The organism is Mycolicibacterium sediminis, from assembly GCF_010731735.1.
GTDB lineage: Bacteria > Actinomycetota > Actinomycetes > Mycobacteriales > Mycobacteriaceae > Mycobacterium > Mycobacterium sediminis.
In genome coordinates this window covers 2505866-2620268 of record NZ_AP022588.1, presented here as the reverse complement: position 1 = coordinate 2620268, position 114403 = coordinate 2505866, and the positions used below count along the sequence as shown (strand labels likewise).

The following is a 114403-nucleotide window of genomic DNA, read 5'->3' as shown; positions in this document are numbered from 1 at the left end:
TCGGTCCCACTGCCGCGCCGCGGCAGAGCGAGGGCAACCTCGCCACGAGCATGATGAAGATCCTGCGGCCGGGACGCGCACCCGACGCGCCCGCGGGGTCGGTCAAGATCGGTCGCGCGACCGACAACGACATCGTCATCCCCGACGTGCTGGCCGGTCGCCACCACGCCAGCCTGGTGCTCACACCCGCGGGCACCGAGATCGTCGACAACCGCAGCATCAACGGCACGTTCGTCAACGGCACCCGCGTCGAGGCGGCGCTGCTGCGCGACGGCGACGTGGTCACGATCGGCAACGTCGACCTCGTCTTCTCCGGCGGCAGCCTGGCCCGCCGCACCCAGACCGAGGCCGCGGCGACGAAGACCGGCGGCCTCGAGGTCAACGGCGTCACGTGGACCATCGAGGGCAACAAGACGCTGCTGAACAACATCTCGCTGGCCGCGCGCACGGGCACGCTGACCGCGGTGATCGGTCCGTCCGGTGCGGGCAAGTCGACGTTCGCGAAGCTCGTCGCCGGCTACACCCACCCCACCAGCGGCACCGTGACCTTCGAGGGTCACGACATCCACTCCGAGTACGCCTCGCTCCGCTCCCGAATCGGCATGGTGCCGCAGGACGACGTGGTGCACGGCCAGCTCACGGTCAAGCAGGCCCTGATGTACGCCGCGGAACTCCGGCTCCCCCCGGACACCACCAAGGAGGACCGCGAGCACGTCGTCATGCAGGTCCTCGAGGAACTCGAGATGACCAAGCACCTCGAGACCCGCGTCGACAAGCTCTCCGGCGGCCAGCGCAAGCGCGCGTCGGTCGCACTCGAACTCCTCACCGGCCCATCGCTGCTGATCCTCGACGAGCCGACCTCGGGTCTGGATCCCGCGCTCGACCGCCAGGTCATGACGATGCTGCGCCAGCTCGCCGACGCGGGCCGCGTGGTCCTCGTCGTCACGCACTCGCTGACCTACCTCGACGTGTGCGACCAGGTGCTGCTCCTCGCGCCGGGCGGCAAGACGGCGTTCTGTGGCCCGCCCGACCAGATCGGCGCGCAGCTGGGCACCACCAACTGGGCCGACATCTTCAGCACGGTCGCCGGCGATCCCGACGCGGCCAGCAGGCGCTACCTGGAGATCAACGGTCCGCCGCCGCCCGCGCCACCGGCGGAGCAACCCGCCGACCTCGGCAGTCCCGCCGCCACCAGCGTGATGCGCCAGTTCTGGACGATCGCGCGACGGCAGATGCGGCTCATCGTCTCCGACCGGGGTTACTTCATCTTCCTGGCGGTGCTCCCGTTCATCATGGGCGTGCTGTCGCTGTCGGTCCCCGGCAGCACCGGCTTCGGGCAACCCTCACCGGTGGGCGACGCGCCCAACCAGCCGGGCCAGGTCCTGGTGCTGCTCAACGTCGGCGCCATCTTCATGGGCACCGCGCTGACCGTCCGCGACCTCATCGGCGAGCGGGCGATCTTCCTGCGCGAACAGGCGGTGGGTCTGTCCACCTCCGCCTACCTGCTGGCGAAGGTCTCCATCTACTCGGTGTTCGCGCTCGTGCAATCCGGCATCGTCACGGCGATCACGCTGATCGGCGTCGGGTTGCCCAAGAACGGCGCCGTGGTGCTGGGCAGTAGTGAGACGGCTGCGGCGTTCGAGCTGTACCTCGGCATGGCCGCGACCACCATCTGCGCGGCCACGGTCGGTCTGGCCCTGTCGGCGCTGGCGAGGACCAGCGACCAGATCATGCCGCTGCTCGTCGTGGCGGTCATGTCTCAGCTGGTGTTCTCCGGCGGCCTGATCCCGGTCACGGGCCGGGCCCCGCTCGACCAGATGTCGTGGGTGACGCCCGCTCGCTGGGGGTTCGCCGCGACCGCGTCGACGGTGGGGGTCACCGACATGGTGAAGCCGCCGATCATGCCCGACGACTCCCACTGGAAGCACGACTCGGGCGCCTGGATCCTCGACATGGCGATGCTGGGCGGCCTGTCGATCTTCTATCTGTGCTTCGTGCGGTTCAAGATCCGGCTCAAGTCCGGCTAGTCAGTCGCCGATGACCAGCGCGTGCGCCACGGCGTAGGCGATCGCCTGGTCGACGTCGACCTTGGCGCCGCGGATCTTCGCCGTCGTCCAGAACGTGGCGTCGACGCGCGCGCCGCGCAGGTCGGCCTCCTCGAACTTCGCGTCCTGCGTGCGGGCACCGGTGAGGTCGGCGCGGCGCAGCACCGCCTTGCGGAGGTCGGCGCCCACGAGGCTCGCCTCGCGCAGCCGGCAGTCGCTGAGGTCCACCTTCTGGAGGTCGCAGCCACCGAGCACGGTCAGGCTCAGATCGACCTCGGCCAGCGTGATGGGGCGGAACCGGGTGTCCGTGAAGACCGACCCCAGCAGGGAGCACTGCCGAAACACGCCGTGCAGCAGCGAGGCCCGACGGAAGTCGCAGTTGCGGAACGCCGAGCCCAGGTGCTCCGACTCGGTGAGGTCGACACCGCCGAAGTCGCAGTCGGTGAAGACGACCCGCTCGGTGCGGATCCGGCTCAGGTCCTCGCCGCGGAAGTCGTGCCCGACGAACTCGCGGTCGACCCACACGTCGTCGGCATGGGAATCCGCCACGTCAGTGCGATGACGCCGTCAGGCTCGTCAGTGCGTACTCGGCGACGGTGATCAGAGCGGCCCGCGCCGACTGCCGGTCCCGAGCGTCCACTCCCACGACGGGAACGTGGTCGGGTAGCGCGAGCGCCTTTCGCACGGCGAACCCGGGGTGACGCGGGGCGTCGTCGAACTCGTTGACCGCCACGATGAACGGCAGTCCGCGGGCCTCGAAGAAGTCGACGGCGGCGAAGCTGTCCTGCAGACGGCGGACGTCGACGAGGATGATCGCTCCGATGGCGCCGCGGACCAGGTCGTCCCACATGAACCAGAAGCGCCGCTGCCCGGGCGTCCCGAACAGGTAGAGCACCAGGTCGTCGGCGAGGGTGATGCGGCCGAAGTCCATCGCGACGGTGGTGGTGTTCTTGTCCGGCGTCGCGTCGAGGCCGTCGAGCCCGGACGAGGCCGTGGTGACGATGGCCTCCGTGCGCAGCGGCATGATCTCCGAGACGGCGCCCACGAAGGTCGTCTTGCCGGCGCCGAAGCCGCCGGAGATGACGATCTTCGTAGCCGAGGAGCGCTGGGGCTCAGAGTGCCCGTAGGCCACGCAGCGTCCTCCCTATGAGTTCTCGTCGTTCGTCCGTGGTCGCCGTGTCGGACAGCGTCGCGTGCACCCGAAGATACCCCTGCACCACGAGATCTCCGATGAGCACGCGCGCGACACCGAGGGGAATCGAGAGACGCGCCGCGATCTCCGCGACGGACGGGCCGTCGGTCGCGAGACGGAGAATTCTGGCGCTGACGTCGTTGACCTGACGGTGCGTGTCCGTCCCGGCGTCGACGGTCTCGACGGGCGCCTCGAGCGGTAGGTCGACGCGCGGGCTGGTGCGCCCGGCGGTCAGGACGTAGGGCCGGACCAGGCTCGCCTCAGGCTGCGGTTCCCTGGGCTCCCATGAATCCACGCCGGCTCACGATCGCTGCGCGGTGCGCCGCGCCGACTGGATGACGGTGCCGACCCGCTCGACCAGGATCGCCATCTCGTAACCGATCTGACCGATGTCGCACGACCTGGTCGCGAGCGTCGCGAGGTGTGACCCGTCGCCGACCCGCATCAGCAGGAGGTAGCCGTTCTCCATCTCGACGACCGACTGCAGGACGTACCCGCCGTCGAACAGCTGCGCCGCGCCCGCCGACAGGCTCGCCAGCCCGGACGACACCGCCGCCAGTTGGTCGGCCCGCTCCCCCGGCATGTGCGCGCTGGACGCCATCAGCAGTCCGTCGGCCGACACCAGGATGGCGTGCGATACACCGGACACCTCGTCGGCGAATCTGGCCACCAGCCAGTCGAGCGATTCACGCGGGACGGGACGGGTCATTCGCGGTCTGTCTCCCTGCTCTCGCGGACGCGGCTACGCCCGGCGTGCACGCCGCCGAAGTGGCTGCTCATGCTCGCGCGGACGGCCTCGGGATCGCGTGCGGGCTGCGGGTGGTCGATCGGATGGGCGGCGCCGTTGCCGAAGCCGTTCGTCGGCCCGTCGGGGCGATCGTCCTGATCGTCGGCGGCTCCGGGCACCAGTCGAGCACCAGGCTGTCGCACCGGCAGCCCCTCCTCGGTGTGCTCGGCGACGGGTGCCTGCTCGGCGGCCGCCGCGGCGGACCAGCCCTTGTCCCACACGGTCTGCCAGTCGAGGTCGGTGCTTTGGGCCAGGTCGTTGGGATCGTCGATCAGCCACTCGGACAGCATCGTCGAGAAGATGCTGCCGTCGCCCTCGTCGGGTGCCCGGGCCGCGGGCTCGGCCGGCGGCACGTCGACCTCGTCGTGCCTCTCGGCGGCCTGACCCCGTGAGGCGAAGAACGCCGAGGTGTCGGTTGGAGCCTGCCGCGGCGGCTCGACGTAGGGCGCCGACCGGGCAGGGACGTACTCCTCGGGCCACGTGTCCTCGGGCCAGTCGTCCTGCTCGGGCCGCCGCTGCTCGCGCCTGGCGACGGGCGCGAGTTCGGTGAAGCCGGGCGGGCCGGACGGGATGTCGGAGATCCCGCTCGCACCGGGGCTGCGCTGCGGCAGGAAGGACACCGGGACCGCCTCGGCGGTGGGCCGCTCGACGGGGTCGGGGTCGGGTGGCGCCGAGGGGAGCGGCGGCGCCATGCGGGGCGGGGCCTGCACGGGGATGTTCTCGGTCACCGCGCCGTGGTCGGATGGCTCGGCCGCGACGGGCACCCCACCGCGCAGCAGCAGTTCGGCGGGCACGTACACCCCGGCCGTCGTGCCCGAACTCTGGTCGCCGGCGATGGTGCTGCGCAGCCGGACCACGAGACCGTGCTGGGCGGCGAGCCTGCCGACCACGAAGAGCCCCATGTGACGTGCGGTGTACGGGTTGACCTCGCCGCCGGACTGCAGGCGGGTGTTCGCGACGCGCAGGTCCGCCTCGGTCATCCCGAGCCCCGCGTCGCCGACCTCGAGCACGAGCCCGCCGTTGCCGGTGTGCACGGCCGACACCCGCACCTGGGAGTTCGGCGGTGAGTAGCGCAGCGCGTTGTCGAGCAGCTCGGCCAGCAGGTGCACGAGGTCACCGGCCACCTCGCCGACCACCTCGCTCTCGGGCACCTCGGAGGTGACGATGCGCGTGTAGTCCTCGACCTCCGAGGCGGCGGCGTCGATCAGTGCGGCGACGGGCACCGGCTCGACCTGGTCGCGGGGCACCTGGGCGCCGGAGAGCACCAGGAGGTTGGCGCCGTTGCGACGCATCCGGGCGGCGAGGTGGTCGAGGCGGAACAGGCTCTGCAGGCGTTCCGGATCGTCCTCGTTGCGCTCCAACCGGTCGATGAGCGAGAGCTGCTGATCGACCAGCGACCGGCTCCGGCGGGACAGCGTCTCGAACATGTCGCCGACCTGGACCTGTAGTCGCGACTGCTCGCCGGCCAGCATCAGCGCCTGCTCGTGCAGCTCGTCGACGGCGTGCGCGACCTGTCCGATCTCCTCGGTGGTGTACACCGGCAGCGGCTGCAGGGCGCCGGGATCCTCACCCGCGCGCAGCCGTTCGAGTTCGCGCGCCAGGTCCTCGTGCGCGACCCTCAGGGCACCGTCGCGCAGTCGCCGCAGCGGGCGGACCAGGGTGCGCGCCACCAGGGCCACCAGGAGCAGGGCGATCAGCAGGGCGGCGCCGACGATCACGGAGTCGCGGATGGCCGCGCTGCGCTGCGTCGCGGCCTCGTCGCCCACAGCGGTCGTGACGGCCGAGGTGGACCGGTCGATCACCTGCAGTGCGATGTCGTTGGTCGCCCGGATCGACTCGGTCATCTCGGGGTTGGCGACCAGCGGCACGGCGGGGTCCGACATCAGCGCCATCCGCTTGACCATCTCGGCCTGGAGGCGTTCCGCGTCGGGTGAGCCGACGCCGAGCACCTGGGCCATGCCGAACAGCGTCGACGGCTCGGTGCCCGCCAGCGTGATCATCGACGTGCGCAGTTCGGGTTCGGGGATGTCGCCGCCCAGGTTGACCAGCAGCTGCTGCATCATCATCTGGCCGCGCGCGCCCATCGCCCGGGACAGCCCGAGCGTCTCGGCGCGGATGCGTTCGTCGTCGACGCGGACAGACCCGTTCACGGCGTCCTCGGCGGTGAGCAGGATGGGCGCGTAGGTGGTGACGCGGTCGCGGAGACCGATGCCGTTGGCCGCGACCTGATCGAGCAGCGCCTGCCCGTCGTCGAGCAGTGAGGTCACCCCGTCGGCGACGTCCGGCACGACGTCGGTGGCCTCGAGCTGACTGCGGAGGTCCCCCTTGGCGCCGTCGAACGCGGTGATCGCCGACTGCGCGTCTCCCCCGGTCGAATTGGCGAGCAGGGCGGCTTCGAGCGCGCCCGTGTAGTCGGAGATCGCGGGCACCATGTCGGCGCGGTCGGCGGCCAACCGGAGACCGTTCGCCTCGCTCCAGCCGGACTGGATCCGCAACCCGCCGAAGGCGCCGGCCAGGAGCAGCGGCACCAGGACGATCGCGAAGACCTTCCACCCGACCGGCCAGTTGCTGATCGACCATCGCGGGGGGCGTTTCGCCGGTCCGCCCGATGCGGGATCACGCACAGCCGACGTCATCACGAACCGGCCGTGGTGCGGGCCGGTCGGCCGTGTGATCGCGTGTCGCTCATGTGACTTCCCGAAGCTCTTCGCCCTCTCGAGGGGCAGGCGCCATCCGCCCGGCAATGTCTGTGAGTATGACAGCGATCACCAGCCGTTTCCACAATTGTCAGGCGGGCGGCAGAGTTCGTGACCGGCCCGTTGCCAGTTCGTGTGCAGAGCGGACACACGGGTCCGTGCATCATCGTCCGATGTTCAACGTGCTGTTCGTGTCGCCGCGCATCGCGCCGAATACCGGCAACGCCATCCGCATGGTGGCCGCAACCGGATGCGAGCTGCATCTGGTCGAGCCGCTCGGCTTCGACCTCTCGGAGCCGAAGCTGCGCCGGGCCGGACTCGATTACCACGACCTCGCGTCGGTGACCGTGCACGCCGACCTCGACGCCGCGTGGGCGCGACTGATGCCCGCGCGGGTGTTCGCGTTCACGGCGCATGCCACGACGTCGTTCGCCTCGGTCCGGTACGAACCCGGCGACGTCCTGATGTTCGGGCCCGAGCCCACGGGACTCCTCCCGGAGACGCTGGCCGACCCGCACGTCACCGAGCGGGTCCGCATCCCCATGCTCGACGGCAGGCGGTCGCTGAACCTGTCGAACGCCGCGGCCGTCGCGGCCTACGAGGCGTGGCGACAGCAGGGCTTCACCGGCGCGGTGTGACTACCAGGTGTTCCAGTGGCTGAGCTGCTCGGCGGGCAGGCGCTTGGCCTTCTTGAAGTCGGTGCCCTTGGTGTAGGCGATCGGGAACAGCCCACCCTGGGCGTACTTGTCGAAGGGGATCCCGAGGATCTCGGCGGCCTGCTTCTCGCCGTCGCCGACCAGGTGCAGCGTGGTCCACGCCGAGCCGAGGCCGCGTGAGCGCAGCGCCAGCATGAAGCTCCACGCCGCGGGCAGGAGCGAACCCCAGTATCCGGCGCTCTGGCTGGCGGACGCGCCGTCCGGGCGACCCTCGAGGCAGGGGATCATCATGGCCGGCACCTCGTGCAGGTGGTCGTTGAGGTACTTGGCGGAGTCGATGACCAGCGGCGTGCGCTCGTCGCGGCTGTCGCCGTACGTGGGCTTCTCGGCGTCGAGGTACGGCGTGGCGTTGGTGCGGTAGATGTCGGCGATCGCCTTCTTCTTCTCCGGGTCGTCGACGAACACGAACTGCCAGCCCTGGGTGTTGGAGCCCGTCGGCGCCTGAAGTGCCAGTTCGAGGCACTCGGTGATGATCTCGCGCGGGACCGGACGCTCCAGGTCGAGACGCTTGCGCACCGACCGGGTGGTGGTCAGGAGTTCGTCGACGGTGAGGTCCAGCGGCTGCGAGGAAGTCATTCTCGGAGACTACATTCGCGCGCTGGGACGCTGATCAGCCGCCGAGTGTGGGTGCTGTGTACGCAATTGGATGAAACCGCGTGCACGAGGCCCACAGTCGGCGAATCGGACCTACTGGAAGTCGCGGGACCTCGACATCACCCGCAGGTCGACGGGACGCAACTGGTCGGCCACCACGGTGACCGCGCCCGTCGCGTTCTGCACGATGCCGCGGATGATCAGTGCCGAGGCCGTCTGCGCGAGTCGGCGTTGCCGCGCCCACACCCCCCGCGAGCACACCACGTTGACCATGCCGGTCTCGTCCTCGAGGTTCAGGAACGTCACGCCCTGCGCGGTGGCCGGGCGCTGCCGATGCGTCACGGCGCCCGCGACCAGCACCCGGGTGCCGTCGGGCACCGACAGCAGCCGGTCGGCGGGGACGACGCCCATCTCCTCCAGCCGTTCGCGCAGGAACTGGACGGGGTGGCTGTCGGGCGAGACGCCGGTGGCCCACACGTCGGCCGCCGTCAGCTCCAGATGTGTCATGCCGGGCAGCGACGGCACGTGCGACGACGATCCGACGCCGGGCAACCGGTCCGCGCGCTGACTGGCCGCCGCCCCCGCCGCCCACAGCGCCTCGCGGCGATCGATGCCGAAGCATCCCAGCGCGCCCCCGGTGGCCAGCGCCTCGGTCTGGGGCACGGACAGCTGGACCCGTCCGGTCAGGTCGACCAGAGACGTGAACGGCCCATTGGCATTTCGGTCGTCGACGATCTGCTGGGCCAGCTCGGTGCCGATGTGACGGACGCTGCCCAGCCCCATCCGCACGTCCAGCCCGGCGTTCTCCAGCGTCGGGTGCGCGAGGCTGGCGTTGACGTCGGGCCCGCGCACCACGACGCCGTGCCGCCGGGCGTCGGCCACCAGCGACTGCGGCGAGTAGAAACCCATCGGTTGCGCCCGCAGCAGGGCGGCGCAGAACACGGCCGGATGGTGCAGCTTGAACCACGACGAGTAGAACACCAGCGACGCGAAGCTCAGCGAATGGCTCTCGGGGAAACCGAAGTTCGCGAACGCCTCCAGCTTCTCGTAGATCCGGTCGGCCACCGGACCGGTGATGCCGTGCTTGGTGCGCATGCCGTCGTAGAACCGGTCGCGCAGCCTGCGCATCTTCTCGGTCGACCGCTTGGAGCCCATCGCCCTGCGCAGCTGATCGGCCTCGGCGCCGGAGAACCCTGCGCAATCGACGGCCAGCTGCATCAGCTGCTCCTGGAACAGCGGCACCCCCAGCGTCTTGTGCAGCGCGGGTTCCATCGACGGGTGGTCGTAGGTGACCTCCTCCTCGCCGTTGCGCCGCTTGATGTACGGATGCACCGACCCGCCCTGGATGGGTCCCGGCCGGATCAGCGCGACCTCGACCACCAGGTCGTAGAACAGCCGTGGCTTCAGCCTGGGCAGGGTCGCCATCTGCGCGCGCGACTCGACCTGGAACACCCCGACCGAGTCGGCGCGCTGCAGCATCTCGTAGACGGCCGGTTCGGACAGGTCCAGCTGCGACAGGTCGACCTCGATGCCCTTGTGCTCGGCGACCAGGTCGATGCAGTAGTGCAGCGCCGAGAGCATGCCGAGTCCGAGCATGTCGAACTTCACCAAACCGATTGCGGCACAGTCATCCTTGTCCCACTGCAGGACGCTGCGGTTCGCCATCCGCGCCCATTCGACCGGGCACACGTCGGCGATGGGGCGATCGCAGATCACCATGCCGCCGGAGTGGATGCCCATGTGCCGGGGCAGGTTCTTCACCTGCAGCGCCAGATCGATCACCGACTCGGGGATGTCCTCGACGTCGGGCGAATCGGGCAGCCCGTTCCACCGGCTGATGTGCTTGCTCCACGCGTCCTGCTGCCCCTGGGAGTAGCCGAGCGCGCGGGCCATGTCGCGGACCGCGCTGCGGCCGCGATAGGTGATGACGTTGGCCACCTGCGCGGCGTAGTCACGGCCGTAGCGGTCGTAGACGTACTGGATGGCCTGCTCCCGCAGATCCGACTCGATGTCGATGTCGATGTCCGGTGGCCCGTCGCGCGCCGGCGACAGGAACCGTTCGAAGAGCAGGCCGTTGGCCACCGGGTCGACGTTCGTGACGCCGAGGGCGTAGCAGACCGCCGAGTTGGCCGCCGACCCCCGACCCTGACAGAGGATGCCGCTCTCCCGACAGAACCGCGTGATGTCGTCGACCACCAGGAAGTAACCCGGGAAGTTCAACCGGGCGATGACCTTCAGCTCGTGCTCGATCTGCGCGTACGCCTGGGGCGCCCGCTCCCGAGGCCCGTACCGCCGCTCGGCGCCCGTCATGGTGCGCTGCCGCAGCCAGCTGTCCTCGGTGTGTCCCTCGGGCACGGCGAAGGGCGGCAGCTGGGGTGCGATCAACGTCAACGCGAAGGAACATTGCTCACCGAGATCGGCTGCAGCGGAGACGATGTCGGGGCAGTGCGAGAACAGTCGGGCCATCTCCTCACCCGACCGCAGGTGCGCGCCACCCAGCGGTGCCAGCCAGCCGGCCGCCTCGTCCATCGAGTTGCGCGCCCGGATGGCTCCCATCGCCATGGCCAGCCTGCCGCGCGACGGCTCGGCGAAGTGCGCGGCGGTGGTGGCGACGACGTTCACCCCGAAGCGCGGCGCGAGCCCCGCCAGGACGGCGTTCTGTTCGTCGTCGAGCGGGTGGCCGTGCCGGTTGAGTTCGACGCTGACGCGATCCGCGCCGAACCTGTCCACCAGATCGGCGAGCGCCGCATCGGCGGCGTCCGGCCCACCCGTCGCGAGGGCCTGCCGCACGTGTCCCTTGCGGCATCCGGTGAGGACGTGCCAGTGGCCACCCGCGGCCTCGGACAGGGTGTCGTAGTCGTAGCGCGGCTTGCCCTTCTCGCCGCCGGCCAGGTGGGCTTTCGCGATCTCCCGGGACAGCCTGCGGTACCCCTCGGGCCCGCGGGCCAGGACCAGCAGGTGTGGCCCGGGCGGGTCGGGATCCTCGGTGCGGGGCACGTTGCCCAGCGACAACTCGGCGCCGAACACCGTCGACACGTCGAGCTCCTTGGCCGCCTCGGCGAACCGGACGACGCCGTACAGCCCGTCGTGATCGGTCAGTGCGATCGCTCGCAGGTCCAGCCGGGCAGCCTCCTCCACCAGCTCCTCGGGCGTGCTCGCGCCGTCGAGGAAGCTGTACGCGGAGTGGGTGTGCAATTCGGCGTACCGCACCGACGAGTTCTGCCGCTTCTCCCCCACCGGCTCGTAGGCGCCGCGCTTGCGTGACCAGGCCGGACTGTCGCCACCGTCACCCGTCGGCTCGGCCATCGGCAGGCCGGCGCGCCTGGGCTTGCTGGTGAGGACGCGGTTCATCTCCGTCCACGTCGACGGCCCGTCGTTCCAGCCCACCCCTCGAATCTAGTCGAACATCCGTTCGACGGCTAGGTCGAGTACGTCGCGATCACGACACCGGTGCTCGTCGACGTGCAGTCGAGCAGGGTCAGCGAGGCGCGTGCGCCCTCGTCGAACAGGCGCCGACCCCGGCCCACCACGATCGGCGCGATCATCAGCACGTACTCGTCGATCAGGTTCGCCGCCGCCAGCGAGGCGATCAGCACGCCACTGCCCATGATCACCAGGTTGGCCTCCGAGCGCCGCTTCAGGGCGGCGACCTCGGCGGGCACGTCGCCGTGCAGCAACTCCGAGTTCGGCCAGCGCAGATCGGTGCCGGCGTCGGCCGAGGCGACGTACTTGCGGGTGCCGTTGAGCGCGTCCTGGAACGGCCCACCCTGGTCGTTCCAGGACGCGAGCAGGTCCTCGTAGGTGCGCCGTCCGAACAGCCACGCGAAGTCGGCCGACATGCGCTCGCCCATCGTCGCGCCGACCACCGGGTCGGCGAAGGGCGTGGCCCAGCCGCCTGCGCCGAAGCCGTCGCGGGTGTCCTCGTCGGGCCGCCCCGGCGCCTGCATCACCCCGTCCAGCGTGACCCAGTTCGTCACGACGACCTTGCCCATGGAGTGAACATATGCGTTCCCGATGAGTACGTCGACACCCCGACCCGCGGCGGATAGGCTCGAGTCACGAGATGCACCGCAGGCGAAAGTGGTTGCGATGCATCTGAAGTCGCGAACGATTCGCCCGAGGCCCTCCCCGAAACGGGGAGGGCTTCACATGTCCCCACCCATGCACCAGACTGGTTCGGGTGTCGTCCCCCAACCGCGTGGTCGCCGCGTTGGCTGCCCTGGTCCTGACTGCGGGCGTGACGAGCGCGCCGGCGTGGGCCGACCGCGACGTCACCATCACCTTCGTGCGGCATGCGGAGTCCGCGGGCAACGCCAGCGGCCTCATCGACACGTCGGTGCCCGGTCCGTCGCTTACGCCGAAGGGCGAGGTGCAGGCCGAGGACGTCGCCGCCGAGCTGGCCACGACGCCGCACGACGGCGTCTACGCCTCCACAATGATCCGCACGCAGCAGACGGCCCAGCCGTTCGCCGACGACATCCATCGCGACGTCGTCGTCCTGCCGGGGCTGCGCGAGATCGAGGCGGGCGATCTCGAGGGCCGGCCCGAGAAGGATGCCGGCGAGGGCTACCTGGGGCCGCTCCGCGCGTGGCTGACCGGCGACCGATCCGCACGCATCCCGGGTTCGATCGACGGCAACGAGTTCGACGCCCGCTTCGACGAGGCCGTGGACACCGTCTACCGCAGCGGCGAGCAGAATCCCGTCGCCTTCTCCCACGGCGCGGCCATCGCGATCTGGACCCTGATGAACACGGTCGACCCGCCACTGGAACTCGCCGAGACGCAATCGCTGCCGAACACCGGGCGAGTGATCGTCCGCGGCAACCCGCACGACGGGTGGACGCTGCTCGACTGGAACGGCGTCCCCGTCGACCCGCCGCGATGAGTTTCCGGCCGGCGCGTGGTCAACACGTCGAGCAGCACCCGTGACTCTCGAGGAGGCATCCGTGACCGAGGAAACCATGACCGCCAAGCCGCCGGTGGTCGACCAGGCGACGTGGCAGTCCGCGCTCGACGACCTGCGCCGCCGTGAGAAGGCGGCCACCCGTGAACTCGACGCCATCGCCGCCGAACGCAGACGGCTGCCGATGGTTCGGATGCCCGAGTACACGCTGATCGGCGAGGACGGGCCGGTCACGCTGGCCGAGGTGTTCGAGGGGCGCAGCCAGCTGATCGTCTACAACCACATGTGGTCCGACGGTGCGGAATGGCAGTGCGGCGGGTGCACCGGATTCACCTCGCAGTTCACCAGATTGGAGTTCCTGGACTCCTACGATGCCCGGTTCGTGATCCTGACGAACGGACCCATCGAGGAGGCGCTGGCATACCGCGACAGGGTCGGCAACCGCATGCAGTGGTACTCGTCGTCGGAGAGTTCGTTCGGCGCCGACGTCGGCGCCGGTCCGGGCGAGGGCTTCGCCGTCAACGTGTTCCTGCGCGACGGCGATGACGTGTACCGGACGTGGCACACCAACGGCCGCGGCACCGAACAGCTCAGCCACACCTTCGCCCTGATCGACCTGCTGCCGTGGGGGCGCCAGGAGGAGTGGCAGGACTCGCCGCAGGGGTGGCCGCAGTCGCCGACCTACTCGAAGTGGCTCGACTCCCCCGACGTCGCACGGGCATACGGGGCCGCGGGCCGGAACGGATCGAGCGCGTGAGCACCGACGAACGCTGGGCCGTCACCAGGACCATCGCCGCCCCACCGGCGACGATCTTCGCCCTGCTGGCCGATCCGAAGCGCCACCGGGACACCGAGCCCAACGACTGGGTGCTCGACGCGGTCGACACCGCACCGCTCACCGAGACCGGTCAGATGTTCGCCGTCAACATGTTCATGGACAAGGCCGGCGGCCACTACGTGATGCACAACGTGGTCACCGAATTCGTACCGGACCGCACCATCGCCTGGCTGCCGGGCCAGCTCACCGATGCCGGCGACCACGACCCGGGAGGGTGGGTCTGGCGTTACGACCTGGTGCCCAGCGCCGCGGGCACCGACGTCACGATCACCTACGACTGGAGCGGGACTCCACAGTCTCTGCGCGACGAGATCGGCAGGCTGCCACCGTTTCCCGAGTCGTTCCTGGGGCAGTCGTTGGACGCCCTGGAGCGCGCCGTGCGCTGACGGGGCATCATGGTGTCGTGACCGGACGACTACGCGACACGGTGTCGCTCGTGACCGGCGCCAGCAGCGGGATCGGCGAGGCGACCGCGCTCGCCCTGGCCGACGAGGGTGCGACGGTCGCCCTGGTCGCTCGGCGGCGGGACCGACTGTCCGACCTCGAGGCGAGGATCACGACCGCGGGCGGGCGTGCCGTCACCATCGAGGCCGACGTGTCCGACCGCGAACAGGCCCTCGCCGCAGTGGAATTCACGGTCCAGCGGCTGGGCCGGTTAGACGTCGTGGTGAACAACGCCGGGGTGATGCGCATCGGCCCGGCCGCCGAGGCCGACCCCTCCGACTGGGAGCACATGCTGTCGATCAACGTCAACGGACTGCTGTACGTCACGCGCGCCGCCCTACCGCACCTGATCTCCGCCGCAGGGGAGTCACCTCGCCGGGTCGCCGACGTCGTCAACATCAGCTCGACGGGAGGCCGCGTCGCCAGACCGGGCACCGCGGTCTACTCGTTGACGAAGTTCGGGATCGGCGCGTTCTCCGAGTCGTTGCGCCAGGAAGTCCTCGGCGCGCGGGTCCGCGTCGGCCTGGTGGAACCCGGCACCGTGCAGACCGAGATCACCGACCACCTGCCCGACGCCGACCGCGAAGCCACGGCTCGGCGCACGGAGGGCATGGTCCCGCTGCTGCCGTCCGACGTCGCCGAGGCCGTGGTCTTCATGGTCACCCGGGACCGCCGCGTCGCCGTCAACGAGATCCTGGTGCGGTCGGCCGAGCAGACCTGGTAGCGGATCGGGCTTGTCGGACCCCGGTGCGATAATGGTGTCATGTCCACCGCCGCAGCCACTTTGGCCGATGAGCGACGCCCCGTGGACCGACTCGACGCATTCTTCGAGGAGATCGCCGAACTGACCGGACAGCGCAACGCCATCGACGGCCGACTCGTCGACATCATCGCCGAAATCGACCGCGACGGACTCTGGGGATCCACCGGCTGCCGCTCCATCGCCGCCCTGGTCGCCTGGAAGACCGGCATCTCCGCCCGCAACGCCGAGACCGTCGTCGCCGTCGCCCAACGCGCCGACGACTTCCCCCGCTGCACCGACGGCCTCCGGGAAGGCCGACTGTCCCTCGACCAGGTCGGCGTCATCGCCGAACGCGCCGCCAACGGCTCCGACGACCACTACGCCGACCTCGCCGAAGTGGCCACCGTCAACCAGTTGCGCAAAGCGGTCAAACTCGAACCGCGACCCGACCCCACCCCGTCGCCGCAACCCACCAGCTTCATCACCAAGACCGTCGGACCCGGCGAGGACTACGCCACCTGGAAGATCCGACTCCCCCGCCTCGACGCCGCGAAATTCGAAGCCGCCCACCAATCCCACCTCGACGCGCTCATCGCGGACTGGAAGGCCGACCAGCACGGCGACGACGAGACCTTCCCCGACGGCGTCGACGCGTTCACCAGCCTGGTCGACGCGGGCTGGGACACCGAGGTGGCCCGCCGACCCCACGGACAACGCACCACCGTCGTCGTCCACGTCGACGCCGACAAACCCGTCGCCGCACTGCACCTGGGCCCACTGCTGGCCGACGACGAACGCCGCTACCTCACCTGCGACGCCACCTGCGAAGTCTGGTTCCAACGCCACGGCCGCGTCATCGGATCCGGCCGCACCACCCGCACCGTCGACCGCCGGCTACGCCGCGTCCTCGAACACCGCGACCGAGGTTGCGTGGTCCCCGGCTGCGGCGCCACCCGCGGCCTGCACGCCCACCACATCGTCCACTGGGAAGACGGCGGGCCCACCGAACCATCGAACCTGGTCCTGCTGTGCCCGTTCCACCACCGCCACCACCACCGCGGCGCCATCACCATCACCGGACCCGCCGACCACCTCGTCGTCACCGACGCCGACGGCCGCGAACTCACCGGCGCATCACTGGCCCGACCACCCACCACTGCACCGCCGGACGTGCCGCCCTGCCGCGGACCACTCGGCGAACGCGCCCAATGGTGGTGGTACACACCCTTCCAACCACCACCGACGAACAACTAGCCGTTCCCGGGGTCGCGGCCGCCGGCGCATCGGTTACCTTGGCAGCCCGGTGCAGAACAGTGCGTGCCCGGATTGGTTGCGAGACAGGGACGTAGTCGACGTCTGACCGGTGGAGGACCGTTCGGCTGCGGCGCGCGCCGACGAACGACTAGGCGTTCCCGGCCGACGACTGGTAGCGGCGCGGCTTGCCCGGCCCGAGGTCGGCGAGCGATGCCACGCGAATGACCTCGACGGGACGGCCGAGCAGGAGTTCGAGGCATTCGGCCACCCGCGCGCGGTCACCCGACGCGATCACCGCCGACGTCTGCCCGTCCTCGCGCTGCGTGACGGTCCACCCGCGGGCACCCGCCGCCTGCAACTGCTGGGTGAGGTCCACGCATGGCACCGTCGCACCGGACGCGGCCACGAATGTGGTCGGCGCACGGCCTTCGAGGTCGGCGAGCGCCGGACGTCCCCGGTGCGTGACCAGGCGAGCACGGTCGCCGGTGCGGTAGCGAACCAGTGGCAGATAGGCGTTCTCGCCACTGGTCACCACGACCTCGCCGCTCTCGCCGGCGGGCGTGGGTGAGCCGTCGTCGTCCAGCACCTCGACGTGCACCCGACGTTGCGCGACCTCGAACGGTCCGCCGTCGGCGCTGACGGCGATCGGCCGGGTCTCGTGCAGCCCGTAGACGTCGAGAACCGCGCACCCGTAAGCGGTTTCGAGGGCGTGTCGCAGCGACGCCGTCAGCGAGGTCGCACCGGAGATCAGCCCGAGGGGACGCAGCGCGCCCACCAGCGCAGGCTCCAGCAGCACCTCCAACGAGGTCGGCGACCCGCTGATGACCTGCGGGTCGGCGTAGCGCAAAAACTCGTCGCGCTGTTCGGCTCGTCCCGGCCATGAGTCGGGATGAAGGTTGAGCCGCGCCATCAGCGCCTCCCCGAAGGCGGGAACGACGGACGCGTACGTGAACGCCTGGCGCTGAAACACCACCTGGGCCAACGCCAGCCGCGCGGGACTGGGAGACCAGTGCTCACCGACGAGGCCCCGCAACCAGTGGAAGCCGCGCGCCAACTCATCGGGGTCGTCCGGCATCACCAGCGCCGCACCGGTACTGCCCGAACTCGTCCCGTGCAGCATCCTGTCCAGGTCGACCCCGGACGGGACGAAGGCCGCGATGTCGTCGACCAGGTCCTCCCGGCTGATCAGCGGGAAGTCGGCCAGCGTGCGCAGCGGACGAGGCCAGCGCCGATACGCGCATAGCGACGCGGCCAGCTCGAGGTGCCGCGGTAACCAATCGTCGAGCGGCAGTTGACGGGTGGCCGCTTCCTGCTGAGCCCGATCGAGACGGTGGCCGGTCCGGTGTCGCCAGGGGGGAGCCGACCGATGGCGCTCGAAGTCGAAGAGACGCGACCGCCCGGACTCGGACAGACCCGGCCATCGTTGCTCGTCGGTGAGCGCCATCCGCGCGCCGGGCACGTAGTCGGGCAGCTCCAACGGGTCGTCACTCATGGTTGTACCGGGCCGCCGCCTCCTCGGCCTTGGCGTCGGCGAGACGACGTTGGACCTCCATGCGGTGTGCGTGGTCGGCCACCGCCTGGGCGAGGGCGCTTTCTCGCCGCACCGAGTCGCGCATCTCGTGGATCGATCGTGCCTGCGCGGAGTCCTCGCCGCGTGGCAGCAGTCCGTTCCACAGCAGGAACGTGCGGACCGCCTCGTCGCGGCGCTCGGCGTCGGTGAGCCACCGGCGCGGCTCGACCAGCGACGCCACGCGGAACGCGAGCGCCAGCACGGCGTCCGCGGCGTGGTCGTCCCGAAGCGGCACGCTGAACGGCCCGACGAGTTCCTGGCTCGCGAACAACCACAGGCCCACGGCAGCACCGAGAACGGACTGCGGCGTACCCCGTCGTCTGATCCGTTCCGCCGCCTCGACGACCCGCGCTCCATCGAACACGTCGCCTGCGAGGGCGACGACGTTCACCGTGTCGACCAGGAAGGACTGCGGTGTCGTACTCAGCCGTGCCGCGACCTCGTCCACCGACGGCCCCTCCCGAAGGCCCGTCCAGACGGCCTCCTCGTCGAGGTTCTCGGCCAGCCAATTGGCCAGCACCGCAGCGGGATCGGGCCGATCGCCGAGGCCGTCAGCCATGATGACCCGCGATCCGTGCCGCGAGGTCGGCGCAGACCCTGGGAGCGCTCGCCATGTCGTCGAGGTAACCCACGTCGTAACCGGCCTCGGCCGCCGGTAGCGCCATGGAACGGGACCGATCCTCGACCAGCAGGGTCGCCGTGTCCACGACCCGCCGGACTCGCGCCGCCACGCCCGCGTAGGCCTCCTGGCCCGTGCCGAAGAACGACGAGAGGCCGTCGTCGGAGAGCACCACGAGGTGCCGGCGTTCGCCGCTGCGGCCACGGTCCTCGGGCGGGTATCTCGCGGCGAGCAGATCCAGCGGGAACGTCGTCCCACCGCCGAAGAACGTCGTCAGCTGCCGCATGACCTCGAGGCGGTCGCGGGTGAACACGCTGCCGCCCGCCACCTGCCCGGGACCCGACCACGACGTCACCCGTACCCGGCCGCCCCCCTTGAGGACCGACAACGTCAGGATCGTCCCGGCGAGCACGGCCGGCGATCCCCTGCTCGGGCGGACCATCGAGCCCGAGGAATCGACGTAGAGGTCCAGCGCCACCCAGTCGCGCGTCTCGGCCGGCTCGTCGGGCAACTCGGTCCGGCGGCGCGTCGTCACCCCCGGGACGACGGTGGGACTCGCTGCGAGAGAGGCGGACCAGTCCAGATCGGTCAGGTCGTCGCCGAGTTCCCAGACCGCCAGCGGCCCGGGGATGGCGTTCGCGGCGGGCGGCCGGCCCCGCTGGGTCAGCGGTCGGATCCACCGCCGCGCCTCGGATTCGTACCAGGCGAGCAGGACCGCGAGCGGATCTGCGCCGGAGAACAGGGCGAGCGTCTCCGCCACGCCGTACGACTGTGCGCCCGAGTCATCTTCGGCATCGACCGACTCCATCGCCGGGTGGACCGGCGGCTCCGACAGCCGCGGATCCCCGAGCACCTCGGCCAGTTCAGCCGCGGTGGGCACCTCGCCCGGTTCCTCGATGCACCCCCCGCCCGCGAGCCCGCCGGGCGGCGTCCCCGACGTCGCGCCCGACACGATGGCCTCGATGACGAGGTACGGCGCCAGGATCATCCCGAAGCTCAACGCTCCGCTCACCGGATCCGCACCGAAGGTGCGCACCGCGTCGGCCAGGAGACCGGCGTCGACGTCGGGCCGAACGGCCTGACCCAGGATCAACTCGTCCTCGACCGCGCGTACGCGTAGCGCCGCGGCGTGGTGAGCGCGTGCCTTGTCCCGATCCCGCTCCCTGACCGAGGACACGTCGATGGCGTCGGGATCGACGTCCTGGCGCCGCCTTGCGGCCTCGACCGCGGCGGCCGGTCCCTCGGGGACTTCTCTGGCGCACAACGACCCCGAGGGCAGCGACCACAACATCTCGTAGGCCCGCAGGATCACCCACCACGCCGAACCGGACGCGCGCGCACCCTCGCGATCCCTGGTCAGCGTCCGCCACATCGCGATCATGTCCGGTTCGCCGACGGGATCGACGCGGCGTTGCATCCGCGCCACGCGTTCGTTGATCAGCATGTCCGACCACAGGTTGGACAGCAGCGCGGCCGTCGACGCCACCGGTAATGATCGACGCGGATCGCTCGCCGTGATCGCCCGGGCCATCTGGTGCAGCAGCGTGAACGACCCGACGCGGGTGCTCGGCGACAACACGTGGTGGCCGATCTCGTGCGCGAAGACGCTGAACAGGTGGCCCTGGGCGCCCTGACGGGCGAGTTCGTCGAGGTCGACGTGCACCGACGGCGGAAAGGAGAACCAGGCGAAGGCCCCCATGCGCGCGTCCCGCACCATCTCGGGGACGTGCACCTGAACACCCCAGAGGTCAAGGGCGCGAACCCATTCCAGCCGTTCGGCATCGTCGGGCGGACGGCCCGTCACGTCGGCCGCCATGGCACGACGTCGGCGAGGAACGACGTCGGACGGACGACCACCTGCGCGGTGTACCGCTCGCTCGCAGACGGCGGGTCGGGCACCACCGGACCGACGGGGTCGAGCGCGTGACCGAACAGATCGGCCTCGATCCGCCAACGCACCGGCCCGACCGCCACCGTCCAGCGGCCGGGACCCTCCGCCACCGGCGCGGTCGGCGGGAACGTCCACACGCCGCCCAGACCGGTGAACCCGCCGAGCCGGGCAAACGGCTGCCAGGAGTCGACCGCCCGCAGCGGCCAGTAGAACCGGTCGAAGGCCTGGCCGGAACCGAACGCCCACAACGCGTCCGGCGGCAGGCCGAGCATGGCGCCGCCCGCGTCCGGCGAGAGCTGCGGAAGGCGAGCCAACGCGTCGGCGCGGATCCCCAGTACCCCCGCGCGCCACGCTGCCACCGACGTCACCGCGAACATCGCGTCCCTCGACCGGGCCAGGTCGGGCGCCGCGCGCAGCGCAGCCGCCACGGCCAGGGCGTACCGGCGCGGATCGCCGCCGAAGTGCGCCACGTTGTCGACCGACGACGCCAGATCCAGGTCCGGCACGCTGGGCAGTTCCGGCTCGGAGCGCACGTCGCCCTCGTTCACCGAGTGGTGTGCGCGTGCGATCACCGTCGACCGCCCTCGAGCCAGTGCAGGTAGTTCGAGTAACGCTGGTACAGGTACTTCAACGCCACGAGGTCGTCGAAGTCGCGGCCGTAGATCTTGCCGACCGCCGAGATCGTCGCGATCCGAGCCTCGATGGTCGTGATCCGACGGGACACGTCGAGCACCCCCAAACCGTCCAGCCCGCCGTTGAATTCGGCGAGCAGCCGGCCCACGGGGTCGTCCTGGTCGATCCCCAGCGCGACGAACTGCCGACCCGCGGCATCGAACAGGTCGATGAGCCAGCTGGCCTGATCGGACGTCAGCTCCGCGTCTGCACCGGTGTCGAAACGAGGATGCGTGAGGTTGGGCAGCAGCTTGCCGCGCAGCGCGAACGGCACCATGGCCCGCACGTCCTCGAGCGTCACGACGTCGTTGCCGCGGAACCACGCCAGCGCCTTGGCGTAGAGGACCAGTGTCTGCAGTGTCCGGACCGAGACCCCGTTCAGGGTCTGCGCGCCCAGATCCACCTGGAGGTCGGCACCGGAGTTGGCGTCGATGACCTGGCCGACGTCGAGGCCGGAGGTGGCCACGACGTCCTTGGTGCGGTACTCGAACCGCCGCCCGCCGTGCTGCACGAACTCGAACTGGCCGACGAAGAACTCCAGCCGCCGACGCACCGCGGCGGGGACCGGCACTGCGCGTATCGCGTCGACCATCGACACCTGCTCGGCCGTCGAGAACACGAGTTCGGCCGGAACGTTGTCCTCCGGTCGGTCGCCCGCCTCGACGCGCGCCACCAGCTCGTCCAGGAAACGGCTGTTGAAGCCGAATGCCTGGACGGTGACGTCCATCCGGTCCTTGAGCGCCTGGATCACCGGGAAGGTGCCGCCGCCGCCGTCGTCGTTGGCCGTGAAGTACCAGCTCTGCACGCCGTGCTCCGGCGCCGTCGTGTGCATCTGGTCGTGGCTCTCGACGTAACCCTCGGCCACCATCGTCAGCAGGGCCGACTGCGTCTTGGTCGGGATGCGGTTGTACTCGTCGACGATCTTGACGCGACCACCCAGCCAGCTCTTCCACGCGATCGTGATCTCGGCCAGGCTGCCCGCCGCCACGAGGTCGCGCGGCAGGGGGATGCCCACCAGGTCGCTCACCGTCAGCTGCGGTTGGCCCTGCTGCACGTGACGTCTGACGTCGGCGGGCTCGGCACCGGCCAGCACCCCCATCAGCACCGCGAGCGTGGTCTTGCCCCGGCCCGGGCCGCCGATCAGGAGACACCGTCCGCCGACGGCGAACGCGAGCAGCGGGACGAGGACGTTGGACGAGTACGCCGGCTCCCTGGGCAGCGTCAGCTGCGCACCGGCGTCGCCCAGCGGGTACGAAACCGCTGTGTCCGAACCGAATTCGACGTCGTAGAACGGCGAGATGACCGCCTTGTTCACCAGCCAGAAGTAGGCGCGGCGCAACTTCTCGTCCAGCGTCGTCGACGGCGCCACCTGCGGTCGGAACAGGTCCGCCGCGGTCAGCCCGGACGCCGGCGCGCCGCCCGACGGCAGCGTCGGCGCCTTCGAGACGTCACTCCACCTGTTGCTCATGCTCCCCCCTTCCCTCGGAGGGTAGCCGGATCAGTCGACGTACTCGGCGGTGCCGTCGTCGAGCACGACGCGGGCATTGGAGCCGTCGGCCTCGGCCGCCTCGGTGCGGTACACGGCGTGGCCGGGCTCGGTGCGCCACACCGACGTCGTCAACGTCTCGCCCGGGAACACCGGGGAGGTGAATCGCGCGCCGACCGCACGGATCCTGGTGGCGTCGCCGCCTCCGAGTTCGGCGACGAGGACGCGGCCCGCGACGCCATAGGTGCAGAGCCCGTGCAGGATCGGTCGCGGAAAGCCCGCGAGGTTCTGCGCGAACCAGGGATCGCTGTGCAGCGGATTGCGATCGCCGGACAGCCGGTAGATCAGCGGCTGATCCTCGGTGGTGGGCAGAGCCACCGTCGCGTCGGGCTCGCGATCCGGGAACTCGGGTGCCGGCGCACGCTCACCGGGCCGACCGCCGAAGCCGCCCTCGCCGCGGATCACGGCCGTGGACACCGTCTCTGCGACGACGTCGCCGGTCTCCGGGTCGGTGCCGACGCCCTTGAACACGAGGATGGCGTTCTTGCCCTCGCCCTTGTCCTGGATGTCGACGACCTCGGAGTGCACGTTCAATGTCCCGGCCGGCGGCAGGGGCGCGTGCAGCCGGATCTGCTGGCTGCCGTGCAGGAGCATGCCGAAGTTGAACGAGCCGACCTCGCCGACCGCGCCCCACGCGGGGCAGGCGATGACGGCGTACGTGGGCAGCACCTGCTGGGGGATGTCGTGGCTGTTCTCGGTGGTGAAGGCGAGGTCCCCGACGCCCGCGCCGACGCCCAGCGCGTAGAGCAGCGTGTCGCGGTCGGTCCACTCGTAGGGCTGCGGCTCGGTCGTGGCTCCGATGGCGTCGGGATTGATCGGCATGGCGGTCTCCTGGGTGAGCGACGGGTCGGGACGGAAGTCGTGTCGGACGATAGCCGGTTGACGTATGCCCGGGGGAGGGTGACCATGACTCGCATGCGCTATGTCGTTACCGGCGGTACCGGGTTCATTGGTCGCCGTGTCGTCACCGAGATCCTGTCGCGTCCCACGCCCGAGGACGGCCCCGCCGACGTGGTCGTGCTGGTGCGCCGCGAGTCGCTGTCCCGGTTCGAGCGGCTCGCCGAGCGGTGGGGTCCGGGCGTGACCCCGCTGGTGGGCGACCTCGCCGCACCCGACCTGGGCCTGAGCGAGCAGACGATCACCGACCTCGGCGACGTCGACCACGTGGTGCACTGCGCGGCGATCTACGACATCACCGCCGACGACGCCGCCCAGCGCGTCGCCAACGTCGACGGCACCCGTGCGGTGGTCGACCTCGCCCGCCGCCTCGACGCCACCCTGCATCACGTGTCGTCGATCGCCGTCGCGGGCGACTTCCGCGGCGTCTATACCGAGGAAGACTTCGACGTCGCCCAGAACCTCCCGACGCCGTACCACCAGACGAAGTTCGAGGCCGAGATGCTGGTGCGCTCGGCACCCGGCCTCCGCTTCCGGGTGTACCGGCCCGCCGTCGTCGTCGGCGACTCCCGCACCGGCGAGATGGACAAGATCGACGGCCCGTACTACTTCTTCCCGATCCTCAACCGGCTCTCCAGACTGCCGTCGCTGACGCCGATCGCGCTGCCCGACGCCGGCCGCACCAACGTCGTCCCGGTGGACTACGTGGTCGACGCGATGGTGCACCTGATGCACGTCGCCGGCCGCGATGGCCAGACGTTCCACCTCACCGCGCCGACGTCGACCGGGTTGCGCGGCATCTACCGCGGTGTCGCCAGGGCGGCGGGTCTGCCGCCGCTGCGCGCCACACTGCCGCGCGGCGCCGCGACGCCGCTCATCAAGGCCACCGGTCGGGTGAAGGTGCTGCGCAACATGGCCGCCACCCAGCTGGGCATCCCGGCCGAGATCCTCGACGTCGTCGACCTCGCGCCGGAGTTCAGCGCCGACAACACCGCGGACGCGTTGCGCGGCACGGGGATCGAGGTCCCGGCCTTCTCGACGTACGCGCCGAAGCTCTGGCGCTACTGGGCCGAGCACCTCGACCCCGACCGCGCCCGGCGCGACGACCCGGCCGGCGCCCTGGTGGGCAGGCACGTCGTGATCACCGGCGCCTCGAGCGGCATCGGCCGGGCCTCGGCGGTCGCGGTCGCCGAACGCGGCGGGACGGTGTTCGCGCTCGCCCGCAGCGCCGACGCCCTCGACGACCTGGTCACCGAGATCCGCGAGAACGGCGGCAGCGCATACGCATTCACGTGCGACGTCACCGACTCGGCGTCGGTCGAGCACACCGTGAAGGACATCCTCGGCCGGTTCGGCCACGTCGACTACCTCGTCAACAACGCGGGCCGCTCGATCCGGCGTTCGGTCAGCGCGTCCACCGACCGTCTGCACGACTACGAACGCGTCATGGCGGTCAACTACTTCGGGTCGGTGCGCATGGTGCTTGCGCTGCTCCCGCACTGGCGGGAGCGCCGGTTCGGGCACGTCGTCAACGTGTCGAGCGCGGGCGTCCAGGCCAACAGCCCGAAGTACAGCGCCTACGTCCCCACCAAGGCCGCGCTCGACGCCTTCGCCGACGTGGTGGGCACCGAGACCCTGTCGGATCACGTGACGTTCACCAGCATCCACATGCCGCTGGTGAAGACGCCGATGATCGCGCCGTCGCGACAGCTGAACCCGATTCCGGCCATCACCCCCGAGCACGCCGCCGCGATGGTGGTGCGCGGTCTCGTCGAGAAGCCGTCACGCATCGACACGCCGATGGGGACGCTCGCCGACCTGGGCACCTACTTCGCACCGCGGCTGTCCCGGCGCATCCTGCACCAGCTGTACCTCGGCTACCCCGATTCACCCGCGGCGCGCGGGATCGCGACCGCCGAGGAGGCCCGCAAGCCACGCCGGCCCGCCCGATCCGGCGTCCCGAGCGTGCGGGTGCCCGGGCCGGTCATGCGCGCCGTCCGGCTCGTCCCTGGCGTGCACTGGTAGGTGGTCGAGCCCTATCGTGGGCGGCGTGACAGCGGCTGATGCGGTGATCCCCGTCTTCGCCGACGTCGACACCGGCGTGGACGACGCGATGGCCCTGGCCTACCTGTTCGCGAGCGCCGATGCGCGCGTCGTCGGCATCGCCTCGACCGCGGGCAACGTCCCCGTCGATCAGGTGTGCGCCAACAACCTCGGACTCCTCGAGCTGTGCGGGACGAGCGAGATCCCGGTGTCCAAGGGGTCGCAGCGGCCGCTGGCGATCCCGCTGCGCACCGCCGAGGACACCCACGGCCCGGAGGGCATCGGCTACGCGCAGCTGCCCGTCGGCGGCGGGACGCTCACCGACTACGACGCCGCACAGGCCTGGGTGCGCGCGGCCCGCGAGTACCCGGGCGAACTCGTCGGGCTGGCGGTCGGTCCGCTGACCAACCTGGCCTTGGCGCTGCGGCTGGAACCCGCCCTGCCCCGGCTGCTGCGGCGGCTGGTGATCATGGGCGGGGCGTTCGGTTACCGGGGCAACACCACCCCGGTGGCGGAGTGGAACGTCAACGTCGATCCCGAGGCCGCCGCCGAGGTCTTCTCGGTGTGGGGCGCGGCGTGGGGACTGGAGCCGCCGGCCCACCTGCCGATCGTGCTCGGCCTGAACCTGACCGAGAACGCCGTGATGACGCCGTCGACGCTCAGCAGGCTTGCCGCAGCTGCCAATTCGTCGACGACGCCGATGAGCGTGCTGGACGACCGAGGCACGCGGTCGGCGGCGGCGAATCCACTGATCCGGGTGCTCGAGGACGCGATGCGGTTCTACTTCGAGTTCCACTTCGACCAGGGCGAGGGCTACATCGCGCACCTGCACGACCCGCTGGCCGCGGCCGTCGCCCTCGATCCCGACCTGGTCCGCTACCGGCAGGCGACCGTCGACGTCGAACTCACCGGCACGCTGACCCGCGGCATGACGGTGCCCGACTGGACCGGGCACTGGGGCCGCCACCTCAACGCACGCGTCGGGATCGACGTCGACCCAGGCGTGTTCTTCGAGCGCTTCATCGCCCGGGTCGGGCCGTTCGCCGCGACGCTGGCCTGATGGGCCTCAGTCGTCGGAGACGGTGAGCGTGACCTCGATGTTGCCTCGCGTGGCATTCGAGTAGGGGCACACCTGGTGCGCCTTCTCGGCCAGCTGCTGCGCCGTGTCGTGATCGAGGTTCGGCAGCGTGACCTCGAGTTCGACCGCGAGACCGAAGCCGCCGCCGTCGATCTGGCCGAGCGACACCCGCGCGCCGACCGATGAATCCGTGACGTCGGCCTTGTCCTGCCGGGCGACGAGCCGCAGCGCGGAGTGGAAGCAGGCCGCGTAGCCGACCGCGAAGAGCTGCTCGGGATTGGTGCCGTCGCCACTGCCGCCGAGTTCGGTGGGCGAGGCCAGGTCGAAGTCGAGCCGGCCGTCGGAGGAGCGGCCGTGGCCGTCGCGACCGTCGCCGGTGGCCAGCGCCTCTGCGGTGTAGAGCGTCTTCATTCTGGTGTCCCTTCTTCTGGTGTGCGCCGTGCGGACGCACTGAGCGCATCGTTGAGGCGGCGGACCGCATCGCGGAGATCCGCGGCGTCGCGTTCGGTCATGCCGGTGGCGGCGAACAACTGCTCCGGAATGCACTGCGCCCGGCCCTCCAGCCGACAGCCGGCCGGAGTGAGGGCGACGTCGACGAGCCGCTCGTCGCTGGTCGACCGCCGACGGCTCACGTACCCGTTGGCCTCCAGTCGCTTCAGCAGCGGCGACAGCGTGCCGGAGTCCAGCTGGAGCCGCTCGCCGAGGCGGCCCACGCCGACCGTGCCCTCCTCCCACAGCACCAGCAGGACCAGGTACTGCGGGTAGGTGAGGTTCATCTCGGTCAGGACCGGCCGGTAGGCGGCCGTCATGGCTCGCGATGCGGTGTACAGCGCGAAGCAGAGGTGATCGTCGATCCCCAGTGCGGCCATGAATCCGACGGTAGCCCACAATTGAATTGTGCACAACCGATGACTACTCGTAGATGCCCTCCAGGTACCACCGCCGCTGCCGGTAGCACAGCAGCATCGCGCACCCGGCGCTCGACCGGGCCGAACCGTCGAGCAGCACCTGCATGCGGGCCGTGCGCCCCGTGGCGGAATGCTCCGGATCCCACCATCTCTCGTCGACCGGCCACGGCCCTGCCCACCAACTGAGCGTGCCCGCCGCGGCCCGGTCGGCGGGCAGCGCCGCGGAGACCCGCAGCCGCGCCGGATCCGCGGAGAGCAGCCCGCGGCCGGTCACCCGCACCGGGTTGTCGTCGACGTCGAGCAGTTCCACCGGATCGTCGAGCAGCACCGTGGGCGACGGCTCCGGTAGCCTGCCCGGCCACGGCTGCGCCGGGTCGGCGCGCGGCACCGGCTCGTCCCCCAGCGGGGTGAACGTGATGCGTTCGGCGGGCCCCCGCCCACCGCTGAGCACCGGGACGCGCACCGCGTCGGGACCCAGCAGACCCTGCACCCGCACCAGCGCGCGGCGGGCCCGTAGCCGGTCCTCGTCACCCGACGAACCCCACAGCGGCAGCTGCAGCGCCGAGGCCGACACCACCTCCACCGGATGCAGCCGCAGCAGGGTGATCGGCGCGGTCGGACGGTCCTGCATGCGCCGGTTGAGCCAGCCGTCCAACTGCCAGCGCACGCGGTCTGCGGTGGCGTCCTCGGTCAGCGGCTCGGCGCACCGCCAGACGCGTTGCAGCTCCTCGCCGTTGGCGGTGACCGCGTGGATGGCCAGCCGGGTGCACCCGATGCCCGTGGCCTCCAGCGTGCGGTGCAGTTCGGCGGCCAGCGACCGTCCGGCGAACGCCGCCGCGTCGACCCGGTCGATCGGCGGATCGCAGTCGAGGACGGCGTCGAGGTCGGCCGGGGGTTCCCGACCGGACGGCCCCCGCGACGACTCCCCACGGGCGAACCGGTGAGCGACCGTCGCGTCCACCCCGAACCGGGACGTCACGTCGGTCCTCGACAGGGCGGCGAACCGGCCGACCGTGCGGATGCCCATGCGCCACAGCAGGTCCACCAGTTCGTCGCGGCCCGGCTCGGCCAGGCTGGGCTCGGCGGCCAACTGGCGGATGGACAGCGGGGAGAGGAACCGGGCGTCCTCCCCCGGCTCGACGATGCGACCGGCGCGGGCGGCGAACACCGCGGTGGGCAGGTGGTCTGCGATGCCGACCTGGCACTCCGCACCGGCGGCGGCCACGGCGTCGACCAGGCGCTCCGCCGCCGCCTGCTCCGATCCGAAGTACCGGGCCGCGCCGCGCACGGACAGCACCAGCAACCCGGGCCGCAGCACCTCCGCACGCGGCACCACCTCGTCCACGGCGGCGGTCACCCGCTCGAAGTGGCGCGCGTCGCGGGCCGGGTCGGCGGCCACGACGTGCAGGGAGGGACAGCGCGCCTGAGCCTCCCGGCGTCGCAGGCCACGGCGCACCCCCGTGGCGCGCGCCGCCGCCGAGCAGGCCACCACGCGGTTGGCCAGCGTCACCGCCACCGGCGCGGTGGCCGGCAGACCCGCCGCCGCGGCCGCCGCGACGGCCGGCCAGTCCATACACCAGATGGCCAGCACCCGGCGGGTCACGTCAGCCACCCACGGCCCGCACCGGATCACTGGACCTGGCGCGACCCCGCAGGGCCAACCGGACGTGGGCGATCCGGCCACACCCCGGTACCGGCGGCCCGGACCCCGCACCCGTCACCTCGTAGCCGGAGACCTTCGCCTCCAGCCTGGCCGACGCACCCGGCCAGTCCCCACCCGCCACCAGGAGGGTGCACTGCTTCTGCCGGGCCCTGGCCGTCACCGCCCGTGCACGGGTGGGCGCCACCGATCGTCCGCCCAGGTTCAGCACCACCAGATCCAGACCGTCCATCAGGACCGCCGCCACCTCGACGGGATCGGCACCCGGGTCCGGTACGACGGCGAGCCGACTGAGGTCCGCACCCATCTCGACGGCGGCCAACAGGCCGACGTCGGGCATGCCGACGATGGCCACGTGGCCACCCTCCGACGTCACCGAGGCCACCACGCCGAGCATCAGCGAACGAGCCCCGGACACCACCGCCACAGCTCCCCTGGGCAACGCGCCAGGTAGCAGATCGGCCAGCGATTCCGGCATCGGCAGCAAATTCTCCGAGGTCGGCAGGAGCCCGTCCTGGACCCCAGGGGTAGGCTGCACCGAACCACCCCGGGACGCCACCCTCCCCGACATCGCCGCCATCTTGCGACGAAGCTGTTCTACCTGCTCAGCACGGTCGGACGGGTGGTCGCGCAGGCTTGCGAGGCGAGTCACTGCAGTACCTCCCGCACCATCCGAATCATGCGTTCAATCGAACACTTGTTCGATACGACGAGTAAACACTCACCCACTGACACCGTCAAGCGGTCGGGGGCGGATGAGACGTCCACGGGTTCGCCCCGTTCAAGATCACGAGTTCCTGCGGCGATCGGGCCTGGTGAGCTAGAGTTCGATCATCGGAACCCACTTCGGAATGGGGCCGGTGTACGACTCGGGCTGGTGACGGGACGTGCGGAATCGTCCGCGGTTCGCCGAAGATCACATGTTCATTACTCGGGGATGGTAAGGACAGCATCATGAAGTCGAATCGTCGTATGGCTCGTCGCATCGCGGCAGCCGTTGGCGGTACCGCAATCGTCGCAATGGTCGGACTGACCGCGGCCTGTGGCACCGACGAGGAAAAGGCGCCCGAAACGTCGACCACCACGAGCACCACGGCGCCGTCCGTGTCGCCCACCGAGAAGTCGATCAACCCCACGGGCGGGAACCTGTTCACGCCTCCGGTCAAGGCGCCTCCCGCGCCGACGGCCCTTCCTGGCGACAACTGACGCCACGCGGTCCCCGGGAGCGCTCGTGGTCACGAGCGTCTCCGGGGTCCTGCAGGCCTGGCACCCGCATGACTCCCCGACGTGACCGTCCAGGTCGCTGGCTGCTGATCGTCGTCGCCGCGGCCGTGCTCCTGGTCGCATCCGACATCCGGACGTCCCCGACTGCAACGGGACCCGGTGACATCGACGGCCCGTTCGCACTCCTGCTCGCGGCGTCGACCGATCTCGGCCCCGCGCGCGGCGACCACGTGCAACTCACCGCTGCCCTGACGGCGCCCCGACGTCCCGCGACGCTCACCGAGTGGGCTCGCACGCATGGACTCTCGGTGCGCTGGCGAGAGGGCGACTCGTGGGCCATCGTCGACGGCGCACCCTCGGAAGTGGCCGAGGCCCTCGACGTCGAGGTGCACGACTACCGCGGTCAACGCGGCCAGGAGTTCTACGCCTCACCTCAGCAGCCGCTGGTCCCGGACGTCCTGCACGGCGAGGTCACCGAGTGGGGACGGATCCTCAGCTACACCCCGCATGGGATGTCGCGACCCGACATCGTGCCCCTGGACGTGCCGGACCGCGGACTCGACCCGACGGCCCTGCTCAACACCTACAACGTCACCCCGCTGACCCGGGCCGGCTTCACCGGCAAGGGCCAGACGATCGTCATCTACGCCTTCGACGGCTTCAAGCAGGAGGATCTGGACACCTTCGCGACGACGTTCGGGTTGCCGAGGTTCACCCCCGTCGTCGTGGGCGGATCGCCCGGCGAGGCCCGCGGTGAACTCACCATGGATCTCGAAGTGGCACATGCCATTGCGCCCGACGCGACCAAGGTCGTCGTCAACGCCCGGCCCACCGTGGAGGGCGAGGGCGGGTACGTGAAGATCGGCCAGATGCTCGAGGACACCAACCGCCGCTTCCCGGGCGCGGTGTGGAGCTTCTCGATCGGGTGGGGCTGCGACAAGCTCCTCACCGCCGCCGATCTGCAGCCGGTCCGCTCGGCACTCGTCGACGCCCACCTCAACGGCACCAGCTCGTTCAACGCCAGCGGCGACCTCGCCGGCCTGGAGTGCAAGGGCGGCGACGACTGGGATTCGCCGCCGGGACCCGACGACGTCGGACTGGACTCCGTCGCATCGCTGCCCGAGATGACGAGCGTCGGTGGCACCACCCTGTCGACCGATGCCACCGGCCGTTGGCTCTCCGAACAGGCGTGGTTCGACGTACCGCTGTCCCAGGGCACCGGCGGCGGGGTGTCAACCCTGTTCGACGCGCCACCGTGGCAGCAGGGCATCCTCGGCGACGTCGACCCGGACCGGCACGGCGACAAGCGGATGACGCCGGACATCGCCGCGGTGGCCGACCCGTTCACCGGCGTGAAGATCGTCCTGAACGGCGACCTCGTGGTGGGTGGCGGGACGTCGCAGTCGGCGCCCATCTGGTCGGCGATGACCGCGGTGATGAACCAATACCTGCTGGCCAACGGCGGCCGCCTGATCGGCGAGGTCAACCCGGTGCTGTACCGCATCGCCGCGGGCGCACCGCTGCCCGCCTTCCGCGACGTGACACTGGGCGGCAACGCCGTCGACACCGCGGGACCGGGATACGACCTCGTCACCGGCCTGGGCACACCGGACGTCGACAACCTGGTCCGCAACATCCTCGTCCTGCAGAGAGCATCCCGATGAGCACCGACGACACCACCACCGGACCCGACCGCCCGCTGATGGAGTGCGGCGTCTGCCAACTCGACGTGCCCGCGGGCGAGTACTGCGGGCTGTGCGGCGGTCATCTCGGCGACGCGGCGCACACGGGCCCGGGATGGTTGCGGCGCAAGTCCTTCAGCGCCGCACCGGGTGAACACCTGTTGATGCCGAACATCGTCAGCACGCTGTTCCCCCACCTGTCGCCACGCTCCCGGGTGCCCTTCCTGGTCGGGCTGGGCCTCATCCTGGCCGCGCTGCTGGCCACGACCGTCTTCCGGCTTCCCGCCGCCCTGGTCACCGTGGCTGCCCTGGGGCTGCCGCTGATCTTCCTGATCTACCTGCAGGAGGCCGACGTCCACCGCGACATCCCGTCGGTGACGCTGGTCGCGACGGCGACGGTCGGGATCGGGATCGGCGTGGGGTGGGTGCTGATCACCGGCGAGATGGTCTCGAACGCCTACGACGTACCGCTGGGCGCCGGGGTCGCCGCCTCCCGGGTCCTTCGGGAGGGCCTCGGCGTACCCATCGGCGGCATGCTGCTGATGCTGGTGCCCGCCGTGGTCATCCGCTTCACGAGGCGCGGTGACCAGGAATCGTTGGACGGCTTCGCAATCGGAGCCCTGGGCGCCCTGATGTTCACCGCGGCGGCGACGCTCACCAGGCTGGCTCCGCAGTTCAGCGCGGGCATGATCGCCCGCGGCCGGCCGATGGACGGACTGATGGTCGAGGCGGGCATCCGCGGCATCGCGGTACCGCTCACCGCGGCCTGCGTCGGCGGCCTCCTCGGCGCCGCACTGTGGTTCGAGAGGCCGCCCAACAAGAAGAACCAGCACCGCAACTACGTTCGCCTGGCGCTGTTCGTGATGGGCTTCGTCGTCATCGCCCTCTACGCCGGCCTCGGCCTCGTCGACATCGCGCGCGTCCCCCAGTGGGTGCAGTTGGGCGTACACCTCGCCATTGCCGGCCTGGCGCTGCTGGTCCTGCGGGTCGGCCTGCACCTCGCGCTCCTGCACGAGGCGCACGACGACGTCGATCAGGACTCGCCGATCCTGTGTCCGCAGTGCCGACACGTCGTGCCCGACATGCCGTTCTGCGTGGCGTGCGGGGCGGCGACGCGGGCCGCCTCCCGCTCGTCGCGTCAGGCGCGCCGGGAGCACCGGCCAGTCCTCCACGTCGACGGAGCGGAGTCATCGTGACGACCATCGCACCGGGCCACACCTACTTTTCCGGCACGTACGACGTTCCCGAGCAACGGGATACGAGCCACCGGCACCTGGTGGTGGTCTGGGTGCTGGCGATCGCCCTGATCGCCGCCGGCCTCGTCGCGGTGTCCGGGGCGCTCGACACGCCGACCGCGCGCTACGTCTGTCCGCCGGACTGCGGCACCCCGCCCTTCGGCGAGCCCGTCACGATCAACCCGCGGTTCACCGCCGCCGACGGCTCGTTCACGGTCGCCTATCCCGCCGAGGGCGCCGCCTACAACGTCACGAAGGACTCCGACGGCATCAACGCAGACCTGCTGGCAGGGGACGGGGGAACGCTGCAGCTGTTCAGCAGACCGGCGCTGGGACGTCCGCCGCGGGACATCGCCTACGACCTGATCCGCGAGAGCATCCCCGACACCAAGACCGCCTACGAGATCCCGAACGCGATGGTGGGGTACCAGCCGGGATTCGGTGTCGCTGCGGACCATTGGCCGCAGGGCGCCACCGCGAGCTACTCGCGGATGCGCGTGCTGGTCATGGTCGCGGTGAAGAACGACCTGGCGCTCATCGCCGCTGCGCACGGGCCGTACCACGCCTTCGGCCCCGAGTTCGGCTCCGGCAAGCCCTCGGCGGCCAACCTCCAGATCGCCCTCGACATGGGCAAGTTCGTCAACAGCTTCACCTGGCGGGGCGACCCCGCGCGGTAGGTCGCGCTGGCCGTGACGCGGCCCTCCTCGTGCCAAATGGTGACATTGACTAATGTCACCATTGCTGGTGTACTCATCGGACGCTTCGACCAACGGAGGTCCGAATGCCCGCCAACCCGGCCGTCGAGCACACCCATGTGCCCGCCCGCGGTTCCCTGAGATCACGTGGCGCCGCCACGGTCAGCGGTCTGACACTGCGTCAGATCAGCGCCGTCCTGCCCCCCGAACGCGCATGGGGCCTGTGGGCGTCGCGCCAGATCATCGCCCGGATCATGGATGCCTTCGGCCCGTCGCTGGCCGGCACCCGCGTCGACCCCGTCGACGTGACGCTGCCGGACGGCAGGCGGGTGAAGGGCGAGTGGGTGTACGGCAACGGCGTCGAGGGCTCGACCGACCGGGCCGTCTACTTCCTGCACGGCAGTGGCTTCGCGCTGTGCTCGCCGCGCACGCATCGCCGACTGACCGCGTGGCTGTCACGCCTGACCGGCCTGCCGGTGTTCGTCGTCGACTACCGACTGGCGCCGCGGCACCGCTTCCCCGCCGCCTCGATCGACGTCCGGGCGGGCTGGGACTACCTGCAGGGCGAATGTGGCCTGGCGCCCGAGAACATGGTCATCGCAGGCGATTCCGCGGGTGGGCACCTCGCGGTGGACCTGCTGCTGCAGCACGACGTCGCGCACCCCGCGGGCCTCGCCCTGTTCTCGCCGCTGATCGACCTCACCTTCGGGCTCTCGCGCAGCCGGGAGGAGCTGCGCCGTGACCCCGCGATCCGCGCCGCCGACGCCGCCAAGCTGATCGGGTTGTACTGCGGCGACCACGATCTCGCGGACCCGCGCCTGACGCTGGACGTGGCGGGCGGCCGGGTCATGCCGCCGACGCTGATCCAGGCGGGTGGCGGGGAGATGCTCGTCACCGACGCCCGCCGGCTCGCCGCCGACGTCACCGCCGCCGGTGGTGACTGCGACCTCGAGGTCTGGCCCGACCAGGTGCACGTATTCCAGGCACTGCCGCGCCTCGCCCCCGACGCCGTCCCCGCGATGCGCAGGGTCGCGGGCTTCATCGCCGACGCGTGGCGCGTCACCGGCGAGAGGGCAGCGGGATGAACCCCTTCGGAATCCTCGGCTCCGTCAAGCGCAGCCGCGACGCCGACGCCGTCATCACCGGGGCCGGCAGCGGCATCGGTGCCGCCTTCGCCGCCGAACTCGCCCGTCGCGGCGGGCGGGTGGTGTGCAGCGACCTCGACGAAGCCTCGGCCACGGCCACCGCCGACGCCATCGTGGCCAAGGGCGGCGAGGCCACGTCGGTCCGCTGCGACGTCACCTCCATCGACGACGTCGCGCAGCTGGCCAAGGAGGCGCAGTCGTTCTTCGGCGGCGCACCCACCCTCGTCGTCAACAACGCCGGCGTCGGCGCGGGAGGCACCGCGATCGGCGAGTCGGATCTCGACGACTGGAACTGGGTGCTCGGCATCAACCTGTGGGGCCCGATCCACGGCTGCCACGTCTTCACGCCGATCCTGCGCGACGCCGCCCGCACCGACGACCGGCCGCGAGGCATCATCAACGTCGCCTCGGCGGCCGCGTTCGGAGCCGCACCCGGCATGGCCGCCTACAACGTCAGCAAGGCCGGCGTGCTGTCGCTGTCGGAGACGCTGGCGGCGGAGCTGTCGGGCACCGGCATCGGCGTCACCGCCCTGTGCCCGACCTTCGTGAAGACCAACATCGTGGGCGCGGGCCGGATCACCGAGGGGTCGACCCAGCTCGCCGACACGCTGATGCGTTGGACCGGTTTCTCCCCCGAACGGGTGGCCCGGACGTGCCTGGACACCCACGACCGCGGCGGCCTCTACTGCATGCCGCAGCCCGACGCCCGAATCGGCTGGGGCATCAAGCGATTCACTCCGACGGCGTACACCCGCGCCGTCGGCTTCACCACCCGCATGACGACTTCTTAGGAGAGCACAGTGGCCATGGACATGGACGTGATGCTGGCGAAGATCAAGGACAAGCAGTGGGCCCTCGCCGACATCGACTGGGACGCGCCGGGTGCCGAGAAGATCACCGACGAGATGCGCCCCAAGCTCAAGGCCTTCATGGCCGATCTGTGCTGGATCGAGAACGTGGGCGCCCGTGGGTTCGCCGCGATGGCCAAGAAGGCGCCGACGCCGGCACTGGCCGAGATCTACCGGTACTTCCACGCCGAGGAGCAGCGCCACGCGAACGCCGAACTGGCACTGATGAAGCGGTGGGGCATGCTCGACGACGGCGAGATGCCGGAACCCAACGTGAACATCCGGCTGGCGATCGACTGGCTCGACACCTACGCCGACGGCATGTCGCTGTCGATCCTTGGCACGGTCATCCCGATGCTCGAGGTCGCCCTCGACGGCGCGCTGCTGAAGTTCCTCCTCGAGGAGGTGCACGACCCGGTGTGCCACCAGGTCTTCGAGAAGATCAACAACGATGAGTCACGGCACATCGCCGTCGACTTCGAGGTGCTGAACCTCATCGGTCAGGCCGACGCCCGCCGGTTGCTCGTTCAATTCGTCGGCAACATCGCCTCCCCCGCGCTCATCCTGGGCATCATCATGTACGTCCCGCTGCTCAACCGGATGCGCAACAACATCGTCGACATGGGCCTGCAGCCCGAGAAGCTGTACAACGCGATGAAGCGGTTCAAGACGCTCGGCGAGCGTGGCGAGACCACCTGGCGGGTGCCCACCTACCAGCTGCTGAAGCTGCACTCCCGCATGGTCGTCAAGCCGAACAACCCCTACCACTGGGTGGCCAACCCGATGGTGTGGGCGTCGGACTACTACCCGAAGAAGCTGCTCAAGCCCATCCCCACGTGGTTCAAGGAACTCACCCACGAGCCGGCGGCATGACGGTGGGCACCCGCGTCTACGACACCCTGATCGTCGGCACCGGCTTCACCGGCATCGGCACCGCCATCAAGCTGACCCAGGCCGGCGTCGACGACTTCGTCATCCTCGAGCGCGACGATCAGGTCGGCGGTACGTGGCGCGACAACACCTATCCCGGTGCGGCGTGCGACATCCCGTCGCTGCTGTACTCCTTCTCGTTCGTCGCGAACCCGACCTGGTCGCGCGCCTACTCCCCGGCCGGCGAGATCCGCACCCACATCGAGGACATGGTCGACAGGTTCGACCTGCGGCGCCGCATCCAGTTCGGCGTCGAGGTCGACGGCCTGGAGTTCGACGAGGCCGAGGGCACGTGGACGGTGAAGACAACCGGCCGCAAGCGATTCCGCGCCCGCTCGGTCGTGCTCGCCTCGGGTCCGCTGTCCGATCACCGGTGGCCGGAGATCCGCGGCCTCGAGTCCTACGAGGGCCACAAGATCCACAGCGCCAACTGGGATCACGACTACGACTTCACCGGCAAGCGGGTCGCCGTGATCGGCACCGGCGCCAGCGCGGTGCAGATCGTCCCCGAACTGGTCAAGAAGGCCGGCTTCGTCAAGGTGTTCCAACGCACGCCCGGGTGGGTGATGCCGCGCCTCGACGTCGCCACGCCGGAGGTCGCACAGACCGCCTTCGCGAAGGTGCCCGCGGTGCAACGCGTCGCACGGCAGGCGCTGTACTGGGGCCACGAGGCCACCGCCACCGCGCTGGTGTGGAACTCACCGCTGACCGGGCTGGTGAAGCGTCTGAGCAAGGCGCACCTGCACCGTCAGGTGAAGGATCCGTGGTTGCGTCGACAGCTCACGCCGGACTTCACCCCGGGGTGCAAGCGGATGCTCGTCTCCAGTGACTACTACCCGGCGCTGCAACGCGACAACTGCAAGCTGATCGACTGGCCGATCGCGCGGATCAGCCCGGTCGGCATCCGCACCAGCGACGGCATCGAGCACCACCTCGACGCGATCGTCTTCGCGACGGGATACGACGTGCACCTCACCGGTCCGCCGTTCCCGGTCACCGGCGTCGGCGGACGATCGATGGCGCAGGAGTGGTCCGGTGGGGCGCAGGCATACAAGAGCATCAACGCCCACGGCTACCCGAACCTCTTCATCATGACGGGACCGAACTCCGGGCCGGGTCACAACTCACTGCTCGTCTTCGTCGAGGGCCAGATCGACTACGCCGTCGCGGGAATCACCACGATTCTGCGCAACGACCTGCGCTTCCTCGACGTGCGGGCGGACGTACAGCAGCGGCACAACGAGGTGCTGCAGAAGCGGCTGACCAAGACGACGTGGATGAGCGGCTGCAACAGCTGGTACCTGACCGCCGACGGTTTCAACGCGTCGATGTATCCGGGATTCGCGACACAGTATCTTCGACAGATGCGCGACTTCCGATTCACCGATTACGAGGCGGTGGCCCGCGACGCGGGTTCCCATCGCCTGCGTGCGGTCACGTCGTCGGCCTGACGTGTCGGCACGGCAGCCCAAGCAGCAGGCAGGGACGTTCTCGACGATCCTGACCAACCTGCGTCGGGCGCCACGGCAGATCCGGCGCGGATCGCGCGACGTGATCGAGACGGCGGTCTCGCAACTGTTCGATGCCGCCGTCTCACCGCACGGCGTGGAGGCGGCGGGCGAGTACCGCATCGAGGAGCTGGCGCGACTCGCGGGAACGACCACCCGCAACATCCGGGTGTATCGGGACCGCGGGCTGCTCCATCCCCCGCTGCGTGTCGGCCGCATCGCGCTGTTCAACGACACCCACCTGACCCGGCTGCGGTTGATCACCTCGATGCTCGACCGGGGCTACAACATCGCGCACGTGCACGAGATGCTGTCCGCCTGGGAGCAGGGCAAGGACATCGGCGACATGCTGGGCCTCGAGTCGGCGATCGCCGGCAGCTGGGCCACCGAGCGCCCCGAGCGGATGCCCGAGGCCGACGCGCGCCGGCTGGTCGACGACGATGCTTCCTTCGAACGGATGCTCGGCAACGGCGTGATCCGGCGCGACGACGAGGACCCCGATCGCGTCACGGTGGTGCGGCCCAAGCTGATCGAGATCTTCAACGAGATACGCGAGTACGGCGTCGCGACCGACAAGCTGGTCGACCTGCACGAGCAGATCGCGCCGCTGGTCGATCAGATCAGCGGCCTGCTGGTGCAGGCCGGCGTCGAGCACGTCGTCGATCGCATCAAGCCGGGTGAGTCACTTCCGCCCGACACCGAGATGGCGGAGCTGATCACGATGCTGATCCGGTTCCGCACGCAGGCGGTCAGCGCGGTGACCGCCACGCTCGCGTTCTCGATCGAGACGACGATCGAGTCGGCCGTCAGTCAGATCCTCGGCGCGTACATCGCCAAGGAAGCGGAGGCCGACGTCGAGAGCTGACGTCACTCCCACTCGATGGTGCCCGGCGGCTTGCTCGTCACGTCCAGGACCACGCGGTTGACCTCGCGCACCTCGTTGGTGATGCGCGTCGAGATCCGTTCCAGGACTTCGTAGGGCACCCGCGTCCAGTCGGCCGTCATGGCGTCCTCGCTGGACACCGGCCGCAGGACGATGGGGTGGCCGTAGGTCCGGCCGTCGCCCTGCACGCCCACCGACCGCACGTCGGCCAGCAGCACCACCGGGCACTGCCAGATCTGGTTGTCCAGCCCGGCCGCCGTCAGCTCCTCGCGGGCAATGGAGTCCGCCCGGCGCAGGGTGTCCAGCCGCTCCGCGGTGACCTCGCCGACGATCCGGATGCCCAGCCCGGGTCCCGGGAAGGGTTGCCGCCCAACGATCTCCTCGGGCAGTCCGAGTTCGCGGCCCACCGCGCGCACCTCGTCCTTGAACAGCAGCCGCAGCGGTTCGACGAGCCCGAACGTCAGGTCGTCGGGCAGTCCGCCCACGTTGTGGTGGCTCTTGATGTTCGCCGTGCCGGATCCGCCGCCGGACTCGACGACGTCCGGATAGAGGGTCCCCTGCACCAGGAAGTCGACCTCGCCGCCGCCGTCGGTGACGATGTCGCGCACCGCCCCCTCGAACGCCCGGATGAACTCTCGGCCGATGATCTTGCGCTTGCCCTCGGGATTGGTGACCCCGGACAGTGCCTCGAGGAAGCGGTCGGCCACGTCCACGGTGACGAGGTTGGCGCCGGTCGACGCCACGAAGTCGCGCTGCACCTGTCCGCGCTCGCCGGCCCGCAGCAGGCCGTGGTCGACGAACACGCACGTCAGCCGATCCCCGATCGCGCGCTGCACCAGCGCCGCCGCCACGGCCGAGTCCACGCCGCCGGAGAGGCCGCAGATGGCCCGGCCGTCGCCGACCTGGGCGCGCACCTGCTCGATGAGCGCCTCGGCGATGTTGGCGGCGGTCCACGTGGCGCCGATGCCCGCGAAGTCGTGCAGGAAGCGGCTGAGGATCTGCTGCCCGTGCGGGGAGTGCATCACCTCGGGGTGGTACTGCACGCCCGCCAGTCGGCGCTCGCGGTTCTCGAACCCGGCGACGGGCGCCCCCGCGCTGGTGGCGACGACCTCGAAGCCGTCCGGCGCCGCGGTGACCGCGTCACCGTGGCTCATCCAGACCGGTTGCGTCTCGGGCAGATCCGAGTGCAGTGACCCGCCGGTGACCGACAGTTCGGTGCGGCCGTACTCGCTGGTGCCGGTGTGGGCGACGGTGCCGCCGAGGACCTGCGCCATCGCCTGGAACCCGTAGCAGATGCCGAACACCGGGACGCCGAGGTCGAAGACCGCCGGGTCCAGTTGCGGTGCGCCCTCGGCATACACGCTCGCCGGGCCGCCGGACAGGACGATCGCCTGCGGGTCCTTCGCCCGGATCTCCTCGATGCTGGTGTCGTGCGGGATCACCTCGGAGAAGACCCGCGCCTCGCGGACGCGGCGTGCGATGAGCTGCGCGTACTGGGCACCGAAGTCGACCACCAGCACGGGACGCGGAGCGGGGGAATTCACCCGCCCAGTCTAGTGGCGTCAGCCGGTGGACCTGACCGGCTCGATCGGCAACCAGCGCAGCGCCGCGGGGGCGTTGGCGGGGACCACCGGACGCTCCGGCTCGATGGGAGCGAGCCGGCGGTAGGGCTCGCCCTGAGCGGGCCGGAGGTCCTCCTGGCCCTTGTTGGGCCACAGCGCCGCTGCGCGCTCGGCCTGCGCGGTGATGGTGAGCGACGGGTTCACCCCGAGGTTCGCCGACACCGAGGCACCGTCGACGACGTACATGGTCGGGTAGTTGTACACCCGCTGGTACGGGTCGATCACGCCGTGCTCGGCGTCGCTGCCGATGGCCGCACCGCCGAGGAAGTGTGCGGTCAGCGGGATGTTGAACAGCTCGCCCCACGTACCGCCCGCCACGCCGTCGATCTTCTCGGCGATGCGCCGGGTGACCTCGTTGCCCGCGGGGATCCACGTGGGGTTGGGCTCGCCGTGGCCCTGCTTGCTCAGGTAGCGCCGGACACCGAACCTGTTGCGCTTGGTGTAGGTCGTGATCGAGTTGTCGAGGTTCTGCATGACGAGCGCGATCATCGTGCGCTCACTCCACCGCCGCGGGTTGAGCAGACGCAGGGTGCCCCGCGGATCGGCCTTGGCCGCCTGAATCAGCTGCTTCCACCGTGGCACGCCCGTGCCGTCGGGCAGCACGCCGTCGGTCATCAGCGTCTGCAGCAGTCCCATCGCGTTGGAGCCCTTGCCGTACCGGCACGGCTCGATGTGGGTGTCCTCGGTCGGGTGGATCGAGGAGGTGATGGCGACGCCGTGGGTCAGGTCGAGGTCGTCCTTGACCCGCAGGCGGCCCGCACCGACGATCGACTCCGAGTTGGTGCGGGTGAGCACGCCCAGCTTGTCGGACAGTTCGGGCAGTCGCCCGGTGTCGCGCAGCTTGAACAGCAGCTTCTGCGTGCCGTAGGTGCCGCCGGCGACGATCACCTGGGACGCCGTGTAGGTGGTCTTCTTCCGACGCACCCAGCGGCCGGTGCGCATGGTGTGCACCTTCCACGACCCGTCGGCCTGCGGCTCGAGGTCGGTGACCGTGGTCATCGGGATGACGTCCGCGCCACCGGATTCGGCGAGGCCGAGGTAGTTCTTGAGCAGCGTGTTCTTGGCGCCGTAGCGGCATCCCGTCATGCACGAGCCGCACTCGATGCAGCCGGTGCGCTCGGGACCGGCGCCGCCGAAGTACGGATCGGGGACGCGCTTGCCCGGCGTCTTCTCGCCGTCGGGGCCGAAGAACACGCCGACGGGGGTCGGCACGAAGGTGTGCCCGACGCCCATGTCGTCGGCGACCTCCTTCATGATCCGGTCGGCGTCGGTGAAGGTGGGGTTGGTGACGACGCCGAGCATGCGCTTGGCCTGCTCGTAGTGCGGCATCAACTCCTCGCGCCAGTCGGTGATGTCACGCCACTGCGCGTCCTTGAAGAACGGGTCCGACGGCACGTAGAGGGTGTTCGCGTAGTTCAGCGATCCGCCGCCCACGCCCGCGCCCGCCAGGATCATGACGTTGCGCAGCAGGTGGATGCGCTGGATGCCGTACATGCCGAACTGCGGCGCCCACAGGAACTTGCGCAGGTTCCAGGATGTCTTCGCCATGTCGGTGTCGGCAAACCGCCTGCCGGCCTCGAGCACGCCGACGCGGTAGCCCTTCTCGGTGAGGCGCAGCGCGCTGACGCTGCCACCGAAACCGGAGCCGACGATCAGGACGTCGTAGTCAGGATCCATGAGCCCATTATGAACTTACCGACGGGTAGCTTGCTAGACAGGCGACCCTAACTTGTAAAGCGTCGGCGTCCCTAGCTGCCGACGGTCAGGCCGACCTTCTGGAACTCCTTGAGATCGCAGTAGCCGGCCTTGGCCATCGCTCGGCGCAGACCCCCGACGAGGTTCAGCGAGCCGAACGGGTCGTCCGACGGGCCGGACAGCACCTGCTCGAGTGACGGCCGCTCGCCGACGGCAACCTGCAGGAGGGCACCACGCGGCAAAGATGGGTGCGCTGCCGCCGACGGCCAGAACCAGCCGTCGCCGAGTGCCTCCTTCGCCGCGGTGAGCGGGGTGCCCAGGACGACGGCGTCGGCGCCGCACGCGATCGCCTTCGCGAGGTCACCCGAGGTGTGGATGTCGCCGTCGGCCAGCACGTGGACGTACCGGCCGCCGGTCTCGTCGAGGTACTCGCGACGCGCGGCCGCGGCGTCGGCGATCGCGGTCGCCATCGGCACGCTGATGCCGAGGACCTCGCTGCTGGTGGTGGCGCCCCACGTCGACCCGTAGCCCACGATCACGCCGGCGGCACCGGTCCGCATCAGGTGCAGCGCGGTGCGGTGATCCAGTACGCCGCCCGCGACGACGGGGACGTCGAGTTCGGAGATGAACGTCTTGAGGTTCAGCGGTTCGCCGTCGGTGGCGACGCGTTCGGCGGAGATGATCGTGCCCTGGATGACAAGGAGGTCGATGCCTGCCGCGACGAGCACCGGCGTCAGCGCCTGGGCGTTCTGCGGGCTGACGCGCACGGCGGTGGTGACCCCCGCGTCCCGGATCCGGGACACCGCGGCGCCCAGCAGGTCCGGGTCGATCGGGGCGGCGTGCAGTTCCTGCAGCAGCCGGACGGCGGCCGACGGCTCCGGGTCCTTGTTCGCCGCCTCGACCACCTGCGCGACCTTGGCCTCGACGTCGGCGTGCCTGCCGATCAATCCCTCGCCGTTGAGGACGCCGAGCCCGCCGAGGCGGCCCAGCTCGATCGCGAACTCCGGCGACACCAGCGAGTCGGTGGGATGCGCGACCACCGGGATCTCGAAGCGGTAGGCGTCGAGTTGCCAGGACGTCGACACGTCCTGGGACGACCGCGTCCTGCGGGACGGGACGATGTTGATCTCGCCGAGTTCGTAGGTGCGGCGGGCGGTTCTGCCCATGCCGATTTCGACCATGTCACGCATGACTCGTGTGTCCCCCAGCCCTAACGGGCGTAGTAGTTCGGCGCTTCGACCGTCATCGTGATGTCGTGCGGGTGACTCTCCTTGAGGCCCGCCGCGGTGATCTGGACGAACTGCGCCTGCTGCAGGTGCTCGATGGTGGCGGATCCGGTGTACCCCATCGCCGCGCGCAGTCCACCCGTCAGCTGGTGGACCACCGTGGACAGCGGACCGCGGAACGGCACCCGTCCCTCGATGCCCTCGGGCACCAGCTTGTCCTCGCTGAGGACGTCGTCCTGGAAGTAGCGGTCCTTGGAGAAGCTCTTCTGCGTACCGCGGCCCTGCATGGCGCCCAGCGAGCCCATGCCGCGGTAGCTCTTGAACTGCTTGCCGTTGACGAAGACCAGATCGCCGGGCGCCTCGGCGGTGCCCGCCAGCAGTGAGCCGAGCATCGCGGTCGACGCGCCCGCGGCCAGCGCCTTGGCGATGTCGCCGGAGTACTGCAGCCCGCCGTCGGCGATCACCGGGACGCCGTGGGGCGAGCACGCCGCCACGGCCTCGAGGATGGCGGTGATCTGCGGAGCACCGACGCCCGCGACCACGCGGGTCGTGCAGATGGAGCCTGGGCCGACGCCCACCTTGACCGCGTCGGCACCGGCCTCGACCAGCGCCAGCGCCGCGGCACGGGTGGCGACGTTGCCGCCGACGACGTCGACCCGGTCACCGACCATCGTCTTGACCCAGTTGACCATGTCGAGCACGCCGCGGTTGTGGGCGTGCGCGGTGTCGACGATCACGACGTCCACGCCGGCGTCGACCAGCGTCATCGCGCGTTCCCGGGCGTCGCCGCCGACGCCGACCGCCGCGCCCACCAGCAGGCGGCCGTCACTGTCCTTGGTGGCCAGCGGGAACTGCTCGGTCTTGACGAAGTCCTTGACGGTGATCAGCCCGGTGAGCTTGCCGTGCCCGTCGACGATGGGCAGCTTCTCGATCTTGTGGCGGCGCAGCAGACCCAGCGCGGCCTCCGCGGACACGCCCTCCTGCGCGGTGATCAGCGGGGCCTTGGTCATCACCTCCGCGACGGGCTTGTCGGTGTCGACCTCGAAGCGCATGTCGCGGTTGGTGATGATGCCGACCAGCGAGCCCTGGGCGTCGACGACGGGCAGGCCCGAGATGCGGAACCGGGCACACATCGCGTCGACCTGGGCGAGCGTGTGCTCCGGGGAGCAGGTGACGGGGTTGGTGACCATACCGGCCTCGGACCGCTTGACGGTCTCCACCTGGCCGGCCTGCTCGGCGACCGGGAGGTTGCGGTGCAACACGCCCATCCCGCCGGCACGTGCCATGGCGATGGCCATCCGGGACTCGGTGACGGTGTCCATCGCGGAGCTGACCAGCGGCACCCGCAGCCGGATGCGCTTGGTCAGCTGGCTGGAGGTGTCGGCGTTGGCCGGGACGACGTCGGACGCGGCGGGCAGCAGCAGCACGTCGTCGAAGGTGAGTCCGAGCATCGCGACCTTGGTGGGGTCGTCGCCGCCGGTGGACACCGGAACGGACAGGGGAAGGCTGCTTTCAGCGATAGACATGGGGGGTGGCCTCCCAGGGGGCGCGACGCGTTGAGACGATGATCGACCATCTTATCGGGACCGGCCGACGTCATCGGGTTCACGCTCCGCGGTGAGCTGGGAATCACCTCCGCAAACGACGCCCGACACACCGCACCGCAGTCCCGGAACGGCTGGCGCGAAACCCGAGGGCTTGCGTACTGTGGAGCCGTGCGTGACCACCTGCCGCCTGGTTTGCCGCCCGATCCGTTCGCCGACGACCCATGCGACCCGTCGGCGGCTCTCGACGCGATCGAGCCCGGGCAGCCGCTGGACTCCCAGGAGCGCATCGCGGTCGAGGCCGATCTCGCCGATCTAGCCGTGTACGAAGCGCTGTTGGCGCACAAGGGAATCCGCGGCCTCGTCGTCTGTTGCGACGAATGCCAGCAGGACCACTATCACGACTGGGACATGCTGCGTGCCAACCTGTTGCAGCTGCTCGTCGACGGCACCGTGCGTCCGCACGAACCCGCCTACGATCCCGAACCCGACGCCTACGTCACCTGGGACTACTGCCGCGGCTACGCGGATGCCTCACTCAACGAGGCGACGTCGTCGGACTCCGACGGCTATCGCTGACGGCGTAACGCACTCACCCCGCGGCACCCGGCACGATCAGTGTCGTGGTGATCGGCGTCTGCTCGACCGCCGTCGTCCGTGGCTGTGACGGCGTGACCGGCGATTGACTGACCGGGGCCTCGACGGGCGCCTGCTGACGGGTGGTCGTCGTCGCCTGCACGGTCGTCGTCGTGGTGGTCGGCGGCACGGTCGTGGTGGGTGACACCGTCGTGGTGGTCGACGGCACGGTCGTCGTGGTGGTCGTGGGTACCGCAGTCGTCGTGGGCACCGCCGTCGTCGTCGTCACCGGTGGCGACGTGGTGGTCGGCGATGCGCTGGTCGGCGACGTCGGGCTGGCCGCCGGGTCCGACGGCGTGGTGGTCGCCAGTTCCGGGCCGGGGATGTCGGTCACCGACGTCGTGGTGCCGGTGGTCGTCGTCCCGGAGGTCGTCTCGGACGGCACGGTCGACGTCGAGGTCGTCTCCGTCGTCGTCGCGGTGGTCTCGGTCGTCTGGGTGACGACCGGCACCGGGAGCAACGTCAGCGGCGAATCCGGGAGCAGCACCGGCGCCGGATCGCCCACCGGCGGCAGTGTCGCAGCCGGATCCTGTTCGACGACCTTGTAGGTCAGGGCGTTGTACTGCTCGATGAGGTCGGACTTCTGCTCGACCGTCTCGACGCTCTGCACGGTGGTCGACAGCGCTGCCAGTCTGTCCTGTGCCTGTTCCCACTGCCCCTCGTCGACCAACTGCTGGACCTGGGCCAACTCCTGCTGGGCCGCGAGGACCACCTGGTCGTCCCGTGTGGTCTGCTGCTCGCCGAAGATCATGGTCCGCATGCCGTACAGCCCGTCGCCGGGCGAGGCGCCGTAGACCGCCACGCCGAAACCGCCGGCGCACAGCACCGCCGCGGCCGCGGAACCGATGACCGCGAGGGACAGCCGGTTCGGTCGGCGCGGGGCGCGCGCCGCGTCGAGTGCCCTCGCCGCGTCGCGTTCGGTGACGACGGCCGACACCGGGGTGTCCCGCACGCCGTCGCGCCAGTCCGCCATCAGGAACGCGAGTTCCGCCTCCGCGGGATCGGTGGAGTAGACCGGCTGGTTGGCGCTCAGCGCCTCGATGAACCGGTCGACCCGGTTGATGTCGTTGAGGCTGGGATCTCCACCGTTGGAGGTCCAGCGACCCTGATCAGGCATGGTCGTGTCCCGTCGCCATGACTTCGTTCTTGAGCCGCGCCAGCGCACGGTGCTGGGCCACGCGCACCGCACCGGCGGTGCTGCCGACGGCCTCGGCGGTCTCCTCGGCGCTCATGCCGACGACGACGCGCAGGATGATGATCTCGCGCTGCTTCTCCGGCAGGATCTCGAGCAGCTTCTTCATCCGCGCCGCGGAATCCGCGTCGATGGCCAGCTGTTCGGGACCGAGTGCGCTCGACGCCCGCTCGGGCAGGGTGTCGGTGGCGTCGGACTTGTTGCGCCCAGCGGCGCGGTGGGCGTCAGCAACCTTGTGTGCGGCGATGCCATAGACGAAGGCCAGGAACGGTCGTCCCTGATCCCTGTAGCGCGGCAGCGCCGTGATGGCGGCCAAGCACACCTCCTGAGCCACGTCGTCTGCTGATAGACCACTTCGGTCCGCGGTTCCGACCCTCGCCCGGACATACCGGACGATGATCGGGCGGATGGTCTCCAGCACTTCCCGGAGCGCATCTCGATCGCCGGCCACCGCTTGAGCAACGACGGCATCGAGACCTTCTCCCGAAATTGTCATCGTGCGCGATATCTCCAGCGTTACGGATGGGGCGGAACCCAGGCAGGTGTGTCAGACAAAGACTAATGATCCGTCGGAGACGGGCAGAATCAGCGGACCGACCACACGCCGCCGCCGACTCTCACGGTAGCGGCGCTCCGGTCCCGCAGCGCGGTGACGGCCGACGGGGTCAGTGCCGCGCTGCCGACGTCGGCCAGCAGGCACGCCAAAGCCCAGGTCAGAGGTATCAATGCCAACGCCTGGGCAGCGTCCAGCGCGGCGTCGGCCACCTGCCTGCAGGCCTCGACGTCACCGCGGGAACACAGTGCGGCGGCCAGCACGACCTCGGACTTCACGGCGTGTCGCGCCGAACCGATCGCCCCCGCCAGGTCGACAGCGCGTCGTGCGTGGCGCACGGCGGCCGTTCCGTCGCCGGTGAACATCGCCAACTCCGCCGACACCCACGCCAGCCGGACCGGGATGCGCGGCGCGGCGTCCGCGGTGATCTGGGCGGCCCGATGCAGCAGGTCCGCGGAGAGTTCGAAGCGGCCCGTCCCGAGGGCGTCCGCCGCGAGACCGACGAGCGCGTCGGCTGCGGCCTCGGGGTGGCCGTCCGCGAGCGCCCACGCGCGGCCGTCCCACGGCCGCGCGGCGTCGTGGTCTCCGAGTTGGCGGAGGAACGACGCGTGTGTGCTGTGGGCGAGCGAGGCAAACGGGCCGCCCGCGGCGACGCGGACCAGGGTCTCGAGGTCGGCGAACGCGCTGGCGTACCTGCCCTGCCCGCCTGCCGCGACGGCGCGGTGCCACAGCTCGGCGGGTGTCGCCGCGGGCGGCAGCGGCCATCGGTCGGGCCGCGCGCCGAACGCCGATTGCGCCAGATCGTCGGCCTCGATGTCCATCGAGAAGGCACGCTATCAACGACCGAGACGGGCCAAAGTGTCGCCAATTCAACATCGGTTAACAGTTGATGGTGTCGACGTTACGTTCACGTCAACTGGACCGGGGCGGATCGGCCAAGCGTGCCAACGGTCTTCGCCGCGAGCAGCGGAAACAGGGGTCGGCGTCGGGACGTGCGCCTTTGCCCACCACAGCTCGCGTTGCGTGTGGGTCCCGATGATTAACACGATGTAAATTCCCGAGCAGCCGCTATGCCCCTGAGCAAGGGTGCGGGCTATTGACGCCATTTCCAGCGCCCTCTTACGTTGTGACCACGAGAAGTCAGCGGCGACTTGCACTCGGAACGGTTCACGACTCAACGCGACATCGCGTGACGCGGAAGCTCGCGTGGAGAGGGGATTTTCCAATGCCTCAGCCGCAACAACTACCCGGACCCAACGCGGACATCTGGGACTGGCAAATGGACGGTCTTTGCCGGGGTGTCGACTCCTCGATGTTCTTCCATCCCGACGGTGAGCGCGGAAGGGCTCGCGCGCAGCGCGAGATGCGCGCCAAGGAGATGTGCCGCAGCTGTCCCGTCATCACCCAGTGCCGCACCCACGCCCTCGCCGTCGGCGAGCCGTACGGGATCTGGGGAGGCCTGAGCGAGTCCGAGCGCGAGATGCTGCTGAAGCGGGGAATCCGCCGCAGCGCCTGATCCACCCGCCGTCGGAGGGGCGGCATCAGGACCGGCGTGACAGCACGAACCGGACCACGACGTACCCGATGCCGCCCACCACGGCCAGCACGCCCAACCAGGGCAGCAGCAGTCCGACGAGCAGGACCAACTGCCCGACGACGGAGACCAAGCCGTCCCACCCGCGCTCGACCTGCCCCAGGAAGCCGTCGTACTGCTTGGGCGCGGGTCCGCCGATGCGCTCGGCGACGAACGTGACGTCGACGGTGCTGTACGCGATCTGATCGCCGAGTTGATCACGCTGCGCCCGAAGGCTGTCGAGGTCCGCCTGCCGCTGTGACAGTGCATCCTCGGCCTTGATCAGCGCGTCGGGATCGCGTGCGTCGCGCATGATCGCCAGCAGGCGCTCGACCGAGGTCTGAAGCGCCGTGATCCGGGCATCCAGGTCGACGCGCTGAGCGGTGACGTCCTCGGCCGTGGTGTCCGCCGTCTGCACCTCGCCGAGCCCCTTCAGCGTCCGAACCAGGCCGTCCAGTTTCGCGACCGGGGCGCGCAGCACCACCGCGGTGTGCGCACGACCCTGGCCCGAGCCGGCGTCCTCCGAGCGACTGTCGACGCGACCGCCTGCCTTCTCCACCTCGACGGCTGCCTCGTCGGCTGCCGCCGACACGTCGGCGACGGTGATCGTCAGGGATGCGGTCTTGACGACGTCGCGGGCCACCTTGGGCGCCTCCGGTGGGCCGTTCAGCGGGGCCGGCGCGCTGACGCCGTCAGCCGTGCCGCCACCCGCGGCGACCGGACCGTCCTCGCGCGGCGATCCCGAACACGCCATCAGCAGCGTCAGCAGCGCCACCGCCACCAGCGAGCGACCTAGTGGAGTCCGGCATCGAGTCATACGGGCAACCTAGCGGCGCGCGGCCGACGGGTCACCGGGTCGCGCGGAGTTCGGCCTTGAGTTCGGCGTTCTCGGCCTCGAGGTCCGACAGCCGGCGCCGGACGTCGACGAGCATCGGTTCGAGTTCGGCGAGGGTGAACCGAGGCGTGATGTGCTGCGGGCAGTTCCAGTCGTAGGCGTCGACGGTGACGACGACGGCGCGCTCCACCACCGCGTCGTAGCCGGGATCGGCCAGCGCCGCGATCAGGTCCGGGTCGTCCTCCGCCGTGACGATCCGGGCGTGCCCGAAGACCTTGAGCCGACGGCGCCGAGCCTGGTCCATGGCGATGATCGCGACTCGGTCGTTTCCGCCGACGTTGCCCACGCTGATGTACTGCAGGTTGCCACGGAAGTCCGCCCACGCCAGCGTGTGCTCGTCGAGCACTCGCACGAAACCCGCTGGGCCGCCGCGAAATTGCACGTAGGGCCATCCCGTCTCGCTCACCGTGGCGAGGTACATGCCGTCGCGCTCGGCGAGGAACTCGGCCTCGTCCTCGGTCAGTGGATCCGGCTCGGTGGCGGCCGCACCGGCGAGACGCTTGCGCGCGTAGACGCGCTCGCTGCCGCGCTCCCGCTGGACCGCCTGGACGTCGTCGGTGAACGCGATCGCCGGGTAGCGCCTACTCATGCCTCCTCCAGCATCAGAGCCTTCCCATGAATTCCCGGACGTAGCCGCTGATCTCCTCGCCGTGGGTCTCCAGGGCGAAGTGGCCGGCGTCGAGCAGGTGGTACTCCCCGTCGGGGAGATCGCGCTTGAAGGCCTCCGCCCCTGCGGCGCCGAAGATCTCGTCGTTCTTCCCCCAGGTGACGAGCAGGGGCGGCTGGTGGGTCCGGAAGTACTCCTGGAACCCGGGGTAGCCGCCGAGGTTGAACTGGTAGTCCCAGAACAGCTGCAGCTGGATGGCGTCGTTGCCCGGGCGATCCAGGCCTGCCTGGTCGGTGAGCCACGTCTCGGGCGCGATGCGGTCCAGCCGGTCAGCGGGTACGCCATGGGTGTACTGCCAGTGGGTCTTGGCCAGGGTCAGGTATCCGCGCACCTCCTGCTCGTTCGCGGCGCGGTCCGCGGCATGGGCGAACAGGACGTCCCAGAACGGCGTGAAGCCCTCCATGTACGCGTTGCCGCTCTGCGAGACGATCCCGGTGATCCGTTCCGGTCTCGCGGTGGCGATGCGCAGTCCGATCGGGGCGCCGTAGTCGTGGATGTAGATCGCGAAGCGCTCGAGGCCCAGGTGCGCGATCAACTTCTCGGTGATCTCGGTCAGCCGGTCGAAGCTGTAGGTGAACTCCTCGACCGACGGCATCGCCGACTGACCGAAGCCGACGTGGTCGGGAGCGATCAGGTGATAGTCGTCCGACAGGGCTGCCATGAGATTGCGGAACATGTGCGAACTCGACGGGAAGCCATGCAGCAGAAGCAGTGTCGGGTTGGCGGGGTCACCCGCCTCCCGGTAGAAGACGTCGAGGCCGTCGATTTCCACGGTGTGATAGCGGGTGCTGAAGGCGGGCATTCGTCCACAGTGCGGGGTGCGTGGCGCCGGATAAAGGGGAGAAACCCGAACGCGGCGATCGCGCGAGCCGATCAATCGGCGTCCGCGGACCTACCATCACCGGTGTGGAGTTGCGTCAACTGGAAGCCTTCGTGGCCGTCGCCGACGAGCTGCACTTCAAGCGCGCCGCCGAGAAGATGCACATCGGCCAGCCGACGCTGAGCGATCTGATCCGCCGGCTGGAACGCGACCTGGGCACACCGCTGTTCACCCGGACCACCCGTCGGGTGGCACTGACGGAGGCGGGGGTCGAGTTGCTGGGCCGCGCCAGGGACATCCTCGAGGACGTGGCCGGAGCCGGTGCCGCGGTGCGCCGGATCGCCGGCGGGGACGCGGGCAGGGTGCGGCTCGGCATCACGCCGTCCGTGGCGCCCACCCTCGCGCCGCATCTCGCCGCCGCGCTGGCTCGCGAGGCACCGGACGTCGAGCTGTCCGTGCGCCGGATGTGGCTGCCGGATCTGCAGCGGGCCATCCCCGACGGCGAGGTGGACGTGACGATCACCTGCGGCCTGGTGCCCGATCCGCCCGGCATCATCAGCGAGGTCTTCTGCGCCGAACCGCTGATCGTCGGCGTGCGGGCCGAGCACCGGCTCGCCGGATGCGAGTCGGTCAGCCTGCACGACCTGCGCGACGAGCCGCTGGGCCTGCGAAGCGCGGACCTGTACCCCGCGAGCCCGATGGCGCTCCGGCAGGTGTTGGAGGCCGCCGGGGTCGCGCCGCCGACCGTCGAACTCACCGACATCGACTTCTCGGCGCGCCGGTGGCCCGAACAGGCCGACGTCCAGTGGATCCTCACGACGGCCGCCAGTGCGGGACCGGACTTCTCGAGCCCCCTGGTGGCGCTGTCGCCGCCGCAGTACGTGCCCTACACGCTGCAGTGGTGTCCGATCCGCGCGGCGACCGCGGCGGTCGGCCGGTTCGTGAACCTCGCGCTCAACGTCGAGGTGCCCGCGGGGTGGATCGAACTGCCGGACCACTTCCCCACCGGCCCGGGTCAGTCCGGCCAGAACTGCAGCCCGTAGGAGTGCAGGACGGCCCGTGATCCGTTCCACTCGTCCAGCAGATCGTCGACGAGCCGGTCGGCGTCGTGGCCGTCTGCGGTCAACATCCGCAGTTCGGCTGCGATGGTGTCCAGGTCTCGCATCATCGTCGAATCCCCCGATTCATCCCCCTGCCCCGATTATGCGCTCGCGTGCATACCGTGGGCAATGACTTCTCGGGTACGAGAAACGCCCCCGGCCGGTGGGCCGGGGGCGCATCTCGCGAGCCGTTCCTAGTGGGCGTGTCCGTGATGCCCGTGGCCGTGTCCGTCGTCCTCGGACTCGGCAGGCTTCTCGACGATGGCGGTCTCCGTGGTGAGGATCATCCGTGCGACGGACGCTGCGTTGAGCACCGCCGAACGGGTCACCTTCACGGGGTCGACGATGCCGTCGGCGAGCAGGTCGCCGTACGACAGGGTCGCGGCGTTGAAGCCCTGACCCGCCGGCAGTTCGGCGACCTTGTTCACGACGACCGCGCCGTCGAGACCGGCGTTGGTGGCGATCCAGTACAGCGGTGACGACAGCGCCGAGGCGAACACCTCGACGCCGAGTGCCTCGTCGCCGGTGACCGTCGAGCGCAGACCGTCGAGGGCCGAGCGGGCCTGGACGAGGGCTGCGCCACCACCGGTGACGATGCCCTCCTCGACGGCCGCCTTGGCCGCCGAGACGGCGTCCTCGACGGCTTCCTTGCGCTTCTTGAGGTCCGTCTCGGTGGCTGCGCCGACCTTGATGACGGCGACGCCGCCGGCCAGCTTGGCCAGACGCTCCTCGAGCTTCTCGCGATCCCAGTCGGAATCCGTGTTCTCGATCTCGCTGCGCAGCTGCGACTTGCGACCCTCGATCGCGTCGTCGGCGCCGCCGCCGTCGACGATCACGGTGCTGTCCTTGTTGACCACGACGCGTCGGGCCGTGCCGAGCACGTCCAGGCCGACCTCGCGCAGCAGCAGACCCACGTCGGGGTTCACCACCTGACCGCCGGTGACGACCGCGAGGTCGTCCAGGAACGCCTTGCGACGGTCACCGAAGAACGGCGCCTTGACCGCAACGGCCTTGAGCGTCTTGCGGATGGCGTTGACCACCAGGGTGGACAGCGCCTCGCCCTCGACGTCCTCGGCGATGATCAGCAGCGGCTTGCCCGACTCGGCGACCTTCTCCAGGAGGGGAAGGAGGTCCGGCAGCGAGCTGATCTTGTCCCGGTGCAGGAGTACCAGCGCGTCCTCGAGGACCGCTTCCTGCGAATCGAAGTCGGTGATGAAGTACGCCGACGTGAATCCCTTGTCGAAGCCGACGCCCTCGGTGACCTCGAGCTCGGTGTTCAGCGTGGAGGACTCCTCGATGGTGACGACGCCGTCGGCACCGACCTTGGTCATCGCCTCGCCGACCAGCTTGCCGACCTCCGCGTCGCGCGAGGAGACGGTGGCGACCTGCGCGATGGAATTCTCGTCCTTCACCGGGGTGGCCGCGGCCAGCAGCGCCTCGGACACCGCGTCGGCGGCCTTGGAGATGCCTGCGCCGAATGCGATCGGGTTGGCGCCGGCGGCGATGTTGCGCAGCCCCGCCTTGATGATCGCCTGGGCCAGGACGGTCGCCGTGGTGGTGCCGTCACCGGCCACGTCGTTGGTCTTGGTGGCGACGGACTTGACCAGCTGGGCGCCGAGGTTCTCGAAGGGATCCTCGACGTCGATCTCGCGGGCGATGGTGACGCCGTCGTTGGTCACGACCGGACCGCCGAAGGCCTTGGCCAACACGACGTGCCGGCCGCGCGGACCGAGCGTGACGCGTACCGCGTCGGCGAGCTTGTCGACACCCGCCTCCATGGCCCGGCGCGCAGTCTCGTTGAACTCAATCTGCTTGCTCATGAATGTTCTTCCTGCTTGAAAGACAGTGGAACGCATGCCGCCCCGGACGTCACCCGTCGAATGCGGGGAGGTCCGGGGCGGAACACGAGTGCTTACTTGTTGACGACAGCCAGCACGTCACGCGCAGAGAGGATCAGGTACTCCTCGCCGCCGTACTTGATCTCGGTGCCGCCGTACTTGCTGTAGATCACGGTGTCGCCCTCGGCGACGTCCAGGGGGATGCGCTTCTCGCCATCCTCGTCCCAGCGGCCGGGGCCAACTGCGACGACGGTGCCTTCCTGCGGCTTCTCCTTGGCCGTGTCGGGGATGACCAGGCCGGAAGCGGTGGTCGTCTCGGCCTCGTTGGCCTGTACGAGGATCTTGTCCTCGAGTGGCTTGATGTTGACGCTCGCCACGATGGAGCCCTCCACTAGTTCGGGTGATGTGTCCGGAGTGCCCGGACATGTGTCGAATACAAGGTGTTCGGCATGCGTCCGTGCCCATTGCGCCGTCGTCGCGGGAGCCGGAACAGGGGGGTTGGCCGCCTGCCACCTAGCACTCTATACACGCGAGTGCTAGCACTCAAGGCTGGGCCGTGCGTGGACGGTTCCGGCGGGTCAGGCGACCTGACCGACGAGCACCGGCAGACCGGGGTCGCTGGCCACGTCGAGTGGCGACGGCGCCGCTCCGGCGGCGATCAGGTGGGCGGCGAACGACGCGATCATCGCGCCGTTGTCGGTGCACAGCCGCGGCTTCGGCACGCGCAGGGTCACCCCTGCGGCGGCGCAGCGTTCCTCGGCGAGTTCCCGCAGGCGCGAGTTGGCCGCCACTCCCCCGGCGATCAGCAGCGTGGAGACGTCCAGGTCGGCGGCCGCACGCAGTGCCTTGCGCGTCAGCACGTCGGCCACCGCCTCCTGGAAGCCGGCGGCGACGTCGGCGGTCGCGGCGTCGGGATCGCGCTCGACGTGGCGGGCGACGGCGGTCTTGAGCCCGCTGAAGCTGAACGCGTACGGGTGGTCGCGCGGCCCGGTCATCCCGCGGGGGAACGCGATCGCGTCCCGGTTGCCGGTGCGGGCCAGGTCGTCGAGCGGCTTGCCGCCCGGGTAGCCGAGCCCCAGGAGTCTGGCCACCTTGTCGTACGCCTCGCCCGCGGCGTCGTCGACGGTGCTGCCCAACTCCTCGATGGGCTCGCCGAGCGACCGGACGTGCAGCAGGTGGGTGTGCCCGCCCGACACCAGCAGCCCGATGCTCTCGGGCAGCGGTCCGTGCTCGTAGACGTCGGCGGCTAGGTGCCCGCCCAGGTGGTTGACCGCGTAGAACGGCACGTCCCACGCCGCGGCGTAGGCCTTGGCGGCCGCCACCCCGACGAGCAACGCTCCCGCGAGGCCGGGGCCGATGGTCGCGGCCACCACGTCCGGCCGCGCCACCCCCGCCACGTCGAGTGCACGGCGCATCGTGGGCCCGAGCGCCTCGAGGTGCGCGCGCGACGCGATCTCGGGGACGACGCCGCCGAAGCGCACGTGCTCGTCGACGCTGGAGGCCACCTCGTCGGCGAGCAGGGTCACCGTGCCGTCGGCGGCGAGGTCGCAGATGCCGACGCCCGTCTCGTCGCAGGAACTCTCGATGGCCAGGATGATCGTCACGACCGCTTCTCCCTCGGGTCCAGCCGCATCGTGTAGGCGTCGGCCCCGCTCACCCGGTAGTACCTCTTGCGCAGGCCCACCCGGGCGAACCCTACGCTCTCGTACAGTCCGATCGCCGCGGCGTTGTCGGTGCGGACCTCGAGGAACACCGTTGCGCCGTCGGCGATCTCGAGGATCAGGTCGAGCAGACGGCGTCCGATTCCCCGGCCCTGGAACGCGCCGTCGACGCCGATCGTGTGGATCTCGTACTCGAACGGCGGCGTACGGCCGAGCCTCGTGATGCCGGCGTATCCGACCAGGGTGCCGTCCACCCGGGCGGCGACGTAGTGGTTGTGCCGCGACTCGAGTTCGCGGACGAAGGCGACGGCGGGCCACGGATCGTCGCCGGGGAACAGCTGCGCCTCCAGCTCGGCGCAGCGGTCGGCGTCCCCGATGCGCAACCCGTCGTAGACGACGTCGGCGGGCGCCGTCACGGTCGCTGCTCGCTGCGAGGCTTGGCGTCGGGCCGACGCAGGTAGAGCGGCACCAGCGGCTCGGGCGGTCGCGAGAGGTCCACGGCGCGAACCAGACCCGACGACGTCGGATACGTGGGGTCGAGCCGGGGCAGGTCGAACAGCGCGGCGTGCTCCGGGGAGCCGGCGACGGCGGCGGCACCGGTCGGCACGTCCGTCGGTGCGGACACGGCGGGCCCGTCGACGCGGACGCCGTCGCGGTAGCGCGCCCAATACACCTCGCGGCGCCGAGCATCGGTGACGACGAGCACCTCGCCTGCGGTGTCGATGCCGATCGCGTCGAGGCTGCACACCCCGTGGACGGGGACGTCGAGGGCGTGCGCGTACGCCGCGGCGGTCGCCATGCCGACCCGCAGCCCGGTGAAGGGTCCCGGTCCGCACCCGACGACCACGGCATCCAGGTCGGGCATCGCCGTGCCTGCTTTCACCATGGCGCGCAACACGTTCGGGGTGAGCTGCTCGGCGTGCGCGCGGGCGTCGACGGTGACGTACTCGGCCAGCACGACGACGTCGGTACCGTCGACGCGCACCACGCCCGCAGTGACCGCGGGTGAGGCGGTGTCGATGGTCAGGACCAGGGTGCTCACGGGTTCTCGTTCCATCGCCACACCGCGGTGCGGACGTCGGTCTCGCCGCCTCGTTCGAGGCGGACGTCGAGGTGGCGGTCGGACAGCCTTTCGGCCAGCCCCTCACCCCACTCGACCACGACGACGGCGTCGTCGAGGTCGGTGTCGAGGTCTAGGGAGTCCAGTTCGCCGAGCAGGTCGGCGTCGACGCCGGCGTGCCCGTCGAGCAGCCGGTAGACGTCGACGTGGATCAGCGCCGGCCGCCCCGCCTGCCGGGCGGGGTGCACCCGTGCCAGGACGAACGTCGGCGAGGTCACCGCACCCTCGACGTCCATCGCACGGGCGATCCCCTTGGCCAGCACGGTCTTTCCCGCACCGAGCGGCCCGGACAGGACCACGACGTCGCCGGCGCGCAGGTCGGCCCCCAGCCGGGCACCCAGCGCCAGGGTGTCGTCGGCGGTGGGCAGTTCGGCCGTGCCCTCGGCACGAACGTCAGCCACGGTGGCGGGCCCGCTCCCGCAGGCGCCGGGTCAGCGCGACGAGCTTGGACGGCGTGGCCCGTTCGACGAGGCGGACGAGCGCATCGTCAACGATCTCGGGCTGTTCCAGCTGAACCAGATGTCCTGCGCCACCGACGATCACGAGTTCGGACTTCGGCAGCGCGGCCGCCATCGCCGCGGAGTACTCGCTCGGGGTGAGCAGGTCGCGGTCGCCACACACCACCAGCGCCGGAACCTTGGCCAGGGTGGTCAGCGCCTCGGTCTCGTCGTGCACCTCGAGCGCGTGGAGGAAGCCGACGATCGTCGGGATGGGGGTGTCGTGCATCATTCTCTCGGAGAAGGCCACCACGCTGGGACTGACCCTCTCGTCGCCATAGGACGCCGCGCGCAGGATCGGACCGATCACCGATCGGGCGGCACCGCGGGTGCGGTGCACCGTCTTCGGGGCGTACCTGACCGCGAAGCGCACGGCCTCCAGCGCGGGGTTGCGCAGGATCTCGCCCAGCGGCGAGCGCGAAACACCCTCGGCCGCCGTGGAGATGAGTGCCACGCCGACGATGCGGGTCTTGTAGTGCTTCGGGAACTGGCGGGCGTGTGACAGCACCGTCATGCCGCCCATCGAGTGACCGACCAGCACCACCGGGCCCCGCGGGGCCATGACGGCGAGCACGGCCTCGAGGTCCTGACCCAGCTGCGGCACCGTGTAGGTCGCGGGCGCGGCATCACCGGACCGCCCGTGTCCGCGCTGGTCGTAGAACACCATCCGGACCTGGGTGCCCCACTGCTCGGAGAGCCGGGCGCGCTGAAAGTGGAACGCGCCCATCCGTAGACAGAAACCGTGCGCGAAGACGACCGTCAGCGGTGCGTCCTCGGGACCGACCTCGCGGACGGCCAGCGGGACGCCGTCGGCGGTGGTCACCACGCAGCTGCGGTCCGCGTCGAGCAGTTCGAAGTCCTCGTCGCGGTGCAGGTCGTCCTCGGTCACGCGGCGGGTCAGCGACTTGGCCACCGTGGAACCCGCGAGCCCACCGACCGCCGAGAGCCCGGCGAGACCTGCCAGCCAGCTCGCCTTGCGGGCCCGGCTCACCGGGCCGGGCCGATCGCGGCACCGCCGGTGTAGACGCGGCCGACCCGCCCCCGCGGACTCGTCACGATCTCGTAGTTGATCGTGCCGAGGGTCTCCGCCCAGTCCTGTGCGGTGGGTTCGCCGCGAGCGCCGGACCCGAACAGGATGGCGTCGTCGCCCTCGCGGACGTCGCCGCCGTCGGGTCCGAGGTCGACGACGAACTGGTCCATGCAGACCCTGCCGACGCTGGGCCTGCGCCGCCCGTTGATCTGAACGTCGAACCGGCCGCCGAGGCTGCGGAACACGCCGTCGGCGTACCCGATCGGGATCAGCGCCACGGTGGTGTCGCGGTCGGCGATCCAGGTGTGGCCGTAGGACACGCCGTCGCCCGCCTCGATCGACCGCACCTTGGCGACCGGGCAGGTCAAGGTCATGGCCGGGATCAGCCCCATGTCGCCGCGCGCCGGGATGGGCGTCTGGCCGTACACGGCGATGCCGGGCCGCACCAGGTCGAACGCCAGGTCCGGCCGGGTCATGGCGGCGGGCGAGTTGGCCAGGTGCGCGATCTCGAAGGCGACGCCCGCCGCGGCCGCCTGGGCGCGCATGTCACGGAACCGGTGTGCCTGGCGGTCGTTGACGCCGCTGTCGGGGTCGTCCCCGCACGCCAGGTGGGACATGATGCCGCGGAGCCGGACCGCGCCCGAGGCTGCAACACGGGCGAGTTCCGGCAGCATGTCGGCGAATTCGGCACCGCTTGCCCCGTTGCGGCTCAGCCCGGTGTCGACCTTGACGGTCAGCGTCGCGGCGGTGCCGGTCCGCTCGACGGCGTCGAGGACGTCGGCGAGCTGGCGCGGCGAGGAGACCGCCACCTGCACGTCGGCCACCAGGGCGGGTCCGAAGTCGACGCCGGGCGCGTGCAGCCAGGCCAGCAGCGGGCCCGTGAACCCGTCGCGGCGCAGCGTCAGCGCCTCGTCGAGCGTGGCCACCCCGATCTCGGTGGCCCCGGCCGACAGCGCCGTGCGGGCGACGGGTAGCGCGCCGTGGCCGTAGCCGTCGGCCTTGACGACCGCCATCACGCCCGCGGACCCGGCGTGCTCGACGAGCAGCGCGACGTTGTGCGCGATGGCGTCGAGGTCGACGACCGCGGTGGCGGCGTGGGTGGTGACGTCGGTGATCTGCATGGTCGCCCTCGAGTATCCCAGAGGCCGGCCGGATGCCCGCCGCAGCTAGTGCGCGAAGGGCTGCACCTCGTCGAAGTGCCCGTTGGGCTTCAGTTCGTCGAGGGTCTTGAGGACGGTGAGCGTGTCGTCGCGCAGCGCACGTGCGAGATCGGCGGAGAAGCCCTCCCGCACCACGACCCGCAGCACCGTCACGTCGGATGCGTCGTCGGGCATCGTGTAGGCCGGCACCTGCCAGCCGAACGACCGCAGCGCATGCGAGACGTCGAACTCCGTATAGGCGCGGTCCCCCTTGAGGCGGAAGCTCACGACCGGGATCGCCGAGCCGTCCGAGATCAGCTCGAAGTGCTCGCTGTTCCTCAGCTGGTCGCCGAGCCAGCGGGCGGTGTCGGACAGGCTGTGCATGACCTGGGAGTACCCGGCGCGGCCGAGGCGCAGGAAGTTGTAGTACTGGCCGATGACCTGGTTGCCGCCCTTGGAGAAGTTGAGCGTGAACGTCGGCATGTCACCGCCGAGGTAGTTCACCCGGAAGACCAGTTCGTCGGGCAGGTGCTCGGCGTTGCGCCACACCACGAACCCGATGCCCGGGTAGGTCAGGCCGTACTTGTGACCGCTGACGTTGATCGACACCACCCGCGGCAGCCGGAAGTCCCACGAGACCTCGGGGTGCAGGAACGGGACGACGAAGCCACCGCTGGCGGCGTCGACGTGGACCGGCACGTCCACCCCGCCGGCCGCGGCGATCTCGTCGAGGACCGCGCAGATCTCGGCGATGGGTTCGAGTTCCCCGGTGTAGGTGGTGCCCAGGATCGCGACCACGCCGATCGTGTCCTCGTCGACCGCCGCGCGGACCTGCTCGGGGGTGATGACGTACCGGCCCTCCTCCATCGGGAGGTAGATCGGCTCGACGTCGAAGTAGCGACAGAACTTCTCCCACACGACCTGCACGTTCGAGCCCATCACCAGGTTCGGGGTGCGCGTGCGCCAGTCCTTCCCCACCTTCTGACGCCACCGCCAGCTCATCGCCAGACCGGCGAGCATCACGGCCTCACTGGAGCCCACCGTCGACACGCCGATCGCGCTGGCGGGGTCGTCGTCGCGCAGGCCCTCGGCGTGGAAGAGGTCTGCGACCATCGAGACGCACCGCTGCTCGATGGCCGCCGTCGCCGGGTACTCGTCCTTGTCGATCATGTTCTTGTCGAACGTCTCGGCCATCAACTTCTCGGCCTCGGGGTCCATCCACGTCGTCACGAACGTCGCGAGGTTGAGCCGTGAGCTGCCGTCCAGCATCAGTTCGTCGTGGATGTACCGGTAGGCCGCCTGAGGGTCCATCGGCTCGTCCGGGAGGCGCAGCGATGGCACCGGCGCGGTCGACAGTCGCCCGGTGTAGGCGGGGGCGATCGACGAGGTGTGGCGGTGCCTGCGTGACGACATGGGTGACGGTCTCCTGGGGTGGGTTAGAGCGCGGCGATCGACGCACGGACGTGGTCGAGGATCCTCGATGCGGACACCGGTGCCGACGCCGGTCCGGGATCGGCGGCGGCGAGTCCGGCGGCGCGCGCGTGCACGAAGGCCGCCGACGCGGCGGCCTCGCCGGGAGGCAGGCCGGAGGCGAGCAGGGCGCCGACGATGCCGGACAGCACGTCGCCCGACCCGGCGGTGGCGGCCCACGACTGACCGGCGTCGTTGACGTAGACGGCGCCCGACCCGGGTTCGGCGATCACCGTGACGTTGCCCTTGAGCAGGACCGTCGCGCCGAAGGCGGCGGCGAGGCGGCGAGTCGCGGCCACCCGGTCGTCACCCGGGGGGTGGCCCGCGAGCCGGGCGAACTCCCCGGCGTGCGGGGTGAGGACGGTCGGCGCGGAACGCCCGGCCACGAGGTCCGGATGGGCGGCGAGGATCGTCAGGCCGTCGGCGTCGACGATCACCGGCAGGTCGGTGCCGAGGGCGAAGCTCAGCGCCGCGGCGCCGGCCTCGTCGGTGCCGAGACCCGGTCCGACCACCCACGCCTGCACCCGGCCCGCAGCGTGTGCCGAGGACGTGGCGATGACCTCCGGCCAGTGCGAGACGACCTCGGCCGCAGCGGTTCCGGCGTATCGGACCATGCCCGAGGTCGCCGCGACGGCGGCACCGGTGCACAGGATCGCCGCACCCGGGTACGTCGCCGATCCGGCCATGACGCCGGTGACGCCCTGGGTGTACTTGTCGTCGTGCGGACCGGGCTTGGGCCAGCGTGTCTCGACGTCGGGGGCGTCGAGTGCGCGGACGTCGGACCCGGGCAGGTCGAGTCCGATGTCGACCAGCTCGACGCGACCGCAGTCACCCAGCGCATGAACGGGTTTGAGACCGCCGAACGTGACGGTGAGGGCTGCGTGCACGTGCGGACCGTCGGCGGCACCGGTGTGGACGTCCAGCCCGCTGGGCAGGTCGACCGCCACCACCGGGATGCGACGGTCGTCCACGTCGGCGAACAACTCGGCAGCCCCAGGCCGCAGCGACCCCGAGGCGGAGATGCCGACCACACCGTCGATCACCAGATCCGTTGCGCAGGGCACGGTCTCGACGATGCGACCGCCGGCCGCACGGAAGGCGGCCAGACCGCCGGCGTGCGCGCGGTCGGGGTTCAGCAGGACGGCGGTGACGGCGGCGCCGCGACGCCGCAGGAACGTCGCGGCCCACAGGGCGTCACCACCGTTGTCGCCGGAGCCGACGACCGCGCAGATCCGCCGACCGGCGACGGTGCCGAGTTCCCGGGCGATCGCAACCGCCAACCCGTACGCCGCCCGGCGCATCAGGCCGCCCTCGGGCAGCGACGCCAGCAGCGGAGCCTCGGCGTTCCGGATCGCGTCAGCGGAGTGGTAGTGGCGCATCGAGTTCAGGATTCCATGCCGACGGCTGCCGCAGGAGAACGTCGGGGAAACTCACAGCGCGCGCTCAGGCCTTGCGATTCTCGCCGAGTTCTTCGACGATCGGGTTGACCGGCGGGACGTCCTTCTCGCCCTGGGCCCGCCCGGGGTGATCGGGGAGGGTTCCGGCCCGAGCCTTCTCGGCCGCGGACGGGCCGTCGTCATGGGTGACGGAGGCGAGCACCTCGCCGATGTTGCCGTACTCCTCGGGCGGTATCGCCCGGAGCGCACCGAGAGTGTCCTGGTCTGCCCCGTTGCGGTCGGCAACGGCGAGCAGCCGGTCCTTGTCGGCGGGGAAGTCCGCGTCGTTGAGGGCGTCCTCGACGCGCTTGCGATTGGTGGAGGCGACCATGATGCTCCTTCGCTCGAAAGGCGGATGCTGACACGGCTCGCATGCCCGATGGACGCCCGGGAAAACCTCAGCCCTTCGCCCGCCCGTAGTGCCTCCGCGCCTTCATCCGGTTGCCGCACACCTCCATCGAGCACCACCGCGCGGTGCCCGCCCGGCTGCGGTCCAGGAGGAACAGGTGACACTCGCCGTTGGCGCACGGCCGGAGGCGTCCGGGCATGCTCGCCTGCAATTCGCCCCAGGCGAGCACGACGCGTGCCGCCCAGTCGGCGTCGAGCCGCCATTCGACGGCACCGTCGACGATCGCCGGGGTCTGGGTGACGCCGTCGAGGTACTGCGTCAGGACGACCGCCGGATCGCCGCCGCGGACCACCCGCTGCAGGTCGTCACGCAACCGACGCACGTCCGCGAGGCGACGTCCGGACGCGCCGTGCGACCGCAGCCACTCCCCGGTCAGCACGTCGGTCGGCCGATCGTCGACGACCGGCGTCGTGTTCAGCAGGTCGAGCAGCACCGTCTCGCCCTCGCCGACGTTCATCTAACCATCATATAACACTTGACAGGTTAGGTCGACGTCGCTTGACTGTGCCTAACCGTCACAATCCGATGAAGGAGTTAGACATGGTCACCCACCACCGCTACGCAGAGGTCCTCGGCCGCCGGCTCTTCTACCGGGAGTCGGGGCCCGTGAACGCCCCCGCGGTGGTGCTGCTGCACGGCACGCCAGCCAGTTCGCACATGTACCGCAACCTGATTCCCGCGCTCGCCGACCGCTACCGCGTCATCGCGCCGGACTATCCCGGCTTCGGGCACTCCGACGTCCCGGTGGCCGACGACTTCGAGTACACCTTCGACGCGCTGGCCGACCACGTCGACGCCCTGCTCGACCACCTGGGCCTCGACCGCTACGCGCTCTACGTGCAGGACTACGGCGCCCCGGTCGGATGGCGGCTGGCCCTGCGTCACCCCGAGCGCATCGCGGCCGTCGTGACGCAGAACGGCAACGCCTACGTCGAGGGCTTCGTCGGCGATGCCATGGAGCCGCTGTTCGCCTACGGGCGGGACCGCAGCGCTGCGAACGCCGAGCCGCTGCGGGGACTGATCAGTCCCGACGGGCTCGAATGGCAGTTCACGCACGGCGTCTCGGACCCGACCGTCGTCGATCCCGACGCGTGGGCGACGGCCCTGCACTCGGTGGCCTCGACGCCGGAGCGGGTCGACGCGCAGCTCGCGCTGTTCGCCGACTACGTCAGCAACGTGGAGTTGTATCCCACGGTGCACGAGTACTTCCGCACGTCTCGGGTGCCGTTGCTGGCGGCGTGGGGACGCCACGACCAGATCTTCGGGCCCGACGGCGCCCGCGCGTTCACCCGGGACCTCCCGGACGCCGAGGTCCACCTGCTCGACGGGGGCCACTTCCTGCTGGAGAGCCGACTCGACGAGGTCGTGGCGCTGGTCCGCCCGTTCCTCGCGGAGCACCTCTAGCCGTCCACCTCGTCCCAGAACCGGCGGGCACGATCGGCGATTCGCTCGGGGAACTCGCCGTTGATCGCATGCGACGCGTCGTCCCACAGTTCGACGTGGCCGTGCCGCAACGTCTCTCGCGCCGCGCCGGCTGCCCGGCGTGCGTCGTGGATGACGCTGCGACCGGCGAACAGCGCCAGCACCGGAACGTCGATGCCGCGCAATTCATCGGCGGTGAACCTCGTCGGGTGGGGCTGGCGCAGGACGTAGTCGATGGACCCGGCGTCGACGAGACGAGCCACCGGGTCCGAACCGTCGACGTCCGCGCCGCCCGCGATCCACCGAAGGACGCTGCGCCGCAGCCACTCCGGAGCGTGTGGCACGCTCATCGGCAGCACCGCCAGCATGGTCCGCACCGGGATGGGCGCGAACGTCAGCACCGGGTCGAGCAACGTCAGCGATGCCACCCGGCGAGGGTGGCGCACCGCGAGGTTGGTGGCCGACCAACCGCCGAACGACACCCCGAGCAGATGGGCCGAGTCGAGACGCAGGCCTGCGAGCACGTCGTCGAGCCAGCGCGCCTGGTCCCGGGCATCGGTGATCGGACGGCGCTGCACCGACAGTCCCGGTTCCCCGATCAGGTCCACGCAGTAGACGGTCCGGTGGCTCAAGAGCCCTGGCAGATTCGCGGCCCACATCGGTGTCGAGGCGTTGCGGCCGGGCAACATGACCACGGGGCGACCGGCGCCGTCGCCGAACCGGTGGACCCTGGCCTCCCCGAAGGCCGTCGGCACGTCGAGTGTCCGGCGTTCGGGCAGCGCCGCCATCGCCGCCTCGTAGGCGGAGGCGAAGTGCCTGCGCGCGGCGTCGCTGCGGAAGTGCCCGACGCCGGTCACGCAGTGCCTACTCGACGGTGACCGACTTGGCGAGGTTGCGCGGCTTGTCGACGTCGTACCCGCGGGCACGCGCGACGCCCGCGGCGAAGACCTGCATCGGGATGGTCGAGAGCAGCGGTTGCAGCAGCGTCGACACCGCGGGGATCTCGATGAGGTGGTCGGCGTGCGGACGGACCGTGTCGTCACCCTCCTCGGCGATCACGATGGTGATCGCGCCGCGAGCCTGGATCTCGCGGATGTTGCTGAGCAGCTTGCTGTGCAGGACCGCGGCGTTCTTCGGTGACGGCATGACCACGATGACCGGCACGTCGTCCTCGATCAGCGCGATCGGTCCGTGCTTCAGTTCGCCGGCCGCGAACCCCTCGGCATGCATGTAGGCCAGTTCCTTGAGCTTCAGCGCGCCCTCGAGTGCCACCGGGTAGCCGACGTGGCGGCCCAGGAACAGCACCGTCGACGACGACGCGAACTTCCTCGCCAGCTCGGTGACGGGTTCCATGCACGACAGCACCCGGGCGACCTGGTCGCTCATGGCCTCGAGTGCCAGGTACTCGCGTTCCACCTCGTCGGGGTACTTGGTGCCGCGGGCCTGCGCCAGCGCGAGGCCGACGAGGTAGTTGGCGGCGACCTGCGCCAGGAACGTCTTGGTCGACGCGACGCCGATCTCCGGCCCCGCGCGGGTGTAGAGCACGGCGTCGGCCTCACGGGGGATCTGCGACCCGTTGGTGTTGCAGACGGCCAGCACCTTGGCCTTCTGGTCCTTGGCGTGCCGGACCGCCTCGAGGGTGTCGGCGGTCTCGCCCGACTGCGAGATGGCGATGACCAGCGTGCTGCGGTCGAGCACCGGATCGCGGTAGCGGAACTCGCTGGCCAGCTCGACCTCGACGGGGAGCCTCGTCCAGTGCTCGATGGCGTACTTGGCCAGCAGGCCGGAGTGGTACGCCGTGCCGCACGCGACGATGAAGACCTTGTCGACCTCCCGGAGCTCCTGGTCGGAGAGGCGCTGCTCGTCGAGGACGATGCGGCCGTCGACGAAGTGTCCGAGCAGAGTATCGGCGACGGCGGTCGGCTGCTCGGCGATCTCCTTGAGCATGAAGTAGTCGTAGCCGCCCTTCTCGGCGGCCGACAGGTCCCAGTCGATGTGGAACGGGCGAGCGCGGTCCGACGCGTCGTCGCCGGCGAAGTCGGTGATGCGGTAGCCGTCGGCCGTGATGACGACGGCCTGGTCCTGGCCGAGTTCGACGGCCTCGCGGGTGTGCTCGATGAACGCCGCGACGTCGGAGCCGATGAACATCTCGCCGTCGCCGACGCCGACCACCAGCGGCGTGGACCGACGCGCCGCCACGATGGTGCCGGGATCGTCGGCGTTGGCGAACACCAGCGTGAAGTGACCCTCCAGCCTGCGGAGCACGGCCAACACCGAGGCCGGGAAGTCGCCCGCGTGCTCACCGCTGCGGTACTCGTGGGACACCAGGTGCACGGCGACCTCGGTGTCGGTGTCGCTGGCGAACTCGATGCCCGCGGTCTCCAGCTCGGCGCGCAGGGTGGCGTAGTTCTCGATGATGCCGTTGTGGACCACCGCGATCTTCCCCGCGGCGTCGCGGTGCGGATGCGCGTTGCGATCGGTGGGCCTGCCGTGGGTGGCCCACCGGGTGTGGCCCATCCCGGCGCTTCCCACCAGCACGTCGGCGTCGGTCTCGTCGAGGGCGGTCTCCAGGTTCGCGAGCCGACCGGCCCGGCGCCGAACCGTCAGTCCGCCGTGTCCGTCCAGCAGGGCGATGCCCGAGGAGTCGTAGCCGCGGTACTCCATCCGACGCAGCGCGTCGACGACGATGCCGCGGGCAGGACGCTGTCCGACGTAACCGACGATTCCGCACACGACGTCGAGAATAGTGCAGTAGTGGCCTCGTGCCCGACTCGTCGGTCGTGGGATAGGTTCAAGGCGTGGCCAAGACCAAGAAGCTGTTCGCTTCCTTGACCCGGCGCGGCCCGCACCGCGTATTGCGCGGTGACCTGGCATTCGCCGGCCTGCCCGGGACCGTGTACACGCCGGAGTCCGGGCTCAACCTGCCCGCCATCGCCTTCGGGCACGACTGGCTGGCGAGCGCGCACCGCTACGACGGCCTGCTGGAGCACCTCGCGTCCTGGGGGATCGTCGCCGCCGCCCCCAACACCGAGCGCAGCATCGCGCCGTCGGTGCTCAACCTGGCGTTCGACCTCGGCTCCACCCTCGACATCGTGTCCGGGGTCCGGCTCGGCACCGGCCAGATCAGCGTCCACCCCACCAAGCTGGGCGTGGTCGGACACGGTTTCGGCGGGTCCGCGGCCGTGTTCGCCGCGGCGGGCATGCCGAACCGGCTCAAGGCCGTCGCCGCCCTCTTCCCATCGGTCAGCAGCCCGCCTGCGGTGCAGCCCGCATCGAGCCTGCGGGTGCCCGGGCTCATCCTCGCCGACCCCGGCGATCCCATGTCGCTGCGGTCGAACGCGGTCGAGCTGGCGCGGGTGTGGCGTCCGGCGACGCTGCGCGCGGTCAAGGACGTGACGGCGGGCGGCATCGTCGAGGGACGGCGGCTTGCGCGCCTGATCAAGATGCCCGGAGCCGACAAGGGCACGCAGAAGATCGTCCGCGCGCTGCTCACGGGCTACCTGCTCGCCGAACTAGCCGACGACAAGACCTATCGCGAGTTCGCCGACGGCGAAGCCGCGCTACCGAAGACCGAGGTGCTCGATCCGTTCGCCGACGACGCCGTCGACATCGAGAACAAGGTCGTCGCACTCCTCAAACCGTAGGCCGGGTATAAAGCCATGATGCGCACCGGAATCTTCCTGAGTTACGCCGACGGCTTCCGGGAGGCCGCCGAAGAGGTCGTCGAATTCGAGAAGATCGGCGTGGACATCGCCCTGGTTGCGGAGGCCTACTCCTACGACGCCGTCAGCCAGCTCGGGTACCTGGCCGCGAAGACGTCGACCATCGAGCTGGGCACCGGAGTGGTGCCGATCTACACCCGCACCCCCGCACTGATGGCGATGACGGCGGCAGGCCTGGACTACGTGTCCGACGGCCGCTTCCACCTCGGGCTCGGGACGTCCGGCCCGCAGGTCGTGGAGGGCTTCCACGGCGTTCCGTTCGACGCGCCGATCGGGCGGACCCGCGAGGTCGTCGACATCTGCCGGCAGGTGTGGCGGCGTGAGAACCTCTCCTACTCGGGCAAGCACTACCAGGTGCCGCTGCCCGCAGAGCGTGGCACCGGGCTGGGCAAGTCACTGCACCTCATCAATCATCCGGTGCGCGAACGGATTCCGATCACCATCGCCGCCCTCGGGCCGAAGAACGTCGAGCTGACCGCCGAGATCGCCGAGGGTTGGCAGCCGGTGTTCTTCTACCCCGAGAGGGCGGATTCGGTGTGGGGCGAGTCGCTTCGCGCCGGCGCAGCCAAGCGCGACCCCGACCTGGGGCCGCTCGACGTGATCGTGTCGGCGACACTGGCCATCGGCGACGACGTCGAGGATCGGCTGGCGTGGGCGAAACCCCAACTGGCGCTGTACATCGGCGGCATGGGTGCGCGCGGGAAGAACTTCTATCACAGCCTCGCCACCCGCTACGGCTTCGGCGAGGTCGCCGACCGCATCCAGGACCTGTACCTGGCGGGCAACAAGGCCGAGGCCATCGACGCCGTGCCCGACGACCTCGTCCGCAACGTGTCGCTGATCGGTCCGCGTGGCTTCGTCGCCGAACGCCTGGCCGCGTACGCCGAGGCGGGCGTGACGACGCTGCTGGTGCACCCGATGGGCGTCGACGCCGCCGAACAGCGCCGATTCGTCGAGGAACTGGTCTCGCTCGCGAAATAGTCACCCCCGGGGTGATGCGCGTCTCCTAATTGGGGACGGCGCACGGGTTCCGATAGAGTGTCCCCAGCGGCATCGTCAGTTCTGCCTTTTGCCGCCTCTCGTTCGTTCACACCGAGACCAGCCCTTGGCGCCGCGGGAACACCCGCGCCGGGCAGAACGACCACTCGACTTTCGGAGTTTCTTCACCACCATGTCAACTTTCAGTGAATTCGGCCTGCCCACGGCCGTCGTCAACACCCTCACCGCCGCAGGCATCGAGGAGGCGTTCCCGATTCAGGCTGCGACGCTTCCCGATTCGCTCGCGGGCCGTGACGTCCTCGGCCGCGGCCGCACCGGCTCGGGCAAGACCTACGCCTTCCTGCTGCCGCTGGTCGCCCGCCTCGCCGCCAACCCGGCACCCCGCAAGCCCGGCAAGCCCCGCGCGCTGATCCTCGCCCCCACCCGCGAACTCGTCTCCCAGATCGAGGCGGCGCTCGCTCCGCTGGCCGCGGCGACCGGCCTCAACTCGGTCATCGTGTTCGGTGGCGTCGGCGCACAGCCCCAGATCGACAAGCTCCGCAGGGGCGTCGACGTCGTCATCGCGTGCCCCGGCCGCCTCGAGGACCACGTCCAATCGCGCCACGCCGACCTGTCCGCGGTGGAGATCACCGTGCTCGACGAGGCCGACCACATGGCCGACCTCGGCTTCCTCCCCCCGGTCAAGCGCCTGATGGACAAGACGCCGAAGAACGGCCAGCGCCTGCTCTTCTCCGCCACCCTCGACGGCGGCGTCGACGTGCTGGTGAAGCGCTACCTGCACGACCCGATCGTGCACAGCGTCGACTCCGAGCAGTCGCCCGTCAGCGCCATGGTCCACCACGTGCTGCACGTGGACAGCGCGTCGCGCTTCGAGGTCATCACCGACCTGGCCGCGTCGCCGGGCCGCACCATCGTGTTCGCTCGTACCAAGTACGGCGCGAAGGGCCTTGCGCGCAAGCTCAACTCGCGCGGCGTCCCCGCGGTCGAGCTGCACGGCAACCTGTCGCAGAACGCCCGTACGCGCAACCTCGCGGCGTTCTCCGACGGCACCGCCGCCGTGCTCGTCGCCACCGACATCGCCGCCCGCGGCATCCACGTCGACGACGTCAACCTCGTCGTGCACGCCGACCCGCCGGTCGAGCACAAGGCCTACCTGCACCGCTCGGGCCGTACCGCCCGCGCGGGCGCCGACGGCACCGTGGTGACGCTGATGCTCAGCGAGCAGGTCTCCGACGTGCGCAGCCTCACCCGCAAGGCCGGCGTCACGCCGACCATCACAAGGTTCAGCGGCGCCGATCACCCGGTCCTGCAGGAGATCTCGCCCGGCGAGCGCAGCTTCAGCGGCGCCATCGCCCTCACCGCACCCGAGACCGACGAGCAGCGCGGGATGCAGCCCTCCTCCGATCGTCCCCGCCGGTCGCGCGGCCCGCGTGGCGGCGGCTCCGGCGGTTCGGGTCGCGGTCGCGCGCCCTCGGCGTCCGGATCGTCGCGCGGTGGCAGTCGCCAGGGTGGCAGCCGCCACGGCGGCGGACACCAGAGCGCCGGACGACAGTCCAGCGGCCGCTAGGTCTCACACCACCAACGTCGACCGTGGGGTCTGCGTACCGATCTCGTCGACGATCGGTACGTAGGCCCCACGCTTGCGTCGTGGGCCGTGCTCATTCGCCGACGCTGGGTAGTTCCTCGGCCGCGATCTCGCATGCCGTCTTCTCCGCGGGCAACGCCTCGGGCACCGCGGGCGGTAACGGAGGCGGCGGTGGCGGTGGTTCCGTCACGGCGGGCGGTGGCGGCAGGACCTCGGCGGGTGGCTCATCGACGGGCGGCTCTGCGGCGGGTGGGTCCTCGGCGACTGGGTCCTCGGCGGGTTCGTCCACGGGCTCGAGCTCCTCGGCGGGTTCGTCCTCGGGCTCGTCCTCCTCGTCGAGATCCGGCTCCTCGTCATCGAACTGGTCGTCGAACTCCTCCCCGAGGCCTAATCCCGGGTCGTCTTGCAGTCCACCGCCGGTGAACCCGCCGATCAGATCCGCGAGCTGCTGACCGAACCCGGACAGACCGGAGAGTCCCGTCATCCCCGACCCGAGCGACGGCATGCCGCCCTCTCCCATGCCACCGAGCGCGGCCGGAGCTGGGACCGGCGGCGCGACGGGCGCAACGGGCGCAACGGGATCCATCGGTGGCACGGCAGGTGCGGGCGCTGGAGCCGCAGCCGTCGCGGCCGCCGGAACGGTGCCACCCGCGGGCGGGTCGAAGGGCACCGAGGGACATCCCTCGAGACGGGCGATCGCCTCGTCGAAGGCCGACGTCACCCGGTCGAACGACGCGCGCATCTCGGTCAGCAACTCCGCGCCGATGTCGTTGTCCACGAACGGCTTCACCCGCTGGTCGACCAGTTCGCTGGCCGCGGCGAGGTCACCACCACCGGACGTCACGGTGCGGGCCGCGTCGAGCCATTCACCGCGCTCGGCCGCGGGCCGGTCGTCGACGTCGAGCACGGCGTCGACCTTGGCGTCGACCGCCGCCCACAGGCTGTCCCGCAGCGTCGACGTGGCCGCCGCTGCGTCGTGCAGGGCGCCGCTGGTCGCGTCCGCCGCCGCCGCCTGCCGGAGCAGGACGTCGTGCGCCGACGTGCCGCCCGTCCCCGACCAGGCCCCCGCCAGCCGCGCCGTCAGCGACGCCTGGAGCCGTGCCGCGTCGTCGGCCGCCGCGGCCGCCCGGGTCAACGCATCGGAGTCCGATTGCAGCGCAACGAGATCGAGGCCGTCCTCGGTGCCGTACTGCTCGCGCAACGCGTCGTCGGTCACTCCCGTGAATCCGAGCGAGCGGCACGCCGACACGTAGGCGGTGGTGTTCTCCACCGCGGGGAATCCCTGCGCGAGTCGCGCCGCCACGTCCGCCACCGTCACACCAGCCTGCGCGCTGCGTCGTCGTCGGTGCGCACGTAGTCGTCCGCCGACGTCCGCAGTGCCGTCGCGGTCTCGGCGGCGGTCTCGGCCCAGCGCCGCATCGTGGCGTCGATCCCGTCGATCGCCCGGCGCAGCGCGTCACCCCGCGCCGAGTGTGACCGCCCCGCGACGGCTCCGTCGAAGGTCAGGCCGGCGAGGTGCGACCGGGCTCCGGTCACGGCCTCGGCGACGGCGTCGTAGCCGCGGGCCACGTCGCGCAGCACTGCGACGTCGACCCGGGCAGCATCGAGTTGTCCCATGTAGGGGTTTGACGCAGCGGCGGCCCGATCGGTTCCGTCGGATCAGCCCTGGGCGCTGACCTGCTCTGCGACCCTGGCCGCGAGGAGTCGTGCGGTGTCCTCGTCGGCGGCTTCGACCATCACGCGGACCACCTGCTCGGTGCCGGACGGCCGCAACAGGATCCGGCCCGTGTCGCCCAGTTCGGCCTCCGCGTCGGCGACGGCGGTTCGGACCGACGGCGCGTCGGCGACGGTGGCCTTGTCGGCGACGGCGACGTTGATGAGCACCTGCGGCAGCGTCCGCATGGGCTGCGCGAGTTCGGTCAGCGGGATCCCGGTCTGCGCGATCCGCGACATCAGCCGCAGGCCGGTCACGATGCCGTCGCCGGTGGTGCCGAAGCTGGGGATCACGATGTGGCCGGACTGCTCGCCGCCGAGCGCGTACCCGCCGTTGCGCAACTCCTCGAGCACGTAGCGGTCACCGACGCCGGTGACGCGGACCGCGATGCCCGCCTCGCGCATCGCGAGGTGCAGGCCGAGGTTGCTCATGACGGTGGCGACCAGCGTGTCGGAGACCAGTTGGCCGGCCTCGTGCATGGCGAGGGCGATCACGACCATGATCGCGTCGCCGTCGACGACGTTGCCCGCCGAGTCGACGGCGAGGCACCGATCGGCGTCGCCGTCGTGTGCGAGGCCGAGGTCCGCGCCGTGTTCGAGGACCGCGCGCTGGAGGACGTCGAGGTGGGTGGATCCGCAGGCGTCGTTGATGTTGTAGCCGGTGGGCTCGGCGTTGATGGCGATGACGGTGGCACCCGCGGCCCGGTAGGCCAGCGGTGCGGCGATCGACGCGGCGCCGTGCGCGCAGTCGACGACGACGGTGAGTCCGTCGGCGGGTGTGGTGACGGCCGTGGCGGCGTGGCAGAGGTACCGGTCGAGGGCGTCGCGCGCGTCGAGCACGCGACCGATGCCCGCGCCGAGGGGCCGGCTGCCGGGCCCGGTGCGGACGAGGTCCTCGATGCGGTCCTCGGCGGCGTCGTCGAGCTTCTGCCCGCCGCGGCCGAAGATCTTGATGCCGTTGTCCGGCATCGGGTTGTGCGAGGCGGAGATCATCACGCCGAACTCGGCGTCGTAGGCGTGCGTCAGGTGGGCCACGGCCGGCGTCGGCAGCACCCCGACGCGCAACGCGTCGACGCCCTCGCTGGTGAGGCCGGCGATCACGGCGGCCTCGAGCATCTCACCGCTGGCGCGGGGATCGCGGCCGACGACGGCGATGCGACGGGAGCGGCTCGTCGTCCCGAGCCTTGCCGCGGCCGACGCGATCGCCAGCGCCAACTCCGCGGTCAGGTCCTGATTGGCGACGCCGCGCACGCCATCGGTACCGAACAGACGACCCATGTTCTATCTCGCTCCTGGAAGAAGGCCGGAGAAACACCGCGAGCAGTGTGCCGCAGAGCCACGAGGGGCCTGCGACACACTGCTCGGGGGACGAACGTCGATCCGCAGATCAGCGCTTGCTGTACTGAGGCGCCTTGCGGGCCTTCTTCAGACCGTACTTCTTGCGCTCGATGGCGCGGGGGTCACGCGTGAGGAAGCCGGCCTTCTTGAGCGCCGGACGATCCTCGGGCTGCACGATGATCAGTGCACGCGCGATGGCCAGACGCAGGGCGCCGGCCTGGCCGGAGGGGCCACCACCATCGAGGTGGGCGAAGATGTCGACCGATTCGACCCGGTCGACGAGCACCAGCGGCGCCTTGATGAGCTGCTGGTGCACCTTGTTCGGGAAGTACGCCTCGAGGCTGCGGCCGTCCAGGTGGAACTGGCCGGTGCCGGGCACCAGGCGCACGCGGACCACGGCCTCCTTGCGGCGGCCGACGGTCTGGATCGGGCGGTCGATGTAGATGGGCTCGCGGGGAGCCGGCTCCTCGGTCGCCTCGGTCTCGGTCGCCTCGGTCGTCTCGGCGGCGACGGTCTCGGTCACCTCGGGCGCCTCGGTGGGCTCCGGGGCTTCCGTCACCTCGGTGTCGGTCACTTCAGTCACTGGGCCACCTGCTTGATCTCGAACGGAATCGGCTGCTGCGCGGCGTGCGGGTGGTTCGGACCCGCGTACACCTTGAGCTTCTTCTGAACCTGGCGGCTCAGCTTGTTGTGCGGGAGCATCCCGATGATCGCGTTCTCGACGACGCGGGTGGGGTGCTTGATCAGCAGCTCGCCGATGGTGCGCTTGCGCAGACCGCCGGGGTAACCCGAGTGGCTGTAGGCGAACTTCTTGGTGAGCTTGTCGCCGCCGATCGCGATCTTCTCGGCGTTGATGATGATGACGAAGTCGCCACCGTCGACATTCGGCGTGAACGTCGGCTTGTGCTTGCCGCGGAGCAGCTTGGCTGCTTCGACGGCGAGCCGGCCGAGCACCACGTCCTTGGCATCGATGACGTACCACTCGTGGGTGGTGTCACCTGCCTTCGGCGTGTACGTAGGCACAGCGCTTACCCTTCTTAGTCGAGTTCTCACTCGGGTTTCGATCCCGGCGGATACCGGGGGCCGGTCTGGCGTGTGTGCAGCGGGGACGGTCTCGGCGACCGGCGGTGACCCGAGGTCCCGGGGTGCTGCACGCCAACGTGGGAGCTTACCCGGGGCCGTCCGCGCAGGTCAAAACGCAACTCTGGCAGACTTCACCTCGTGACCAGCACCCCCGCCGTGGTGATCGCCGCGCCGTCCTCCGGCAGCGGCAAGACCACCGTCGCGACGGGTCTGATCGGTGCCCTCCGCCGCGCAGGTCACCGGGTCGCGCCGTTCAAGGTCGGACCCGACTTCATCGACCCCGGCTACCACGGTCTCGCGGCGGGCAGGCCCGGGCGCAACCTCGACCCGGTGCTGGTCGGCGAGCCGCGGATCGGCCCGCTCTACCGGCACGGCAGCGCCGATTCCGACATCGCGGTCGTCGAGGGCGTCATGGGCCTGTTCGACGGCCGAATCGACCCGCACCGCCAGGCCCCGGCGATCGGGTCCACCGCCCATGTCGCAGGCCTTCTGGGCGCACCGGTGGTGCTGGTCGTGGACGCGCGGGGGCAGAGCCAGAGCATCGCCGCGCTGCTGCACGGCTTCTCGACGTTCGACACGGCGATCCGAATCGGCGGCGTGATCCTCAACCGTGTCGGCTCGCCGCGCCACGAAGGTGTACTGCGCCAGGCGTGCGAGCAGATCGGGATGCCGGTCCTGGGCGCCATCCCGCGTGACGAGACGCTCGCCGTGCCGTCGCGGCACCTCGGCCTGATCACCGCCGTCGAGCACGGCGCGAGCGCCGACTCCGCGGTGGACGCGATGACCGAGTTGGTGGCCCGCCACGTCGACGTCGGCGCGGTCGCCTCGCTGGCCCGCTCGCACGTGACCGTCGCGCCGTGGAACCCCGCCGACGAGGTCGGTGGCCCGACCGTCGGCCGTCCGGTGGTCGCGCTGGCCGCGGGCCGGGCGTTCAACTTCAGCTACGCCGAGCACCGGGAGCTGCTCGAGGCAGCGGGTGCCGCCGTCGTCGAGTTCGATCCGCTGACCGACGGGTTGCCCGATGACACCGCCGGGGTGGTGCTGCCGGGCGGCTTCCCGGAGCAGTACCCGGCGGAGTTGTCCGCCAACGTGGCCGCGAGGCGCGGCATCCGCGACCTCGCCGCCGCGGGCGTGCGACCCGTCCACGCCGAGTGCGCCGGACTCACGTACCTGGTCGACGAACTCGACGGGCATCCGATGTGCGGCGTGCTGGCCGGCCGGGCGCACTTCACCGAACGCCTGGTGCTGGGGTATCGCGACGCGGTGGCCGTCGCCGACTCGTCGATGCACGAGGTGGGTGGTCGCGCCTCGGGGCACGAATTCCACCGCACTGCAGTCGACTTCGCCCAGGACTACGAGCCTGCGTGGGCGTTCAGCGTCGGCGACCGGGTGGTCCGCGACGGTGCGGTGCACGGACGGGTGCACGCCGCGTACCTGCACACGCACCCCGCGGGTCAGCCCGACTCGGTGCGTCGCTTCGTCGACGCCGCGGCAGCGTCAGACGAAACCTAGCGGCGCCATCGTCGGCAGGTCGGTCGGCACTCCACCGGCGATCAGCGCGTCGACGGCGGCCATGTCCAGCCATTCGTCGAGGACATCGGCGAGCAGATCGATCTGCGCCGACCGGGCGGCTTCGAAATCCGTTCGCCCAGCAGTGAATCCGGTTCGTCCGGTGGCGGCGGCGACCTCGGCGAGCAACCCGGCGCGCAGCGCGTCGTTACCGAGCATGCCGTGCCAGTGCGTCCCGCGGACGCTGCCCCGCACGCTGCCCTCGGGGCCGGTCTCGTCGTCGGTGACCCAGGCCGGGTCGTCGGATGCCACGGCCCGGCCGTGGTGGATCTCGTAGCCGGTCACGCGATGACCGAGTGCGGTTCCCGCGCACCGTCGTAGCGTCTTGTCTGCGGCGAACCGCACGTGCAGCGCCAGCAGCCCGAGGCCCGGCACCGTGCCCGCGCCGGACTCGACGTCGTCGTCGATCGAGCGGCCCAGCATCTGGTATCCGCCGCAGATGCCCAGGATCGGCCCCTTCGCGGCGGCCCGCTCGGTGAGCGCGTCGGCCAGCCCGCGGGTCCGCAGCCACGCCAGGTCGCTCACCGTCGCCTTGGTGCCGGGCAGCACCACCAGGTCGGCGGTGCGGACACTCGCGATGTCGTCGACCCAGCGGACGTCGACGCCGGGCTCGCAGGCCAGGGCCTCGACGTCGGTGGAATTCGAGATGCGGGGCAGCCGGATCACGGCGACCGACAGCCGCTGGGTGCCGATCGCGGGCGTCGGCACGCCGACCACCCGGCCGATCGGCGAGGCCAGCGAGTCCTCGGCGTCCAGCCATAGCCCCTCGGTGTAGGGCAGCACGCCGAGCACGGGCCGCCCGGTCCACCGTTCGACGTCGTCGACGCCCGGAGCCAGGATGCCCCGGTCGCCGCGGAACTTGTTGATCACGAAGCCGGCTACCCGGCGTTGGTCGTCGGGGCCGAGGACCGCCAGCGTGCCGACCATGTGCGCGATCACGCCGCCGCGGTCGATGTCGCCGACGACGAGGACCGGCAGGTCGGCGGCCGCGGCGAGGCCCATGTTCGCGATGTCCGACGCGCGCAGGTTGGTCTCGGCCACCGAGCCCGCCCCCTCGCAGACGACCACGTCGAAACTCGCTCGGAGACTGCGCAGTTCGTCGGCGACGATGCCCGCCAGCGCGGCGCGGCGCACGTGATAGTCCTTCGCGCCCACGTACCCGTCGGCCCGGCCCCGGACCACGACCTGCGACCGTCCGTCGCCGCCCGGCTTGAGCAGGACGGGGTTGAACCGGGTGTCAGGTTCCAAGCCGCATGCCAGCGCCTGCATGGCCTGCGCGCGGCCGATCTCACCGCCGTCGATCGTGACGACGGAGTTGTTGGACATGTTCTGCGCCTTGAACGGCGCCACCGACATTCCACGGCGCGCCAGCGAGCGGCACAGCCCCGCGACGACGACGCTCTTGCCGGCGTCGGACGTGGTGCCGCCGATCAGCAGCGCCCCGCTCACGCGCTGTCCGCGGTCCGCACCAGGTAGATGTCCATGATCCAGCCGATCCGCGCGCGGGCCTCCTCGCGCACCCGGGCGATCTCGTCGCCGACCTCGCCGACCGTGCCGGCGATCAGGATCTCGTCGGGCGTGCCGAGGTATGCGCCCCACCAGATCTGGTCGGTGGGGGCGGCGGTGCGGCGGAACGTGCAGTCGGCGTCGAGCATGACGATCTGGTTGGAGTCGGCGCCGGGCGGCGTGTCCGGCAGGCGGCGGCCGGTGGTGACGTGGATGGGTTCGCCGATGCGGTTGGCGAGGATGCGGTGCGCGGCGGTCAGCGCGGACGCACTGGTGACGCCGGGGATCACCTCGACGGCGAGGTCGAGGATGCCGCGCGCGCGGATGTCGTCGACGATGCGCAGCGTGCTGTCGTAGAGGGCCGGGTCGCCCCACACCAGGATGCCGGCGACGCCGTCGTCGCCGGTCTCGTCGAGCAGCGCCCGCTCGATCCGTTCGGCGCGAGCGAGGTGCCAGCGGCGTACCTCGGCCTCGTAGTCGGCTGGGTCGCGATCGCGCGGCGGATCGTCGACCTCGACGAACCGCGCCGCGCCGCCCTCGACGTAGTGGTCGACGATCTCCCGCCGTATGCCGACCAGCGACTGCTTCACCGCTGGGTTCTTTCGATCCGACGACTTGTCGAGCACCAGGAACGCGTCCACGCCGTTCATGGCCTCGATGGCCTGCACCGTGACCTGGCGGGGGTCGCCGGGGCCGATGCCGATGACCCGAAGGGTGCGCATCAGTCGACGTCGACCCAGTCGAGCGTGCGCTGCACGGCCTTGGTCCACCCGCGGTAGCCGTCGGCGCGCTGGTCCTCGCTCCACGTCGGCGTCCAGCGCTTGTCTTCCTGCCAGTTGTCGCGCAGTTCCTCGGGGTCCGACCAGAAGCCGACGGCGAGCCCGGCGGCGTACGCCGCGCCGAGCGCCGTCGTCTCGGCGACGACGGGCTTCACGACGTCGACGCCCAGCACGTCGGCCTGGATCTGCATGCACAGGTCGTTGGCGGTGATGCCGCCGTCGACCTTGAGCACCTCGAGGTGCACGCCCGAGTCGGCCTCCATCGCATCCACGACGTCGCGGCTCTGGTAGCAGATCGACTCCAGCGTCGCGCGGGCCAGATGGGCGTTGGTGTTGTAGCGGGACAGGCCGACGATCGCGCCGCGGGCGTCGCTGCGCCAGTACGGCGCGAACAGTCCGGAGAAGGCGGGTACGAAGTAGACACCGCCGTTGTCCTCCACCTGGCGGGCCAGCGATTCGCTCTGCGAGGCGCCGCTGATGACGCCGAGCTGGTCGCGCAACCACTGCACGGCGGATCCCGTCACCGCGATCGAACCCTCCAGTGCGTACACGGGTTTCGCGTCACCGAACCGGTAACAGACGGTGGTCAGCAGACCGTGTTCGGAGCGGACGATCTTCTCACCGGTGTTGAGCAGCAGGAAGTTGCCTGTGCCGTAGGTGTTCTTGGCCTCGCCCGCCGCGAGACACACCTGCCCGACCATCGCGGCCTGCTGGTCGCCGAGGATGCCGGTCAGTGGCACCTCGTTCTGCAGCGGGCTGCCCGCCACCGTCGTGCCGTACGGCTCGGGTGAGGACGACGAGGCGATGGTCGGCAGCATCTGGCGCGGGATGTCGAAGAACGACAGCAGTTCGTCGTCCCAGTCGAGGGTCTCGAGGTTCATCAGCATCGTGCGGCTGGCGTTGGTGACGTCGGTGACGTGCACTCCCCCGCGCGGGCCGCCGGTCAGGTTCCACAGCACCCACGTGTCGCAGGTGCCGAAGATGGCGTCGCCGCGCTCGGCGTCCTCGCGGACGCCGTCGACGTTCTCCAGGATCCACTGGACCTTGCCTGCGGAGAAGTACGTCGCCGGCGGCAGCCCCGCCTTCTGCCGGATCACGTCGCCGCGGCCGTCGCGGTCGAGCGCCGAGGCGATCCGGTCGGTGCGGGTGTCCTGCCAGACGATGGCGTTGTAGTACGGCCTGCCCGTCTTGCGGTTCCACACCAGTGCCGTCTCGCGCTGGTTGGTGATGCCGAGCGCGACGAGGTCCGACGACGACAGCTTGGTCTCGATCAGCGCAGACTGCAGCACCGACGTGGTGCGCTCCCAGATCTCGACCGGGTTGTGTTCGACCCAACCGGCTTTGGGCAGGATCTGCTCGTGCTCGAGTTGGTGGCGGCCCACTTCGCGGCCGGCGTGGTCGAAGATCATCGCCCGGGTGCTGGTGGTGCCCTGGTCGATCGCCATGACGAACTCGCCCATGGTGGCCGCTCCTCCGCTCAGTCGGTAGGCCACAACGTACCGGGCGAGCCCACCTCCCGAGGCGAGCCGTGCCCATCGAGTGCGACACCGCGCGACGTGTCCTTCAGGTCGACGCCCGAACGCCCGAGGGCGATCGCCCCGGCGACCAGGCTCGCGGCGATCCGCGCGGCCTCGTCGTAGTCGAGTCCCCCCGGCGGGTGGATGTTGGAGACGCAGTTCCGGTCGGCGTCCGGCCTGCCGACCCGGGGCAGGTGGGTCAGGTAGATGCCGAGGCTGTCGGCGACGGAAAGGCCGGGCCGTTCCCCGATGATCACCAGGACGGTGCGGTACCCGGCGGCAGCGGCGACGTGGTCGCCGAGGCCGACGCGGGCCTGCGTCGCGATCACCGGCGGCGCCAGCTCGTGCCGATCGCCGAGGCGCGCGACGAGTGCGGCCAACAGCGCGGCGCCGTGGGTGCGCAACGCCGTGGGCGACAAACCGTCGGCGAGGACGAACCCGACGTCCGCGGGCGTCTCGGGTAGGTCCGTCACCTCGGCCGGGAGCCTGCCGAGGTCGGGGCGGCGCAGGTACTCCTCGCGCGAGGTCGCGCGGCTGGTGATCACCACCGGCCCGCCGATGCCGACGTCGGCGACCTCGGCGGCGAGGCCGGCCACGTCGAGCGGGACGTGGACGGCGTCACGGGCCGCGGCGTGGGCGGCGGCGAGTGCGAGGACCTCGCGGCTGGGCAGCGCGTTGCCCGCGCGGCCCAACCCGATCCTGGCCTGGGTGGTCTTGCGCAGCTCGTCCCAGAACTGCTGTTCCGCAGGCGGTTTGGCGGTCGTCACGGCTGAGCCGCCGTCAGGGACCGCAGCGGTGAGCTGCTGACGTCGAACGGCGTCAGCCGGCCCGCGTCGTCAACCATCCCGACGGTGCGCAGCCACGCCTCGAACTCCGGCGCGGGCCGCAGCCCGAGCGTTTGTCGCGCCACCAGCACGTCGTGGAACGACAGGCTCTGATACCCGAGCATGACGTCGTCGGCACCGGGGACGGTGATGACGAATGCGACGCCGGCGGCGCCCAGCAGGGTCAGCAGCGTGTCCATGTCGTTCTGGTCGGCCTCCGCGTGGTTCGTGTAGCAGACGTCGACGCCCATCGGCAGGCCGAGCAGCTTGCCGCAGAAGTGGTCCTCGAGGCCGGCGCGGATGATCTGCCTGCCGTCGTACAGGTACTCCGGGCCGATGAACCCGACGACGGTGTTGACCAGCAGCGGTTCGAGCTCCCTCGCCACGGCGTAGGCGCGGGTCTCCAGCGTCTGCTGGTCGACCGGCTTGCCGCCGGTGCCGAGGTGCGTCCCCGAACTCAGTGCCGAGCCCTGCCCGGTCTCGAGGTACATGACGTTGTCGCCGACGGTGCCGCGGTGCAGCGATCGGGCGGCGGCGTTGCCCTCCCGCAGCAGCGCCATGTCGACCCCGAACGCGGAGTTCGCGCCCTGGGTGCCTGCGATCGACTGGAAGACGAGGTCGACGGGCACGCCGTCCTCGATGAGCCCGATGGTGGTGGTGATGTGGGACAGCACGCAGGACTGGGCCGGGATGTCGTAGCGCGCCCGGATCGAGTCGAGCAGGTGCAGCAGGTCGGCGGTCGCGTGCGGAGAGTCGGTGGCGGGGTTGATGCCGATGACGGCATCCCCGCAGCCGAGCAGCAGTCCGTCGAGGACCGCGGCGGCGATGCCGCGGGGGTCGTCGGTCGGGTGGTTGGGCTGCAGCCGCGTCGCCAGGGTGCCGGGGGCGCCCACCGTGGTCCGGAAGGCCGCGGACACGTGCGTGGCCGCGCCGACCGCGATGAGGTCCTGGTTGCGCATGATCTTGGAGACGGCGGCCGCCATCTCCGGCGTCACGCCGCGGGAGATCCCGGCGATGCGGTCCGCCCCGTCGTCGCGGGAGGCGGCGTCCATCAGCCAGTCCCGCAGCCCGCCCACCGTGAGCGAGCGGATCGGCGCGAACGCCTCGCGGTCGTGGCCGTCGATGATCAGCCGGGTGACCTCGTCGGTCTCGTACGGCACCACCAGGTCCTCGAGGAACGTCGTCAGCGGCAGGTCCGCGAGCACCCACGCCGCCGCGGCACGCTCGGCGTCGTGCTCGGCCGCGCAGCCGGCGAGCTGGTCGCCCGAGCGCAGCGGGGTGGCCTTGGCCATCAGCTCGACGAGACCGTCGAACTCGTATGTGACGCCCGAAAGGTGTTGGCGGAAGGTCACTTCACGTCGTTCTCGGCGGCCGCGAGCATCGCGAACTCCTCGTCGGGCGAGTTGGCCACCAGCTTGTGCCTGCTGTACACGGCGAAGTACACCATGAACGCGGCGAACACGGCCAGGCACCAGCCGGCGGCGACGGGGTTCACCAGGAAGGTGGCGATGACGGCGAGCGCGGCGACGACGAGCGCGAAGCCGGTGGTCACCGCCCCGCCCGGGGTGCGGTAGGGCCGCGGCATGTCGGGCTCGCGGCGGCGCAGCACGATGTGGCTGATCATCATCAGCACGTAGCTCAGTGCGGCGCCGAACACCGCCATGTTGAGCAGCAGGTCGCCCTGACCGGTCAGCGACAGCAGGAAGCCGATGACGCCGGGCACGACCAGCGCCAGCGTCGGGGCCTTGCGCTTGTTGGTCACCGACAGCGCCTTGGGCAGGTAGCCCGCCCGGGACAGCGCGAACAGTTGCCGCGAGTAGGCGTAGATGATCGAGAAGAAGCTCGCGATGAGGCCGGCCAGGCCGATGTAGTTGACCACCGTGGCCGCGGTGCCGTCGCCGAGCGCCTCCACCAGGGGGTTGCCGGACGCCGACATCTCCTGCGCACCACCGGCTCCGGTGGTGAGGACCAGGACCGTCACGCAGGTGACCAGCAGGACGGCCATCGCGGCGATGATGCCGCGGGGCACGTTGCGCTTGGGGTCGGCGGCCTCCTCGGCGGCCAGCGGCACCCCCTCGATCGCGAGGAAGAACCAGATGGCGAACGGGATGGCGGCCCAGATGCCGAAGTACCCGTTGGGGAGGAACTCCGATGCGCCCGTCGCAGTCTCGCTCACGGCGATGTTGGTGAGGTTGGCCAGGTCGAACTGCCCGATCGCGGCGATCGCGAACACCAGCAGGCCCACCAGCGCGATCGCGGTGATCACGAACATCACCTTCAGCGCCTCGCCGACACCGGACAGGTGGATGCCGATGAACAGGGCGTAGGCGGCCAGGTAGATCCACCACCCGTTGGTGATCCCGAACAGGCCGAGGGACTCGACGTACGCGCCGATGAACGTCGCGATGGCGGCGGGTGCGATCGCGTACTCGATGAGAATGGCCGTGCCCGTAGCGAATCCGCCCCAGGGGCCGAGTGCGCGTCGGGCGAACGTGTAGCCGCCGCCCGCGGCGGGCAGGGCCGAGGAGAGTTCGGCCATGCCCAGCACCAGCGCGAGGTACATCCCGGCGATCAGGACGGCGGCGATGGCGAGGCCGCCGAAGCCGCCCTGCTCGAGCCCGAAGTTCCAGCCCGAGTAGTCCCCGGAGATGACGTAGCTGACGCCGAGGCCCGCCAGGAGCAGCCAACCGGCGCTGCCGGTTTTCAGCTGGCGGCGGTTCAGGTACTCGTCGCTCTCCACGTGTTCGGCGGCGCTGCGCCGTCCGCTGGCTGCCATCGGGGACTCCCTCGTTCGGTTCGTTCGGCGCCCGGCGTTCAGCCGGTTCCCAGCACTTTCAAAGGTATTTTATTGAACCATTGAAGCGTCACCGACGCTCGCCGAACGCGAAAATGCCCCGGCGCGAACGTCGCACCGGGGCACCCTCGGACTGCTGGTTAGAAGAAGCCCTGAGCCTTGTTGCTGTAGCTGACCAGCAGGTTCTTGGTCTGCTGGTAGTGGTCGAGCATCATCTTGTGGTTCTCGCGGCCGATGCCGGACTGCTTGTAGCCGCCGAACGCGGCGTGCGCCGGGTACTGGTGGTAGCAGTTGGTCCACACGCGGCCGGCCTGGATGTCGCGGCCCGCGCGGTAGGCGGTGTTGCCGTCACGGCTCCACACGCCGGCGCCGAGACCGTAGAGCGTGTCGTTGGCGATCGACATGGCGTCGGCGTAGTCGGTGAACGAGGTGACCGCGACGACGGGCCCGAAGATCTCCTCCTGGAACACGCGCATCTTGTTGTTGCCGGTGAAGATAGTCGGCGCGACGTAGTAGCCGCCGTTGAGGTCGCCACCGAGTTCGGCGCGCTCGCCGCCGGTGACGACCTGCGCGCCCTCGGACTTGCCGATCTCGATGTAGGACAGGATCTTCTCGAGCTGATCGTTGGACGCCTGCGCGCCGATCATCGTCTCGGTGTTCAGCGGGTCGCCCTGACGGACGGCCTTGGTGCGGATCGCCGCCAGCGCCAAGAACTCGTCGTAGATGTCGGCCTGGATCAGGCTGCGGGACGGGCACGTGCACACCTCTCCCTGGTTCAGGGCGAACATCGTGAAGCCCTCGAGCGCCTTGTCCTGGTAGTCGTCGGCGGCGGCCATGACGTCGGAGAAGAAGATGTTGGGGCTCTTGCCACCCAGTTCCAGCGTGACCGGGATCAGGTTCTGCGACGCGTACTGCATGATCAACCGGCCGGTGGTCGTCTCACCGGTGAACGCGATCTTGGCGATGCGGTTGCTCGAGGCCAGCGGCTTGCCGGTCTCGACGCCGAAACCGTTGATCACGTTGAGCACGCCGGCCGGGAGCAGGTCGCCGATCAGCGACACCAGGTAGAGGATCGACGCGGGGGTCTGCTCGGCGGGCTTGAGCACCACGCAGTTGCCTGCGGCCAGCGCCGGTGCGAGCTTCCAGACGGCCATCAGGATCGGGAAGTTCCACGGGATGATCTGGCCGACGACGCCCAGTGGCTCGTGGAAGTGGTAGGCGACGGTGTCCTCGTCGACCTGCGACAGCGAACCCTCCTGCGCGCGAATGCATCCCGCGAAGTAACGGAAGTGGTCGACGGCGAGGGGGATGTCGGCGTTGAGCGTCTCGCGGATCGGCTTGCCGTTGTCCCACGACTCGGCCAGTGCGATCGACTCGAGGTTCTCCTCGATGCGGTCGGCGATCTTGTTGAGGACGACCGCTCGCTCGGCGGGCGACGTCTTGCCCCAGGCCGGCGCGGCGGCGTGCGCGGCGTCCAGCGCCTTGTCGACGTCGGACGCGTCGGATCGGGCCACCTCGCAGAACGTCTGCCCCGTCACCGGGGTCGGGTTCTCGAAATACTGGCCCTTCGTGGGTGCGACCCACTCGCCGCCGATGTAGTTCTCGTAGCGGCTCTGGAACGACATGAGGGCGCCGTCGGCACCCGGGCGGGCATACTCGGTCATTGGTTCTCCTGGCGTTGAGTGCGAGATGTGTGGACCCAGGTGTCGGATCCTGTGTGTCCTCCGTCACTCACGGTACGGTCGGCACCGTTGCAGCATGGTTGCAATGGAGCAGCCGCGTCAGCCGATGTCGAGGTCCAGCCCGACGAGGTGGCCGTGTGCGTTGGCGCGCTGCACCGAGTCGGGTGCCGTGTCGTGCAGGATGCGCCAGCCGTCGCGATCGTCGCGGCCCTCGGGCAGTTCGAGCCAGCGCCGCAGCAGCGTGAGGCTGCCGGTCGAGAGCACCGCGGATCGCAGCGCGGTGGACAGTTCGGTGCGCAGCCGCGCGATCGCCGGCGCCACCGATTGCGGCAGCAGTTCACCGGCGTAGCCGTTGACGGCGGCGGCGACGTCCCCGCGGCGCAGGGCGTCGAAGACCTCACCGAGGTCGGAGTCGATGGGAGCGAGCAGCCGGTAGGGCCGCGACGCCACGTGGTCGGCCCCGATGACCCGGCGCAGCCGCGACATCTCGGCGCGGATGGTGACGGCGTCGAGGTCGTTGTCGTGCAACATCATTGCGAGGTGGTCGGCGCTGACGCCCTCGGGGTGGCGGCTCAGGAGTACGAGGATCTCGGCGTGCCTGCCGGTCAGCGTGCTGGCGTTGGGGCGGCCGTCGCGGTCGGTGACGGTCCACCGCGGCCGGTCGCCACCGAGGACCGTGAGCCGCGGTCCGACGGCGACGGGTGCGATGGGCCGCGTCAGGGCGAGCAGCGCGAGATGGTTCTCGACGGCGACGGCGGTGGCGCGCACCAGTGCGAGCGTCTGTCGCGTGGCGACCTCGGTCCCGCCGGTGAGGTCGATCGCGCCGAGCATGACGCCGGTGCTGGGATCGTGCACCGGGACCGCGGTACAGCTCCACGGCTGCACGATGCGCGAGAAGTGCTCGGTGCCGTGAATCTGCAGTTCGCGGTCGAGCGCCAGGGCCGTGCCGGGCGCGTTGGTTCCCGCACGCCGCTCGCTCCAGTCGGTGCCGGCGACGAAGTTCATGGCCTCGGCCTTGCGCAGCGCGACGGTGTCGCCCTCCACCCACAGCAGGGTGCCGTCGGCCGCGGTCACCGCCACCACGACCCCGGCGTCGAGGGCGTCCTGGACCAGCAGTCGGCGGATGACGGGCAGCGCGGGAGCGAGCGGGTGGCTGGCGCGGAGGTCGTCGAGGGTGCGGGGGGTTGCCTGCTCGAGGCCACCCCTGTCGGGGTCGACGCCGATCGCGAGGCTGCGCTGCCAACTCTCGGCGACCACCTTGCGCAGCGGTACGGAGTCCAGGTAGCTGGCGTCGATCTCACCGGCGACGAAGCGCTCGTGTGCTGCGCGCACGCTGGAGTCGGGCGAGGGGGCCTCCACCTGTCGGAGGGCCCGGCTGCCCTTGCTCCTCGACGTACTCACCGGCTATCACGCTCCTGGCGCATGGCCCTGTTTTCGCAGGCCACGTCACGTTCTGCCACCCTATCGCAGAAGGTCGGGCGGCCTGGCGATTCCGTCGCGACGGGGGCGCCCGCCTTGGTCGCATAGTCCGCAGCGTGCCGGGCGTGACCGGCCATGTGCGCCACCGCCGCCGCCTGGCCTGCCGCGCGAGCGGCGGCGACGGCCGCGGGCGCACCGGCACGTTCGGCTTCGCGGGCAGCGGCATGGGCCGCGAACGCCGCGGTGCGACACGAGGTCATGGGCACCTCGCCTCTGATCCAGGCGCGCAGCGTGTCGATCGCCGAGCGCGGCCGAAGGTCGCCGGGACGAGCGTTCTCGAAGATCGGCAGGGCCCGCTCGGCGCACTCGGCGGCCCACCGGGCGAGCGCCTGATGCGTCTCCGGATCCGGATTCGCACCGTTCTTCGGGGATCGGGCCACCGTGCCATGATGCGCCCGATTCCCATGCACGTGTCGGTTGTCATCTCTTAGGACATGGGTGACAGTTCTGCATCAGGACATCGGTGACGTTTCGGTTGGTCTTGGTGGTGACACTTCTGCACCGAGGCTGCCGGGGTGGCTGTCAATGAACCCATCGATCCTCGCGTCCGGCTGGCGATCTCGCAGTGGCCCGATGACGCGCCGCGGGGTGCGGTCTCGACGTTCTGCGCCGAGCACGGTATCTCAAGAAAGTCGTTCTACGCGTTACGTCAACGCGCGATAGCCGACGGGCAGGCCGCGGTGCTGCAACCGAGGACACGACGACCGAAGTCGAGTCCGTCGAGGTTGAGTGATGAGGTCAAGGCGCAGGCAGTGGCGGTACGTGCTGCCCTGGAGGCCTCCGGACTGGATCACGGGCCGATCAGTGTGCACGACAAGATGCACGCGATGGGCCTGCCGCAGGTGCCGTCCACGGCGGCGCTGGCGCGGATCTTCCGGGAGGCCGGCGTGGCTCGGCTCGAGCCGAAGAAAAAGCCCCGTTCGGCGTGGCGACGGTTCGTCTACCCGGCACCGAATGCGTGCTGGCAACTCGACGCGACCGAGTACGTCCTCAGCGGCGGGCGCACGTGCGTGATCTTCCAGCTCATCGACGACCACTCCCGCTACGCGGTCGCCTCCCACGTGGCGTGGTCTGAGACGGCCCAGGCCGCCATCGCAGTGTTCGACAAGGCCGTCGCCGATCGTGGTGTACCCCAACGACTGTTGTCCGACAACGGGGCCGCGCTCAACCCGTCCCGGCGCGGACACCTCGGCCGACTCGTCAGTCATGTGGGCGCCCTAGGCGTGCAGACCATCACCGGCAAGCCCTACAAGCCGACCACCCAGGGCAAGAACGAACGCTTCCATCAGACCCTGTTCCGCTACCTCGACAAGCAACCGCTCGCCGGATCGCTGGCCGAACTCCAAGCCCAGGTCGACGCATTCGACCACCTCTACAACACCGAACGCCCCCACCAGGGCCTGCCCGGTCGCATCACCCCGCAGACGGCGTGGGACGCCACCCCCCACGCCGATCCGCCCCGTCCCCAGCCGGACCGGCCGATCTACCCAGCGCCCGTTCCGAGCGCCTACCGCAGGCCCCGCACTCCGCCACCACCGAACCTGCCCGCCAACACCCGTGCCAGAACGATCAGCACTGCGGGGACCATTCATCTGGACACGGTCACCTACCGAGTCGACGCACAACGCGCCTTCGAGCAGGTCCTCGTCGTCACCGTCGACGACCAGGTCATCATCACCGACCTTCAGGGCGAAGTCCTCGCCGAGCACACCCGACCCGCACCCGGTATTCGATACGTCGGCAACGGTCGACCACGGGGCCTACGCCCCAAAACCGACAGACCGTCACCGAAGTCCTGACACATCAACTGTCACCGAAGTCCTGATGCAGAACTGTCACCTATGTCCTGAGACATCACACATGCACGTGTCGGTCTCGTCCTGTAGAATCGAACACATGTTCGAGTCATCCGATCCCGCGGCGCTGCTGTTGCAGCGGATGGGGTCGGCGGCGCGCACGGAGGCCCAGGCCGCCGCGCAGCGGCTGGTGGCGATCGCGGACTTCATGCAGTTGCGGTTGGCCGAGGGTGGTGAGGACACCGAGGAGTGGTGGGTGGATGCGACCGGCGCGGCGACGGTGGAGATCGCCGCCGCCCTCGGCGTCAGCCGCGGCCAGGCCGGGGCCCACGTCCGCTACGCCCGGGCGCTACGGGAGCAGTTGCCGCTGCTGGGGGAACGGTTCCTCGCCGGCGACGTCGACGAAGCCACGTTCCGGGCGGCGGCGTTCCGGACCGGGCTGATCCTCGACGACGAGATCTTGGTCGGGGTGGACGTGATTTTGGCGAAGCGGGCACCACGCTGGGGTCGGTTGAACCGGACCGCGCTGGATGCCCGGATCGACGCGATCGTCGCCGAGGTCGACCTCGACGCGGTCCGGCGCCGCGAACACCGCGTCGCCGACCGTGGGGTGACGATCGAGGGCATCGAACACGGCCTGGCCTACGTCACCGCGACGGTGTACGCCACCGACGCGGCGGCGGTGTCGGCGCGGCTGACCGAGTTGGCGAACACGGTGTGCGGCGACGATCCGCGGACGTTCGCGCAGCGGCGCGCGGATGCGATGGCCGCGCTGGCGGTGGGGGCGGCCCGGATGGCGTGCCACTGCCGCCGCGACGACTGCCCCGCCGGCGGCACCGGGGTGACCAGTGCGGTCGTCATCCACGTCGTCGCCGACCAGGCCGCCCTGGACGGGGATCGGCGCGGGGTCGCGGTCACCGCGGGGTATGAGGGGGTGATCCCGCCGGAGGTCGTCGCGGAGTTGGCCCGGGACTCCCGGCTGCGCCCGGTCCTGCACCCCGGGACGGCGGCGGAACCGGAGTGTGGGTATCGGCCGTCGCGGGGGTTGGCGGACTTCGTGCGGGCGCGGGACCTGACGTGCCGGTTCCCCGGGTGTGAGGTGGCGGCGTTTGACTGCGACGTCGACCACACGGTGCCGTGGTCGGCCGGTGGGGGCACGCATGCGTCGAACCTGAAGTGTCTGTGCCGGTTGCACCATTTGTGCAAGACGTTCTGGGGGTGGCGTGACGAGCAGTCACCGGATGGGACGGTGCTGTGGACGTCCCCGGCCGGGGAGTGCTACCCCACCTCCCCGGGTAGTGGGGAGGTGTTCCCCGCGCTGAGCGTCCCGACCGGACCCGCCACCCCCGCCAACGCTGGCGGGGAGTCCGGTGGTGACCGGACGGCGATGATGCCGCGCCGGCGTCAGACCCGCGACAAGCAGCAGGCCGCCGACATCCTCGCCGAACGCCACGCGAACCGGGAACGGCGGATCAACCCGCCACCCCTGCACCGCTGCGAAGAGGACTACACCTACGAGGAAACATTCCTCGAGAACCGCATGCGCGAACCCGAACCACCACCACCGTTCTGAGCGCATGTCTATGCGGCCCCGCTCGGTCCTCTCCTCCCTCGCGGGGCCGCACAGAGTCTGGTGGGCCGCTACATCCCCCACGCGGCCGCGGCGCGACGGTCCGTCGCGGCGACGTCGTCGGCACCGTCGCGGACGGCGTTGCCCAGCCGGAACAGGATGTCGTTCAGCGCCGCCGCCGACTGGTCCCACCTGGCCTGCTCGACGCGGTACGCCTCCGCGGCCTCGCGGTTCCACACGGCGGTCAGCGGGGCGATCTGGGCGCGCAGGTCGTCCAGCGCAGCGTTGAACCGGGCCGACGTGGCGTGGATCTGCTGGCGGACGGTGTACTCGATCTCGTTGAAGTCGTATGACAGAACCGGATCCACGGGTGCTCCATTCGGGTGGTTGGGTGACTCGTCGCTCAGAGCGACGCGGCGACGGTCGAGATGCCCTGCGCGTGCGCCTCGGCGGCGTCGCGCAGGGTCGATTCGTTGTGGCGCATGGTTTCCGCGATACGGCCCAGCGCGGTGTGCAGCTTCATCGACTCCGCGTTCCACCTCTCCACGACACCGGCGAACCGGCTCGCGGCGGCGCCTCCCCACACCGACGGCGGCACGCTGGACATCTGACCGATGAACGACCCGAGCATCGCGCGCACCTCCTCGTTGCGGGTGTCGATCTGGCCGGCCACCGACGCCATCACGTCGAAGTCGGTGGTGAGCGCACCACCGGTGGGGTTGGTCACGAGGTTCTCCTTCTCTTCGGTGTCTACTGGTTAGGACGCAGCGGACCGTGAATCGGTTCCATTGCCCACGAACGAATCTCATCCGATCTCGCGAGCGGTCCGTACGGCACGGTGGCAGTCCGCGACGGGGGCGGCAACCGTGTCGGTCTCCTGACACCCGATCGCGATCCTGACGCCACCGTCCAGCACGAGGGTCCAGTCGACGCGGCGGCCGGGTCGTGTCTCGCGGTACGTCATCGCCGCCACACCCGCCACGTCCGCCGCCGGCTCGAAGTCGACGAACACACCCTCCTGCCGTGCCGCCAACGCGGTGCGCACCACCTCCGCGGCGACGTCACGCGCCTGCCCCATCGGAATCGGCGACTGCGTCAGGTGCATCACCTGACCGCTCGGTGAAACGATCTGCACGCGAGCCGATCCCGGGCCGTCCAGAGTGCGCTCTGCGGTCCAGTCCGCGGGTACCTCGACGGTCACCCGCCCCTCGACGAGCCACGTCGTCGACGGCGGCGCGTCGCCGCGCGGGCCGTGCCACACGGCGGCTCCGCACAGCGCCACGATCATCAGACTCGCTGCCGCCACGACCGCACCGCGCGGTCCGACGAGCGGAAGACGAATGCCACGTCGGCGTGAACCGCAGCCTTGTCGCACCGCCTCGTCGTCGACGACGGTGACGTCCACCATCCTCGTCCGTAGCCGCTGCGCCACCGCCGGGCCCACCGATCGGGTGGGGTCGTCGACGAGTACCGCAGCCGACCCGACGAGGTGCTCGCATACGTCGTCCACCAGGTGCGACGGCGATCCCGTTCGGGGCAGGAGGACCGTGCTCCGGTCGGACGCGTGGACGGCGACCAGCTCGGGTCCGACCTCGACGACGTGAGTGCCATTGCGCCACAGCACCTCCGAGCGCTGCCGCAGCGCCAGCTTCAGACCCGCTCGCCGTCCCGCCCCCTCGACGCGCTCAACCCTGTGCTGCGACCACCAGGACGGAACGACCACGACGACCGCTCTCGCGGAGGGTCCGGCCGCCGCGCCCAGCACGTCAGTCCACAGGTCGTCGACACGGACAACCTGCTCGTCGACGAGCGCGAACTCGTCGTCCAGGCATGCCAGCGCTTCGGCCGCGGCCTCGGGCTCGACCGCCCCCGGACCGCGAACGTCCGTCGGACCTACCAGGACGACGGTCGTCACGGCTCGGTCCAGGCGACCTGAACCAGGAGGTCGCCGAGGCCGCGCCGGATCAGCGTGCCGCGCCCGGGCAGCTGCGGCGTAGGGCGCAGCGATCCGAACAGCGGCCCGTCGTCCGGCCGCGCGCTCATCACCAGACCCATCGCGCCGAGATCCCGCAGCCGCCCGAGCACCGGGTCGAACATCGCCCGCGCCGCTCCACCGGAGCGCCTGGCGAGGACGACGTGCAGGCCGACGTCGCCGGCGTGCGGTAGGAGATCCGCCAGCACCACGAGGGGATTGCCACCCGCCGCCTCGGAGACGAGGTCGTAGTCGTCGACCACCAGCCACGCCTGCGGGCCGGTCCACCACGACCGCTCGCGCAGTTGTCGCTGGGTGACGTCCGGACCGGGGAGGCGGTCGCGGAGCACCGCGGCCAGGTCGGTGAGGCGGGCGCGGGCGGCGTCGGCCGTCGCGGCGTAGGTCACGTGCTCGTCCGGAACCGCGGCGAGCAGCGTCCGCCGCGGGTCGACGATCACCAGGTGTGCGGGACCGGCCTCCGTCACGCTGCGGCACACCGTCCGTAGGACGGAGGTCTTCCCGCAGCCGTTGTCACCCAGGATTAGGAGGTGCGGCTGCGCCCCGAAGTCGACCATCTCGGCGGAGAGTTCCTCGTCCCCGACGCCGAGCGGGACGACCGTGGCGGTCGGTCGCGGCAACGAGTCGGCGTCCACCCGGGCCGGCAACGTGCCGACGGCGGGTGCGCACGGACCGCCGTGGCGCGACGCGATGGCGCGCGCGGTGGCATCGTCGAGGTCCGGGACGGCGATCGCGAATTCGTTTCCGTCACGGGTGATTCCGCGGCCCGCCGGACGGCCGGCGAGCATCCGGGCCTTGGCGCGGTCCATCTCGGACTCGACGGGATCCCCCAGCCGCAGCTCGATCCGGGTCCCCAGCTGGTCCTTGAGGGCGGGCCGCAGATCAGCCCACCTCGCGGCGGAGAGGACCACGTGCACGCCGACCGCGAGGCCCTGCCCGGCGAGCGCGGTGACGGTCTCGTCCACGCCGTCGAGGTCGCGGCGAGCGGCGGCCCACCCGTCGACCACCAGGAAGACGTGCGGCTCGGCGTCGCCCGCCACACCGGTACGGCGTCGGGCCGCCTCCCGCTCGCGAACCAGCGCGGTGACACGGGCGAGGATGCGACGTGCCAGTTCCGCGTCGTGGCCCCGAGCGACGGCGCCGACGTGCGGGAGCCTCTCCGTCATACCGAGACTGCCCCCGCCGAAGTCGAGGCCGTAGATCTGAACCTGGTCGGGCGAGTGGGTCTCGGCCAGGGCCTGAACCAGCGTCTGCAGGGCCGTCGACTTCCCCGCCCGCGGGCCACCGACGACCGCGACGTTGCCGCCGGTACCCGACAGGTCGGCGACCAGGGTGTCCCGGCGCTGATGGAACGGCCGATCCACCACGCCGATCGGGACCGACAGCGGCGCTGACCCGGGTACGGCGTCGAGCACCTCCCGCACCGTCGGCGACACCGTCAGAGGTGGCGACCACACGAGGTGTGCGGGACGTCCACGACCGGCCAGTCGGTCGACGACCACGTCGAGGGTGCTGAGATTCGAGGTGGGCGCCTGCTCGGTCCGCAGCATCCCGACCCGCCGGCCCACGAACGGGACGGGCGCGTCGATGCCGTGGTCCCCCGGCACCGGCGTCGCGCGGGCAGCGGCGGCCGACACGTAGGCGGCGGTGAACCTCGTCAACCGTCCGTCGGCGGTCTTGAGGTAGGCGGCGCCGGGGCTGCCCGGCAACTCATGGGCGTCCGACGTGCCGAGTACCGCGCGGGATTCCGCAGGCGAGAACGTCTTCAGGGCGATCCGGTAGGAGAGGTGCGACTCCAGGCCGCGCAACCGCCCCTCGTCGAGTCGCTGGCTGGCCAGCAGCAGGTGCATGCCGAGCGAACGCCCGAGGCGACCGATCGCGACGAACAACTCGGCCAGGTCCGGCTGTTGGGCGAGCAGTTCGGAGAACTCGTCGACGACGATCAGCAGCGCCGGCAGCGGAGGCAGCGCCGTGCCCGACGCTCGCGCCCGGTCGTAGTCGGCGACGCCCGCGAAACCGCCGGCAGCGCGGAGCAGTTCCTGGCGGCGCGTCATCTCGCCGGCGAGCGCGTCGCGCATGCGGGTCACGAGGTGCGCCTCGTCGGACAGGTTGGTGATCACCGCGGCGACGTGCCGCAATCTCTCGAAGCCGCGAAAGGTCGCCCCGCCCTTGAAGTCGATGAGTGCGAGGTTCAGTGCGTCCGGCGAGTGGGTCGCCACCAGACCGAGCGCCAGCGTCCTCAGCAGTTCGGACTTGCCTGAACCCGTTGCGCCGATGCACAACCCGTGCGGCCCCATTCCGCCGTGCGCAGCCTCCTTCAGGTCGAGTTCGACGGGATCGCCCTCCCCGTCGGTTCCAACGGGGACGCGCAGCCGCGCCGACCGGGTGCGGGGCGACCAGGTGCGGACGACGTCGACCGATCCGGGGTCTCCGATCCCGACGAGGTCCGCCCACCGGTGGTCGAGGCGACGGCCCCCGTATCCCCGGTCGATCGAGGCGATCCGGCGGGCGCACGCCTCCGACTCCGCCTCGGTCATGGCGTCGGTCACCGCGTCGAGACCAGGTACCGCGATCCGGTGCGCGACTGCGAGGGAACCCGGTGATCCGACCGTCAGGACCGTGGCGCCGGGCCCCACTGCGGTCACCTCACCGCCGTCACGGATCACGACGACGTGGGCGGCGCCCGCGGGTGGGGCTGCGCGGACCCGGCGATGGGCCATCCGAACCGGACCCGCGGCGTCGATCCGGTTCTCGTCCCGGTGGTGCGGCAGCCACTTGAGCCAGTCCCATGCCGCCGCCGTCGAATCGTCAACGGCAGCAACGACGCGGACGTCGTCGGGATGGTGGTGGACGGCCAGCTGGCAGATCAGGGCGCGCGCCGTCGCACGGGCGGTCTCGACGTCACCGTCGACCGCGATCACCGGATGGGCGGTGACGTCCAACACGATCGGCAGGTCCTCGAGCATCGACCCGTGTTCGATCAGCTGCGCGGCGACGGCGCTCGAGTACGGATCGACGTCCTCGCCGGAATCGGTGGTGGGTGCGACCAGCCTGGTGGTGGACGGTGCCGGCCCGACGCCGATGCGCACGTGCCCGAAGTTCGGATCCGAACGCCTTCGTTCCCAGGCCCGCTGGGCACCCACCACGGTCCACAGCGCGGCGGGCTCGGGATGGTCGGCGTGCATCGAACGGTGTTGGTCGGCAGCTTCTCTCGCCACCATCTCGTCGAGCGAGTCCAGATAGCGCAGATAGCGCCGTCGTGCCGCGTCGAGGTCGGCGGCCCGCCGCGCGCCCCGCATGCCGTACGCGAAGGATCCCAGTACCGACACCATCATCATCACGGGAAACAACAGCATCGTCGGACCCCGGCCACCCGTGCCGGAACCGAAGTACAGCAGCGCCATGCCTCCCGCCGCGATCAGCATCACCACTGGGAGCACCCGCGCCATGGGGCTCGTCGAGGCGTCGCGAGGCACCGTCGGCGGCGGATCGACGGTGACGTACAAGGGTTCCGATGGTGACCTCATCACCTGTTTGGACGCGCTGGAGACGCTCCTGGTTCCACCGTCTTTGGTGCGTTTCACGGGTGCGGACGTGGGTTAGCGTCGGGATCGAGAGCATCCACGCATCCCGGGGGAGATCCGATGCCGCTGTGCCTGTTGTCCATTCACGTCGACGACACCGTCGTCGACGTCGTGTTGCCGGCGGCCCGTCCGGTCGCGGGCCTGTTGCCCGACGTCGTCGCCCTGGCCGGCGCACCCGCGTCGTACGACCCGGTGCGGTGGCGGTTGCTGCGCATGTCGGGAGATCCACTCGACGGTGACATGACGCTGGCGCAGAGTGGTGTTCGGGACGGGGATGCCCTGCTGCTGGTCTCCGACGTGCCCAGGATGCCGCGACGGCTGCCGTGGGACTCCGCGCTCGCGGTGACGACACAGGCGCCCGCACCCGTCGGGCGCGTCGGCGTCGCGCACGGCGCCGTGATCGTCGCGGTCCTCGCACTGTGCTGGGCCGGATCCGCCGCCGATCCCGGCTGGGGGCACGTGGCGGTGGCCGCCGTGCTCGCGCTGGGCGCGACGTACCGGTCCCTGACCGGGCGCGGGACCGCGATGCACCTGGCGGCGGTGACGGGGTGGGCCGCCGTGGGATACCTCGCCGTGCCAGTCGGCGCGGTGTCGGGCAACCTGATGGTCGCCTTCGCCGCATCGGGAACCACTGCGGCACTGTTACTTCGGTGGTGCGGCACGTCGCCGGCGCTCGTAGCCGCGGCGTCGTTCTCGGCCCTGACGGCGATCGCCTCGGCGGTGGCGACGGTGTGGCCGTATTCCGGGGCCACAGCGGGTGCGGTGTTGGCGACCGCATCGCTCGGCGTGCTCGGCCTCTCCGGGCGACTGGCGGTCCTCGCCGCCGGACCGGTCCCGGGGGTGCGGGGGCACACGCTTCTCGACGGGCTCGTCGCCGGGTCCAGCGCCGGCGTCGCGGTGGGTGCAGCGGTCGCAGCGCTGACGACGCCCGACGGACGCACGCTCGCGCTGGCCTGCGTGCTTGCGGTGGTGCTCGTCCTGCGCAGTCGCGTACACGTCGACCCGATCCGCGTGGCGGCTCTGTCGATCGGCGGGCTGGTTTGTGCAACAACGGGTTTGATGGTGACCGTCACGGCGTTCCCCGAGGCCGCGTCCTGGGCGGCGGCACTCGTCGCGGCGGTCGGCCTGGCCGGCACCACGACCCGGGACGTCAGCCCGGTCGTCGCGCGCTGCGTCGACGGAATCGACTACGTCGCCATCGCGGCAGTCATCCCGACCGCCTGCTGGGTCGGCGGCCTCTACGCCGCAGCACGCGGCTGGCACCTGTCGTGACCACGCGCTGGGCGCCGCTGGCGATCACGGCCGCACTCGTCGCCGCCGTGGGGGTGGCACCGGAGGCGGCTGCGGTGGCACCGCCACGGGTCGACGCATCCGCGTTGCCGAGTCCCGCGCCACCGGCACCGCCCGGGCCCACCGAGCAGGTGGGTGCGTGCGAGACCGCGCCGGGGACCTCCCGGGGAGGTCGCGCGCAGATCGACCGCACCACGCTGGCGGCCCTCTGGAACCTCAGCCGCGGCGCCGGGCAGACGGTCGCCGTCATCGACACCGGCGTGGCTCGCCACCGGCTACTCCCCCGCCTGACCCCGGGTGGGGACTACGTCGCAACGGGTGACGGCACCCAGGACTGCGACGGTCACGGCACCATGGTCGCGGGCATCATCGCCGCGTCCCCGACAGATCACTTCGCCGGAATCGCACCGGACGCAGGCATCCTCGCGATCCGGCAGTCGAGCGTCGAGTTCCGTCGCACCGACGGCGACGGCACCGGGGTGGGCGACGTCCGGACGCTGGCCCAGGCGGTTCGGATGGCGGCGGATGCCGGCGCCACCGTGATCAACGTGTCGACCGTGGCATGCACGCCCGCGTCGGAACCGCTCGACGACCGGGCGTTGGGCGCGGCCCTCGCCTATGCCGTCGACGTCAAGAACGTCGTCGTGGTCGTGGCAGCGGGCAACACCGGTGCCGAGTGCGGCCCGCAGAACCCCGTGCGGGGCGGAGCACCGGACTGGGACGACGTCGCGGTGGTGGCCAGCCCCTCCTGGTACGACGAGTACGTCCTGACGGTCGGGTCGGTGGACGGCGCCGGGCGTCCGTCCGCATTCACGCTCGGGGGCCCATGGGTCGACGTGGCCGCGCCGGGAGAGGACGTCCTCTCCCTCGACCCCGCCGGGGACGGCGTCCGCGACGACGGCCCGGTGTCGGGGACGAGCTATGCCGCACCGGTCGTGGCCGCCGTCGCCGCCCTCATTCGGGCACGGTCACCGGAACTGACCGCCCGGCAGGTGATGCGCCGCATCGAGGAGGCCGCGGTGCGGCCGACCGCGGGGTGGGATCCGCTGGTGGGGCACGGGGTGGTGGACGTCATGGCCGCACTCAGCGATGGTGGCGCGGTGCCGACCCCGGCGTCGCCGAGGACCGCGGACCGACGGCCCGGTCCCGCTTCGGCCGGCCGCGACGGGCGGGCAGTCGCCTTCTGGGGTGCGGCGGCGTGCATCGCGGTGGGCGGGGCGCTGACCGCGCTGACGGGGCTGGCGCGCAACCCGTTACGGCGCCGGCGCCGCGAGTCCGTCGCGGACGGCGCCGGCACCCGCGATGCTGAGTTCGGGTCCACGCGGTAGCCAGGCCAGGATCGGCCACGGCGCGCCGGCCGGCGGTTCGGTCAGCCCAAGCGCCGTCGCGGCGGTGTCGTCGTGGACTCCGTACACCACGCCGTCGTCCGCGACGAGGTACCTCGGACCTGCCGCCTCGTCCCCGAGGATCCGTGCGGCGTGGACGTAGGAGGCGCGTCCCGCCGGCAGTGCGACGCGGTCGATCCGCGGTCCGGCGCCGTCGGCCTGCGCCAGCGTGACCGCGTCGCCGACGTCGAGGTGCGCTCCCACTGACACCACGGGCTGCGTCGACACGTCCGGCACCCCTGCCCGCCAGCGCACGCAGACCACGCCTCCGGTGGCGGGTGTCCTGGCACGGTCGGGTAGATGATCGACCTGCAGCCTGTCCACCAGGCGCGTGGCGGCGATGGCCGCGGGCGAGACGGTGGGTACGCCCAGTGCCGTTCCGGCATAGGTGATTCCGATCAGGTCGGCGGCGACCTCGCCGATGCGTTGGACGCCATCGGCGAGCACGACGTAGAGGTCCGCGGCCGCGGCTCCCACCACCTGGACGACGGATCCGACGGTGGCGCCCATCGGTCCGACGCTGCCGGCGCCGTCGATGCCCGGGACCACGATCGGGGCCACCTCGGGCACGGTGTCGAGCAGGGCCCGCGACACCGGTTGCGGCGAGATGCCGTCGAGTCGCAGGGCCCGCACCACTGCGGGGTTGCGCAGGTCGACCCGGGCGCGACGGCCGTCGAACAGCAGGAAGGTCAGCGCGGCGCTCTCACCGCGCGGAGTGACGAGGACGCTGCGGCCCGGATCGAACCGATCGGCAGGCGACAGACCACGATCGGCGGCCACCAGCGTGTCCCGGCCGTCGCATACGGTCCAGGTGTCCGGCGGCGGGTCGGCATCCAGAGTCGCTGGTGCACCGACGATCCCGACGGCGGGACCCCGGCGGACGCCGTCCAGCGCCCGCTGGTCCACCAGTGTCGGGACGGCCGCGGCCCGCACGATCAGCCGAGCCGACGCCAGGTTGGGCGTCGGATGCCAGACGTCGTCGATGCGGACGTACATCGCCCCGGTCTCGCGAGCGACGACGACCTGGGTCGACCCGAGATCGCCGCGCGGGCGAAGGAACGCGACGGCGGCGCACGCGGCGACGACGACCACTGCCACCAGCGCCCCGACGACCATCGCCAGCGACTGCGATCGCAGCGGGTCGTCATGCAGCGCAACGTCTCTGCGCACCAGCGCGTGTTCCATGCGGCGCAGCCGCAGCCGCTGTGCACTGACCTGTATCCAGGTCGACGTTCGACGAGCCATGGCACCCCCGGCTTAGAACCTAACCGGCGTCGGCACCCCCGTCGGACACTGATTCCTCGCGCAACCGCTCGCGATACGCCGCGACGTGCTGGCGGTTGCCGCAGTTGCCGGTGTCACAGAACATTCGGGAGCGGTTGCGGGACAGGTCGACGAGCACCGCTTCGCAGTCGGATGCCGCGCAGACCTTCAGCCGCCGCAGCTCGCCGACGCGGATCAGGTCGGCCAGCGCCATCGCCATCTCCGCACCCATCCGCTGCCACAGCGGGTCGTGTATGGACGCCAGGTGGAGGTGCCACTCGGGCATCTCGGGGTGGCGGGTCAGCCAGGGTGAGGCACGGGTGTCGCTCAGCAGGGCGTTGACCTGACCGACGGTGCGCTCCTCGTCACCGGCGACCGACCAGATGCCGCCGAGCCGCTCGCGCAGGCGCCGGACGGAGTCGAGTTCCCCGTCGTCTCCGTCGCGGCGCCCGGTCCAGCCGAAGCCGTCGAGGTACTCGTCGAGCGCGGGCATGCCGTCGAGCCGCTCGCCGTCGACGCGATCGGTGTTGATCAGCACACACGCCGCCTTCAGCGTGAGTTCCGTGTCATGACTGAAAATCATTTGACTCATGACTCCCTTCGGCGATACCGTCATGACCAACGACGATTTTACTCCTGACATCACCGTCACGACGCATCTGGAGGTGGCACATGACCGCAACGAGCCTGGACCGCGAACCCGCGGTCGACCACTTCCGCACGGGACTCCTGTTCGCCCTCGCCTCGGCCCTGGCGTTCGGCATGTCCGGCCCCCTTGCCAAGGCGCTGATGGACGCTGGCTGGTCGCCGACCGCCGCGGTCACCGCTCGCCTGGCGGGCGGCGCCGTGGTGATGGCGGTCGTCGCCACCATCATGCGGCCGGACTGGGTCCGCGAGGCCACGCGGCACGCCGGGATCGTCGTCGCCTACGGCATCGTCCCGATCGCCGGGGCGCAGCTCTTCTATTACAACGCCGTCGCGCACCTGTCCGTCGCGGTGGCGCTGCTGCTCGAGTACACCGCTCCGCTGTTGGTCGTGGGCTACCTGTGGGTGACGACGCGGCGCAGGCCGGGCAACCTCGTCCTGGCGGGCGTCGCGCTGGCCATCTTCGGCATCATGCTGGTCCTCGACGTGTTCGCCGGAGCACACGTGAACCTCGTCGGCGTCGGCTGGGGGCTGGCCGCCGCCGTGTGCGCGGCCTGCTACTTCGTGCTGTCGGACCGGGTGGGCAGCGGCGACGCATCCGGCGACGACGCCGGTGTGCATCCGATCACCCTGGCCGCAGCCGGCCTGGTGGTCGGCGCCGTCACGGTCGCGCTGCTCGGGATGACCGGCATCATGCCGCTGACCTTCACCGCGAATTCCGCGGTCATCGCGGGGTGGACCACGTCGTGGCTGGTGCCGGTGGCACTGCTCGCCGTCGTTCCGACCGCCATCGCCTACACGCTGGGGATCATCGGGATCTCCCGCCTGCGGCCGCGCTTCGCCTCCCTGGTCGGACTCGCCGAGGTGCTGTTCGCGGTCCTGGCGGCGTGGGTCCTGCTGGGCCAGGCCGTGTCGCCGATCCAGGCCGTCGGAGGCGCCGTCGTCCTCGTGGGTCTCGCACTGGCCCGCCAGGGCGACAGGACCGAAGCGGTCGCCGAGGCGACGTGGCCGGAAACCCCCGCCCAGCAGCCAGGGCAAAGCATTCGTCCCAGCTGACGGAGGTATGTGAAGATTGGCCGGTGATCACACGCACGATGACGTTCCGGCTGGCCGCGATCGTTTCCGCGGTTGCCTCCTCGGCCGCTATCTTCACCGCGGCGCCCGCCGTCGCGGAGCCCCCCGCCTGCACCGACGTCGAGGTGATCTTTGCGCGCGGAACGGGTGAGCCTCCCGGCATCGGACGGGTCGGCCAGGCCTTCGTCGATGCGCTGACGCCCCAACTCGGCGGTCGCACGGTCGGGTCCTACGGCGTCGTGTACCCCGCCAGCTACGACTTCCTCACCGCAGCCGAGGGCGCCAACGACGCCGCAGCCCGCATCGAGTCGATGTCCGCGAGCTGCCCCGACACGCGTCTGGTCCTGGGCGGCTACTCCCAGGGCGCGGCTGCCGTCGACATGCTCGCCGGCATCCCGCCGCTGGGCAACAAGATCGGCGACATCGGGTCGGCGCCACCCCTGCCCGCGGCCTACGACTCGAGCATCGCGGCGGTCGCCGTGTTCGGCAATCCGTCGACGAAGTTCAGCATCCCCATCACCAGCTCGGTGTTCAGCGGGCGCGCCATCGACCTCTGCACCGACGGTGACCCGATCTGCTCGCGCGGCCGCAACCCCTTCGCGCACAGCGACTACGTCAGCGCGGGCATGCCCGACCAGGCAGCCACCTACGTCGCAGGACTTGTTTAGCCCACTTAAGTGTTACCATTCGGCGTGCCCTTTGATCTTGTTCGACGCTGCCTGGTCACCGTCGCCGCACTGACACTGACCGCAGGTGCTGCGCTAATCGCGCCGATGGCCACGGCGTCGGCCCAGGACTGCCCGGACATCGAGGTCGTCTTCGCGCGCGGCACCAACGAGGCACCGGGACTGGGCCTGGTGGGCGGGTCGTTCGTCGACGACCTGCGCGGCAAGGTCGGCGGCCGGTCGGTCGGCGCGTACGCGGTGAACTACCCCGCGAGCTACGACTTCCTCGCCGCGGCCAACGGCGCCAACGACGCCAGCGGCCACATCCAGTACATGATGGGCGCCTGCCCCGGCACCCGCCTGGTGCTGGGCGGCTACTCGCAGGGGGCCGCGGTGATGGACGTCATCGCCGCCGTGCCGATCCCCGCGATCGGGTTCAACAACCCGCTCCCCCCGAACACCCCGGACTTCGTCGCGGGCATCGCCGCGTTCGGCAACCCGTCGTCCAAGCTCGGCCTGCCCATCACCTCGAGCCCGGTGTGGGGCGGCCGGTCCATCGACCTCTGCAATGGCGGCGACCCCGTGTGTGGCCCCGGCGAGAACGTCGCCGCCCACCGCGCGTACGCCGGTGGGCCGACCGACGCCGCGGCCAACTTCATCGCCGGCCTGCTGTAGCTCGGGACTCACAGCGAAATCGCAGCGTTCGGCTAGCATCGGCTTCGTGATCCGTCGCCACGTCATCGCCGCCCTCTCCGCCACCCTGGTGGCCGGCGGACTGCTCAGCCTGCCCAGTGTCGTCGCACCCGGCACGGCCCCGACGGCGTCGGCCGCCTGCTCCGACGTCGAGGTCATCTTCGCGCGCGGCCGGCTCGAGCCCGCGGGACCAGGACTGATAGGCAACGCGTTCGTCAGCGCGCTGCGCGCCAAGTCGGGCAAGAGCGTCAACATGTACGCGGTCCGCTATCCCGCCGACAATCAGATCGACGTCGGCGCCAACGACATGAACGCCCGGATATTGAGCACGATGAACAGCTGCCCCGAAACCAGGATCGTGCTCGGTGGCTATTCGCTCGGCGCGGCCGTCACCGATGTTGCGGTAGCGCTGCCGTTCTCCGTCCTCAAGTTCGACAGCCCGATGCCGCCCGGCGCCGATCAACACGTCGCCGCCATCGCGCTGTTCGGGAACGGCAGCGCGTGGGCCGGTCCGCTCGGCTCGTTCAACCCTCTGTACCGCGAGCGCACCATCGAGATGTGCCACGGCGCCGACCCGATCTGCAATCCGGCGGACCCCAATACGTGGGAGAAGAACTGGTCGGATCATGCGGCCAAGGCGTACATCGACGCCGGCATGGTCAACGAGGCCGCGGACTTCGCCGCGGTACGGGTCTGACCTGAACTAGCGCCGCACGTCGCGCGTGACCTCGTTGCGGGCGACGAGTTCGGCGTCCGAGGGATAGTCCACCGCCACCAGCGTCAGGCCGCGCGCCGGCGCGACCGCGAACGCGCTCGACCTGGTGGTCTCGCCCAGCAGACCCGCGCACCACGCCGGATCGAGGCGGCCCTCCCCGACTGCCAACAGGGCGCCGACGACCGAGCGGACCATCGACCAGCAGAACGCGTCGGCGGTGACGTGTGCGGTGATCAGGTCACCGTCGGACACCCAGTCCAGTCGCTGTAGCTCGCGGATGGTCGTCGCACCTTCGCGCGGTCGGCAGAAGGCCGCGAAGTCGTTGAGCCCCAGTAACTCCCGTGAGGCCTCGCGCATGGCGTCGAGGTTGAGCGCGCGGTTCCACGGTGTCACGAAGCGGGCGTCGACGGGGTCCACCCCGTACGGTGCGGTGGACAGCCGGTACTCGTAGTGGCGGCGTAGCGCAGAGAAGCGGGCGTCGAACCCGTCCGGCGCCCGAACCACGTCCCGCACCCGGACGTCGGGGGTCAGGAGCTTGGCCAGCCTGCGTACGAGCGGGAGGAATTCGCTGTCGCCGTCGCGACGGGTGCGCGGGTAGGCCAGCGGGATCGCGTCGGCCGGGACGTCGACGTGCGCCACCTGACCCGTCGCGTGGACGCCGGTGTCGGTGCGGCCCGCGGCACGCGTCACCAGCGGCACGCGAAACACGGTCGACAGTGCGTCGTCGATCAGGCCCGCCACGGTGCGCTGATCGGTCTGGGTGGCCCAGCCCGCGAAGTCGGTGCCGTCGTAGGAGACGTCCAGGCGGAGACGAGCCGGGGCGAGCGGAGCGACGGGAAAATGAGCATGCCCGCCACCGGAGTCGGTGGCGGGCATGATCATCGGTTGACTACTTGGCGTCGTCGGCCTTCTCGTCCGTCGAAGCCTCGTCCGTCGTGGCGTCGTCGGCCGAAGCCTCGGGTGCCTCGTCGGTCGTGGTCTCCTCGGCCTCGTCGGCCGTCGGGCCGTCGGTGGCCTCGGGCTCGACGGCGGCCTGCGGTGCGGCGGCCGCCGCGACCTTCTGCGACGCGTCCGCGCGGCGTGCGCGGTTCGCCTCGTTGGTCACGGTCTTCTCGCGAACCAGCTCGATGACGGCCATCGGGGCGTTGTCGCCCTTGCGTGCCTCCACCTTGACGATTCGCGTGTAGCCACCCTCGCGGTCGGCGAAGAACGGGCCGATCTCGGCGAACAGCACGTGCACGACGTCCTTGTCGCGGATCTTCTTCATCACCTCACGCCGGTTGTGCAGCGTGCCCTTCTTGGCGTGGGTGATCAGCTTCTCCGCGTACGGGCGCAATGCCCGCGCCTTGGGCTCGGTCGTCTTGATGCGGCCGTGCTCGAAGAGCGACGTGGCCAGGTTGGCCAGCAGCGCCTTCTGGTGCGAAGACGACCCGCCGAGGCGGGGTCCCTTTGTGGGCTTGGGCATTGCGACTGTCTCCTCATGTGGCCGACCCCCGTATCAGGTAGGGCCGGGACGGTTTCTCGAGCGGGTGAAGCGGGTTAGAGCTGTTCGGTCTCGGCGAAGTCCTGGGTGTCGTCCAGGTCGTAGCCGGCATCGCTGTTCCAGGTGCCCGTGGCGACGTCGTAGCCGGCGACCTCGGACGGATCGAACGTGGCCGGGCTGTCCTTCAGCGAGAGACCGAGCTGATGCAGCTTGATCTTGACCTCGTCGATGGACTTCTGACCGAAGTTGCGGATGTCCAGCAGATCGGACTCCGTGCGCGACACCAGCTCGCCGACGGTGTGCACGCCTTCGCGCTTGAGGCAGTTGTACGACCGGACGGTGAGTTCCAGATCGTCGATCGGCAGCGCGAACGAGGCGATGTGATCTGCCTCGGCCGGCGACGGCCCGATCTCGATGCCCTCGGCCTCGACGTTGAGTTCCCGTGCCAGACCGAACAGTTCCACCAGCGTCTTGCCGGCCGAGGCCAGCGCGTCACGCGGGGTGATCGAGTTCTTGGTCTCGACGTCGAGGATCAGCTTGTCGAAGTCGGTGCGCTGCTCGACGCGGGTGGCCTCGACCTTGTAGGTCACCTTGAGCACCGGCGAGTAGATCGAGTCGACCGGGATGCGGCCGATCTCGGCGCCGGACGCCTTGTTCTGGACGGCGGGCACGTAGCCACGGCCACGCTCGACGACGAGTTCGACCTCGAGCTTGCCCTTGTCGTTCAGCGTCGCGATGTGCATGTCCGGGTTGTGCACCGTCACGCCGGCCGGCGGCACGATGTCACCGGCGGTGACCGCACCGGGGCCCTGCTTGCGCAGGTACATGGTGACGGGCTCGTCCTCCTCCGAGGACACGACCAGGCTCTTGAGGTTCAGGATGATGTCGGTGACGTCTTCCTTCACCCCCGGCACGGTGGTGAACTCGTGCAGCACGCCGTCGATGCGGATGCTGGTGACCGCCGCGCCCGGGATGGACGACAGCAGCGTGCGCCGAAGCGAGTTGCCCAGGGTGTACCCGAAACCGGGCTCCAGGGGCTCGATGACGAACTTGGACCGGTCCTCGGCCAAGCTCTCCTCGGACAGTGTGGGGCGCTGTGAAATCAGCATGGTGTTTCGTTATCTCCTTCTCGACATCCGCTATTTGATGCCGGTCCTTGATGCCTGGTCGCCGCCGGAGCGGCTCCAGAAACCTGCGAGGCCGGTCGGCCCCACAGGAGGCAGCCCTACTTGGAGTAGAGCTCGACGATGAGCTGCTCGGTGAGCGGGATGTCGATCTGGGCCCGCTCGGGCAGCTGGTGGACGAGGATGCGCTGACGCTCGCCGACGACCTGCAGCCAGCCCGGGATCGGGCGATCGCCCGCGGTCTGACGCGACAGCTCGAAGGGCAGCGTGTTGAGCGACCGCTCCTTGATGTCGATGATGTCGTACTGCGAGACGCGGTAGCTGGGGATGTCGACCTTCACGCCGTTGACGGTGAAGTGGCCGTGGCTGACCAGCTGACGGGCCATGCGACGCGTGCGGGCGAGCCCGGCGCGGTACACGACGTTGTCGAGCCGGCTCTCGAGGATGCGCAGCAGGTTGTCACCGGTCTTGCCGGGCTGCCGGTTGGCCTCTTCGTAGTAGCGACGGAACTGCTTCTCCATGACGCCGTAGCTGAAGCGGGCCTTCTGCTTCTCCTGCAGCTGCTGGCGGTACTCGCTCTCCTTGATCCGCGCGCGACCGTGCTGGCCGGGCGGGTAGGGGCGCTTCTCGAAGGACTGATCTCCACCGACGAGGTCGACGCCGAGGCGGCGCGACTTGCGGGTGACGGGTCCGGTATAACGAGCCATTCTCTAAATCCTCTTCCCTAGACCCGGCGCCGCTTGGGCGGACGGCAGCCGTTGTGCGGCTGCGGCGTGACGTCGGAGATCGCACCCACTTCGAGGCCTGCGGCCTGCAGCGAGCGGATGGCGGTCTCACGACCCGAACCCGGGCCCTTCACGAATACGTCGACCTTCTTGACGCCGTGCTCCTGCGCCTTGCGGGCAGCGTTCTCGGCGGCGAGCTGAGCGGCGAACGGCGTCGACTTGCGCGAGCCCTTGAAGCCCACGTGACCCGACGACGCCCAGGCGATGACGTTGCCCTGCGGGTCGGTGATCGACACGATCGTGTTGTTGAAGGTGCTCTTGATGTGAGCGGCGCCGTGCGGGACGTTCTTCTTTTCCTTGCGGCGCGTCTTCTGGCCCTTCTTGGGGCCGCCTGTCTTCTTCGCGGTTGCCATCGGGGTTACCTGGCCTTCTTCTTGCCGGCAATGGTGCGCTTCGGACCCTTGCGGGTGCGTGCGTTGGTCTTGGTGCGCTGGCCGCGAACGGGAAGACCGCGACGATGCCGCAGACCCTGGTAGCAGCCGATCTCGATCTTGCGGCGGATGTCGGCCTGGACCTCGCGGCGGAGATCGCCCTCGACCTTGATGTCGGGGTTGCCCTCGATGAAGTCACGCAGCTGCGTGACCTGATCGTCGGTCAGGTCCTTAGTGCGCAGGTCCCGGCTGATGCCGGTCCCCTCCAGGATCTCCTGGGAGCGGGTACGGCCGATGCCGTAGATGTAGGTCAGCGCGATCTCCATGCGCTTGTCACGCGGGAGATCTACGCCCAGTAGACGTGCCACAGGGGTGTGTTTCCTTTTCTATGCGGAGGTCTGTTCCCAGTCCGTTCCCCCCGTGTCGAGCTAGTTGGGGGATCCGGCCTCCGTGCCGGACGTGCAGAGCGACCAATTCGCTCAGTGGTACTGGGAGGTCTGCATTCAGTTGTGGTGGTTCGGAACTGAGCTGACGCTCAGCCCTGCCGCTGCTTGTGACGGGGATCGGAGCAGATCACCATGACCCGCCCATGCCGGCGGATCACCCTGCACTTGTCGCAGATCGGCTTGACGCTCGGGTTCACCTTCACGGCTGTGTCGATCCTTCGTGGTCTAGCGGTGTCGCGCGCGAACGCACGTCACGTGTCGTGGTCTTGGGGGGTGGGACGCGGGTTACTTGTATCGGTACACGATGCGGCCCCGGGACAGGTCGTATGGAGAGAGCTCCACGACGACGCGGTCCTCGGGCAGGATGCGGATGTAGTGCTGCCGCATCTTGCCGCTGATGTGGGCGAGTACCTTGTGTCCGTTCTCCAGCTCAATGCGGAACATCGCATTGGGCAGAGGCTCGACAACGCGGCCCTCGACCTCGATGGCACCGTCTTTCTTGGCCATACTCTTTTGGCGATCCTTGCTGTTGGTTTCGTAGTGGGTTGCGCCCATCGGCACAGCCCTCATTCCGACTTGAAAACGTGAGCCGGATCGGGAGAATTCCCTGGCAGTCCGAGACCGTGCACGCAAGAAGTCGGCGCGGAAGCCGCACCGTTGATCCATGGTACTCGCCACCGGCGTCCTCCCAAAATCGCGTCACCGCGGGTGGCCGGGAGGTGGAAGGATCTAGATCAGTTGGTCCGTCCGGGGGTGTCATCGACACGTTACGGGCCTGCTCGAAACACATGGGGAGGGGGACGGGTGACCGCGGTCTACCTGGTGGCATTCGTCGTCGGGGCGATTGCGGTGCTCGCATCGCTGCTGCTGACCGAGGTCGACGTCGGCGGCGGGCACGGCATCGGCCACGCCACGGGCGACGGCATGCCCTTCCTGAGCCTCACCAGCCTGTCCGCGGCCGTGCTCGGCGCGGGCACGGGCGGCCTCGTCAGCACCTGGGCGGGACTCGGCACGGTACCCGCGGCCATCGTCGCCGCAGCGAGCGCCGCCGTCCTGCTCGGACTGCTGCAGGGTGTCGCACTGCCCTACCTGCGGCGGCAGCAGTCCAACTCCCATCGCAGCCGGTCGTCGTACGTCGGCCTGCTCGGCACCGTCACCCTCGAGATCCCGCCGGACGGCTGGGGTGAGGTCTCCTTCGTCGACGCCGACGGCAATCGCGTGCGGTCCCGCGCCGTCAGCGACGAACCCTCAGCACTGGCGAAATCCACGCGCATCTACGTCTCCGACCTCGACGGCGACGCCGTGCGCGTGGTCGCCGTCCCCGACTCCGAACTCCCCCACAACGAAGGGTTTTGACGTATGTCTTTCCTGCTGATCGTCGCGGTCGCCGTGATCGCGGCCCTGCTGCTGTTCGTCGCACTGCCCATCGTCTACGTGAAGAACTACATCAAGGTGCCGCCCAACGAGGTCGCCGTCTTCACCGGACGCGGCACGCCGAAGGTGGTCCGCGGCGGCGCGCGGTTCCGGGTGCCCGGCATCGAACGCGTCGACATCATGAGCCTGGAACCGTTCAACGTCAGCATCAACCTGCAGAATGCGTTGTCCAACAACGGCGTTCCGGTCAACGTCGAGGCCGTCGGCCTGGTCCGCATCGGATCGTCCGAGGAAGCGGTGCAGACCGCGGTGCAGCGCTTCCTGACCTCCGACCTCAACGAGTTGCAGCGTCAGATCAACGAGATCCTGGCGGGCAGCCTGCGCGGCATCACCGCCACGATGACCGTCGAGGACCTCAACTCCAACCGCGACACCCTCGCCCGCAGCGTGGTCGAGGAGGCCGGCGGCGACCTCGCGCGCATCGGCATGGAGGTCGACGTCCTCAAGATCGCCGGCATCTCCGACCGCAACGCCTACCTCGAGTCACTCGGGCAGCGCCGCATCGCCGAGGTGAAGCGCGACGCCGCCATCGGTACCGCGGAGGCCGAGCGGGACGCGCAGATCCAGTCGGCGAAGGCCCGGCAGGCCGGGTCGGTGGCGCAGGCCGAGGCCGACACCGCGATCGCGTCGGCCAACCAGAAGCGCGACGTCGAACTCGCCCGGTTGCGCGCGCAGACCGAGGCCGAGAACGCCCAGGCCGACATGGCGGGGCCGCTGGCCAACGCCCGCGCGCAGAAGGACGTCGGCATCGCCACCGAGCAGGCCGAAGCCGCTCGCGTGACCGCCCGCATCGAGGTGGAGCAGCGGCGCAGCGAGCAGGCCACCGCCGCCCTGCAGGCCGACGTCATCGCCCCCGCCGAGGCCCAGCGCCAGGCCGACATCGCCCGTGCCGAGGGTCAGCGCCGTTCCGCGATCCTGGCCGCCGAGGCCCAGGCCGAGTCCGCCATCCGCGCCGGCCAGGCCGAGGCCGACGCCCGCAAGGCGGCCGCCGACGCGCTGCGCGTCGAGAAGCAGGCCGAGGCCGACAGCCTGCAGGCCAAGCTCGTCGCCGAGGCCGCGGGCAAGAAGGAACTCGCCGACGCACTGCGCGTCGAGCAGCTCGCCGAGGCCGCGGGCATCGAGGCGAAGCTGGTGGCCGAGGCCACCGGCAAGAAGGAGATCGCCGCGGCGCTGAACAGCTACACCGCCGACGCCGCCCGCATGCTGATGCTGCCCGACGTGCTGAACTCCGTCGTCAAGGCCACCGAGGCGGCGTCGGCTCCGCTGGCCGAGATCGACCGGCTGTCGATCATCGGCGGCGCCGGCGACACCCAGGACGCGGTCGGGGGCATCCTCGGCGTCAGCCCGCTGGCCGTGGCGAAGATCGTCGAGGCGCTCAAGACCTCCGGCATCGACGTCGCCGCGATGCTGAACCGTACGCAGGAACCGGCGACGCCCAACGGACAGGCCTAGGCGCCCTCGGCCGTCGCCTTGATCGCGGCGAGGGTCACGGGGATGCCGCTCAGCGCCTGCTCGCTGCGCAGCGCGATCTGCGCCTCGGCATCCTCGCCGAACCGCTCCCCGAAGCCGGCGATCCCCTTGGGCAGGAACGCCCAGTCCTGCGTCAGCCGCGTGCCGTCGCCCTCGGCTTCGAGCCGGAAGCCCCAGCGGACCCAGCCCTCGTTGACCTCCCAGGCGAACTCGCGGCCGGGCTCGGCGGCGACCACCCGGCTGCGGGTCTCCCAGGTCCGGTCCGGCGTCTCGTTGCGGCCGGTGAACCACGCACCGACCGCCGGACCCGCCTGCTCGTCGTCCCACCAGCACGCCTTGCAGATCGGGCTCCACTCGCCGATCCGGGTGACGTCGGACACCAGGCCGTAGACCTGCTCGGGTGTGGTCGCGATCAGCACGGAGTCGGAGAACTCGAGTTTCGTCATGCCCGGCAGCCTAGGGACCCCGTCGAGTCGGTTTCCACTGTCGGCTGAACCGCAGGCCTGAGCCGATATCGGCTGGACTCACGGCGCATAATGATGCGTGATGAGTGGACCCGAGCACCAGCACCGCAGGCCTGCGATCCTCACCGTCGACGACGACCCCGCCGTCTCGCGTGCGGTGGCGCGTGACCTGCGCCGTCACTACGGCGAGCGATACCGCATCGTCCGTGCCGAGTCGGGCGCCGACGCGCTCGACACCCTGAAGGAATTGAAGCTGCGCGGCGAGACGGTGGCGGTCTTCGTCGCCGACTACCGCATGCCCCAGATGAGTGGCATCGAGTTCCTCGAGAAGGCCATGGACGTCTTCCCGTTGGCCAAGCGCGTGCTGCTCACCGCCTACGCCGACACCCACGCGGCGATCGATGCGATCAACGTGGTCGACCTGGACCACTACCTGCTCAAGCCGTGGGATCCGCCGGAGGAGAAGCTCTACCCGGTGATCGACGGCCTGCTGGAGGAGTGGCGGGCGATCGGTGACCGGGGGTTGTCCGGGACCAAGGTGATCGGCCATCGCTGGAATCAGCGGTCCTGGGAGGTGCGCCAGTTCCTGTCGCGAAACCAGTTCCCCTTCTCCGCGTTCATGGCCGACGAACCCAAGGGCGAGCAACTGCTCGAAGCCGCTGGACTCGACGGCCGGACTCTTCCCGTGGTGATCACCGACAAGGGTGAGGCACTCGTCGAACCCACCGACGGCCAGCTCGCGGAACTACTGGGCCTGTCCACCGAGCCCTCGTTGCCCATGTACGACCTGGCCGTCATCGGCGGCGGGCCCGCCGGTCTCGCCTCGGCGGTGTACGGCGCGTCCGAGGGGCTCGAGACGGTGCTCATCGAGAAGGCCACCACCGGCGGTCAGGCCGGTCGCAGCTCGCGCATCGAGAACTACCTGGGCTTCCCGATCGGCGTCTCGGGCGCCGAGCTGACCAATTCCGCGCGACGGCAGGCGGAGCGGTTCGGCGCCGAGGTGATCACCACGCGTGACGTCGTGAAGCTGCACGTCGGCGATACGGCACCGACCATCGAGTTCGAGGACGGCAGCACCATCGGTGCCCGCTCGGTGATCCTGGCGACCGGCGTCGAGTACCAGGAGCTGAAGGTCGTGGGGTGTTGGAGCAACCCCGACGACCCCGATGGCTGCAACTACGTCGGACGGGGCGTCTACTACGGCGCCTCGGTGTCCGACGCCGAGGAATGTCGCGACGAGGACGTCTACATCGTCGGCGGCGCCAACTCGGCGGGCCAGGCCGCGATGTTCATGTCCAAGACCGCGAAGTCGGTCACGATGCTGGTGCGCGGACCGTCGCTGGAAGCATCGATGTCGCACTACCTCATCGAGCAGATCGAGAACAACGACAAGATCAACGTTCTGACCTGCACCGAGGTGGTCGACACGATCGGCGAAGACGATCACCTCGCCGGGCTGGTCCTCGTGGACAAGAAGTCGGGCGAGCAGTCGACCGTTCGTGCCGGACGGATGTGCTGCTTCATCGGGGCGACACCCAGGACGAAGTGGCTCGACGGTGTCCTCGCCCTCGACGACCGCGGGTTCATCCTGGCCGGGCCGGACCTGAAGGACAAGATCGGTTGGAGCCATCGGGATCGTCCCCCTCATCACCTGGAAACAAGTGTGCCCGGTGTGTTTGTTGCAGGAGACGTGAGATCCGATTCCGCCAAGCGCGTGGCGGCGGCCGTCGGCGAAGGATCGATGGCAGTGATGCTGGTGCACCGGTACCTGGCGGAAGCGTGACCTCGGGATCTGAAGGGAAGTCGCATGGGCTCGCAGAACGGTGAAGAGTGCGTCCGGGACGAATTGCGGACGCTGTTCCTCTTCGAAGACCTCTCCGACGAACAGTTGGAGATACTGTGCGAGGCCGGGAGCATCCACACCTTCCCGGCGGGCCCCCTGAGCCAGGAAGGCGAACCCGCCACGTGCTTCTACGTGTTGATCGACGGTGAGTTGATCATGTCGAAGCGGTCGGGCGGCGTCGACATCCAGACCAACCAGACCTCGCAGCGCGGCGTGTACTTCGGGGCGTGGTCGGCCTACATACCCGGCGAGGAGCAGAGTTACCAGGCGTCGGTGCGGCTGACGAAGCCGTCGCGGTGCTTCGTGCTCGACTCGAACGACTTCGCCGAGTTCATGCGGACCCAGTTCCCCATGGCCGTGCACCTGCTAGAGGGTCATCTGGTGGGCGGTCGCCGACAGAGCCAGATCATCGGCCAGCGCGAGAAGCTGCTGGCGCTGGGCACGATCACCGCGGGGCTGACCCACCAGCTCAACAATCCGGCGGCGGCGACCGCGCGGGCGACGTCGGACCTGCGCGAGACGGTCGGCAAGATGCGGCACAAGCTCGCAATGCTCGCCAACGGGAAGTTCACCCCCGAGGCGCTGCGCGTCCTGGTCAGCATCCAGGACGAGGTCGCCGAGCAGGTGGCGAAGGTCAAGTCCGTCGAGCTGACCGCACTGGAGTCCTCCGACCGCGAGGACGCGATCGGCGACTGGCTCGAGGACCACGAGATCGTCGGCGCCTGGGACTACGCGCCCACCTTCGTCGACGCCGGGCTCGACACCGACTGGCTCGAGCGCATCCTCGCCTCGGTCGACGAGGTGGACGCCACGGCCTCGCTGCAGGGCGCACTGGGCTGGCTGAAGTACACGATCGACACCGAGTTGCGGATGAACGAGATCGCCGAGGCCAGCAAGCGCATCTCGGCGCTGCTGGCGGGCGCCAAGCAGTAC

Annotated in this window: 110 protein-coding genes (2 of these 110 cut by a window edge); 38 read left to right on the top strand and 72 right to left on the bottom strand. The window is 70.3% G+C overall.

Annotated features, from left to right (window positions below; all coding sequences use genetic code 11):
* A protein-coding gene (locus tag G6N64_RS12565; RefSeq protein WP_163797363.1) for an ATP-binding cassette domain-containing protein crosses the window boundary here: on the top strand, positions 1-2027 show its 3' portion. It extends 634 nt beyond the left edge of the window; the window shows 2027 of its 2661 coding nt (coding positions 635-2661); its start codon lies off the left edge, out of view; the stop codon is at positions 2025-2027.
* On the opposite strand, the gene G6N64_RS12560 is transcribed toward G6N64_RS12565, so the two are convergent.
* Genes G6N64_RS12560 through G6N64_RS12540 form a run of 5 tightly spaced genes read right to left on the bottom strand, consistent with a single transcriptional unit; the run spans position 2028 to position 6660 of the window.
* Positions 2028-2594, bottom strand: a complete 567-nt coding sequence (locus G6N64_RS12560; RefSeq protein ID WP_163797362.1) for a pentapeptide repeat-containing protein — start codon at positions 2592-2594, stop codon at positions 2028-2030.
* A gap of 1 nt (position 2595) precedes the next feature.
* Positions 2596-3177, bottom strand: coding sequence for a GTP-binding protein (locus G6N64_RS12555; RefSeq protein ID WP_163797361.1), 582 nt, complete (start codon positions 3175-3177; stop codon positions 2596-2598).
* Entirely contained in the window at positions 3158-3532 is a 375-nt protein-coding gene (locus tag G6N64_RS12550; RefSeq protein WP_163797360.1) for a DUF742 domain-containing protein, read from the bottom strand. The genes G6N64_RS12555 and G6N64_RS12550 overlap by 20 nt, the downstream gene beginning before the upstream one ends.
* 6 nt (positions 3533-3538) lie before the next feature.
* Entirely contained in the window at positions 3539-3946 is a 408-nt protein-coding gene (locus G6N64_RS12545; RefSeq protein WP_163797359.1) for a roadblock/LC7 domain-containing protein, read from the bottom strand.
* Positions 3943-6660 (bottom strand): HAMP domain-containing sensor histidine kinase, encoded by a 2718-nt coding sequence (locus G6N64_RS12540; RefSeq protein WP_163801689.1) that lies wholly within the window; start codon positions 6658-6660, stop codon positions 3943-3945. The genes G6N64_RS12545 and G6N64_RS12540 overlap by 4 nt, the downstream gene beginning before the upstream one ends.
* Before the next feature lie 233 nt (positions 6661-6893).
* Here G6N64_RS12540 and G6N64_RS12535 point away from each other — a divergent pair, with 233 nt between their 5' ends.
* Positions 6894-7358 (top strand): tRNA (cytidine(34)-2'-O)-methyltransferase, encoded by a 465-nt coding sequence (locus G6N64_RS12535; RefSeq protein ID WP_163797357.1) that lies wholly within the window; start codon positions 6894-6896, stop codon positions 7356-7358.
* Here G6N64_RS12535 and G6N64_RS12530 read toward each other — a convergent pair whose 3' ends face one another.
* From G6N64_RS12530 to G6N64_RS12520, 3 genes are all read right to left on the bottom strand, one after another.
* Entirely contained in the window at positions 7359-8012 is a 654-nt protein-coding gene (locus tag G6N64_RS12530; protein WP_163797355.1) for a nitroreductase family protein, read from the bottom strand. It lies immediately after the preceding gene.
* Between the two features lie 111 nt (positions 8013-8123).
* On the bottom strand, positions 8124-11417 hold the full coding sequence (locus G6N64_RS12525; protein WP_163797353.1) for an error-prone DNA polymerase: 3294 nt from the start codon (positions 11415-11417) through the stop codon (positions 8124-8126).
* A gap of 32 nt (positions 11418-11449) precedes the next feature.
* The gene (locus tag G6N64_RS12520) at positions 11450-12022 is read right to left on the bottom strand and encodes a dihydrofolate reductase family protein (RefSeq protein ID WP_163797351.1); all 573 of its coding nucleotides are present in this window, start codon (positions 12020-12022) and stop codon (positions 11450-11452) included.
* 188 nt (positions 12023-12210) lie between these two features.
* Here G6N64_RS12520 and G6N64_RS12515 point away from each other — a divergent pair, with 188 nt between their 5' ends.
* The 5 genes from G6N64_RS12515 to G6N64_RS12495 all read left to right on the top strand — a co-directional run bounded on the left by G6N64_RS12515 (position 12211) and on the right by G6N64_RS12495 (position 16211).
* Positions 12211-12915 carry a histidine phosphatase family protein gene (locus tag G6N64_RS12515; RefSeq protein ID WP_163797349.1) on the top strand — a complete coding sequence of 235 codons (705 nt, stop codon included), beginning with the start codon at positions 12211-12213 and terminating at the stop codon, positions 12913-12915.
* Between the two features lie 76 nt (positions 12916-12991).
* A complete protein-coding gene (locus G6N64_RS12510) occupies positions 12992-13690 on the top strand; it encodes a DUF899 domain-containing protein (protein ID WP_163801688.1) in 699 nt (232 codons plus the stop codon).
* Positions 13687-14157, top strand: a complete 471-nt coding sequence (locus G6N64_RS12505; protein ID WP_163797347.1) for an SRPBCC family protein — start codon at positions 13687-13689, stop codon at positions 14155-14157. Before G6N64_RS12510 ends, G6N64_RS12505 begins: the two co-directional genes overlap by 4 nt.
* 17 nt (positions 14158-14174) lie before the next feature.
* Positions 14175-14939 carry an SDR family NAD(P)-dependent oxidoreductase gene (locus G6N64_RS12500; RefSeq protein WP_163797345.1) on the top strand — a complete coding sequence of 255 codons (765 nt, stop codon included), beginning with the start codon at positions 14175-14177 and terminating at the stop codon, positions 14937-14939.
* Positions 14940-14978: 39 nt separating this feature from the next.
* Positions 14979-16211, top strand: a complete 1233-nt coding sequence (locus tag G6N64_RS12495; RefSeq protein ID WP_163797343.1) for an HNH endonuclease signature motif containing protein — start codon at positions 14979-14981, stop codon at positions 16209-16211.
* Between the two features lie 148 nt (positions 16212-16359).
* On the opposite strand, the gene G6N64_RS12490 is transcribed toward G6N64_RS12495, so the two are convergent.
* The 6 genes from G6N64_RS12490 to G6N64_RS12465 are packed head-to-tail and all read right to left on the bottom strand — an operon-like array spanning position 16360 to position 23331.
* Positions 16360-17703, bottom strand: coding sequence for an AMP-binding protein (locus G6N64_RS12490; protein WP_163797341.1), 1344 nt, complete (start codon positions 17701-17703; stop codon positions 16360-16362).
* Positions 17696-18340, bottom strand: coding sequence for a phosphohydrolase (locus tag G6N64_RS12485; RefSeq protein WP_163797339.1), 645 nt, complete (start codon positions 18338-18340; stop codon positions 17696-17698). The genes G6N64_RS12490 and G6N64_RS12485 overlap by 8 nt, the downstream gene beginning before the upstream one ends.
* The gene (locus G6N64_RS12480; protein ID WP_163797337.1) at positions 18333-20216 is read right to left on the bottom strand and encodes a VWA domain-containing protein; all 1884 of its coding nucleotides are present in this window, start codon (positions 20214-20216) and stop codon (positions 18333-18335) included. Before G6N64_RS12480 ends, G6N64_RS12485 begins: the two co-directional genes overlap by 8 nt.
* Complete coding sequence (locus tag G6N64_RS12475) at positions 20201-20863, bottom strand: potassium transporter Kef (RefSeq protein WP_163797335.1); 663 nt, start codon at positions 20861-20863, stop codon at positions 20201-20203. Before G6N64_RS12475 ends, G6N64_RS12480 begins: the two co-directional genes overlap by 16 nt.
* Positions 20860-22431 (bottom strand): AAA family ATPase, encoded by a 1572-nt coding sequence (locus G6N64_RS12470; protein ID WP_163797333.1) that lies wholly within the window; start codon positions 22429-22431, stop codon positions 20860-20862. The genes G6N64_RS12475 and G6N64_RS12470 overlap by 4 nt, the downstream gene beginning before the upstream one ends.
* 30 nt (positions 22432-22461) lie before the next feature.
* On the bottom strand, positions 22462-23331 hold the full coding sequence (locus G6N64_RS12465) for a MaoC family dehydratase (protein WP_163797331.1): 870 nt from the start codon (positions 23329-23331) through the stop codon (positions 22462-22464).
* 93 nt (positions 23332-23424) lie between these two features.
* Between G6N64_RS12465 and G6N64_RS12460 the strand changes: the two genes are divergently transcribed.
* Together G6N64_RS12460 and G6N64_RS12455 are read left to right on the top strand one after the other, a co-directional pair.
* Positions 23425-25431: an SDR family oxidoreductase gene (locus G6N64_RS12460; RefSeq protein ID WP_174266800.1), complete on the top strand. Its 2007-nt coding sequence runs from the start codon at positions 23425-23427 to the stop codon at positions 25429-25431.
* Between the two features lie 25 nt (positions 25432-25456).
* A complete protein-coding gene (locus G6N64_RS12455; protein ID WP_281361501.1) occupies positions 25457-26509 on the top strand; it encodes a nucleoside hydrolase in 1053 nt (350 codons plus the stop codon).
* A 6-nt stretch (positions 26510-26515) separates the two neighbouring features.
* On the opposite strand, the gene G6N64_RS12450 is transcribed toward G6N64_RS12455, so the two are convergent.
* The 4 genes from G6N64_RS12450 to G6N64_RS12435 are packed head-to-tail and all read right to left on the bottom strand — an operon-like array spanning position 26516 to position 29747.
* On the bottom strand, positions 26516-26938 hold the full coding sequence (locus tag G6N64_RS12450) for an organic hydroperoxide resistance protein (RefSeq protein WP_163797328.1): 423 nt from the start codon (positions 26936-26938) through the stop codon (positions 26516-26518).
* Positions 26935-27396: a MarR family winged helix-turn-helix transcriptional regulator gene (locus G6N64_RS12445; RefSeq protein WP_163797326.1), complete on the bottom strand. Its 462-nt coding sequence runs from the start codon at positions 27394-27396 to the stop codon at positions 26935-26937. Before G6N64_RS12445 ends, G6N64_RS12450 begins: the two co-directional genes overlap by 4 nt.
* Before the next feature lie 43 nt (positions 27397-27439).
* Positions 27440-29008 (bottom strand): DNA polymerase Y family protein, encoded by a 1569-nt coding sequence (locus G6N64_RS12440; RefSeq protein WP_163801684.1) that lies wholly within the window; start codon positions 29006-29008, stop codon positions 27440-27442.
* 31 nt (positions 29009-29039) lie between these two features.
* Entirely contained in the window at positions 29040-29747 is a 708-nt protein-coding gene (locus G6N64_RS12435; protein WP_163797324.1) for a DnaE2-dependent mutagenesis accessory factor ImuA', read from the bottom strand.
* Positions 29748-30067: 320 nt separating this feature from the next.
* On the opposite strand from G6N64_RS12435, the gene G6N64_RS12430 reads away from it, so the two are divergent.
* From G6N64_RS12430 to G6N64_RS12390, 9 genes are all read left to right on the top strand, one after another.
* Positions 30068-30301, top strand: coding sequence for a hypothetical protein (locus G6N64_RS12430; RefSeq protein WP_163797322.1), 234 nt, complete (start codon positions 30068-30070; stop codon positions 30299-30301).
* A 68-nt stretch (positions 30302-30369) separates the two neighbouring features.
* The gene (locus tag G6N64_RS12425; protein ID WP_163797320.1) at positions 30370-31983 is read left to right on the top strand and encodes a S53 family peptidase; all 1614 of its coding nucleotides are present in this window, start codon (positions 30370-30372) and stop codon (positions 31981-31983) included.
* Entirely contained in the window at positions 31980-33197 is a 1218-nt protein-coding gene (locus tag G6N64_RS12420; protein ID WP_163797318.1) for a zinc ribbon domain-containing protein, read from the top strand. The genes G6N64_RS12425 and G6N64_RS12420 overlap by 4 nt, the downstream gene beginning before the upstream one ends.
* The gene (locus tag G6N64_RS12415) at positions 33194-33913 is read left to right on the top strand and encodes a hypothetical protein (RefSeq protein ID WP_246231126.1); all 720 of its coding nucleotides are present in this window, start codon (positions 33194-33196) and stop codon (positions 33911-33913) included. Before G6N64_RS12420 ends, G6N64_RS12415 begins: the two co-directional genes overlap by 4 nt.
* 104 nt (positions 33914-34017) lie before the next feature.
* Positions 34018-35016: an alpha/beta hydrolase gene (locus G6N64_RS12410; protein ID WP_163797316.1), complete on the top strand. Its 999-nt coding sequence runs from the start codon at positions 34018-34020 to the stop codon at positions 35014-35016.
* A complete protein-coding gene (locus G6N64_RS12405; protein WP_163797315.1) occupies positions 35013-35867 on the top strand; it encodes an SDR family NAD(P)-dependent oxidoreductase in 855 nt (284 codons plus the stop codon). Before G6N64_RS12410 ends, G6N64_RS12405 begins: the two co-directional genes overlap by 4 nt.
* A gap of 15 nt (positions 35868-35882) precedes the next feature.
* Positions 35883-36797, top strand: a complete 915-nt coding sequence (locus G6N64_RS12400) for a ferritin-like domain-containing protein (RefSeq protein ID WP_276018139.1) — start codon at positions 35883-35885, stop codon at positions 36795-36797.
* Positions 36794-38305 carry a flavin-containing monooxygenase gene (locus G6N64_RS12395; protein WP_163797310.1) on the top strand — a complete coding sequence of 504 codons (1512 nt, stop codon included), beginning with the start codon at positions 36794-36796 and terminating at the stop codon, positions 38303-38305. The genes G6N64_RS12400 and G6N64_RS12395 overlap by 4 nt, the downstream gene beginning before the upstream one ends.
* A gap of 1 nt (position 38306) precedes the next feature.
* A complete protein-coding gene (locus G6N64_RS12390) occupies positions 38307-39227 on the top strand; it encodes a MerR family transcriptional regulator (RefSeq protein WP_174266798.1) in 921 nt (306 codons plus the stop codon).
* 2 nt (positions 39228-39229) lie between these two features.
* On the opposite strand, the gene guaA is transcribed toward G6N64_RS12390, so the two are convergent.
* From guaA to guaB, 4 genes are all read right to left on the bottom strand, one after another.
* On the bottom strand, positions 39230-40789 hold the full coding sequence (gene guaA, locus G6N64_RS12385) for a glutamine-hydrolyzing GMP synthase (protein ID WP_163797309.1): 1560 nt from the start codon (positions 40787-40789) through the stop codon (positions 39230-39232).
* An 18-nt stretch (positions 40790-40807) separates the two neighbouring features.
* Positions 40808-42544, bottom strand: a complete 1737-nt coding sequence (locus tag G6N64_RS12380; protein ID WP_163797307.1) for an FAD-dependent oxidoreductase — start codon at positions 42542-42544, stop codon at positions 40808-40810.
* 71 nt (positions 42545-42615) lie between these two features.
* Positions 42616-43743: a GuaB3 family IMP dehydrogenase-related protein gene (locus tag G6N64_RS12375; protein ID WP_174266948.1), complete on the bottom strand. Its 1128-nt coding sequence runs from the start codon at positions 43741-43743 to the stop codon at positions 42616-42618.
* Positions 43744-43772: 29 nt separating this feature from the next.
* On the bottom strand, positions 43773-45314 hold the full coding sequence (guaB, locus tag G6N64_RS12370; protein WP_163797303.1) for an IMP dehydrogenase: 1542 nt from the start codon (positions 45312-45314) through the stop codon (positions 43773-43775).
* A 189-nt stretch (positions 45315-45503) separates the two neighbouring features.
* On the opposite strand from guaB, the gene G6N64_RS12365 reads away from it, so the two are divergent.
* Positions 45504-45911: a DUF5319 domain-containing protein gene (locus tag G6N64_RS12365; RefSeq protein WP_163797301.1), complete on the top strand. Its 408-nt coding sequence runs from the start codon at positions 45504-45506 to the stop codon at positions 45909-45911.
* Positions 45912-45924: 13 nt separating this feature from the next.
* Here the strand turns inward: G6N64_RS12365 and G6N64_RS12360 are convergent, their stop codons facing one another.
* The 3 genes from G6N64_RS12360 to G6N64_RS12350 form a co-directional block, all read right to left on the bottom strand.
* Positions 45925-47085, bottom strand: a complete 1161-nt coding sequence (locus tag G6N64_RS12360) for an anti-sigma-D factor RsdA (RefSeq protein WP_163797299.1) — start codon at positions 47083-47085, stop codon at positions 45925-45927.
* Complete coding sequence (locus tag G6N64_RS12355; protein WP_163797298.1) at positions 47078-47656, bottom strand: sigma-70 family RNA polymerase sigma factor; 579 nt, start codon at positions 47654-47656, stop codon at positions 47078-47080. Before G6N64_RS12355 ends, G6N64_RS12360 begins: the two co-directional genes overlap by 8 nt.
* An 89-nt stretch (positions 47657-47745) precedes the next feature.
* On the bottom strand, positions 47746-48534 hold the full coding sequence (locus tag G6N64_RS12350; protein ID WP_163797295.1) for a tetratricopeptide repeat protein: 789 nt from the start codon (positions 48532-48534) through the stop codon (positions 47746-47748).
* A gap of 404 nt (positions 48535-48938) precedes the next feature.
* Between G6N64_RS12350 and G6N64_RS12345 the strand changes: the two genes are divergently transcribed.
* Positions 48939-49229, top strand: a complete 291-nt coding sequence (locus G6N64_RS12345) for a WhiB family transcriptional regulator (RefSeq protein ID WP_163797293.1) — start codon at positions 48939-48941, stop codon at positions 49227-49229.
* Between the two features lie 25 nt (positions 49230-49254).
* Here the strand turns inward: G6N64_RS12345 and G6N64_RS12340 are convergent, their stop codons facing one another.
* From G6N64_RS12340 to G6N64_RS12330, 3 genes are all read right to left on the bottom strand, one after another.
* Positions 49255-50040 carry a DUF4349 domain-containing protein gene (locus G6N64_RS12340; protein WP_409370765.1) on the bottom strand — a complete coding sequence of 262 codons (786 nt, stop codon included), beginning with the start codon at positions 50038-50040 and terminating at the stop codon, positions 49255-49257.
* Between the two features lie 94 nt (positions 50041-50134).
* A complete protein-coding gene (locus G6N64_RS12335; RefSeq protein ID WP_163797289.1) occupies positions 50135-50770 on the bottom strand; it encodes a pyridoxamine 5'-phosphate oxidase family protein in 636 nt (211 codons plus the stop codon).
* A 13-nt stretch (positions 50771-50783) separates the two neighbouring features.
* A complete protein-coding gene (locus G6N64_RS12330; protein WP_163797287.1) occupies positions 50784-51650 on the bottom strand; it encodes an alpha/beta fold hydrolase in 867 nt (288 codons plus the stop codon).
* Between the two features lie 104 nt (positions 51651-51754).
* On the opposite strand from G6N64_RS12330, the gene G6N64_RS12325 reads away from it, so the two are divergent.
* Entirely contained in the window at positions 51755-52711 is a 957-nt protein-coding gene (locus tag G6N64_RS12325; protein WP_163797285.1) for a LysR family transcriptional regulator, read from the top strand.
* On the opposite strand, the gene G6N64_RS12320 is transcribed toward G6N64_RS12325, so the two are convergent.
* The 13 genes from G6N64_RS12320 to G6N64_RS12260 all read right to left on the bottom strand — a co-directional run bounded on the left by G6N64_RS12320 (position 52684) and on the right by G6N64_RS12260 (position 63825).
* Positions 52684-52836, bottom strand: a complete 153-nt coding sequence (locus tag G6N64_RS12320) for a hypothetical protein (RefSeq protein ID WP_163797283.1) — start codon at positions 52834-52836, stop codon at positions 52684-52686. The genes G6N64_RS12325 and G6N64_RS12320 overlap by 28 nt on opposite strands.
* A 126-nt stretch (positions 52837-52962) precedes the next feature.
* Positions 52963-54588, bottom strand: a complete 1626-nt coding sequence (gene groL / locus G6N64_RS12315; RefSeq protein ID WP_163797281.1) for a chaperonin GroEL — start codon at positions 54586-54588, stop codon at positions 52963-52965.
* A 92-nt stretch (positions 54589-54680) separates the two neighbouring features.
* The gene (gene groES / locus G6N64_RS12310; RefSeq protein ID WP_070356489.1) at positions 54681-54983 is read right to left on the bottom strand and encodes a co-chaperone GroES; all 303 of its coding nucleotides are present in this window, start codon (positions 54981-54983) and stop codon (positions 54681-54683) included.
* A gap of 201 nt (positions 54984-55184) precedes the next feature.
* Positions 55185-56210, bottom strand: coding sequence for a tRNA (adenosine(37)-N6)-threonylcarbamoyltransferase complex transferase subunit TsaD (gene tsaD / locus G6N64_RS12305; RefSeq protein WP_163797279.1), 1026 nt, complete (start codon positions 56208-56210; stop codon positions 55185-55187).
* Positions 56207-56683 (bottom strand): ribosomal protein S18-alanine N-acetyltransferase, encoded by a 477-nt coding sequence (gene rimI, locus G6N64_RS12300; protein ID WP_163797277.1) that lies wholly within the window; start codon positions 56681-56683, stop codon positions 56207-56209. The genes tsaD and rimI overlap by 4 nt, the downstream gene beginning before the upstream one ends.
* Entirely contained in the window at positions 56680-57309 is a 630-nt protein-coding gene (tsaB, locus tag G6N64_RS12295; RefSeq protein WP_163797275.1) for a tRNA (adenosine(37)-N6)-threonylcarbamoyltransferase complex dimerization subunit type 1 TsaB, read from the bottom strand. Before tsaB ends, rimI begins: the two co-directional genes overlap by 4 nt.
* Positions 57306-57788 (bottom strand): tRNA (adenosine(37)-N6)-threonylcarbamoyltransferase complex ATPase subunit type 1 TsaE, encoded by a 483-nt coding sequence (gene tsaE, locus G6N64_RS12290; protein WP_163797274.1) that lies wholly within the window; start codon positions 57786-57788, stop codon positions 57306-57308. Before tsaE ends, tsaB begins: the two co-directional genes overlap by 4 nt.
* Complete coding sequence (locus tag G6N64_RS12285; RefSeq protein WP_163797265.1) at positions 57781-58875, bottom strand: alpha/beta fold hydrolase; 1095 nt, start codon at positions 58873-58875, stop codon at positions 57781-57783. The genes tsaE and G6N64_RS12285 overlap by 8 nt, the downstream gene beginning before the upstream one ends.
* On the bottom strand, positions 58872-60035 hold the full coding sequence (alr, locus tag G6N64_RS12280) for an alanine racemase (RefSeq protein ID WP_163797263.1): 1164 nt from the start codon (positions 60033-60035) through the stop codon (positions 58872-58874). The genes G6N64_RS12285 and alr overlap by 4 nt, the downstream gene beginning before the upstream one ends.
* A 45-nt stretch (positions 60036-60080) precedes the next feature.
* Positions 60081-61466: a glutamate decarboxylase gene (gene gad / locus G6N64_RS12275; protein ID WP_163797261.1), complete on the bottom strand. Its 1386-nt coding sequence runs from the start codon at positions 61464-61466 to the stop codon at positions 60081-60083.
* Between the two features lie 23 nt (positions 61467-61489).
* Positions 61490-62902, bottom strand: coding sequence for an NAD(P)H-hydrate dehydratase (locus tag G6N64_RS12270; RefSeq protein WP_163797259.1), 1413 nt, complete (start codon positions 62900-62902; stop codon positions 61490-61492).
* Positions 62903-62966: 64 nt separating this feature from the next.
* A complete protein-coding gene (locus G6N64_RS12265; RefSeq protein ID WP_163797257.1) occupies positions 62967-63290 on the bottom strand; it encodes a DUF2795 domain-containing protein in 324 nt (107 codons plus the stop codon).
* A 67-nt stretch (positions 63291-63357) separates the two neighbouring features.
* Entirely contained in the window at positions 63358-63825 is a 468-nt protein-coding gene (locus G6N64_RS12260; RefSeq protein ID WP_163797254.1) for a CGNR zinc finger domain-containing protein, read from the bottom strand.
* A gap of 83 nt (positions 63826-63908) precedes the next feature.
* On the opposite strand from G6N64_RS12260, the gene G6N64_RS12255 reads away from it, so the two are divergent.
* A complete protein-coding gene (locus G6N64_RS12255; RefSeq protein ID WP_163797252.1) occupies positions 63909-64772 on the top strand; it encodes an alpha/beta fold hydrolase in 864 nt (287 codons plus the stop codon).
* Here G6N64_RS12255 and G6N64_RS12250 read toward each other — a convergent pair.
* Positions 64769-65647 (bottom strand): alpha/beta fold hydrolase, encoded by an 879-nt coding sequence (locus G6N64_RS12250; RefSeq protein WP_246231125.1) that lies wholly within the window; start codon positions 65645-65647, stop codon positions 64769-64771. The genes G6N64_RS12255 and G6N64_RS12250 overlap by 4 nt on opposite strands.
* 7 nt (positions 65648-65654) lie before the next feature.
* A complete protein-coding gene (glmS, locus tag G6N64_RS12245; protein WP_163797250.1) occupies positions 65655-67523 on the bottom strand; it encodes a glutamine--fructose-6-phosphate transaminase (isomerizing) in 1869 nt (622 codons plus the stop codon).
* 65 nt (positions 67524-67588) lie between these two features.
* Between glmS and G6N64_RS12240 the strand changes: the two genes are divergently transcribed.
* The 3 genes from G6N64_RS12240 to G6N64_RS12230 all read left to right on the top strand — a co-directional run bounded on the left by G6N64_RS12240 (position 67589) and on the right by G6N64_RS12230 (position 71078).
* Positions 67589-68434, top strand: coding sequence for a dienelactone hydrolase family protein (locus tag G6N64_RS12240; protein WP_163797248.1), 846 nt, complete (start codon positions 67589-67591; stop codon positions 68432-68434).
* Between the two features lie 18 nt (positions 68435-68452).
* Entirely contained in the window at positions 68453-69493 is a 1041-nt protein-coding gene (locus tag G6N64_RS12235; RefSeq protein ID WP_163797247.1) for an LLM class F420-dependent oxidoreductase, read from the top strand.
* Positions 69494-69683: 190 nt separating this feature from the next.
* Positions 69684-71078, top strand: a complete 1395-nt coding sequence (locus tag G6N64_RS12230) for a DEAD/DEAH box helicase (protein WP_163797245.1) — start codon at positions 69684-69686, stop codon at positions 71076-71078.
* Between the two features lie 91 nt (positions 71079-71169).
* On the opposite strand, the gene G6N64_RS12225 is transcribed toward G6N64_RS12230, so the two are convergent.
* From G6N64_RS12225 to rplM, 5 genes are all read right to left on the bottom strand, one after another.
* Positions 71170-72399, bottom strand: coding sequence for a hypothetical protein (locus tag G6N64_RS12225; RefSeq protein ID WP_163797243.1), 1230 nt, complete (start codon positions 72397-72399; stop codon positions 71170-71172).
* 11 nt (positions 72400-72410) lie between these two features.
* Positions 72411-72713 (bottom strand): type VII secretion target, encoded by a 303-nt coding sequence (locus G6N64_RS12220; protein ID WP_163797241.1) that lies wholly within the window; start codon positions 72711-72713, stop codon positions 72411-72413.
* Between the two features lie 42 nt (positions 72714-72755).
* Positions 72756-74087: a phosphoglucosamine mutase gene (gene glmM / locus G6N64_RS12215; protein ID WP_163797239.1), complete on the bottom strand. Its 1332-nt coding sequence runs from the start codon at positions 74085-74087 to the stop codon at positions 72756-72758.
* Positions 74088-74196: 109 nt separating this feature from the next.
* Positions 74197-74670 (bottom strand): 30S ribosomal protein S9, encoded by a 474-nt coding sequence (gene rpsI, locus G6N64_RS12210; RefSeq protein WP_163801676.1) that lies wholly within the window; start codon positions 74668-74670, stop codon positions 74197-74199.
* Between the two features lie 56 nt (positions 74671-74726).
* Positions 74727-75170: a 50S ribosomal protein L13 gene (gene rplM, locus G6N64_RS12205; RefSeq protein WP_163797236.1), complete on the bottom strand. Its 444-nt coding sequence runs from the start codon at positions 75168-75170 to the stop codon at positions 74727-74729.
* Between the two features lie 198 nt (positions 75171-75368).
* Between rplM and G6N64_RS12200 the strand changes: the two genes are divergently transcribed.
* Complete coding sequence (locus G6N64_RS12200; protein ID WP_246231124.1) at positions 75369-76742, top strand: cobyrinic acid a,c-diamide synthase CobB; 1374 nt, start codon at positions 75369-75371, stop codon at positions 76740-76742.
* Here the strand turns inward: G6N64_RS12200 and G6N64_RS12195 are convergent.
* From G6N64_RS12195 to G6N64_RS12155, 9 genes are all read right to left on the bottom strand, one after another.
* Entirely contained in the window at positions 76728-78248 is a 1521-nt protein-coding gene (locus G6N64_RS12195; RefSeq protein WP_163797235.1) for a cobyric acid synthase, read from the bottom strand. The two genes, G6N64_RS12200 and G6N64_RS12195, sit on opposite strands and share 15 nt — an antisense overlap.
* Positions 78245-79027 carry a precorrin-6A synthase (deacetylating) gene (gene cobF / locus G6N64_RS12190; RefSeq protein WP_163797234.1) on the bottom strand — a complete coding sequence of 261 codons (783 nt, stop codon included), beginning with the start codon at positions 79025-79027 and terminating at the stop codon, positions 78245-78247. The genes G6N64_RS12195 and cobF overlap by 4 nt, the downstream gene beginning before the upstream one ends.
* Positions 79027-80544, bottom strand: coding sequence for a glycerol kinase GlpK (glpK, locus tag G6N64_RS12185; RefSeq protein WP_163797233.1), 1518 nt, complete (start codon positions 80542-80544; stop codon positions 79027-79029). The genes cobF and glpK overlap by 1 nt, the downstream gene beginning before the upstream one ends.
* A 17-nt stretch (positions 80545-80561) precedes the next feature.
* Positions 80562-81368, bottom strand: a complete 807-nt coding sequence (gene eutC / locus G6N64_RS12180) for an ethanolamine ammonia-lyase subunit EutC (RefSeq protein WP_163797231.1) — start codon at positions 81366-81368, stop codon at positions 80562-80564.
* A complete protein-coding gene (locus tag G6N64_RS12175; RefSeq protein WP_163797230.1) occupies positions 81365-82777 on the bottom strand; it encodes an ethanolamine ammonia-lyase subunit EutB in 1413 nt (470 codons plus the stop codon). The genes eutC and G6N64_RS12175 overlap by 4 nt, the downstream gene beginning before the upstream one ends.
* The gene (gene eat / locus G6N64_RS12170) at positions 82774-84201 is read right to left on the bottom strand and encodes an ethanolamine permease (RefSeq protein ID WP_163797229.1); all 1428 of its coding nucleotides are present in this window, start codon (positions 84199-84201) and stop codon (positions 82774-82776) included. The genes G6N64_RS12175 and eat overlap by 4 nt, the downstream gene beginning before the upstream one ends.
* Positions 84202-84359: 158 nt before the next feature.
* A complete protein-coding gene (gene adh, locus G6N64_RS12165; RefSeq protein ID WP_163797228.1) occupies positions 84360-85883 on the bottom strand; it encodes an aldehyde dehydrogenase in 1524 nt (507 codons plus the stop codon).
* Positions 85884-86000: 117 nt separating this feature from the next.
* A complete protein-coding gene (locus tag G6N64_RS12160) occupies positions 86001-87302 on the bottom strand; it encodes a helix-turn-helix domain-containing protein (protein ID WP_163797227.1) in 1302 nt (433 codons plus the stop codon).
* The gene (locus tag G6N64_RS12155) at positions 87299-87760 is read right to left on the bottom strand and encodes a putative immunity protein (RefSeq protein ID WP_163797226.1); all 462 of its coding nucleotides are present in this window, start codon (positions 87758-87760) and stop codon (positions 87299-87301) included. The genes G6N64_RS12160 and G6N64_RS12155 overlap by 4 nt, the downstream gene beginning before the upstream one ends.
* 135 nt (positions 87761-87895) lie before the next feature.
* Between G6N64_RS12155 and G6N64_RS12150 the strand changes: the two genes are divergently transcribed.
* Entirely contained in the window at positions 87896-89179 is a 1284-nt protein-coding gene (locus G6N64_RS12150) for an integrase core domain-containing protein (RefSeq protein ID WP_163797224.1), read from the top strand.
* Positions 89180-89276: 97 nt separating this feature from the next.
* The gene (locus G6N64_RS12145; RefSeq protein WP_163797222.1) at positions 89277-90749 is read left to right on the top strand and encodes an HNH endonuclease signature motif containing protein; all 1473 of its coding nucleotides are present in this window, start codon (positions 89277-89279) and stop codon (positions 90747-90749) included.
* A 68-nt stretch (positions 90750-90817) separates the two neighbouring features.
* Here G6N64_RS12145 and G6N64_RS12140 read toward each other — a convergent pair whose 3' ends face one another.
* The 4 genes from G6N64_RS12140 to eccCa all read right to left on the bottom strand — a co-directional run bounded on the left by G6N64_RS12140 (position 90818) and on the right by eccCa (position 96263).
* A complete protein-coding gene (locus tag G6N64_RS12140; RefSeq protein WP_163797220.1) occupies positions 90818-91114 on the bottom strand; it encodes a WXG100 family type VII secretion target in 297 nt (98 codons plus the stop codon).
* Between the two features lie 35 nt (positions 91115-91149).
* Entirely contained in the window at positions 91150-91473 is a 324-nt protein-coding gene (locus G6N64_RS12135) for a WXG100 family type VII secretion target (protein ID WP_163797218.1), read from the bottom strand.
* 78 nt (positions 91474-91551) lie between these two features.
* Positions 91552-92661 carry a type VII secretion-associated protein gene (locus G6N64_RS12130; RefSeq protein WP_163797216.1) on the bottom strand — a complete coding sequence of 370 codons (1110 nt, stop codon included), beginning with the start codon at positions 92659-92661 and terminating at the stop codon, positions 91552-91554.
* Complete coding sequence (gene eccCa / locus G6N64_RS12125; protein ID WP_163797213.1) at positions 92658-96263, bottom strand: type VII secretion protein EccCa; 3606 nt, start codon at positions 96261-96263, stop codon at positions 92658-92660. Before eccCa ends, G6N64_RS12130 begins: the two co-directional genes overlap by 4 nt.
* Before the next feature lie 117 nt (positions 96264-96380).
* On the opposite strand from eccCa, the gene G6N64_RS12120 reads away from it, so the two are divergent.
* Both G6N64_RS12120 and mycP read left to right on the top strand, forming a co-directional pair.
* Positions 96381-97592 (top strand): EsaB/YukD family protein, encoded by a 1212-nt coding sequence (locus G6N64_RS12120; protein ID WP_163797211.1) that lies wholly within the window; start codon positions 96381-96383, stop codon positions 97590-97592.
* Positions 97589-98938 (top strand): type VII secretion-associated serine protease mycosin, encoded by a 1350-nt coding sequence (gene mycP / locus G6N64_RS12115; protein WP_163797210.1) that lies wholly within the window; start codon positions 97589-97591, stop codon positions 98936-98938. The genes G6N64_RS12120 and mycP overlap by 4 nt, the downstream gene beginning before the upstream one ends.
* Here mycP and eccB read toward each other — a convergent pair.
* Positions 98864-100180: a type VII secretion protein EccB gene (gene eccB / locus G6N64_RS12110; RefSeq protein WP_343044060.1), complete on the bottom strand. Its 1317-nt coding sequence runs from the start codon at positions 100178-100180 to the stop codon at positions 98864-98866. The two genes, mycP and eccB, sit on opposite strands and share 75 nt — an antisense overlap.
* 79 nt (positions 100181-100259) lie before the next feature.
* On the bottom strand, positions 100260-100841 hold the full coding sequence (locus G6N64_RS12105; RefSeq protein ID WP_163801671.1) for a CGNR zinc finger domain-containing protein: 582 nt from the start codon (positions 100839-100841) through the stop codon (positions 100260-100262).
* 89 nt (positions 100842-100930) lie between these two features.
* Here G6N64_RS12105 and G6N64_RS12100 point away from each other — a divergent pair, with 89 nt between their 5' ends.
* From G6N64_RS12100 to G6N64_RS12085, 4 genes are read left to right on the top strand one after another with little or no spacing between them, the layout of a single operon-like run.
* Positions 100931-101959: an EamA family transporter gene (locus G6N64_RS12100; protein ID WP_163797205.1), complete on the top strand. Its 1029-nt coding sequence runs from the start codon at positions 100931-100933 to the stop codon at positions 101957-101959.
* A gap of 38 nt (positions 101960-101997) precedes the next feature.
* Entirely contained in the window at positions 101998-102645 is a 648-nt protein-coding gene (locus G6N64_RS12095) for a cutinase family protein (protein WP_163801668.1), read from the top strand.
* Positions 102646-102669: 24 nt separating this feature from the next.
* A complete protein-coding gene (locus tag G6N64_RS12090; protein ID WP_281361500.1) occupies positions 102670-103317 on the top strand; it encodes a cutinase family protein in 648 nt (215 codons plus the stop codon).
* A 46-nt stretch (positions 103318-103363) separates the two neighbouring features.
* Complete coding sequence (locus tag G6N64_RS12085; protein WP_246231123.1) at positions 103364-104032, top strand: cutinase family protein; 669 nt, start codon at positions 103364-103366, stop codon at positions 104030-104032.
* 6 nt (positions 104033-104038) lie between these two features.
* On the opposite strand, the gene truA is transcribed toward G6N64_RS12085, so the two are convergent.
* The 8 genes from truA to infA form a co-directional block, all read right to left on the bottom strand.
* Positions 104039-104926, bottom strand: coding sequence for a tRNA pseudouridine(38-40) synthase TruA (truA, locus tag G6N64_RS12080; RefSeq protein ID WP_163801664.1), 888 nt, complete (start codon positions 104924-104926; stop codon positions 104039-104041).
* A gap of 13 nt (positions 104927-104939) precedes the next feature.
* A complete protein-coding gene (gene rplQ, locus G6N64_RS12075; protein WP_163797201.1) occupies positions 104940-105515 on the bottom strand; it encodes a 50S ribosomal protein L17 in 576 nt (191 codons plus the stop codon).
* Positions 105516-105589: 74 nt separating this feature from the next.
* Complete coding sequence (locus G6N64_RS12070) at positions 105590-106642, bottom strand: DNA-directed RNA polymerase subunit alpha (protein WP_163797199.1); 1053 nt, start codon at positions 106640-106642, stop codon at positions 105590-105592.
* Positions 106643-106758: 116 nt separating this feature from the next.
* A complete protein-coding gene (gene rpsD, locus G6N64_RS12065; RefSeq protein ID WP_163797197.1) occupies positions 106759-107364 on the bottom strand; it encodes a 30S ribosomal protein S4 in 606 nt (201 codons plus the stop codon).
* A gap of 17 nt (positions 107365-107381) precedes the next feature.
* On the bottom strand, positions 107382-107795 hold the full coding sequence (rpsK, locus tag G6N64_RS12060) for a 30S ribosomal protein S11 (protein WP_163797196.1): 414 nt from the start codon (positions 107793-107795) through the stop codon (positions 107382-107384).
* A 5-nt stretch (positions 107796-107800) separates the two neighbouring features.
* The gene (rpsM, locus tag G6N64_RS12055) at positions 107801-108181 is read right to left on the bottom strand and encodes a 30S ribosomal protein S13 (protein WP_163797193.1); all 381 of its coding nucleotides are present in this window, start codon (positions 108179-108181) and stop codon (positions 107801-107803) included.
* A gap of 167 nt (positions 108182-108348) precedes the next feature.
* A complete protein-coding gene (gene rpmJ, locus G6N64_RS12050; protein WP_003879483.1) occupies positions 108349-108462 on the bottom strand; it encodes a 50S ribosomal protein L36 in 114 nt (37 codons plus the stop codon).
* An 82-nt stretch (positions 108463-108544) separates the two neighbouring features.
* Positions 108545-108766: a translation initiation factor IF-1 gene (gene infA / locus G6N64_RS12045; protein ID WP_003418601.1), complete on the bottom strand. Its 222-nt coding sequence runs from the start codon at positions 108764-108766 to the stop codon at positions 108545-108547.
* A gap of 297 nt (positions 108767-109063) precedes the next feature.
* Between infA and G6N64_RS12040 the strand changes: the two genes are divergently transcribed.
* Together G6N64_RS12040 and G6N64_RS12035 are read left to right on the top strand one after the other, a co-directional pair.
* Positions 109064-109615 carry an NfeD C-terminal domain-containing protein gene (locus G6N64_RS12040; RefSeq protein ID WP_163797191.1) on the top strand — a complete coding sequence of 184 codons (552 nt, stop codon included), beginning with the start codon at positions 109064-109066 and terminating at the stop codon, positions 109613-109615.
* Between the two features lie 3 nt (positions 109616-109618).
* Complete coding sequence (locus G6N64_RS12035; protein WP_163797190.1) at positions 109619-111145, top strand: flotillin family protein; 1527 nt, start codon at positions 109619-109621, stop codon at positions 111143-111145.
* Here G6N64_RS12035 and G6N64_RS12030 read toward each other — a convergent pair.
* Positions 111142-111609, bottom strand: a complete 468-nt coding sequence (locus G6N64_RS12030; protein ID WP_163797188.1) for an SRPBCC family protein — start codon at positions 111607-111609, stop codon at positions 111142-111144. The genes G6N64_RS12035 and G6N64_RS12030 overlap by 4 nt on opposite strands.
* Positions 111610-111709: 100 nt before the next feature.
* Between G6N64_RS12030 and G6N64_RS12025 the strand changes: the two genes are divergently transcribed.
* Together G6N64_RS12025 and G6N64_RS12020 are read left to right on the top strand one after the other, a co-directional pair.
* Positions 111710-113410: a response regulator gene (locus G6N64_RS12025; RefSeq protein ID WP_163797187.1), complete on the top strand. Its 1701-nt coding sequence runs from the start codon at positions 111710-111712 to the stop codon at positions 113408-113410.
* A gap of 24 nt (positions 113411-113434) precedes the next feature.
* Positions 113435-114403, top strand: partial view of an ATP-binding protein gene (locus G6N64_RS12020; protein ID WP_163797186.1) — the 5' portion only. Its footprint extends 537 nt past the window's final position; only the first 969 of its 1506 coding nucleotides appear in the window; the start codon lies at positions 113435-113437; its stop codon lies beyond the right edge, outside the window.

Bases quoted from the DNA above. Each gene is read 5' to 3' on its own strand.
- G6N64_RS12545 (WP_163797359.1), bottom strand. From the start codon at position 3,946: ATGACCCGTCCCGTCCCGCGTGAATCGCTCGACTGGCTGGTGGCCAGA.
- G6N64_RS12540 (WP_163801689.1), bottom strand. From the start codon at position 6,660: ATGACGTCGGCTGTGCGTGATCCCGCATCGGGCGGACCGGCGAAACGC.
- G6N64_RS12535 (WP_163797357.1), top strand. From the start codon at position 6,894: ATGTTCAACGTGCTGTTCGTGTCGCCGCGCATCGCGCCGAATACCGGC.
- G6N64_RS12530 (WP_163797355.1), bottom strand. From the start codon at position 8,012: ATGACTTCCTCGCAGCCGCTGGACCTCACCGTCGACGAACTCCTGACC.
- G6N64_RS12520 (WP_163797351.1), bottom strand. From the start codon at position 12,022: ATGGGCAAGGTCGTCGTGACGAACTGGGTCACGCTGGACGGGGTGATG.
- G6N64_RS12510 (WP_163801688.1), top strand. From the start codon at position 12,992: ATGACCGCCAAGCCGCCGGTGGTCGACCAGGCGACGTGGCAGTCCGCG.
- G6N64_RS12495 (WP_163797343.1), top strand. From the start codon at position 14,979: ATGTCCACCGCCGCAGCCACTTTGGCCGATGAGCGACGCCCCGTGGAC.
- G6N64_RS12490 (WP_163797341.1), bottom strand. From the start codon at position 17,703: ATGAGTGACGACCCGTTGGAGCTGCCCGACTACGTGCCCGGCGCGCGG.
- G6N64_RS12485 (WP_163797339.1), bottom strand. From the start codon at position 18,340: ATGGCTGACGGCCTCGGCGATCGGCCCGATCCCGCTGCGGTGCTGGCC.
- G6N64_RS12480 (WP_163797337.1), bottom strand. From the start codon at position 20,216: ATGGCGGCCGACGTGACGGGCCGTCCGCCCGACGATGCCGAACGGCTG.
- G6N64_RS12470 (WP_163797333.1), bottom strand. From the start codon at position 22,431: ATGAGCAACAGGTGGAGTGACGTCTCGAAGGCGCCGACGCTGCCGTCG.
- G6N64_RS12465 (WP_163797331.1), bottom strand. From the start codon at position 23,331: ATGCCGATCAATCCCGACGCCATCGGAGCCACGACCGAGCCGCAGCCC.
- G6N64_RS12460 (WP_174266800.1), top strand. From the start codon at position 23,425: ATGCGCTATGTCGTTACCGGCGGTACCGGGTTCATTGGTCGCCGTGTC.
- G6N64_RS12450 (WP_163797328.1), bottom strand. From the start codon at position 26,938: ATGAAGACGCTCTACACCGCAGAGGCGCTGGCCACCGGCGACGGTCGC.
- G6N64_RS12445 (WP_163797326.1), bottom strand. From the start codon at position 27,396: ATGGCCGCACTGGGGATCGACGATCACCTCTGCTTCGCGCTGTACACC.
- G6N64_RS12440 (WP_163801684.1), bottom strand. From the start codon at position 29,008: ATGGACTGGCCGGCCGTCGCGGCGGCCGCGGCGGCGGGTCTGCCGGCC.
- G6N64_RS12430 (WP_163797322.1), top strand. From the start codon at position 30,068: ATGGCTCGTCGCATCGCGGCAGCCGTTGGCGGTACCGCAATCGTCGCA.
- G6N64_RS12425 (WP_163797320.1), top strand. From the start codon at position 30,370: ATGACTCCCCGACGTGACCGTCCAGGTCGCTGGCTGCTGATCGTCGTC.
- G6N64_RS12420 (WP_163797318.1), top strand. From the start codon at position 31,980: ATGAGCACCGACGACACCACCACCGGACCCGACCGCCCGCTGATGGAG.
- G6N64_RS12410 (WP_163797316.1), top strand. From the start codon at position 34,018: ATGCCCGCCAACCCGGCCGTCGAGCACACCCATGTGCCCGCCCGCGGT.
- G6N64_RS12405 (WP_163797315.1), top strand. From the start codon at position 35,013: ATGAACCCCTTCGGAATCCTCGGCTCCGTCAAGCGCAGCCGCGACGCC.
- G6N64_RS12400 (WP_276018139.1), top strand. From the start codon at position 35,883: ATGGACATGGACGTGATGCTGGCGAAGATCAAGGACAAGCAGTGGGCC.
- G6N64_RS12395 (WP_163797310.1), top strand. From the start codon at position 36,794: ATGACGGTGGGCACCCGCGTCTACGACACCCTGATCGTCGGCACCGGC.
- G6N64_RS12380 (WP_163797307.1), bottom strand. From the start codon at position 42,544: ATGGATCCTGACTACGACGTCCTGATCGTCGGCTCCGGTTTCGGTGGC.
- G6N64_RS12375 (WP_174266948.1), bottom strand. From the start codon at position 43,743: ATGGTCGAAATCGGCATGGGCAGAACCGCCCGCCGCACCTACGAACTC.
- guaB (WP_163797303.1), bottom strand. From the start codon at position 45,314: ATGTCTATCGCTGAAAGCAGCCTTCCCCTGTCCGTTCCGGTGTCCACC.
- G6N64_RS12360 (WP_163797299.1), bottom strand. From the start codon at position 47,085: ATGCCTGATCAGGGTCGCTGGACCTCCAACGGTGGAGATCCCAGCCTC.
- G6N64_RS12355 (WP_163797298.1), bottom strand. From the start codon at position 47,656: ATGACAATTTCGGGAGAAGGTCTCGATGCCGTCGTTGCTCAAGCGGTG.
- G6N64_RS12350 (WP_163797295.1), bottom strand. From the start codon at position 48,534: ATGGACATCGAGGCCGACGATCTGGCGCAATCGGCGTTCGGCGCGCGG.
- G6N64_RS12345 (WP_163797293.1), top strand. From the start codon at position 48,939: ATGCCTCAGCCGCAACAACTACCCGGACCCAACGCGGACATCTGGGAC.
- G6N64_RS12340 (WP_409370765.1), bottom strand. From the start codon at position 50,040: ATGGCGTGTTCGGGATCGCCGCGCGAGGACGGTCCGGTCGCCGCGGGT.
- G6N64_RS12335 (WP_163797289.1), bottom strand. From the start codon at position 50,770: ATGAGTAGGCGCTACCCGGCGATCGCGTTCACCGACGACGTCCAGGCG.
- G6N64_RS12330 (WP_163797287.1), bottom strand. From the start codon at position 51,650: ATGCCCGCCTTCAGCACCCGCTATCACACCGTGGAAATCGACGGCCTC.
- G6N64_RS12320 (WP_163797283.1), bottom strand. From the start codon at position 52,836: ATGATGCGAGACCTGGACACCATCGCAGCCGAACTGCGGATGTTGACC.
- groL (WP_163797281.1), bottom strand. From the start codon at position 54,588: ATGAGCAAGCAGATTGAGTTCAACGAGACTGCGCGCCGGGCCATGGAG.
- alr (WP_163797263.1), bottom strand. From the start codon at position 60,035: ATGCAGATCACCGACGTCACCACCCACGCCGCCACCGCGGTCGTCGAC.
- gad (WP_163797261.1), bottom strand. From the start codon at position 61,466: ATGTCGTCACGCAGGCACCGCCACACCTCGTCGATCGCCCCCGCCTAC.
- G6N64_RS12270 (WP_163797259.1), bottom strand. From the start codon at position 62,902: ATGCGCCACTACCACTCCGCTGACGCGATCCGGAACGCCGAGGCTCCG.
- G6N64_RS12265 (WP_163797257.1), bottom strand. From the start codon at position 63,290: ATGGTCGCCTCCACCAATCGCAAGCGCGTCGAGGACGCCCTCAACGAC.
- G6N64_RS12260 (WP_163797254.1), bottom strand. From the start codon at position 63,825: ATGAACGTCGGCGAGGGCGAGACGGTGCTGCTCGACCTGCTGAACACG.
- G6N64_RS12255 (WP_163797252.1), top strand. From the start codon at position 63,909: ATGGTCACCCACCACCGCTACGCAGAGGTCCTCGGCCGCCGGCTCTTC.
- G6N64_RS12235 (WP_163797247.1), top strand. From the start codon at position 68,453: ATGCGCACCGGAATCTTCCTGAGTTACGCCGACGGCTTCCGGGAGGCC.
- G6N64_RS12230 (WP_163797245.1), top strand. From the start codon at position 69,684: ATGTCAACTTTCAGTGAATTCGGCCTGCCCACGGCCGTCGTCAACACC.
- G6N64_RS12220 (WP_163797241.1), bottom strand. From the start codon at position 72,713: ATGGGACAACTCGATGCTGCCCGGGTCGACGTCGCAGTGCTGCGCGAC.
- glmM (WP_163797239.1), bottom strand. From the start codon at position 74,087: ATGGGTCGTCTGTTCGGTACCGATGGCGTGCGCGGCGTCGCCAATCAG.
- cobF (WP_163797234.1), bottom strand. From the start codon at position 79,027: ATGCGCACCCTTCGGGTCATCGGCATCGGCCCCGGCGACCCCCGCCAG.
- glpK (WP_163797233.1), bottom strand. From the start codon at position 80,544: ATGGGCGAGTTCGTCATGGCGATCGACCAGGGCACCACCAGCACCCGG.
- eat (WP_163797229.1), bottom strand. From the start codon at position 84,201: ATGGCAGCCAGCGGACGGCGCAGCGCCGCCGAACACGTGGAGAGCGAC.
- adh (WP_163797228.1), bottom strand. From the start codon at position 85,883: ATGACCGAGTATGCCCGCCCGGGTGCCGACGGCGCCCTCATGTCGTTC.
- G6N64_RS12145 (WP_163797222.1), top strand. From the start codon at position 89,277: ATGTTCGAGTCATCCGATCCCGCGGCGCTGCTGTTGCAGCGGATGGGG.
- eccCa (WP_163797213.1), bottom strand. From the start codon at position 96,263: ATGAGGTCACCATCGGAACCCTTGTACGTCACCGTCGATCCGCCGCCG.
- G6N64_RS12120 (WP_163797211.1), top strand. From the start codon at position 96,381: ATGCCGCTGTGCCTGTTGTCCATTCACGTCGACGACACCGTCGTCGAC.
- eccB (WP_343044060.1), bottom strand. From the start codon at position 100,180: ATGGAACACGCGCTGGTGCGCAGAGACGTTGCGCTGCATGACGACCCG.
- G6N64_RS12105 (WP_163801671.1), bottom strand. From the start codon at position 100,841: ATGATTTTCAGTCATGACACGGAACTCACGCTGAAGGCGGCGTGTGTG.
- G6N64_RS12100 (WP_163797205.1), top strand. From the start codon at position 100,931: ATGACCGCAACGAGCCTGGACCGCGAACCCGCGGTCGACCACTTCCGC.
- G6N64_RS12095 (WP_163801668.1), top strand. From the start codon at position 101,998: ATGACGTTCCGGCTGGCCGCGATCGTTTCCGCGGTTGCCTCCTCGGCC.
- truA (WP_163801664.1), bottom strand. From the start codon at position 104,926: ATGCCCGCCACCGACTCCGGTGGCGGGCATGCTCATTTTCCCGTCGCT.
- rplQ (WP_163797201.1), bottom strand. From the start codon at position 105,515: ATGCCCAAGCCCACAAAGGGACCCCGCCTCGGCGGGTCGTCTTCGCAC.
- G6N64_RS12070 (WP_163797199.1), bottom strand. From the start codon at position 106,642: ATGCTGATTTCACAGCGCCCCACACTGTCCGAGGAGAGCTTGGCCGAG.
- rpsD (WP_163797197.1), bottom strand. From the start codon at position 107,364: ATGGCTCGTTATACCGGACCCGTCACCCGCAAGTCGCGCCGCCTCGGC.
- rpsK (WP_163797196.1), bottom strand. From the start codon at position 107,795: ATGGCAACCGCGAAGAAGACAGGCGGCCCCAAGAAGGGCCAGAAGACG.
- infA (WP_003418601.1), bottom strand. From the start codon at position 108,766: ATGGCCAAGAAAGACGGTGCCATCGAGGTCGAGGGCCGCGTTGTCGAG.
- G6N64_RS12035 (WP_163797190.1), top strand. From the start codon at position 109,619: ATGTCTTTCCTGCTGATCGTCGCGGTCGCCGTGATCGCGGCCCTGCTG.
- G6N64_RS12030 (WP_163797188.1), bottom strand. From the start codon at position 111,609: ATGACGAAACTCGAGTTCTCCGACTCCGTGCTGATCGCGACCACACCC.
- G6N64_RS12025 (WP_163797187.1), top strand. From the start codon at position 111,710: ATGAGTGGACCCGAGCACCAGCACCGCAGGCCTGCGATCCTCACCGTC.